Source organism: Pseudomonas sp. SMN11 (genome assembly GCF_052041945.1).
Lineage (GTDB): Bacteria > Pseudomonadota > Gammaproteobacteria > Pseudomonadales > Pseudomonadaceae > Aquipseudomonas.
Window position 1 is genome coordinate 113,676 of the sequence record NZ_JBKGGW010000005.1, and the last position, 115,343, is coordinate 229,018.

At 59.1% G+C, this 115,343-nt stretch carries 100 protein-coding genes and 2 pseudogenes (2 of these 102 cut by a window edge); 49 read left to right on the top strand and 53 right to left on the bottom strand.

Annotated features, from left to right (window positions below; genetic code table 11):
- The 7 genes from ACLEJU_RS07420 to hpaI all read left to right on the top strand — a co-directional run.
- Positions 1–726 carry the 3' portion of a fumarylacetoacetate hydrolase family protein gene (locus ACLEJU_RS07420; RefSeq protein ID WP_435421516.1) on the top strand. 42 nt of this gene lie to the left of the window's left edge, so the window shows 726 of its 768 coding nt (coding positions 43–768); its start codon lies beyond the left edge, outside the window; its stop codon occupies positions 724–726.
- A gap of 5 nt (positions 727–731) precedes the next feature.
- Positions 732–2,192, top strand: a complete 1,461-nt coding sequence (gene hpaE, locus ACLEJU_RS07425; RefSeq protein WP_435421581.1) for a 5-carboxymethyl-2-hydroxymuconate semialdehyde dehydrogenase — start codon at positions 732–734, stop codon at positions 2,190–2,192.
- 92 nt (positions 2,193–2,284) lie between these two features.
- Positions 2,285–3,208 (top strand): 3,4-dihydroxyphenylacetate 2,3-dioxygenase, encoded by a 924-nt coding sequence (gene hpaD, locus ACLEJU_RS07430; protein ID WP_435421515.1) that lies wholly within the window; start codon positions 2,285–2,287, stop codon positions 3,206–3,208.
- A 61-nt stretch (positions 3,209–3,269) separates the two neighbouring features.
- Positions 3,270–3,674: a 5-carboxymethyl-2-hydroxymuconate isomerase gene (locus tag ACLEJU_RS07435; RefSeq protein WP_435421514.1), complete on the top strand. Its 405-nt coding sequence runs from the start codon at positions 3,270–3,272 to the stop codon at positions 3,672–3,674.
- A 44-nt stretch (positions 3,675–3,718) separates the two neighbouring features.
- Entirely contained in the window at positions 3,719–5,026 is a 1,308-nt protein-coding gene (locus tag ACLEJU_RS07440; protein WP_435421513.1) for an MFS transporter, read from the top strand.
- 17 nt (positions 5,027–5,043) lie between these two features.
- On the top strand, positions 5,044–5,847 hold the full coding sequence (hpaH, locus tag ACLEJU_RS07445) for a 2-oxo-hept-4-ene-1,7-dioate hydratase (RefSeq protein ID WP_435421512.1): 804 nt from the start codon (positions 5,044–5,046) through the stop codon (positions 5,845–5,847).
- A 10-nt stretch (positions 5,848–5,857) separates the two neighbouring features.
- Positions 5,858–6,661 carry a 4-hydroxy-2-oxoheptanedioate aldolase gene (gene hpaI / locus ACLEJU_RS07450; RefSeq protein ID WP_435421511.1) on the top strand — a complete coding sequence of 268 codons (804 nt, stop codon included), beginning with the start codon at positions 5,858–5,860 and terminating at the stop codon, positions 6,659–6,661.
- A gap of 136 nt (positions 6,662–6,797) precedes the next feature.
- Here the strand turns inward: hpaI and hpaR are convergent, their stop codons facing one another.
- The 3 genes from hpaR to ACLEJU_RS07465 form a co-directional block, all read right to left on the bottom strand.
- A complete protein-coding gene (hpaR, locus tag ACLEJU_RS07455; RefSeq protein ID WP_435421580.1) occupies positions 6,798–7,220 on the bottom strand; it encodes a homoprotocatechuate degradation operon regulator HpaR in 423 nt (140 codons plus the stop codon).
- A 111-nt stretch (positions 7,221–7,331) separates the two neighbouring features.
- Entirely contained in the window at positions 7,332–8,273 is a 942-nt protein-coding gene (locus tag ACLEJU_RS07460; protein WP_435421510.1) for a p-hydroxyphenylacetate 3-hydroxylase reductase component, read from the bottom strand.
- Positions 8,274–8,346: 73 nt separating this feature from the next.
- The gene (locus ACLEJU_RS07465) at positions 8,347–9,516 is read right to left on the bottom strand and encodes a p-hydroxyphenylacetate 3-hydroxylase oxygenase component (protein WP_435421509.1); all 1,170 of its coding nucleotides are present in this window, start codon (positions 9,514–9,516) and stop codon (positions 8,347–8,349) included.
- A gap of 305 nt (positions 9,517–9,821) precedes the next feature.
- Between ACLEJU_RS07465 and ACLEJU_RS07470 the strand changes: the two genes are divergently transcribed.
- The 3 genes from ACLEJU_RS07470 (at position 9,822) to ACLEJU_RS07480 (ending at position 12,967) form a co-directional block, all read left to right on the top strand.
- A complete protein-coding gene (locus ACLEJU_RS07470) occupies positions 9,822–10,904 on the top strand; it encodes an MsnO8 family LLM class oxidoreductase (protein ID WP_435421508.1) in 1,083 nt (360 codons plus the stop codon).
- Positions 10,901–11,350, top strand: a complete 450-nt coding sequence (locus ACLEJU_RS07475; RefSeq protein WP_435421507.1) for a GlcG/HbpS family heme-binding protein — start codon at positions 10,901–10,903, stop codon at positions 11,348–11,350. The genes ACLEJU_RS07470 and ACLEJU_RS07475 overlap by 4 nt, the downstream gene beginning before the upstream one ends.
- A 186-nt stretch (positions 11,351–11,536) precedes the next feature.
- A complete protein-coding gene (locus ACLEJU_RS07480; RefSeq protein WP_435421506.1) occupies positions 11,537–12,967 on the top strand; it encodes an APC family permease in 1,431 nt (476 codons plus the stop codon).
- A gap of 86 nt (positions 12,968–13,053) precedes the next feature.
- On the opposite strand, the gene ACLEJU_RS07485 is transcribed toward ACLEJU_RS07480, so the two are convergent.
- Positions 13,054–13,641, bottom strand: coding sequence for a TetR/AcrR family transcriptional regulator (locus ACLEJU_RS07485; protein ID WP_435421505.1), 588 nt, complete (start codon positions 13,639–13,641; stop codon positions 13,054–13,056).
- Between the two features lie 349 nt (positions 13,642–13,990).
- On the opposite strand from ACLEJU_RS07485, the gene ACLEJU_RS07490 reads away from it, so the two are divergent.
- The 3 genes from ACLEJU_RS07490 to ACLEJU_RS07500 all read left to right on the top strand — a co-directional run bounded on the left by ACLEJU_RS07490 (position 13,991) and on the right by ACLEJU_RS07500 (position 16,484).
- Entirely contained in the window at positions 13,991–14,731 is a 741-nt protein-coding gene (locus ACLEJU_RS07490) for a MoaF C-terminal domain-containing protein (protein WP_435421504.1), read from the top strand.
- Positions 14,732–14,861: 130 nt separating this feature from the next.
- Positions 14,862–15,626 (top strand): SDR family NAD(P)-dependent oxidoreductase, encoded by a 765-nt coding sequence (locus tag ACLEJU_RS07495; RefSeq protein WP_435421503.1) that lies wholly within the window; start codon positions 14,862–14,864, stop codon positions 15,624–15,626.
- 54 nt (positions 15,627–15,680) lie between these two features.
- On the top strand, positions 15,681–16,484 hold the full coding sequence (locus ACLEJU_RS07500) for an SDR family NAD(P)-dependent oxidoreductase (protein WP_435421502.1): 804 nt from the start codon (positions 15,681–15,683) through the stop codon (positions 16,482–16,484).
- Positions 16,485–16,899: 415 nt separating this feature from the next.
- Here ACLEJU_RS07500 and ACLEJU_RS07505 read toward each other — a convergent pair whose 3' ends face one another.
- Positions 16,900–17,247 carry a Rieske (2Fe-2S) protein gene (locus ACLEJU_RS07505; protein WP_435421501.1) on the bottom strand — a complete coding sequence of 116 codons (348 nt, stop codon included), beginning with the start codon at positions 17,245–17,247 and terminating at the stop codon, positions 16,900–16,902.
- An 81-nt stretch (positions 17,248–17,328) separates the two neighbouring features.
- Positions 17,329–18,453, bottom strand: a complete 1,125-nt coding sequence (locus ACLEJU_RS07510; protein ID WP_435421500.1) for an FAD-dependent oxidoreductase — start codon at positions 18,451–18,453, stop codon at positions 17,329–17,331.
- Positions 18,454–18,639: 186 nt separating this feature from the next.
- Here ACLEJU_RS07510 and ACLEJU_RS07515 point away from each other — a divergent pair, with 186 nt between their 5' ends.
- Positions 18,640–19,563 carry a LysR family transcriptional regulator gene (locus tag ACLEJU_RS07515; RefSeq protein WP_435421499.1) on the top strand — a complete coding sequence of 308 codons (924 nt, stop codon included), beginning with the start codon at positions 18,640–18,642 and terminating at the stop codon, positions 19,561–19,563.
- 1 nt (position 19,564) lies between these two features.
- Here ACLEJU_RS07515 and ACLEJU_RS07520 read toward each other — a convergent pair whose 3' ends face one another.
- On the bottom strand, positions 19,565–21,532 hold the full coding sequence (locus tag ACLEJU_RS07520) for a methyl-accepting chemotaxis protein (protein WP_435421579.1): 1,968 nt from the start codon (positions 21,530–21,532) through the stop codon (positions 19,565–19,567).
- A 305-nt stretch (positions 21,533–21,837) separates the two neighbouring features.
- Between ACLEJU_RS07520 and ACLEJU_RS07525 the strand changes: the two genes are divergently transcribed.
- Both ACLEJU_RS07525 and ACLEJU_RS07530 read left to right on the top strand, forming a co-directional pair.
- Positions 21,838–22,995, top strand: a complete 1,158-nt coding sequence (locus tag ACLEJU_RS07525; protein ID WP_435421498.1) for an alpha/beta hydrolase family protein — start codon at positions 21,838–21,840, stop codon at positions 22,993–22,995.
- Positions 22,996–23,017: 22 nt separating this feature from the next.
- A complete protein-coding gene (locus ACLEJU_RS07530) occupies positions 23,018–23,953 on the top strand; it encodes a VOC family protein (protein ID WP_435421497.1) in 936 nt (311 codons plus the stop codon).
- 122 nt (positions 23,954–24,075) lie between these two features.
- On the opposite strand, the gene ACLEJU_RS07535 is transcribed toward ACLEJU_RS07530, so the two are convergent.
- From ACLEJU_RS07535 to ACLEJU_RS07590, 12 genes are all read right to left on the bottom strand, one after another.
- Entirely contained in the window at positions 24,076–24,951 is an 876-nt protein-coding gene (locus ACLEJU_RS07535; protein WP_435421496.1) for a formylglycine-generating enzyme family protein, read from the bottom strand.
- A gap of 101 nt (positions 24,952–25,052) precedes the next feature.
- Complete coding sequence (locus ACLEJU_RS07540; RefSeq protein ID WP_435421495.1) at positions 25,053–26,690, bottom strand: arylsulfatase; 1,638 nt, start codon at positions 26,688–26,690, stop codon at positions 25,053–25,055.
- 14 nt (positions 26,691–26,704) lie between these two features.
- Entirely contained in the window at positions 26,705–27,493 is a 789-nt protein-coding gene (locus tag ACLEJU_RS07545; RefSeq protein WP_172226483.1) for a cyclase family protein, read from the bottom strand.
- A 49-nt stretch (positions 27,494–27,542) separates the two neighbouring features.
- Positions 27,543–28,496 (bottom strand): NAD-dependent epimerase/dehydratase family protein, encoded by a 954-nt coding sequence (locus ACLEJU_RS07550; protein WP_435421494.1) that lies wholly within the window; start codon positions 28,494–28,496, stop codon positions 27,543–27,545.
- A complete protein-coding gene (locus ACLEJU_RS07555) occupies positions 28,487–29,479 on the bottom strand; it encodes a fumarylacetoacetate hydrolase family protein (protein WP_435421493.1) in 993 nt (330 codons plus the stop codon). The genes ACLEJU_RS07550 and ACLEJU_RS07555 overlap by 10 nt, the downstream gene beginning before the upstream one ends.
- Positions 29,476–30,048 (bottom strand): cupin domain-containing protein, encoded by a 573-nt coding sequence (locus tag ACLEJU_RS07560; RefSeq protein ID WP_435421492.1) that lies wholly within the window; start codon positions 30,046–30,048, stop codon positions 29,476–29,478. The genes ACLEJU_RS07555 and ACLEJU_RS07560 overlap by 4 nt, the downstream gene beginning before the upstream one ends.
- Positions 30,049–30,225: 177 nt before the next feature.
- Positions 30,226–31,434: an MFS transporter gene (locus tag ACLEJU_RS07565; RefSeq protein ID WP_435421491.1), complete on the bottom strand. Its 1,209-nt coding sequence runs from the start codon at positions 31,432–31,434 to the stop codon at positions 30,226–30,228.
- Between the two features lie 96 nt (positions 31,435–31,530).
- Entirely contained in the window at positions 31,531–33,972 is a 2,442-nt protein-coding gene (locus ACLEJU_RS07570; RefSeq protein ID WP_435421490.1) for an efflux RND transporter permease subunit, read from the bottom strand.
- Positions 33,973–33,977: 5 nt separating this feature from the next.
- Positions 33,978–35,078 carry a WD40/YVTN/BNR-like repeat-containing protein gene (locus ACLEJU_RS07575; RefSeq protein ID WP_435421489.1) on the bottom strand — a complete coding sequence of 367 codons (1,101 nt, stop codon included), beginning with the start codon at positions 35,076–35,078 and terminating at the stop codon, positions 33,978–33,980.
- Positions 35,079–35,133: 55 nt separating this feature from the next.
- Complete coding sequence (locus tag ACLEJU_RS07580; RefSeq protein ID WP_435421488.1) at positions 35,134–36,498, bottom strand: DUF1329 domain-containing protein; 1,365 nt, start codon at positions 36,496–36,498, stop codon at positions 35,134–35,136.
- Positions 36,499–36,508: 10 nt separating this feature from the next.
- A complete protein-coding gene (locus tag ACLEJU_RS07585; RefSeq protein WP_435421487.1) occupies positions 36,509–38,188 on the bottom strand; it encodes a DUF1302 domain-containing protein in 1,680 nt (559 codons plus the stop codon).
- Between the two features lie 320 nt (positions 38,189–38,508).
- Positions 38,509–38,979, bottom strand: a complete 471-nt coding sequence (locus tag ACLEJU_RS07590; protein WP_435421486.1) for a MarR family winged helix-turn-helix transcriptional regulator — start codon at positions 38,977–38,979, stop codon at positions 38,509–38,511.
- A gap of 285 nt (positions 38,980–39,264) precedes the next feature.
- Between ACLEJU_RS07590 and ACLEJU_RS07595 the strand changes: the two genes are divergently transcribed.
- The 5 genes from ACLEJU_RS07595 (at position 39,265) to ACLEJU_RS07615 (ending at position 45,506) form a co-directional block, all read left to right on the top strand.
- Positions 39,265–40,218 carry a PDR/VanB family oxidoreductase gene (locus ACLEJU_RS07595; protein ID WP_435421485.1) on the top strand — a complete coding sequence of 318 codons (954 nt, stop codon included), beginning with the start codon at positions 39,265–39,267 and terminating at the stop codon, positions 40,216–40,218.
- A gap of 37 nt (positions 40,219–40,255) precedes the next feature.
- On the top strand, positions 40,256–41,329 hold the full coding sequence (locus ACLEJU_RS07600) for a Rieske 2Fe-2S domain-containing protein (protein ID WP_435421484.1): 1,074 nt from the start codon (positions 40,256–40,258) through the stop codon (positions 41,327–41,329).
- 145 nt (positions 41,330–41,474) lie between these two features.
- Positions 41,475–42,671, top strand: coding sequence for a formaldehyde dehydrogenase, glutathione-independent (gene fdhA, locus ACLEJU_RS07605; protein ID WP_435421483.1), 1,197 nt, complete (start codon positions 41,475–41,477; stop codon positions 42,669–42,671).
- Between the two features lie 193 nt (positions 42,672–42,864).
- Positions 42,865–44,199: an MFS transporter gene (locus tag ACLEJU_RS07610; protein WP_435421482.1), complete on the top strand. Its 1,335-nt coding sequence runs from the start codon at positions 42,865–42,867 to the stop codon at positions 44,197–44,199.
- Positions 44,200–44,231: 32 nt separating this feature from the next.
- A complete protein-coding gene (locus tag ACLEJU_RS07615) occupies positions 44,232–45,506 on the top strand; it encodes an OprD family porin (protein ID WP_435421481.1) in 1,275 nt (424 codons plus the stop codon).
- Positions 45,507–45,655: 149 nt separating this feature from the next.
- Here ACLEJU_RS07615 and ACLEJU_RS07620 read toward each other — a convergent pair whose 3' ends face one another.
- The 8 genes from ACLEJU_RS07620 to ACLEJU_RS07655 all read right to left on the bottom strand — a co-directional run bounded on the left by ACLEJU_RS07620 (position 45,656) and on the right by ACLEJU_RS07655 (position 53,423).
- Positions 45,656–46,036, bottom strand: a complete 381-nt coding sequence (locus ACLEJU_RS07620; protein WP_435421480.1) for a winged helix-turn-helix domain-containing protein — start codon at positions 46,034–46,036, stop codon at positions 45,656–45,658.
- Positions 46,037–46,168: 132 nt separating this feature from the next.
- The gene (gene grxB / locus ACLEJU_RS07625) at positions 46,169–46,801 is read right to left on the bottom strand and encodes a glutaredoxin 2 (RefSeq protein WP_435421479.1); all 633 of its coding nucleotides are present in this window, start codon (positions 46,799–46,801) and stop codon (positions 46,169–46,171) included.
- A gap of 37 nt (positions 46,802–46,838) precedes the next feature.
- Positions 46,839–47,591: an SDR family NAD(P)-dependent oxidoreductase gene (locus tag ACLEJU_RS07630; RefSeq protein WP_435421478.1), complete on the bottom strand. Its 753-nt coding sequence runs from the start codon at positions 47,589–47,591 to the stop codon at positions 46,839–46,841.
- A gap of 59 nt (positions 47,592–47,650) precedes the next feature.
- Positions 47,651–49,681 carry a pyrroloquinoline quinone-dependent dehydrogenase gene (locus tag ACLEJU_RS07635; RefSeq protein WP_435421477.1) on the bottom strand — a complete coding sequence of 677 codons (2,031 nt, stop codon included), beginning with the start codon at positions 49,679–49,681 and terminating at the stop codon, positions 47,651–47,653.
- An 11-nt stretch (positions 49,682–49,692) separates the two neighbouring features.
- A complete protein-coding gene (locus tag ACLEJU_RS07640) occupies positions 49,693–50,091 on the bottom strand; it encodes a glucose dehydrogenase (RefSeq protein ID WP_435421476.1) in 399 nt (132 codons plus the stop codon).
- A 30-nt stretch (positions 50,092–50,121) separates the two neighbouring features.
- Complete coding sequence (locus ACLEJU_RS07645) at positions 50,122–51,423, bottom strand: MFS transporter (protein WP_435421475.1); 1,302 nt, start codon at positions 51,421–51,423, stop codon at positions 50,122–50,124.
- A 132-nt stretch (positions 51,424–51,555) separates the two neighbouring features.
- Positions 51,556–52,512: a transketolase family protein gene (locus ACLEJU_RS07650; protein ID WP_435421578.1), complete on the bottom strand. Its 957-nt coding sequence runs from the start codon at positions 52,510–52,512 to the stop codon at positions 51,556–51,558.
- 41 nt (positions 52,513–52,553) lie between these two features.
- The gene (locus ACLEJU_RS07655; RefSeq protein ID WP_435421474.1) at positions 52,554–53,423 is read right to left on the bottom strand and encodes a transketolase; all 870 of its coding nucleotides are present in this window, start codon (positions 53,421–53,423) and stop codon (positions 52,554–52,556) included.
- 152 nt (positions 53,424–53,575) lie between these two features.
- Here ACLEJU_RS07655 and ACLEJU_RS07660 point away from each other — a divergent pair, with 152 nt between their 5' ends.
- A complete protein-coding gene (locus ACLEJU_RS07660; protein WP_435421473.1) occupies positions 53,576–54,493 on the top strand; it encodes a LysR substrate-binding domain-containing protein in 918 nt (305 codons plus the stop codon).
- A gap of 68 nt (positions 54,494–54,561) precedes the next feature.
- Here the strand turns inward: ACLEJU_RS07660 and ACLEJU_RS07665 are convergent, their stop codons facing one another.
- A complete protein-coding gene (locus tag ACLEJU_RS07665) occupies positions 54,562–55,476 on the bottom strand; it encodes a LysR family transcriptional regulator (RefSeq protein ID WP_435421472.1) in 915 nt (304 codons plus the stop codon).
- A 128-nt stretch (positions 55,477–55,604) separates the two neighbouring features.
- Here ACLEJU_RS07665 and ACLEJU_RS07670 point away from each other — a divergent pair, with 128 nt between their 5' ends.
- The 3 genes from ACLEJU_RS07670 to ACLEJU_RS07680 all read left to right on the top strand — a co-directional run bounded on the left by ACLEJU_RS07670 (position 55,605) and on the right by ACLEJU_RS07680 (position 59,994).
- Positions 55,605–56,915 (top strand): MFS transporter, encoded by a 1,311-nt coding sequence (locus ACLEJU_RS07670; RefSeq protein ID WP_435421471.1) that lies wholly within the window; start codon positions 55,605–55,607, stop codon positions 56,913–56,915.
- A gap of 22 nt (positions 56,916–56,937) precedes the next feature.
- Positions 56,938–58,428, top strand: coding sequence for a M81 family metallopeptidase (locus ACLEJU_RS07675; protein WP_435421470.1), 1,491 nt, complete (start codon positions 56,938–56,940; stop codon positions 58,426–58,428).
- A 186-nt stretch (positions 58,429–58,614) separates the two neighbouring features.
- Positions 58,615–59,994, top strand: a complete 1,380-nt coding sequence (locus tag ACLEJU_RS07680; protein ID WP_435421469.1) for an OprD family outer membrane porin — start codon at positions 58,615–58,617, stop codon at positions 59,992–59,994.
- Positions 59,995–60,168: 174 nt separating this feature from the next.
- Here the strand turns inward: ACLEJU_RS07680 and ACLEJU_RS07685 are convergent, their stop codons facing one another.
- Positions 60,169–60,531, bottom strand: a complete 363-nt coding sequence (locus tag ACLEJU_RS07685) for a histone-like nucleoid-structuring protein, MvaT/MvaU family (RefSeq protein WP_435421468.1) — start codon at positions 60,529–60,531, stop codon at positions 60,169–60,171.
- A gap of 298 nt (positions 60,532–60,829) precedes the next feature.
- Here ACLEJU_RS07685 and ACLEJU_RS07690 point away from each other — a divergent pair, with 298 nt between their 5' ends.
- On the top strand, positions 60,830–61,936 hold the full coding sequence (locus ACLEJU_RS07690) for a DUF4427 domain-containing protein (protein ID WP_435421467.1): 1,107 nt from the start codon (positions 60,830–60,832) through the stop codon (positions 61,934–61,936).
- Positions 61,937–62,038: 102 nt separating this feature from the next.
- On the opposite strand, the gene ACLEJU_RS07695 is transcribed toward ACLEJU_RS07690, so the two are convergent.
- Positions 62,039–62,611 carry a hypothetical protein gene (locus ACLEJU_RS07695; protein WP_435421466.1) on the bottom strand — a complete coding sequence of 191 codons (573 nt, stop codon included), beginning with the start codon at positions 62,609–62,611 and terminating at the stop codon, positions 62,039–62,041.
- Positions 62,612–62,853: 242 nt separating this feature from the next.
- Here ACLEJU_RS07695 and ACLEJU_RS07700 point away from each other — a divergent pair, with 242 nt between their 5' ends.
- Positions 62,854–63,060, top strand: a complete 207-nt coding sequence (locus ACLEJU_RS07700) for a hypothetical protein (RefSeq protein ID WP_435421465.1) — start codon at positions 62,854–62,856, stop codon at positions 63,058–63,060.
- A gap of 69 nt (positions 63,061–63,129) precedes the next feature.
- Here ACLEJU_RS07700 and ACLEJU_RS07705 read toward each other — a convergent pair whose 3' ends face one another.
- Both ACLEJU_RS07705 and ACLEJU_RS07710 read right to left on the bottom strand, forming a co-directional pair.
- A complete protein-coding gene (locus tag ACLEJU_RS07705) occupies positions 63,130–63,618 on the bottom strand; it encodes a hypothetical protein (RefSeq protein ID WP_435421464.1) in 489 nt (162 codons plus the stop codon).
- Between the two features lie 8 nt (positions 63,619–63,626).
- On the bottom strand, positions 63,627–64,310 hold the full coding sequence (locus ACLEJU_RS07710) for an antitoxin Xre/MbcA/ParS toxin-binding domain-containing protein (protein WP_435421463.1): 684 nt from the start codon (positions 64,308–64,310) through the stop codon (positions 63,627–63,629).
- Between the two features lie 666 nt (positions 64,311–64,976).
- Between ACLEJU_RS07710 and ACLEJU_RS07715 the strand changes: the two genes are divergently transcribed.
- Both ACLEJU_RS07715 and ACLEJU_RS07720 read left to right on the top strand, forming a co-directional pair.
- Complete coding sequence (locus ACLEJU_RS07715) at positions 64,977–65,300, top strand: helix-turn-helix domain-containing protein (RefSeq protein WP_435421462.1); 324 nt, start codon at positions 64,977–64,979, stop codon at positions 65,298–65,300.
- A gap of 782 nt (positions 65,301–66,082) precedes the next feature.
- Positions 66,083–67,381, top strand: a pseudogene (locus ACLEJU_RS07720) (response regulator); the annotation flags it as partial.
- On the opposite strand, the gene ACLEJU_RS07725 reads toward ACLEJU_RS07720, so the two are convergent.
- The 3 genes and pseudogenes from ACLEJU_RS07725 to ACLEJU_RS07735 form a co-directional block, all read right to left on the bottom strand.
- Positions 67,356–67,850, bottom strand: coding sequence for a methyl-accepting chemotaxis protein (locus ACLEJU_RS07725; RefSeq protein WP_371263259.1), 495 nt, complete (start codon positions 67,848–67,850; stop codon positions 67,356–67,358). The pseudogene ACLEJU_RS07720 and the gene ACLEJU_RS07725 overlap by 26 nt on opposite strands.
- Positions 67,851–67,892: 42 nt before the next feature.
- A pseudogene (locus ACLEJU_RS07730) lies at positions 67,893–68,732 on the bottom strand (PAS domain-containing protein); the annotation flags it as partial.
- A 57-nt stretch (positions 68,733–68,789) separates the two neighbouring features.
- The gene (locus tag ACLEJU_RS07735; protein ID WP_435421461.1) at positions 68,790–69,809 is read right to left on the bottom strand and encodes a LacI family DNA-binding transcriptional regulator; all 1,020 of its coding nucleotides are present in this window, start codon (positions 69,807–69,809) and stop codon (positions 68,790–68,792) included.
- A gap of 206 nt (positions 69,810–70,015) precedes the next feature.
- Between ACLEJU_RS07735 and ACLEJU_RS07740 the strand changes: the two genes are divergently transcribed.
- From ACLEJU_RS07740 to ACLEJU_RS07750, 3 genes are all read left to right on the top strand, one after another.
- Positions 70,016–70,555, top strand: coding sequence for a gluconokinase (locus ACLEJU_RS07740; RefSeq protein ID WP_435421460.1), 540 nt, complete (start codon positions 70,016–70,018; stop codon positions 70,553–70,555).
- Between the two features lie 112 nt (positions 70,556–70,667).
- Positions 70,668–72,020, top strand: a complete 1,353-nt coding sequence (locus tag ACLEJU_RS07745; protein WP_103447493.1) for a GntP family permease — start codon at positions 70,668–70,670, stop codon at positions 72,018–72,020.
- 84 nt (positions 72,021–72,104) lie between these two features.
- Positions 72,105–72,407: a hypothetical protein gene (locus ACLEJU_RS07750; protein WP_435421459.1), complete on the top strand. Its 303-nt coding sequence runs from the start codon at positions 72,105–72,107 to the stop codon at positions 72,405–72,407.
- Between the two features lie 29 nt (positions 72,408–72,436).
- Here the strand turns inward: ACLEJU_RS07750 and ACLEJU_RS07755 are convergent, their stop codons facing one another.
- The 4 genes from ACLEJU_RS07755 to ACLEJU_RS07770 all read right to left on the bottom strand — a co-directional run bounded on the left by ACLEJU_RS07755 (position 72,437) and on the right by ACLEJU_RS07770 (position 77,789).
- A complete protein-coding gene (locus tag ACLEJU_RS07755) occupies positions 72,437–73,864 on the bottom strand; it encodes a sigma-54-dependent transcriptional regulator (RefSeq protein ID WP_435421458.1) in 1,428 nt (475 codons plus the stop codon).
- Entirely contained in the window at positions 73,839–75,329 is a 1,491-nt protein-coding gene (locus ACLEJU_RS07760; protein WP_435421457.1) for a sensor histidine kinase, read from the bottom strand. Before ACLEJU_RS07760 ends, ACLEJU_RS07755 begins: the two co-directional genes overlap by 26 nt.
- A gap of 302 nt (positions 75,330–75,631) precedes the next feature.
- Positions 75,632–77,089 (bottom strand): sensor histidine kinase, encoded by a 1,458-nt coding sequence (locus tag ACLEJU_RS07765; protein WP_435421456.1) that lies wholly within the window; start codon positions 77,087–77,089, stop codon positions 75,632–75,634.
- Positions 77,090–77,195: 106 nt separating this feature from the next.
- Complete coding sequence (locus ACLEJU_RS07770; RefSeq protein ID WP_435421455.1) at positions 77,196–77,789, bottom strand: lytic transglycosylase domain-containing protein; 594 nt, start codon at positions 77,787–77,789, stop codon at positions 77,196–77,198.
- A 183-nt stretch (positions 77,790–77,972) separates the two neighbouring features.
- Between ACLEJU_RS07770 and gspG the strand changes: the two genes are divergently transcribed.
- Complete coding sequence (gene gspG / locus ACLEJU_RS07775; protein WP_435421454.1) at positions 77,973–78,398, top strand: type II secretion system major pseudopilin GspG; 426 nt, start codon at positions 77,973–77,975, stop codon at positions 78,396–78,398.
- Positions 78,399–78,409: 11 nt separating this feature from the next.
- On the top strand, positions 78,410–79,600 hold the full coding sequence (locus ACLEJU_RS07780; protein WP_435421453.1) for a type II secretion system F family protein: 1,191 nt from the start codon (positions 78,410–78,412) through the stop codon (positions 79,598–79,600).
- Between the two features lie 85 nt (positions 79,601–79,685).
- Here the strand turns inward: ACLEJU_RS07780 and ACLEJU_RS07785 are convergent, their stop codons facing one another.
- The gene (locus tag ACLEJU_RS07785; protein WP_435421452.1) at positions 79,686–80,600 is read right to left on the bottom strand and encodes a site-specific integrase; all 915 of its coding nucleotides are present in this window, start codon (positions 80,598–80,600) and stop codon (positions 79,686–79,688) included.
- Between the two features lie 132 nt (positions 80,601–80,732).
- On the opposite strand from ACLEJU_RS07785, the gene ACLEJU_RS07790 reads away from it, so the two are divergent.
- Positions 80,733–81,380 carry a DUF1345 domain-containing protein gene (locus tag ACLEJU_RS07790; RefSeq protein ID WP_435421451.1) on the top strand — a complete coding sequence of 216 codons (648 nt, stop codon included), beginning with the start codon at positions 80,733–80,735 and terminating at the stop codon, positions 81,378–81,380.
- Here the strand turns inward: ACLEJU_RS07790 and ACLEJU_RS07795 are convergent.
- Positions 81,306–82,535, bottom strand: coding sequence for a pyridoxal phosphate-dependent aminotransferase (locus ACLEJU_RS07795; RefSeq protein WP_435421450.1), 1,230 nt, complete (start codon positions 82,533–82,535; stop codon positions 81,306–81,308). The genes ACLEJU_RS07790 and ACLEJU_RS07795 overlap by 75 nt on opposite strands.
- A gap of 295 nt (positions 82,536–82,830) precedes the next feature.
- Between ACLEJU_RS07795 and ACLEJU_RS07800 the strand changes: the two genes are divergently transcribed.
- Positions 82,831–83,091 carry a DUF1652 domain-containing protein gene (locus ACLEJU_RS07800; protein ID WP_085678880.1) on the top strand — a complete coding sequence of 87 codons (261 nt, stop codon included), beginning with the start codon at positions 82,831–82,833 and terminating at the stop codon, positions 83,089–83,091.
- Here the strand turns inward: ACLEJU_RS07800 and ACLEJU_RS07805 are convergent.
- The 9 genes from ACLEJU_RS07805 to ACLEJU_RS07845 all read right to left on the bottom strand — a co-directional run bounded on the left by ACLEJU_RS07805 (position 83,088) and on the right by ACLEJU_RS07845 (position 99,282).
- Entirely contained in the window at positions 83,088–85,175 is a 2,088-nt protein-coding gene (locus tag ACLEJU_RS07805; RefSeq protein WP_435421449.1) for a putative bifunctional diguanylate cyclase/phosphodiesterase, read from the bottom strand. The two genes, ACLEJU_RS07800 and ACLEJU_RS07805, sit on opposite strands and share 4 nt — an antisense overlap.
- 215 nt (positions 85,176–85,390) lie before the next feature.
- Complete coding sequence (locus ACLEJU_RS07810; protein ID WP_435421448.1) at positions 85,391–86,878, bottom strand: efflux transporter outer membrane subunit; 1,488 nt, start codon at positions 86,876–86,878, stop codon at positions 85,391–85,393.
- Positions 86,875–89,982, bottom strand: a complete 3,108-nt coding sequence (locus ACLEJU_RS07815) for an efflux RND transporter permease subunit (protein ID WP_435421447.1) — start codon at positions 89,980–89,982, stop codon at positions 86,875–86,877. The genes ACLEJU_RS07810 and ACLEJU_RS07815 overlap by 4 nt, the downstream gene beginning before the upstream one ends.
- On the bottom strand, positions 89,979–93,077 hold the full coding sequence (locus ACLEJU_RS07820; protein WP_435421446.1) for an MdtB/MuxB family multidrug efflux RND transporter permease subunit: 3,099 nt from the start codon (positions 93,075–93,077) through the stop codon (positions 89,979–89,981). Before ACLEJU_RS07820 ends, ACLEJU_RS07815 begins: the two co-directional genes overlap by 4 nt.
- Positions 93,074–94,381: an MdtA/MuxA family multidrug efflux RND transporter periplasmic adaptor subunit gene (locus ACLEJU_RS07825; RefSeq protein ID WP_435421445.1), complete on the bottom strand. Its 1,308-nt coding sequence runs from the start codon at positions 94,379–94,381 to the stop codon at positions 93,074–93,076. Before ACLEJU_RS07825 ends, ACLEJU_RS07820 begins: the two co-directional genes overlap by 4 nt.
- Before the next feature lie 223 nt (positions 94,382–94,604).
- Positions 94,605–95,105 carry a thiol peroxidase gene (gene tpx / locus ACLEJU_RS07830; RefSeq protein ID WP_435421444.1) on the bottom strand — a complete coding sequence of 167 codons (501 nt, stop codon included), beginning with the start codon at positions 95,103–95,105 and terminating at the stop codon, positions 94,605–94,607.
- Between the two features lie 166 nt (positions 95,106–95,271).
- Positions 95,272–96,552: a serine/threonine transporter gene (locus ACLEJU_RS07835; protein WP_435421443.1), complete on the bottom strand. Its 1,281-nt coding sequence runs from the start codon at positions 96,550–96,552 to the stop codon at positions 95,272–95,274.
- Positions 96,553–96,822: 270 nt separating this feature from the next.
- Positions 96,823–98,019 carry an amino acid aminotransferase gene (locus tag ACLEJU_RS07840; protein ID WP_110638081.1) on the bottom strand — a complete coding sequence of 399 codons (1,197 nt, stop codon included), beginning with the start codon at positions 98,017–98,019 and terminating at the stop codon, positions 96,823–96,825.
- Between the two features lie 237 nt (positions 98,020–98,256).
- Positions 98,257–99,282, bottom strand: coding sequence for an Ldh family oxidoreductase (locus tag ACLEJU_RS07845; protein WP_435421442.1), 1,026 nt, complete (start codon positions 99,280–99,282; stop codon positions 98,257–98,259).
- Between the two features lie 143 nt (positions 99,283–99,425).
- Here ACLEJU_RS07845 and ACLEJU_RS07850 point away from each other — a divergent pair, with 143 nt between their 5' ends.
- From ACLEJU_RS07850 to ACLEJU_RS07900, 11 genes are all read left to right on the top strand, one after another.
- Positions 99,426–100,298, top strand: a complete 873-nt coding sequence (locus tag ACLEJU_RS07850) for a MurR/RpiR family transcriptional regulator (protein WP_110638084.1) — start codon at positions 99,426–99,428, stop codon at positions 100,296–100,298.
- 21 nt (positions 100,299–100,319) lie between these two features.
- The gene (locus ACLEJU_RS07855; RefSeq protein WP_110638085.1) at positions 100,320–101,072 is read left to right on the top strand and encodes a transporter substrate-binding domain-containing protein; all 753 of its coding nucleotides are present in this window, start codon (positions 100,320–100,322) and stop codon (positions 101,070–101,072) included.
- 186 nt (positions 101,073–101,258) lie between these two features.
- Positions 101,259–101,978: an ABC transporter permease gene (locus tag ACLEJU_RS07860; RefSeq protein ID WP_435421441.1), complete on the top strand. Its 720-nt coding sequence runs from the start codon at positions 101,259–101,261 to the stop codon at positions 101,976–101,978.
- A complete protein-coding gene (locus ACLEJU_RS07865) occupies positions 101,975–102,685 on the top strand; it encodes an ABC transporter permease (RefSeq protein ID WP_435421440.1) in 711 nt (236 codons plus the stop codon). The genes ACLEJU_RS07860 and ACLEJU_RS07865 overlap by 4 nt, the downstream gene beginning before the upstream one ends.
- A gap of 15 nt (positions 102,686–102,700) precedes the next feature.
- Positions 102,701–103,945: an NAD(P)/FAD-dependent oxidoreductase gene (locus ACLEJU_RS07870; RefSeq protein WP_435421439.1), complete on the top strand. Its 1,245-nt coding sequence runs from the start codon at positions 102,701–102,703 to the stop codon at positions 103,943–103,945.
- A 22-nt stretch (positions 103,946–103,967) separates the two neighbouring features.
- Positions 103,968–104,750: an amino acid ABC transporter ATP-binding protein gene (locus ACLEJU_RS07875; RefSeq protein ID WP_435421438.1), complete on the top strand. Its 783-nt coding sequence runs from the start codon at positions 103,968–103,970 to the stop codon at positions 104,748–104,750.
- 297 nt (positions 104,751–105,047) lie between these two features.
- Entirely contained in the window at positions 105,048–105,857 is an 810-nt protein-coding gene (locus tag ACLEJU_RS07880) for a gamma-glutamyl-gamma-aminobutyrate hydrolase family protein (protein ID WP_110638090.1), read from the top strand.
- A 356-nt stretch (positions 105,858–106,213) separates the two neighbouring features.
- On the top strand, positions 106,214–107,125 hold the full coding sequence (gene kdgD / locus ACLEJU_RS07885) for a 5-dehydro-4-deoxyglucarate dehydratase (protein ID WP_435421437.1): 912 nt from the start codon (positions 106,214–106,216) through the stop codon (positions 107,123–107,125).
- Positions 107,126–107,228: 103 nt separating this feature from the next.
- Positions 107,229–108,593, top strand: coding sequence for an MFS transporter (locus tag ACLEJU_RS07890; protein ID WP_435421436.1), 1,365 nt, complete (start codon positions 107,229–107,231; stop codon positions 108,591–108,593).
- Positions 108,594–108,672: 79 nt separating this feature from the next.
- Complete coding sequence (gene garD, locus ACLEJU_RS07895; RefSeq protein WP_435421435.1) at positions 108,673–110,226, top strand: galactarate dehydratase; 1,554 nt, start codon at positions 108,673–108,675, stop codon at positions 110,224–110,226.
- Between the two features lie 186 nt (positions 110,227–110,412).
- Positions 110,413–111,993 (top strand): aldehyde dehydrogenase (NADP(+)), encoded by a 1,581-nt coding sequence (locus ACLEJU_RS07900; protein WP_435421434.1) that lies wholly within the window; start codon positions 110,413–110,415, stop codon positions 111,991–111,993.
- 171 nt (positions 111,994–112,164) lie between these two features.
- Here ACLEJU_RS07900 and ACLEJU_RS07905 read toward each other — a convergent pair whose 3' ends face one another.
- Positions 112,165–112,914 (bottom strand): FadR/GntR family transcriptional regulator, encoded by a 750-nt coding sequence (locus ACLEJU_RS07905; RefSeq protein ID WP_085678821.1) that lies wholly within the window; start codon positions 112,912–112,914, stop codon positions 112,165–112,167.
- A 144-nt stretch (positions 112,915–113,058) separates the two neighbouring features.
- Here ACLEJU_RS07905 and ACLEJU_RS07910 point away from each other — a divergent pair, with 144 nt between their 5' ends.
- Together ACLEJU_RS07910 and ACLEJU_RS07915 are read left to right on the top strand one after the other, a co-directional pair.
- Entirely contained in the window at positions 113,059–113,709 is a 651-nt protein-coding gene (locus tag ACLEJU_RS07910; RefSeq protein WP_435421433.1) for a DUF998 domain-containing protein, read from the top strand.
- Between the two features lie 74 nt (positions 113,710–113,783).
- Positions 113,784–114,113 carry a hypothetical protein gene (locus ACLEJU_RS07915; RefSeq protein ID WP_435421432.1) on the top strand — a complete coding sequence of 110 codons (330 nt, stop codon included), beginning with the start codon at positions 113,784–113,786 and terminating at the stop codon, positions 114,111–114,113.
- Between the two features lie 54 nt (positions 114,114–114,167).
- On the opposite strand, the gene ACLEJU_RS07920 is transcribed toward ACLEJU_RS07915, so the two are convergent.
- On the bottom strand, positions 114,168–115,094 hold the full coding sequence (locus tag ACLEJU_RS07920; RefSeq protein ID WP_435421431.1) for a LysR family transcriptional regulator: 927 nt from the start codon (positions 115,092–115,094) through the stop codon (positions 114,168–114,170).
- 26 nt (positions 115,095–115,120) lie between these two features.
- Positions 115,121–115,343, bottom strand: partial view of a quinone oxidoreductase family protein gene (locus ACLEJU_RS07925; RefSeq protein WP_435421430.1) — the final stretch only. The gene runs 752 nt beyond the window's last position; only the last 223 of its 975 coding nucleotides appear in the window; its start codon lies beyond the right edge, outside the window; its stop codon occupies positions 115,121–115,123.

Consider the following 115,343-nt stretch of genomic DNA (forward strand, 5'->3'; position numbering starts at 1 on the left):
GTCACCGTTGAGGCCAACAACGCGGTTCGCCTAAGCGATGGTCGTCTAGTTGCTGAAGAAAACGTTGAGTGGCTTCCTCCAGCCAACGGCAGCATGTTCGCCCTGGGGCTGAACTACGCCGACCACGCTCGCGAACTGGCCTTTGCCCCGCCTACTGAGCCGCTGGCGTTCATCAAGTCGCCGGGCACCTACACCGGCCACGACCAGGTCACCTGGCGCCCGGACAACGTCGAGTACATGCACTACGAGTGCGAGCTGGTGGCGGTGATCGGCAAGCCGGCGAAGAACGTCAAGCGCGAGGACGCCCTGGACTATGTCGCCGGCTACACCGTGTGTAACGACTATGCCATCCGCGACTACCTGGAAAACTATTACCGCCCCAACCTGCGGGTGAAGAACCGCGACGCCACCACCCCGGTCGGCCCGTGGATCGTCGACGCCGCCGATGTACCGGACGTGAGCAACCTGAAGCTGCGTACCTGGATCAACGGTGAGCTGAAGCAGGAAGGCACCACCGCGGACATGATCTTCGACATCCCGCACCTGATCGAATACTTCTCCAGCTTCATGACCCTGCAACCGGGCGACATGATCGCCACCGGCACGCCGGAAGGCCTGGCAGACGTGGTGCCGGGCGATGAAGTGGTAGTGGAAGTCGAAGGCGTTGGGCGCCTGGTCAACCGTATCGTCAGCGAAGCTGATTTCTTCAAGAACAACAAGGCATGAGCAGCATGATCAAGCATTGGATTAACGGCCGTGAGGTCGAGAGCAAAGACACCTTCGTCAACTACAACCCTGCCACCGGCGAGGCTATCTGCGAAGTCGCCAGCGGCGGCGCCGAGGAAGTGGCTCAGGCTGTGGCTGCGGCAAAGGAAGCGTTCCCCAAGTGGGCCAACACCCCCGCCAAAGAACGCGCCCGCCTGATGCGCAAGCTCGGTGAGCTGATCGACCAGAACGTGCCGAAGCTGGCGGAACTGGAGACCCTCGACACCGGCCTGCCGATCCACCAGACCAAGAACGTACTGATCCCGCGTGCCTCGCATAACTTCGATTTCTTCGCCGAAGTCTGCACTCGTATGGACGGCCACACTTACCCGGTCGACGACCAGATGCTCAACTACACCCTGTACCAGCCGGTCGGCGTGTGCGGCCTGGTGTCGCCGTGGAACGTGCCGTTCATGACCGCCACCTGGAAGACCGCGCCATGCCTGGCGCTGGGCAACACCGCCGTACTGAAAATGAGCGAGCTGTCGCCACTGACCGCCAACGAACTGGGCCGCCTGGCCGTCGAAGCCGGCATTCCCAATGGCGTTCTGAACGTGATCCAAGGCTACGGCGCCACCGCCGGTGACGCGCTGGTTCGTCATCCGGATGTCCGTGCGATTTCCTTCACCGGCGGCACCGCCACCGGCAAGAAGATCATGCAGACCGCCGGCCTGAAAAAGTACTCGATGGAACTGGGCGGCAAGTCGCCAGTGGTAATCTTCGAAGACGCTGACCTGGACCGCGCCTTGGACGCCGCGCTGTTCACCATCTTCTCGCTCAATGGCGAGCGCTGCACTGCCGGCAGCCGTATCTTCATCCAGGAGAGCGTGTATGCGCAGTTCGTCGAAACCTTCGCAGCCCGCGCCAAGCGCCTGATTGTTGGTGACCCGACCGATCCGAAGACTCAAGTAGGCTCGATGATCACTCAGGCCCACTACGACAAGGTGACTGGCTACATCAAGATCGGTATGGAAGAAGGCGCGCGCCTGGTCGCAGGTGGCCTGGAGCGCCCGGCCAACCTGCCGGCACACTTGGCCAAGGGCCAGTTCATTCAGCCTACTGTGTTCGCTGACGTGAACAACAAGATGCGCATCGCCCAAGAAGAGATCTTCGGCCCGGTGGTCTGCCTGATCCCGTTCAAGGACGAAGCCGAAGCGCTGCAACTGGCCAACGACACCGAATATGGCCTGGCCTCGTACATCTGGACCCAGGATATCGGCAAGGCCCACCGCCTAGCCCGTGGCATCGAGGCCGGCATGGTGTTCATCAACAGCCAGAACGTGCGTGACCTGCGTCAGCCGTTCGGCGGCGTCAAAGGCTCGGGCACCGGCCGCGAAGGCGGCCAGTACAGCTTCGAAGTCTTCGCCGAGATCAAGAACGTCTGCATTTCCATGGGCAGCCATCACATCCCCCGCTGGGGCGTGTGACCCTTTTCCCAACGCGCCGGGCGGTCTGTTGTTCTGACGACCGCCGGATCGCCCGGTGCCGCGGGATCTCACAAGAATAAGGAGTCCGAATCATGGGTAAGGTGGCACTCGCAGCCAAAATTACGCATGTACCCTCGATGTACTTATCGGAACTGCCAGGCCCTCGCCATGGTTTCCGAAAGGCTGCCATCGATGGGCATTACGAGATCAGCCGACGCTGCCGTGAGCTTGGCGTAGACACCATCGTTGTGTTCGACACCCATTGGCTGGTCAACGCCAACTACCACATTTTGTGTGGAGAGCATTTCAAAGGCGTTTACACCTCCAATGAGCTGCCGCACTTCATCAGCAACATGGAATACGAGTTCCCTGGAAACAAGGAACTGGGCTTGATCCTGGCCGAGGAATGCAACCGGTTCAACGTCGAGACCATGGCCCATCACGCCACGACCCTTGGTCCGGAATACGGCACCTTGGTCCCCATGCGTTACATGAACCAAGATCAGCACTTCAAGGTGATCTCAGTATCGGCACTGTGCACCTCGCACTACCTAGCTGACAGTGCTCGCCTTGGCTGGGCCATGCGCAAGGCAGTGGAAGACCACTACGACGGCACCGTGGCGTTCCTGGCCAGCGGCTCGCTGTCACACCGTTTCGCGCAGAACGGCCAGGCGCCGGACTTTGCCACCAAGGTGTGGAGCCCTTTCCTGGAAACCCTCGACCATCGTGTAGTGAAGATGTGGGAGAACGCCGAGTGGGAAGAATTCTGCGGCATGCTCCCTGAGTACGCTTCCAAAGGCCACGGCGAAGGCTTCATGCATGACACCGCAATGTTGCTCGGCGCCTTGGGCTGGTCCAAGTATGACGGCAAGGCAGATGTTGTCACTCCTTACTTCGGCTCTTCGGGCACCGGGCAGATCAACGCGATCTTCCCGGTAACGCCACAGGACGGTAGCGCTATCCCCCCAGCACAGGCCGCTACTCCAGCCGCGGTGGTATCCACCAGCCGCCTGTAATCTCGTTCGTGCCTGGCCGTCCCAGCGGATGGCCAGCCGCTTTCTACCGAGGAGGCTTCTCATGCCACACCTGGTTCTGCTTTACACCCCCGACCTGGAAACCGACGCCGACATCCCAAGCCTCTGCCGCGCTTTGGCGGACACCATGCTCGAACAGCGCGACGCCGACGGCAAAGCAGTGTTCCCCAAGGGCGGCACACGCGTGCTGGCCTACCCCGCCGCGCACTGCGCGGTGGCCGACGGCAAGGGCGACTATGGCTTCCTGTACGCCAATCTGCGCATGGGTACCGGCCGCAGCACCGAAGTGCACAAAGCAGTGGGCGACAGCCTTCTAGCGGTGCTGAAAACCCGGCTGGACCCGCTGCTACAACAACGCCCCATTGGCATCACCATGCAGATTGATCACAGCACCGCCCAGGTCTACGACGCCAAACACAGCTCCTTGCATCCATTGTTCAACCGCTAACACCCAGCGTTATCCCTGACTCATTACAGAACAAGTACAAAAACATGAGCACACTCGAACAAGCCTCGCCGCGCGAGGCACACGTTGAACGGGCCGACAGTACCCATCGGGCAGTCACCTGGCGGCTGATGCCGCTGCTGCTGGTGTGCTACCTGTTCGCCCACCTGGACCGCATCAACATCGGCTTCGCCAAGATGCAGATGAGCCAGGACCTGCACTTGTCCGACACGGTCTACGGCCTGGGTGCCGGGCTGTTCTTCATTGCCTATGCGCTATTCGGCGTGCCCAGCAACCTGATGCTTGACCGGGTAGGCCCGCGCCGCTGGATCGCCTGCCTGATGGTGGTGTGGGGGCTGCTGTCGACCAGCATGCTGCTGATCGAAAGCAGCAGCGCGTTCTACCTGTTGCGCTTTGCCCTGGGCGCGGCCGAGGCCGGGTTCTTCCCGGGCATTCTGGTGTACCTCAACCGCTGGTACCCGGCCGGGCGGCGCGCCCAGGTCACTGCGCTGTTCGCCATTGCCGTGCCCTTGGCCGGCGTTGTCGGCGGGCCGGTGTCTGGGGCCATCCTGGCCTTCATGCACGACACCGGCGGGCTGCGTGGCTGGCAGTGGATGTTCCTGCTTGAAGGCGCGCCGGTGGTGGTGCTGGGCCTGGTGGTGCTGGCCGTGTTGCCGGAGCACTTCGAGCGGGTGAGCTGGCTGAGCGAGCAGCAAAAAGCCACGCTGCGTGCCCAGTTTGGCGAGGAAGAACAGCGCAAGCCGGTTACCTCGTTCAGTGCCATTTTCGCAAGCCCGGCGCTGTGGCTGCTGGTGGCGGTGTATTGCGCAGTGATGCTGGCGGTCAACACCCTGGCGTTCTGGATGCCTAGCCTGATTCACAGCGCCGGGGTGGGCAGCGACGCCAGCGTCGGCCTGCTCAGCGCCGTGCCGTACCTGGCCGGCTGCGTGTTCATGCTGGCATGCGGGCGCTCCAGCGACCGCCTGCGCGAGCGTCGCTGGCACTTGTGCGTACCGCTGCTGATGGCGGCCGTCGGCATCGCCATTGCTGCAATTGCCCCAGAGCAGGCGCTCCCGGTAATGGTCGGCCTGGTACTGGCCGGCATGGGCGCTAGCGCCGCACTGCCGATGTTCTGGCAACTGCCACCAGCGTTCCTCAACTCACGCACCCAAGCCGCCGGCATCGCATTGATCAGCTCGCTGGGCAGCATCGCTTCGTTCTTCACGCCCTACTTCATTGGCTGGGTACGCGACACCACACACAGCGCAAGTCTGGCGCTGTACGTACTCGCCATATTCATCGCATTAGGTGGCCTGCTGGTGCTGCGCACCCGGGCCGTCATCGTCAACCCCTGAATAAAGAGACTTCCAACATGCTAGACAACGCCTTCATTCAACAAGCTGCCGAACGCCTCGACCAGGCTGAGCGCTCCCGTGAGCAAGTACGTCAATTCTCGTTGGATCACCCTGCATTTACTATCGAAGATGCCTACGCCATTCAACGCGCCTGGGTAGCAAAAAAGATTGCGGCTGGGCGCAAGCTGGTCGGCCACAAGATCGGCCTGACCTCGCGGGCCATGCAGGTGTCGTCGAACATCACCGAGCCCGACTACGGCGCCCTACTTGACGACATGCTGTTCGATGAAGGCAGCGACATCCCGTTCGAACGTTTCATCGTGCCGCGTGTGGAAGTTGAACTGGCGTTTATCCTCGGCAAGCCGCTGAAGGGCCCCAACGTGACCGTGTTCGACGTACTGGATGCAACCGAGTGGGTAATCCCGGCGCTGGAGATCATCGACGCCCGCATCCAGCAGGTCGACCCGCAAACCCAGGCTACGCGCAAAGTGTTCGACACCATTTCCGACAACGCCGCCAACGCCGGTGTAGTCATGGGCGGCCGCGCCGTGCGCCCCACCGAAATCGACCTGCGCAAGGTGCCAGCGGTGCTTTACCGCAATGGGGTGATCGAGGAATCCGGAGTCAGCGCCGCCGTGCTCAACCACCCGGCCAAGGGCGTGGCGTGGCTGGCCAACAAACTGGCGCCGTACGACGTCACCCTGCAACCTGGCCAGATCATCCTTGGCGGCTCATTCACCCGTCCAGTAGCAGCTCGTCCTGGTGATACTTTCCACGTCGACTACGACATGCTCGGCTCGATCGCCTGCCGTTTCGTCTGAGGGCCTGCCCATGAATATGCCTATCAATCACTTCAAGCAGCGCTTACGTAGTGGCGAGCCGCAAATCGGTCTGTGGCTCGGTCTGGCCAATGCCTATTGCGCCGAACTGGCAGCCAATGCCGGTTTCGACTGGCTGCTGATCGACGGTGAACACGCCCCCAACGACCTGCGGGGCATGCTCGCGCAGTTGCAGGCCGTAGCGCCCTACTCCAGCCAGCCGGTAATCCGCCCGGTGATCGGTGATACCGCACTGATCAAGCAGGTACTGGACATTGGTGCGCAGACGTTGCTGGTCCCCATGGTTGAGAGCGCCGAGCAAGCCCGTCAGCTGGTGCGGGCCGTGCAGTACCCGCCCAACGGCGTTCGCGGAGTTGGCAGCGCCTTGGCACGCGCCTCGCGCTGGAACAGCATCCCGGGCTATCTCGACCATGCCGACGAGCAGATGTGCCTGCTGGTGCAGATCGAGAACAAGGAAGGCCTGGCCAACCTGGACGAAATCGTCGCGGTCGAAGGTGTCGATGGCGTATTCATTGGCCCGGCTGATCTTAGCGCGGCCATGGGGCACCGCGGCAACCCCGGCCACCCCGAGGTTCAGGCCGCCATCGAAGATGCCATCGTGCGCATCACTCAGGCCGGCAAGGCTGCGGGCATTCTCAGTGCGGATGAGAAGCTTGCTCGACGCTATATCGAACTGGGAGCCGCCTTCGTAGCTGTCGGAGTCGATACCACTGTTTTGATGCGTGGCTTGCAGGCGCTAGCTGGCAAGTTCAAAGAAACAGGTGTAATCAGCTCTGCGGGTGGCGGTGTCTACTAACGATGCCTTCCTACTGCTAAACCAGTTAAAGAGAGGCGCATCTGCGCCTCTTTTTTATGGGCGTTTGGGAGGCAGACGCCAGTGCTACAGTAGATCCTGAGAAAATCGTGATTAGGCACTAAACTGCGAAAACGCCTCAGCGCTGAAGCCGCTTCAGTTCGCCAAGAAGCTCCAGTAACGCGTCAAGCCTTTCCTCACCGAACTTGCCTTGAAGCAGCACATAGCTCTGCTTCATCCGCTCGCTCATGCTGACAAAGCACGCGAGACCATCCTCGGTCAGGTCCACTAACACGATCCGGTGATCGTGCTGAACCTTCAGTTTTTTTACGAGCCCCGCTTTCTGCATCCGTGAAACGACACCAGTCATGCTGGGAGCGAGGATGCATGCTAGATCGGCGAGTTTCAGAACTTCCGTGGGACCGTGCTCATGGAGAATTCGCACCACCCTCCACTGCTGTTCCGTCAGCCCATGCTCCTTCAACGAGGGCCGGAAAAAACGCATTGCGGCCTCTCTGGCTTGCAGCAGATTGAGCGTCAGCGATGGCCTAGCTTTTGTCATCGAGGCATCCATTTCAATATGATTTTGGGATGAATAATCACAGCACCGGCGCCCTTATCGAGCGGGCAAAAAAAACGGCGCTTGAGCGCCGTTAAAGTCGCAGTTACGGGGTCAGGTCCGGATTACGGCCTTCAAGACTTCCTTGAAGGTTTCGACCTGCTCTTTACTAAACTGCCCAAAAACCTTCTCTTGCTGCTCACCTGCGATGGTCCAAAGCGCTTCGGTTTCGTCGACACCTTTAACGGTCAGACGCACGCATTCACCAGCATCTTCCACCAATCCTTTTCGCTTGAGGTTTGCTACAGCTTCCTCAATCTCACGCGCAGGCATGGCAACTTCGCGCTGCAAGTCTGGAAGGCTTAAGCCCGCATCGTTCTCAAGGACCATCAGCATCCGCGCTTCGCTGGTACGTAGGCCAGTGGAGAGTTGACGAGGTTGATAGCTGGCCTGGTAAGCCCGCAGCGCCTGAGTCATCAGGTAGTACAGGTTGTGGCTCAGCCGCCCCTGGAAATTGCTGCTGGCCGGTTGACCTTCCTCTCGCTTGGTCATCCGAGTGTGCGGCAAGACCATGGAGTAAGCCCCTTGGTGATACAGCAGCGGCGCTCGCCCAAGATCATCAAAAGCCAGCACCTTACCCACCAGAATCCAGTGATCTCCCCCGTCGATTTGTTCGTGCTTTTCGCAGTGGAAGCGAGCCGAGCAGTCTTCAAAAACAGGAGCGCCACCTACACCCGCTTCGTACTCAATCCCTGCGAAGCGGTCGTCTTTCGGGCGGGCAAAATTGTTGGACAGGTCGATTTGGTCGGCCGCCAATACGTTCACGGCAAAATGGGATGCAGCTTCGAACACCTCATGGCTGCTAGAGCGCTTGTCGATGCTCCAAAGGATGAGCGGCGGATCCAGTGACACCGAGTTGAAGCTGTTGGCTGTCACACCCACTTGACGACCACTAGGGTCACGGGCGGTGACTACGGTTACGCCGGTAGCGAAGTTTCCCAATGCACGACGAAACGCACGGGTATCAAACTCAAGATCTTTTTGTTCAGTGGACATGCAAGACTCCCGAGCAGGCCGCTACGGGTCTGCTCTGATTGTTGTTATGGGGCGGTAAGGTCTTCGAAGAGCATCAGACCATCGACGGATCGGGCTCCAGCCCCATCAGCTCACGACCAAGAATCTGTGCACAGACGTCGTAGTCAGAGTAAGCATGAGCACCGGTCATGTGAGAATCGCGGAACAGCCGCTGCATCTCATTGCTTTCGAACCAAGCGCCACCGCCAGCGGCTTCCATCAAACGATCAACTGCCTGGATGCACATCTTGGTGGCATAACCTTGGTTGGTGCGCCAGAAGGCCAAGGTTTGTCGGGATGGGTATTCGTGACGCTCGCTGTGATCGGCGATCTCGTTCCAGCTCTTCTCCAGCAAGGCACGTGCAGCCGCGACCTGGTGAGTAGACTCTGCCAACCGCATCAGTGCAGGTGTCGCCGCGCCCACGGCGGCGCCGGTGTAGGCACGCACGCGGTTCTTGGTCTTTTCGCGGAACACCTCCAGCATGCGCTCAGCAACGCCGAGGCTAATTGTGGAGAAACCGCTTGCGAAATACGGACGGTATGGGGCGTAGAAAATCTTGCTGTCAGGGTAAAGACCAAACCCCGCGGATTTGCCTTCCATCATATCCTTCGCTTTTTGGATACGATGCTCAGGCACAAACGCACTCTCGACAATCAGGGTCTTGCTACCGCTACCGCGCATACCGATCGCGAACCAATCGTCACGGATCTCATAATCACTGCGAGGCAGGATAGCGAAGCAGTAATCCTGGGTACCTTCGGCGTTTTTACGCCGGAATCCCAAGATCGCCCACTCCGCGTGATCGCAGCCAGAACTCCAACCCATTTCACCACTGAAGGTAACGCCGCCCTCGACTTCCTCGGTACGACCAAAGGGTGCAATGCTGCTGCTTGCCGTAGCATCTGGGTTGCTTCCCCAGGCCTCTTCCTGGAGCTTGGCTGGGAACATTGCCATTTGGTGCGAGTGGGTGCACAAAAGGCTCATAGCCCATGCAGTACTGGCACAAGAACCAGCGAGCAGAGCGATGCATTCGGCAAACTCCGGAAGGGAAATCTCCATGCCGCCAAATTTTTTCGGCAGGAAGGCTCGGTGCATACCTATGCCTTTGAGCAGGGCAATATTTTCCGCCGGCACGCTACGATCCTTTTCAGCCTGCGGAGCATTTGCAGCGATAGCAGGCAGGACAGCCTTCAGATCTTCCAGCAGCGGATTGGGCTTTTTCATGGACAGTCTCTTTATTATTGGATAACTCGGCCAAGCTGCTGATGACCGGCTGCGTCGCGCCGAAGTCTAACCAGGCAGCCCTGTATTCGTTGACCGGTCCAGTATGTGACGCCCTCGCCCCCTGAGAAATGCACGTTACGAGCGTAAAATTGCACTTTCCATGGGTTATGCCCAGCTACCATCGCGCGCCACGGCCAATTTCATTAACATTGTAACGAAGCCCGAGACTCGGGGGCTTGCCGACATTTTTTCGTTTGGCAGAAGCACTTCCTTGTTATCGATCCTTTCTCAAGCCAGACGGAAGCATGACCGTGACCTTGCGACTGACCATAATTGATCAAACCCCTATCCACGAAGGTTGGACGGGGGTGACGGCACCGACAGCCTCCGTTGATTTGGCAATAGAATGTGAAAAAGCCGGCTACTACCGCTATTGGCTTGCAGAGCATCACAACAGCATCCAATTCGCAGGCTCGGCACCAGAAATCCTACTGACTCGGATAGCCAGCGCTACTTCGCGTATTCGAGTCGGAAGCGGGGGCGTAATGCTCACTCATTACAGCCCCTACAAGGTCGCCGAAACCTTCGCGGTGATAGGTGGGTTGTTCCCTGGAAGGATCGACTTGGGGATTGGGCGCGCACCTGGGGGGAATCATCTCAGCTCCCTCGCGCTTGCGTCGCCGAGAACGCCAACCCAGCACGATCATTTTCCTGGCCAGGCGGCAGATCTCTGTGCATTCATTAGGAGCGCGTTTCCTGCTAACCACCCCTACTCTGGACTGAGCTGCTCATTCAGTGATGCCAGCATGCCATCTCTGTGGATGCTGGGATCAGGCGGCGGTAGCTCACATCTAGCAGGACAATTGGGGATGGGCCTAGCGCTTGCAAAATTCATTGCGCCCAGAGTCTGTTCACCGGATATTTTTCGCCACCATTCCGACATCTACCAGCGTGCTGGCCATATCTCGCCTGCACCTCACCTGCTGGCCTTGGCAGTCATATGCGCCGCGTCTGATGAAGAAGCGAAATTCATAGCTTGCACTGCTGTGTATCGGAAGATGATGGCAGGAGCCGCCGCCCGCGAAGCACTGCTGAGCCCAGAGGAGGTGCAGAAGCGCTATCAGCAAATGAACCGGTACCAGCAGCAAGAATTCGACGAGACGATGAACGACATGGTGATCGGCTCCCCTAAAACCTGCCTGGCAAAAATTCAAGAACTGGCGATGGATTTTGAATGTCATGAGATTGGAATTTTGACTGTGACCTATAGCCTTGAGGACCGTGTGCGAAGCTACCAGCTGCTAGCAAATGCCCTGACCGCTGGCACTAGGTCTGAACCGCTTAGCGAGACACCCTCCTCAATCGGACAAAGAGCAGCAGAGTTATGAATTCCTGGGTCCGCCAACAGCCGACAATCACTCTCGGACTTGCGATGCTTGCTATGGAGGCAGCTCTCGAACGTGCTCGCCAGCTTGGAGCAAAGGTGAGCCTGGTCATTGTCGACTCATCAGGGAGCACCATTCATATGTCTCACATGGATGGAGCGGCCTTCCCATCTCAGGCAATCGCGCTGAACAAGGCACGAACGGCCGCTGGTTTTGGGCGCTCGACGGCTGAATGGTCGGATCGGCTAATAGGCTGCTCGCCAGCTGTTCAGATTGGCCTTCCCCTCCAGCCTGGGATGGCGATGTTCGGCGGAGGCGAACCATTCTTGACTGCCGGGCAAACCTTCGGCGCGATAGGTGTTTCCGGCTCCACTGAAGCCAATGACCGACTTTGTGCATTAGCTGCGGTTCACAAGGTAGAGGATTTGCTCACGCCACCGCAGACGTAACCGCGGACCTGTAACTGCCAGCCCTCTACAGCGCGCATCCAATAGGCGACCATCACCTACGCTTACCTAAGACCAGTCCATCTCAGGTTGGCACTGATTCACAAGCAGCGGTCACTGTGAGTCATGTGCACGTAGGCCGAGGTATGCACTAATTGATGCGCCCCTTTTTTACCAGGACGCCTGTCAATGGCTAATAACGAAAATAATGCCTCCCACCTGTCCAAAACACTGCGTTGGACTGACGCGTTTGCCCTGTCGATGGCGGTGTCAGGATCGATCTTCGCATCGTTTGGCTTTGCATTAGGCGCGCTTGGGCCTATCGGCGCAATGCTGCTGTGGGTTGGTTCAGCAGCGATTGGCGCTTGTCAAAACTGGATTTTTCTTGAAGTCAGCGCGATGTTCCCTGAGAAACCAGGTGGCATTGCAATGATCGCGACCGAGGGTTGGAAGCGACGCTCTACCCTCGTGGGACCTATTGCGTCATTTGGCTACTGGCTAGGCTGGTCGGCAGTCTTGGCGATCGTCGGCGTTAGCGCTGGTTCCTTGATCCAGGCGCAGTGGTTCGCGGACCAGACCTGGAGCTATCAACTGGGCTCAGTCAGCATCGGTCTCGCTCAATTCATTGGCGCCGGCCTGATTCTTGTCTTCTGGCAGTTCAATCGACTCGGCGTTCAGATGGCCGCCTCTGTATCCAAGTACATGGGGGTACTGCTGCTGATCCCCATTCTGGTCCTGGCATTCGCTCCGCTTTTCAGCGATGCATGGAGCTTCGAACATTTTGAGAAGGCTTGGAACCAACTGCCTGCAACGGACTGGACCACCGGCCGTACCGCTCTCATGTGGCTCTTCTTGATTGCGTGGAGCGCTTACGGAACCGAAATGTGTGCTGCATTTGGGCCCGAGTATCGTAGCAAACGAGACATGCGACTCGCCCTGGTAACCTCGGGCCTATACACGGTAGTCGCTTTTGCCGCGGTAGCTTTCAGCCTGGGCGGCTTGGCCGACCAACAAGCCGCGATCGATAACCCTAACGGCTTCTTCATCGGTGCATTCGATGCCATTTTGGGAAGCGCGTACAGCAGCTTCTTTGTAGGCACCCTGCTGGTCGGGCTCTTCATGGGCCTCAATGCTTCCTTGGCTGATGGCTCCCGGGCGCTGTATGGCATGGCTCTGGACGGATTAACGATCCGGCAGCTAGGAGTGCTGAACAAACATCAAGTGCCGGGGCGCTGCATGACTGTCGCGGTTGCCTTGAACATAGCGATGATTTTCCTTCTGTCCTCCCCTTTGGCCATTTTGGTAACTGCCAATATCGGCTACGTGGCATCGATCTTCTTCGCCCTGACCGGCTTCCTGTGGCTTCGTAAGGACGCTGCAAGCCAAGAGCGGCCTGTTCGGCTCGGGCGGGGCTGGGTGCCTGTTGCATGGGCGCTGAGCTTGCTGACGGGGTTAATTGTCCTGGTGGGTGCCGCCTCCACCGAACTGGTCGGGTACGGAGGGACCAAGGAACTCCTGATGGGGATCGGGATCCTGCTACTGTCAGTGGTCCTCTTTGGCGTACGAAAACTTCAGGATCGCGGTCAGCCTAGCGGCCCTAGCTCCCAAAGCAGCGTTTGAGCAGTACACCCCTACTCTAAAACTGCGTGATGTCATTCACATAGGACCGGGCTTTCTGAAAGCCCGGTTTTTTCTTTGGGATCAAATTAACCCTTTACCACCCCACCCAAAGGTGGAATCGCAGACACAAGGTTTCCAACGTGGACCAACGCTGAGCGAATCCTATCTGGATCGCTGATAGTGAGGAACTGGAGCATGAGGCCATCTAAGGCAGCAAAAATCGCTACGGCTGCTTCGTTGGCGGTATCTAGTCCATGCTGCCTCAATGCCCCCTCAACCGTGGTCATGTAGTTTGCGTACAGCTGCTCCACCAAGGCTTTCATCTCAGGGCTACGTCGCGACTCCAGCAGCATCTCAAACTGAAACAACTGAAGCTCCGGCTCTCGCGTCACGGAGGCAATGAGCGCGTCGGCAAATGAGTCATCGAATTCAGTGATCCTGTCCAAACCAGATTCTCGAATGGACCGCTCGATTGCCCATTCCATTGTGGCCGCTAGCAATCCCTCTATAGACCCGAAATGGTGTGTCACCAATGTGTGGTTTACCCGGGCACGCGCCGCGATCGCGCGATAGGTCACGCCTCGCAACCCCTTCTCAGCAACAACATCAATCGTGGCCGCCATTAGTGCTTCTCGGCCTTCCCCATAGGGTAAACGACTGGATAGCTCGGTCATTCTCAACGCCTATTACAGATTCATTTTTTCCGCTCCCTGTCTGCGCTCGGAAAGTAGCCACCGGGCAGTGCATGGGTTCACCGGCTGTGGATGGTCTCACAAAGCTCGTGAGCGAGCACCCAAGGGCTCCCTCCCCAAACGAAGAATCGTTCATATGTGAATTTCATGGAGTCTACCGTTGACGATCAAACTAAACAAACGTAGAGTTTTGCCTTAGGAGTGTGCAACGTCCGCTGTCACTGCGGTCACTTACCCAGACAGCAGCACCTCTAATCCATAACAAAAAGGCATAAAAATCATGGCTTTAGCATCAACTCAAGATTTCGTTCCAGAGAACGAGTGGCCTTCCGTGTCCGTCATGCTCGACGGCTTTGGCCAGCAAACCCTTCCGGCCTCCGCGGCACTGGTGGGCACTACCCTTGAGGCAGTCGACTCCGAAGGTGGTCCGGCAGACTACATCTTCAATGATCAGAGCAGCCTGACCTGGACTAGCGGCGCCTTGACCGGCACCGCAACGTACAAAGCAATTGAAGCCCGTCCTGGCATCTTCATCATCGATTTCGTAAGAGGGGCAGGCCTTACTGCTCAGAACGTCACGGTTGTTCTGGATCAGAATACTGGCGCCGTTACCACTGGCGTATCCCGTCTGGTTGAAGTAGATGGGAAGGTCCGTGGCACCACTGACTTCTCCTACGCCAACGTCAACGACGGTGGAATCAAGCATGCACGTACAGACGAGCTGGTCGGTAAGCGCATCTTTTATCGCTACAGCGACATCGAGACCTACGAACATATTTACCTGAATCTGGGTACGTTCACCTGGCATTGCCTTCGCGGTGGCGAGGTCGGTTTGGCCGATACCGACCACTGCAAGACCTGGAAAGTTGCCGAGGATCTCTACATCTTCTTCTGGACTGAAAAAGTCATGACGGTCGAAGCCGTATTGCTGGTTGATCTCAAGGAAGAACGGTCGATCGGCCGTATGTTCGGGTGGGACGATAAGCTGAACACCGAACTCGTCCTGCCATTCAACTCGCGCCTCAGCGTATTGAACACCACGGTCTATCCAGAAGACCTTTCGAAGGGTTGACTCCAGCCACCGCCTGGGCGGCAGTCTTTCCTCCAGCTGCCTTGAGCTTCTAGGCTTACCTAGGGACGCAGAGCCTCCTTGAGGCCCTGCCCCTCCATACAAATGATGCATGGTATGGGAGAAGTAAATCGTGGATTTGGAATTAAGCAGTCGAGTTGCACTGGTGACAGGAGGCGCTTCAGGTATAGGCCTAGCATGCGTGGAAGCGTTGCTCGACGAGGGTGCGAAGGTTCTGATAGTCGACCGTGACATTGCTGGAATCGACGTGGCAGCGCGACTCAGCAAGGTAGGTCACACCGTCGAATTCGTGCAAGCGGACATCACATCTGAACCTCAGGTTCGAGCAGCTGTGAAGTATGCAAAGGACGCGTTCGGAGGGATCGATACGTTGATCGGGTGTGCGGGAATCTCCGGGCCTGTGGGCAAAAAGTCGGAGGACATCAGTACAGAGGAATGGGATCGCGTAATGGCGGTCAACGTGAAAGGAAATTTCCTTGCTGCTAAGCACTCCATTCCGATGCTCAACGAAAGCGAGGTGGGCACTATTGTCTTGCTCGCTTCGGACTCAGCGTTAGTTGCCTTCGACGGTATGACGCCCTACTGCACGTCTAAAGGTGCGGTCCTCATGCTTACCAAAGGCCTCTCAGTCGACCACCCACAGGTAAGGGTCAACTGCTTGTGCCCAGGTGTGGTTGATACCCCGATGTCACGTCGTGATCTTGGCAGGCCTCAAGGGTTCGCGGGCACCGACCTTCCAATAATGCAAGCTGCGCAGTTAGCACGACATGCCACCTTCCTAGCCTCCCCTGTAAGCGCTCCTATCAACGGGACAAGTCTGCTCGCGGACTTTGGTTACTTGGCACGCTCCGCACTCCCGCCACTGGACTTCAGCTGAGCCGACGCCCCCCTAGGGCGCTTTTATCACTTTGCAAAATCGTGAGGATGACTTATGCAAAATCGTCCAGTAGCAATCGTAACTGGTGGCGGCACGGGAATTGGGGCCGCTACCGCTTCCGTTCTGGTGTCTGCGGGATGGAATGTGGTGATCTGTGGTCGCCGTCTCGAACCACTCCAAAAGGTTGCCGAAGAATCAGGAGCTTTTCCGATCGTAGCCGATGCTTCATCCGAAAAGGACCTCAAACAGCTAGTTGACACGACTATCGAGAGGTTCGGTTCGCTGAATGGCCTAGTCCTGAATGCTGGCATCGTAAGAGCGGGACCAGTCGGGGTGCTGTCCGACACCGATTGGGATGACATGGTCAGAACCAACCTTACAGGTCCGTTTAAATTGTTGCGCGCTGCGATCCCTCACTTGATTGCTTCGCGCGGAGCAATCGTTGGCGTTGGATCGGCAGCAGCGTTGAGAGCAACTGGTGAAATCCCAGGCTATAACGCCACCAAAGCCGGCCTTAGCATGCTCATGCAATCAGTGGCTGTTGATTACGGCCCACAGGGAGTGCGAGCCAACACTGTCTGCCCTGGCTGGGTGAGGACGGAAATGGCTGATATGGAAATACAGGAGTACGGTAGAACGCTGGGAATGGATCGTGAACAAGCATACGCCCGTGCAACTGCCTTCGTACCTACGCGTCGACCTGCTACCGCCCCGGAGGTTGCTGACGTTATTGCCTGGTTACTTTCTGACAAGGCGTCGTACGTCAATGCCGCCGTCCTGCCTGTTGATGGAGGAATGATTGCTGGCGATCCTGGTTCGATTGCGCTTGATCCTCGCATCAACCTCAACCACTCCTGAAAATCATTCGAAGACGGGCGCCAGCCTAGTGCCCGTCCCCCTTCAAATCTAGAACCACCCTTGCAGCAAATTTTGTTACGTCAGAATGAGAGTCGAGAGTTTTCAAGCATGGAAGTCAGTTACGTTGTTGAAGTCATCCACCAAGAACATCACACCCCCTCTGTCGAGAAGGCCATCGCACAGTTCGCCTGTACCGCCCGAGACGGAATGGGGTGCGAAGGTTGCCAGTATGCGAGGTCTCAGGAGACTTGTGCCTGGACAATCCGGATGGAGTGGAGGACACATGAGAAGCTTCACGAATGGCTCTCGCAGACGGGACAAGACGCTTTCAATTCTCTCTTCAATTGTCACGGAATCGCGTCACTGACCGTCAGCCCTGGCGAGCTATCGACAAGGTTGTAGCAAGCGCTAGGAATCAGACTGGTCGTGTCACCCACAGGATCTGGTCCTCATCCAAATCTACGCTTAAGGCCTGAAGTGACTGTCCAAGACAAGGTCCCAACACGCACGCTCCATTGTCTGGTCTAAACAAAGCGCCATGAGCGAAACAAACGATATGGTTACCGTCGCCAGACATGAACCTGTCTTTTCGATACTGCATGGCAACATCTAGGTGAGGGCAAAGGTTTCTGTAAGCGCGCACCTCTCCACGCCATCTGAGTGCGACGACAGTGTCACGCCCCTCATTCCAAGGGTCAAAACCCTTCGCAAGCCCTTCTTCCAATTGGCTCGAATGACAAAGGTATGCAGCATTTCGGTCCAATTGCGTCTCACCTGCACGGGCTGAAAGATGCAATGCAGCGCCCTAGTAGCGGGCGCTACAAGCAAGATGGGCACTATCGACTCAGATTGGTTCGGCAGTGAGTTTGAGCATCGCTTTGGTAAGACCGATTCGATCAAAACTTGGATCTCGCGCCATCTCTCGCTCGCCTGCCATGATTGAGTTTTCGCTGATGTATTTGCAACGATCAAACCGGCGACGCATGAACCGCTGCAAGTTTTCTTGGACTGAGCCAGGCCCAAGCAACTCCTCAGCCAGCACCAGCGCATCTTCAATTGCCATCCCCGCCCCTTGCCCCAAGTGAGGCGTCGTAGCGTGAGCCGCATCACCGATCAACAGCACTCGGCCCTTGAACCAGGGCTCGTCTACGAAAACCACCTCCATGGGTTTGTATACAACCTGGCTGTTGTCGGTGATCTGATCACGAAGCTCACCTACCAACCCTCCTACCTGTGAAATGCGCTCACGCATGGTTTGAGCTAACTCTTCATGGGCGAAGCGAGGGTTGTCAGGCTCATGTGAAGTGGAAAACATATACATGAGATTTTCAGCAAGCGGCACGAGTCCGGCATTCCCCCCCGGCCCCGTAAAGCTCGCCAGATGGTCGATAGAAGGATGACGCGGGAAGTTGTAGCGCCAGACGGCTTGACCAGTGAACCGAGGGATGTAGCTGTCACCAAAGATCATGCTGCGGATCTTGGAATACACACCGTCCGCTCCAACCATCAGATCGTATGCACCGACGCTGCCATCTGTGAACCGTACACTCAGCCCTGCGGCCTCTTCGCTATACGACTCGACGGTCGTGCCCAAACGAACAACTGTACCCAGTTCGATGGCCGTTTCGCTCAGCACTTGGTGCAGCGCTAGACGCGAGATTCCAACGTTTGCTGGATATTCAGGACCAGCCAGGCGCTGCCCGGGAATGCGGGCCAGTGGATTACCTTGGAGGTCGTAGATGCCCACATCCTCGAAGGCGTAAGCAGCATCAAGGTAGCGATCCAGAACCCCAAGCCGAGCCATCTCTCGCACCACATTGCTCTGCTGGATGATCCCCACACCGTACACAGTCCACTCGGACTTGATCTCGACCAGATCTACCGCGATGCCGCAGCGGCGCAGTGCGACGGCCGCACAAAGCCCGCCAATGCCTCCGCCTACCACCAGTACTTTTTTGATATCGCTCATGCGTGAACCCTTGGTTTTTTTGTTTTTTGGTCTTCCCACCAGGGCAGATTCAACCTCCCGCTACACCGTGGGGAGATCAAAGCTCTGGGATCTGGAAGCACAGGCTAGGAACACGCGAATAATTTGACTAATCGTTAGTTAGGATGCAGGGTATCGTGAAAATAAATACAACAAGAGATGCCTCCCATGCGCTTCAAACACCTGGATTTGAACCTCCTGGTGGCGCTGGATGTACTGCTCGAAGAGCAGAACATTACTCGTGCTGCCGCGCGCTTACACATGACGCAGTCCGCCACAAGTGGCGTGCTTGGGCGTTTACGAACGTATTTTGAAGACGACCTCCTCGTACAGGTCGGACGGAAGATGATGCTCACACCGCTCGCGCGTGAGCTTGAGATTCCGGTACGTGAAGTCCTACTGAAAATCCAGACCTCGATCACCGCAAAGCCGGTATTCGACATTGCAGAAAGCAAACGCCATTTCAGAATCATGGCATCGGACTACCTGATTAGCGTCCTTTTTGCAGAGGTCATCAGGGAGATCAACCAACACGCTCCACTGATCACCTTCGAGCTAGTGAGCCCTGGCGAAACAGCCATGGAGATGCTGATGCGTGGAGAGGTCGATCTGATGATCGCGCCTGACCACTTCATCCCGAAGGATCACCCTTCGCAGATGTTGTTCGATGAACAGCATGTCTGTGTCGTCTGCGACGATAATCGCTCAGTGGGTGAAAAGCTGACGCTTGAGCAGTATCTGGAAATGGGCCATGTCTCAGTGGTCTTCGGTCGAAATCGCACTCCCGGGATTGAAGAGTGGTTCATGGCAGAATACGGATGCAAACGCCGTATTGAAGTCATCACACACGATTTCAACACCCTGCCACAGCTCGTAGTCGGCACCAAGCGCATAGCGACCGTTCACAGCCGGCTGGCGCACTTGTATGCACGCAACTTACCGCTGCGTATAGTTCCGCCACCAGTTAGCCTTCCCACGATGCAAGAATACATGAGCTGGCACCGCAGTCTCGATAGAGACCCTGTGCTGGCTTGGCTCCGCAAGACATTGGTGGAAATGGCCAGTCGTCCCACTACACCAATTGCGGCCTGACCTAATCCGTCCGATAGGCTTTGAGCGCCTCACCCAAACTGGAGCTGAGGCGCCGCAATCTGCCGCATGCTTCCTCCAACCTGATGCACCCCTGTGCATTTTGCTCAATCACTCGTCCCACCTCACCTGTCACTGAGTCAACCTGACAAGCTAGTGAGTGCTGATTTTGAGCGGCGCCTAGGATGTGCTGCCCACTATCCTCAACTCGCACGACGTTTCTTGTGGCAGTAGATAGCATTTCACTCGCCCGATTGGTTAACCGGACGCCAGCAACAGTTAAGCGCTGGCTGTCACCGAGACGGGCCGCGACCTCTCCCGTAACCTCACCCAAGCTTTGAATCATGACCTCAATCTGTACTGTTGAATCTCGGGTGTGCTTGGCCAAGGCCCTAACCTCATCGGCCACTACAGCAAACCCCCGACCATGCGGCCCAGCACGAGCAGCTTCAATTGCAGCATTCAGCGCAAGCAAATTGGTCTGTTCTGCGATGGTCCGAATCACATCCAAAACACTAGTGATCGCTTCGCTCTGAGACTGAAGTACTGCCATCGCGTTTGTGCCAGCAATCATTTCTTGAGAAAGCTGTTGAAGGCTCTCGCTAGCCTGGCGTACCAGTTCATCACCTTCATGGACCATCTGGCTCGCTTCACGGAGTATGACCTGACTGTCACTTGCAGTTTCGTTAACCTGGACTGCGGCGATCGTCATTCTCTGCATCGTATCGGTCACTTCCGTGACCTGCTGACGCTGCGCTCTGACTCCATCCCCCGTCCGCTCCGCCATCTCTACCAATGTACCCGCGGCGAAGTCGAGTTGCGCGACATCCTCTCGAATCCGACCAACCAAATCTCTTACCGCCTGCATCATTAGGCCGACTGACTCATTCAGCTGGCCCAATTCGTCACGTCGAGCCAGGCTCGGCGTGCGGCCTTGCAAATTGCCGGCTGCAACTTGCCGCGCCAGTCCGAGAATCATTCGGACCGGGACCACGATCGAACGTCTGATAAGCATGCTAGAGCCGATACTGGAAGCAAGGGCTAGCGCCAACATACATATCAGTTGCAGGTTAAGCTGTTCGCGCTGAGCCTCATTCCCCGAGGTGGCCCTGGCCAGCTCTTCGTCCAGCAAATGCGTAACCCTCTGCGCTGCCGCAGTCATGGCCTCCCGTTGAGCCTGCGCCTCTTCACCGCTAGCGACATACAACAGGAAAGCTTGACGATAGTCCTCCAAAGCCGACCGAGAGGTTTCCAACGCTTCCCTGCGCTCACCGTCCTGACGGACAAAGAAAGCCGACAACGCAGTGCCCAACTCATTTATGCGGTTCACCCACTCGTCGTGAAAGCGCTTCTGCGGATTCAGCGAAAAGTACATTTCACTGTCCCTCAGGTTGGACAATCTCTGATGCAATGTCGCGGCGTCTTCGAGAGACTGCATAGTCGACTCATCCGGCGACTGCCCTTGCTCCAGTCGAGCGTTAACTGTGTCCATCTGATCGAGAAAAACACCAGCAAAATTCTGACCCGCGGTTTCGGCCAGCGATTGCATTCGTAAACGAGCATCAATGGATTGCCTCAGGGCCTTGGCGTAGGTCAGGAACGCGTGCTGATACTCAGCGATGGATTCATCCATGGCTGACTTGAATGGTTCACCTATCGCCGCTTCTTGCACGCCACTGCTCACGGCATGTAGCGCCCTAGCGACCTGGTCAGCTGACTCAGGAGCCTTCACGGGATCAAACCCTCGCTCTGCGATTCGAGCCTGAAGAAGGTTACTCTGCAAGAGATCCAGACTACGCAGTTGGGCGCTGTTAGCTTGGCTCTCGTGAAGCGCGTACCAGGCAACAAAGCCCACGACCATCGTACAAAACAGTACCGTCCCAAAACCAAGCGATAGCTTTGCCCCAACGCTAAGTTGGCCGAGACATCCATTTATCCCTCCGAGAGGGTTCCATCGGCGCCGAGTATCCAGTGACAAGAGGGTGATCCTTCCGAACAAATGAGACGGCACACTAGCCAACCCCTCCCTTACTAACTAATCGTGCTTCGCGATGCCATACATCGCCATTTGCCATGCGTGCTCCAGAATCTGGTATCTCGCAATCTGATAGCTCCCATCCCAACAAGCGATTTGTCCAATTCCTGAAAGCCATGCGAGTTTGCTAAGGCCGCCCGCTGGGTGGACGTCGCCCGCCGAAAAGCAGAAATCACAGCACTGCTTTGAACCCTGCCAATGCCTCGATCACGGGCGACCCGGATCACAAGAAGGAAAACAATATGTTCCGATACTTCCCCACCAATTACGTTTGGAACTTGTCCGTGGACCTTGCCCTTGAAATGGGCGCACGGATTGGTGAAATCGTTGAGATGTGCGAACCCTTGCAAGAAGCAGCCAAGCAGCCAGATGCCGAAGGCACTCGTGCATTCCGCCAGACTTGGGCAACGATGGCAGACAAGCTCTGCGAGCTGGCTCAAGAAGACCAGGAGCTGGGACGCCAGCTTTCGGCCGGAGAGAAATACAACCGAGCTGCGACCTACTACCTGACCTGCGAACGCCTTCAGGGACACGGAGCCCCGGGTCGCCTAGAGCTGTATCAACGTTTCCTGGATACCTTCGCGCGGGGAATTTGTCTCTCCAAGGAAAACTGTGAGCGTGTCGAGATCCCCTACGAGGGCAAGGTTATCTCCGGCCTTTACGTAAGGGCAGAAGGCGTACAGGGCCCAGCTCCGATCCTGGTTCAACTCAATGGTTTGGACTCAACCAAGGAGATGAAATACCGCGTCGGCCTGCCGCAGTGGCTGGCAAAACGAGGTATTGCATCATTGCTGATTGATCAGCCGGGCACCGGTGAAGCCCTTCGGCTACATGATTTGAAAGCCCGCTACGATGCAGAGCACTGGGCAAGCCGAGTCGTGGACTGGCTGGAGATGCGTGACGACATCGATCCGAAGCGAATCGGCTGTGAGGGCGTGTCTTTAGGTGGCTATTACTGCCCACGCGCTGTGGCATTCGAACCACGCTTTGCATGCGGTGTGGTATGGGGAGCCAACCATGATTGGCGCGAAGTGCAGAAACGTCGCTTGGAACGTGAAGGCAGCCTTCCTGTACCTCATTACTGGGATCACGTGCGCTGGGTATGGGGCGGTAAAGACATCGAAGAATTCATGCAAATCGCTGAGAACGTGCATCTTGATGGTGTAGTTGAACGGATCAAGGTTCCATTTCTGGTCACCCATGGTGAGCAAGACTCACAAATTCCTTTGAAATGGGCCCACCGCACCTACGAGCAATTGATCAACAGCCCCAAACGCGAGCTGAAAATTTTCACCTCTCGTGAAGGTGGTGTGCAGCACTCCAGCTTCGATAACTCCATCAATGCCGGTCAATTCATTGCCGATTGGGTCGCAGAAACCCTTGGCGGCCGAACCGCGTAAGCGCCAATACGAGAAAACAATAATGAAGATCATTGGACCTGACTACCTTGTCTTCGGCGTCGACAACGTAGACGACTGCATCCAGTACCTCACTGACTATGGCTTGAAACCCAATAGCCGCGAAGATGGTGGAACCTATCTCGAAGCATTGGATGGTACTGGCGTAAAAATCTATCCGCGAAACGACGCAAGTTTGCCCGCGGCGATGGAAACGGCCACGACCTTGCGGGAAACGGTGTACGGCGTTGCCGATGAAGAATCGCTACAGGCAATTGAGTCCGAGCTGCGAAAAGACCGTGAGGTCGTGCGCGGAGAGGATGGCGTCCTCCGTTGCCGCGACGACATGGGATTCGCTCTTGGCTTCCAGATCACTAAACGCCGTGCACTGGACCTCCCCGCTGAAGCCAGTCATGCACCTGGCGCTCCTGCTGCACGTGCTGTGAACGCCCTAGGTGCAAGCAACGACATCGCAGCGCTGCCTCGTAGCCTGTCACATGTCGTTTACTTCGTCCCTGATGCAGTCAAAGCAGAGGCTTTCTACAACCGCTTAGGCTTCGTCTGCACTGATCGATTTGTCGACACAGGCCCATTTTTACGGCCTGCCGGCACTCAAGATCACCACACCCTCTTCCTAATCCAAACGCCTCCATTCATGAAAGGGATCGAGCACTTCACGTTCCATCTCGGAGGCCCAACTGAAGTGATGTTGGCGGGTAGTCGCTTCGTTGAGAAGGGCTATGAATCATTCTGGGGGCCTGGTCGCCACCAACTCGGCTCGAACTGGTTCTGGTACTTCAATAGCCCGATGGGCTGCCACGTAGAATACGATGCTGATATGGATATGCATGACGAAGCATGGACAGCACGCGTGGCCGCACCTGGGGCTGACAATTCGCAATACTTCCTCTTCCATTACCAGCAGAAGTGGTTCCCGGGCGGCCCACCTGCGAAGCACTGATTAAGGTTTCGATCACCTCCTCTTCAACCGCATCAAGTTAAGCGCCCTGGATATAAGGGCGCTTTTTTTTGTGCTTATCGACATCACACTGTGTGGATTGTCTTCTATCGACGGCCACTCAGCTACTGGCGAGAAATGCGCTTGATGGTACGAAACCCTACATGTGAAGTGGCGAGATCAGAAGCCTGTCGCTCCCGAGCTGCTGAACGAAAACGAGCGCAGTAGGATGTAGCGCAGAGGTAGGAGCCGCCCTTGATTATCCGCGGTTCGGAGCTAGGTGGCTTGCTTCGCAAAGTGGAAGGGTCACCGTTTAGGTGCCCGAGCAAGGGGTTTCGCTGGATGTCAGTGGTCCACTCCCAGACATTTCCGATCATGTCGTATAGCCCGTACGCATTAGGTGCATAACAACCGACAGGTGCTAAACCTGCAAAACCGTCCTCGGCTTCGTTGACTAAAGGAAAAATACCCTGCCAGTAATTTGCGCTGGGCCTCCCATGCGCGTCTCTTGGCTCCTCGCCCAACCGTTGAGAGCTATGCCCACCCCGGGCTGCAAATTCCCAGCGCGCTTCATCAGGTAGTTCATTGCCACGCCAGCGAGCGTAGGCTTCGGCATCTGCCAAAGTGACTTGGGTTACAGGATGATTATCCAGCGACGCCGCATACTGACCAGGGCCGTCGGGATATCGCCAATTAGCCCCGAGGACAAACTTCCACCAAGGCATAGGCGAGGTGCCCTCTGGATCCGGAACCAGAAAGACCGCCGCACCGCCCACCCGCTCAGCATCAGTTACATAACCTGTTGAGGCGACAAAATCTGAAAATTGCGCACGGGTTACCTCGGTCCGATCAATCCAGAAGTCATCTATCTCGATTGGCGCAAGTGGCCGCTCATCCAGGTAGCCGCCTTCAACGCCTGGTGTGAAGCGCCCGCCTTTCACGAAAACCATGCCTGCGTGGTCACGTTCTCCCCAACCTAATGGCAGACCGTCATAAGCCATACATCCCTCGGGCTGACCTAATGCAGGGAGCGTTCGGGGCCAGTTCGCCAAGCCAGCTAAAGCCAGCAAGGTTATGCTAGCCATAGCCGTCCAGGTTCGAGTCATTGAGCTTGCTCTTGGGGAGGGCTCACAACACCGACACGGGTCGCATAGCTTTGCCAATCGCGCTTGAGCCTCTCCAATGTTTGAGGTGAGTCAGCTGAGAGGTCATCAACTTCACCTCGATCACGTGAAAGGTCGAACAGTTGCCAGCGAAGCGGTTTCGGAGCCTCACCTGGAAGGGCCCAGGGTCTCAAACCGAGTAGTTTGAGATTGCCTTCGCGGTAATACAGACTGCCGAAAAGCTCACCGGCAAATACCCTCGGTTTAGCCGCCTTCCCTTGCAGCATCGGAAGCATCGAGAGGCCAGTGATGGGGTGTTTAGGTTGACCATGATATTGACTACCAGGATCTTTCACACCGGCCAAGGACAAGAACGTTGGGGCCAAATCATCGACTCGCGCCACACCTTGCTCTACCCCCTCACGGGCGAACTGCTGCGGCATGTGGACGATAGCGGGAACACTGATCCCACCCTCAGCGGTGCTGCCTTTGAATAATCTGAACGGCGCAGAGCTGACCTCAGCCCATCTCAACCCGTAGTCGATCTGCGAGCCCCGCCGGCCAAGGTTGCCCAAGCTGTTATCTGTGCCCGGACCCGCTGGGTAAAACAGCTCGTGACGCTCGCCCGCTGCACCATTGTCAGACATGAACACAATCAGGGTGTTTTCGTACTGTCCGGATGCTTTCAAATAATCGAGCAAGCGCCCTACGTTATGATCGAGGTTATCGACCATAGCCGCGTAGATTTCCATCTTGCGCGACTCAACTTTTCGCTGCTCCGGACTGAGCTGTTCCCAGCCTGGAAGCATCGGTGTGACAGGTAGAGTGGACGCTGGAACTGCTTCCGACGACAGCAGTCCCTTTTGTCGAAGGCGATCAATCCGAGCTTGGCGGATAGCGTCATATCCTTGATCGTATCGACCGTGGTACTTGTCCAGATACTTATCCGGTGCCTGCAAAGGCCAGTGAGGAGAGGTATACGCTACATAGGCAAAAAATGGTTTTTCACTACCGTTACCCCGGCGCAAAAAGCTGATCATTTTGTCGGTGTAAAAATCGGTGGAGTAGAAGTCCTCCGGCAAATCCACCGGCTGACCATTTTCGCGATAGGTGACCTCTTCGATTTTGCTGGTGGGTTTGGAGGGAGGCTTGAAATGCACTCCTCCTCCCTCCAGTAAGCTAAATGACTGCTCGAAGCCTCGTTGATCTGGCCCCTGATCTGGAGCCAACCCCAGGTGCCATTTACCAACCATGCTGGTGCGGTAGCCTCCATCACGTAGAAGCTCTGCGATCGAGTAGGCCTCCCGAATGAGGTAACCTTCATAGCCCGGCTTTCCGCGCTGAAACGGTTGCATCCCCTCAGCCATGGTGCCGAGCCCGACAAGGTGGTTATCACTCCCAGACATCAACATGGCCCGTGTCGGTGAGCATGTTGGTGCTGCATACATGTTGGTTAAAAGCAGTCCACTTGAGGCGAGCTTATCCAGATTTGGTGTGCTGATCTCGCCACCAAAGGCGCCAAGATCAGAGTATCCAAGGTCATCCGCAACGATCAGTAAGATGTTTGGTCGCTCCGCTGCTGCCACCAAAGATGACAGCAGCGATGCAAACGTAGCCACGAGAAAAGAAAAGCGCATTGAAACCTCCCTTCTCACTCTTCAAAAATGGCCACCGCGCGAACAAATCCTGCGGAGGCATGTTTGATCTTGTAGGGGAAGCACGACACCAAGAAACCAGTCGATGGCAGCGCATCCAGATTGGCCAGCTTCTCCATCTGTCCATAGCCGATGTCCCGGCCAGCCTTATGGCCCTCCCAGATGATCGAGGCATCGCCACTTTCTGCAAATCGCTGACGGGTAAATTTGAACGGAGCATCCCAACTCCAGGCATCTGTGCCGACTACCCGAACACCATTTTCGAGCAGGTAAAGCGTCGCCTCACGCCCCATTCCAACGCCGGCGTCGAGATACCCCGGTTGGCCGAACAAGCTGCCAGCGCGCGTGTTAACCAGGACAATATCCAGCGGCTGTAGGACATAGCCGATACGCTTGAGTTCAGTCTCGACCTCAGCCGCGGTCACCACGTGACCGTCGGGGAAATCGCGAAAGTCCAACTTAACACCCGGCTGGAGACACCACTCCAGAGGTAGCTCGTCAATGCCAAACGCTGGCTGCCCACCATTGGTAGTCGAGGCGTAATGCCAAGGTGCATCCATGTGCGTGCCACTGTGCGTAGTGATCGACAGCCGCTCTGCCGCCCATGACTCTTGCCCAGGCAATTGATCAATCGCAAGCCCTGGGAACATCGCAGCCATTTCTGGCCACCCCTCCTGGTGGTCCATGTAATCGATTCGCGGAAGAAGTGGCGGCGGATCAGTGTATGGATTGTTGTCCAGGGTTACGGATAGATCGACTAAACGGCGTTTCCGAGCCAAGGTCATGAGTGTTCCTCTTATTATCTTCTGGAGCGTTTTAGCGGACGCGTGCCCGCTAGCGGCGGGCGTAGCCCAAAGAGTTGCGTACTAAGTTCGTGGCAGAGATGTCGTTACGGAATCCACGTTCACGCGCGAGCGGCGTGCGGATCGGAGGGTAGCGCCCGAACAGCGTTTCGAGATCGGGCTCTGGTCGATAGCTAAGCAAATCCCGTCGGTCATTCCCGAGGATTTTGAACAGAGCCTCTGCCACTTGCCCCACCGAGAGGTGCAGCACTGGTAGTTGCCAGATCCGCGTGGAGTCGGGAGGGGCAACATTGATTTCCGCAGCGTGCAGTAGGTTGTCTACGCAGCACGCAGCGGACATCCACCACGCGCTAGCCTCAGGTGAAACTGGACACTCGTACTGTTCACCAGCCGCAAGACGCTGCATCAAGTCACTCATGAATGCCGAACGCAGACCATTAGGTTCGCTTGGACGAGCAACGATTCCTGGAAGGCGCAGCGCACGTCCATCGATCTCCCCACGACGGCTCAAATCATTCAGTTCTGTTTCCACCATGAGCTTATGCGCGCCGTATGCCAGAGCAGGACGCGGTACGTAGCCCTCATCCATTTTGGCCGGCAGCCCACCGCCATAGACCGCCACGCTGCTGGCGTAAACAATCACTGGTGGCTTAACCGAATCCCGCAGCTGAGAGAGGAGTTCCAAGCTAGCCATCAGGTTCACCTGACGTCCTAGCGAGTAATTCTTCTCTGCGGCCCCGCCAGCGACACTGACGAGGTGGAACACCACGTCGATGCCGTCGGCCAAGCTTCTTCTCAGGAGCGACGGCTCCGTGATGCTGCCGCTGACCAACCGTACTCTCGGATCATCCGGGATGTTGTCCAGGCAGTGATCAAGCAGCACGAGGATGTCAATGGATTGCCCTCGCAAGCTCCCCTGTTTGAGCAAGCGCTCCACCAGTAGCCGACCAACAAATCCGGCAGCCCCGGTGACCATCACTCGCATGATGCACCCGCCTCAACCACTTGCTGGTCAATGGCTCCGAACAGCGGAGTGCCATCTCGGCAAACCGCCTCCATTCGCACTCGGTCACCAAATCGCATGAAGTTTGTTTGTGGGGCGCCATGAGCTATCGTCTCGATCGCTCGACGCTCGGCAATGCATGCTGAACCGACTTTACTGTCGGCGTTGGAAACCGTCCCTGAACCAATCACCGTGCCAGCGCTCAGTCGTCTGGTCAGTGCGGCATGAGAAATAAGCTGATGGAAGCCAAAGTGCATGGCTCCGCCATGAGGATGACCGAACCACTTGCCATTCCACGTGACATTCAATGGCAGATGCACTCGTCCATCACGCCAATCTTCACCCAGCTCATCAGGCGTAACTGCAACAGGTGCAAAGCTTGAGGACGACTTAGCCTGAACAAAGCCAAAACCCGTTCTCATTTCCCTAGGTGCCAGAGCACGCAGGCTTACGTCGTTCAGCTGCAATATCAGTCGTATATAGTTCAGCGCCTCTTCTGCGCTACTCCCCATCGGGACCTCATCCACCAGCACTGCGAATTCGCCTTCGAAGTCGATACCATGGGCCTCACTGGGTAATGCAATCGGATGCGATGGACCTAGAAAATCGTCACCAGCACCCTGGTACATCAATGGCGTGTGTTCAACGCCCTCTATCGCCTCCAGGTTGAAAGCGCGCTGCATCAATTCGCCATGGCTAAGAAAGCAGGAGCCATCCAGCCACTGCCATGCGCGAGGTAGCGGAGCGAGTACCTTCCCAGCATCGAACTCGATGATGCCTGGCACGTTGCGCAGGTTGAGTGATTCGTAGCGCTCCTGAAGAAGGGCCTCTACCTGAGGCCATTTTTCTACGGCTAACTGCATTGTGGGGGCAATGTCTCCCGCATCTACGGCATGACGCAAATCACGAGAGACAACCAACAGCCGCCCATCTTTAGTGCCGTCATCAAGAGAGGCGAGCTTCATTGCAGCACCTCCTGCAAGCTTTCGGCATAGCGGCCATCAAGCAGGATGAAAACCATGCGGGCCATTTCACCAGTCCGGTTACTCCAGGCGTGGTTCGTACCACGCTGAACCACGACGTCGCCTCGCCGTAGATGGATTTCTTCGTCGTCCAGAACCAGCCAAACCTCACCTTCCGTGACGATCCCGTAATCGAGCGTTTCCGTTCGGTGCATAAGCTTGTGTTTAGAATCATTACTGCCGGTAGCCGCGTGCGACTGTCCAATTTCGGCGAACGCGGCGGCGGCATCTTCAGCGCTAACCTGGTTTTGTACGCTGTCAGGTGGAATATCAACCACTCGGATGACGCTACCGTGTGTCACTGGACTCAGCGCCAGCGCTTTCAGGGTCGGATCTGCACCGTTATCCAGCAGTGCGGGAGTGGCGTCGCTGCTCCAGATCTCATGGAACACCGTGCCTGGGACAGACTTCAGTGCAAAACTGCTAGGAGTGGCTCCCGAACTCGCAACCACTGCCGAACCCTCTGAGTTGTGCCCGGTTACCACACGCTTGAAAGAAGGAAGGGACTTCATAGGAACTCCATCAAAAACTGCGATAGTCGAAGGTGCCGGACACTTCGATGAACGGCTTCATCCTGAGGGTGATTGCTCAGCCGAGCGCCGGCCTCATGCCGCCTTTTGGCGCATGAGTTTTCAATTCAGCTTTTCAGCTCAATTTCGCGTATCCGTGTGCGGTTTTCCGCGCTGGCATTACCCGTCTGTGGACTGCAAAGGCGCCGTTGCGACTCCACCGCCACGTACCATTCGGGGTAGCAGCATGCAGGCAAGCGCCAGGAGTAACTGAACACTGGCAATTGCAATGAGTGCATCAGGTAGTCGCCCATCAGAGGTGCCGCCCAAGGACAAGACGACAAGTGGGCTGATGAACTCCCCCGCAAATAGAGCAGCGGTGAAACCACCCGCCGCCCGCCCCCTTTTTGAGCCGCTGGTTTGAGCCATCACCCATGTCACCAGCGTAGGTAGCATCAAGCCAACGCCTGCACCGTTGATGAACACCGCTACAGTCACAAGCTGCGCATTGTTCGTGGTAGCCATCAGTAGACCGCCCAGCCCCGCGATGAAGAAGGCGAGCAAAAGCAAATGCTGACGCGGAATGCGATGCAAGAATCGAAAGCCTAAGGCGCCAACAAGAACGCCAAGCTGATTCGCCCCCATGATCAGCCCTATCTGCTGTGGAGAATCGACACCCAGTAGTTTCAACAGAAAACCTGCCTGTACAGGGACGATGAAAAGGCTGATGCCAGCAAGCGCGCTGAAGAGGTACAACGTGAGCAAGCTCTTCCAGGGAAACTCTGAGTCGTCACGTGCTTTGGAGACGGTAGCGTCCTTCGGCCGCTCCCAAAATAACCAGGTCATCAGAGGGAGCATGATCACAGCAGCTCCGTAGAGGAAGAATGGCGTACGCCAGCTGGAATGGCCTAGTGCTCCTCCCAGGGCCATAAATACCGCTGCCGACAGAGATGTACAAACTATCTGCAAAGCGAACAGACGCTCGCGTCGAGCCCCTTGAAAGTAGTCACCAATTAACGTGGTGCAACACGTCATGATGCCCGCCTCCGCCAAACCTAAACCCGCTCGGCTCGCCACTATGGCTGGCAAGGAATCAAGCCATATAGGCATCAGACCGAAGAAGCCATATAGCGCCACAGAGGTCAGAAGCAACGGCTTCCGACCTACACGGTCTGCTATCACGCCGGCCAACGGGGCGAACAGCGCGATCATCAATGCTGGAATCGTCAGACTGATGGGCACTAGAACCCCGACCATTGGGCTATCAGCAAAATGCTCCTTCATGGCCGGCAGTACTGGAGCTAACAGAACAGCTCCCAAAACCGGCAAGCAACTGCCAAGCAGCAGTAGCAGTGACTGGGGCACCCCAGCGCAATTGTCAGCACGCATCCAACACCTCCACCCAGTGGTAGCCTGGTGCTTCTGCGCCGAACGCTATCATCGCCAACTCATATTCCATGATCATTTACTCTTTTTATTTTTGGCTCAACGATCAACCGAGTGCGCAGCCATAACTCGACCCTCGTGGGCACGATCAGCTGCTTCCGTCGTCCTAGTTTGATGGGTCGATGGCAGTAGGAAATAAGCAAGGGCCGGAAGCAGAAGCAGCGCCCCCACCATGTTCCAGATGAACATAAAGGCCAGCAGTACCCCCATGTCCGCTTGGAACTTGATAGGAGAAAAGATCCAGGTACCTACGCCGATTGCCAGAGTCACCCCTGTCAGCATTACTACCTTCCCTGTAGAAAGCAGAGCACGGTAGTAGGCGTCAGATAGGGAGGCTCCCTGACGAAGATGCCCCAGCATGATGCTCATCACATACAGCGCGTAATCAACACCTATGCCCACCCCCAGAGCGATGACAGGCAAGGTGGCAACCTTCACACCGATCCCCAGCCAGACCATCAATGCCTCACATAGAATCGACGTAAGCACCAACGGAATCACTGCGCAGAGCGTTGCGCGCCAGGAGCGGAAAGTCACCAGGCAAAGCAGGACCACCGCGCCATACACCCAGAAGAGCATTTCGCGGTTAGCCTCTCGGACAACTATGTTGGTCGCGGCTTCGATGCCCGCATTGCCGGCAGCCATGAGGAATTTCACATCAGGAGTATCATTGGCTGCCGCAAACGCCTGGACATGCTCAACCAGTCGAGTCAGCGTTTCCGCCTTATGGTCAGTCAGATAGACATACAGCGTCAGGAGATTGCACGACTCGTTGTACAACCCGCGAGGGGCGCTGGCGGTGACCATGTTGAGCATGGGCTGGTTGTTAAGCAACTCGTACCATTTGGCGCTGCCTTCTGACAAACCAACCATCATTCGACGATTCAAGAGCGCCAGTGAGTTCGTGGAATCCACACCTAGCAGGCTACGCAACTGCCAATCAAGCTCATCGACCTTGCGCAAAACATCGTAGTGCGCACAAGCACCCGCAGGCGTCTGTACCATGATTGCGAAAAGATCGCTGCTTGCTCCGAATGCTTGGGTGATGAAGGCGTCGTCGCGGTTGTAGCGTGAATCAACCCGCAGCTCCGGTGCCCCGGCGTCCAGGTCGCCAATCGCCAAGTGAAGGCTCACAGCGAAGCCCAGTACGGCCATGACCAGGCTCACGCCAATGCACACTGAAGCCCATGATTTACGAGTGAACAGATCAAGGAAGCGCCAAAACGGATGGCGGGCCTGGCCACTCTCTTCAGCGCGCTCACTGCGCAGACTAAGCTGTGCAGCCTTGGGGCTCACGCCCACGAAGGAAAGCAATACTGGCAATAGGATCAGATTGGTGAAAATCAGCACCGCGACCCCGATACTGGCAATGATCGCCAGATCCTGGATGACGCGAATCTGAATGATCAACAGCACTGCAAAACCCACCGCATCACACAACAGCGCGGTCAGCCCGGCCAAAAACAAGCGACGGAACGTGAACCGGGCAGCAACGACTCGATGCATTCCACGGCCGATGTCTTGCATGATGCCGTTCATCTTCTGCGCGCCGTGGCTCATGCCAATTGCAAACACAAGGAATGGCACCAAAACCGAGTACGGGTCGAGCTGGAGGCCAAGGACTGGTAGCAGACCCAATTGCCAAACCACCGCAATCAGAGAGCATGCCACTACCAGCAGAGTGCTGCGAATGCAGCGTGTGTAAGCAAACAGCACCGCCGTGGTAATGAGAATAGCGACGCCGAAGAACAGAAGGATCTGCTCCAACCCATCGATCAGATCACCGACTTTCTTGGCGAATCCAATGATGTGGATGTCAACACCATCACCCTGATGTTTTTCTCTTAGCGCTTCCAGTTGCTCCGAGAGCACCGAATAGTCCAGCGCTTTGCCATCCGGCGTACGTGCCAGGAGCGGTACGTAAATAATGCTGGAGCGCTGGTCGAACGCCACCAACTGACCGATCTCATTCGAAAGCTGTACATTTCGACGCAAGTCGTTTATCGATCTGGCGCTACCATCGTAGTCATCTGGGATCACCGGCCCACCGTCCAAGCCTTCTTCAGTAACCGAAACCCAGCGGGTCGCAGGCGTCCAAAGCGACTTCATGTAGGCACGGTCCACCCCTGGTACCAGATAGATTTCTTCGCTGAGGGCTTGAAGCACCCGAAGGTACTCTGAGTCATAAATGTCGCCATTGCGGTTAGCCACCGCAATACGCAATGCGTTTCCCAAACCGGACAGCTCTTTTTGCCGGTCCAGGTAGTTTGAAATATAGGGGTGCCCGGTAGGGATCGTTTTCTCGAAACTGGCGTTGAGTTCGAGCCGGGTTGACTGCCAGCCAAGCAGAACAGTTGCCAGAAGACAGAGCAGAAGCACCCAGTGACGGTGATTGAACAGAGCCCGCTCGACGATAGAGCCCGAGCGTGGATCGAACCCCTCAGGACCAGAGGGGATTGGTTGGCGGCTAGCGCAATTCATAACACTCACTCCGAAACCGCTACTACGGGTTGCGCGACACGCGAAAGCCCAGTGAAGCCAGCGAATACCAAGCTACCGTCGTTATTTTCAATCACTGCCGAGACGGGCATTTTCAACGGTTCAAGAACGGGCTTGAACGCAGACAGGGAACTGGCAAATAGCCCGCCGGCCTGATTGGTAAGCAGCACTCGGCCATCGCGTAAAGTGAGCGCATCACTGAAGGTAACCGGCGCTTGAAGTGGTATTTCTTCTGGGCTATCGGAACCTCTCGGCAGCACAAATGCGTGCCCCTTCAGCCCGCCGATCAGCATCGCCTCATCACTGCGCTGAGCCAGCGTAAACAAACTACCTGGGTAACTTACTTCCAGTTGCTGGAAGCTCTGACCATCCCGGGAGCGAGCAAGGTAGCCTTGCTCTCCAGCCAAGATCCACGTGTCGCCTTGGCGAGCTACGGCATAAAGATGCAGACCCATGGGATTGTCGATCTGGCCCATTACCGAGTGCCAGGTCGTGCCACCGTCTTCAGTTCGCAGAGCCAGACCATAAGCCCCAACAACAAGCACCTGCTTAGCGTCGGTTACGGTCAAAGCGAGCAAGGGCTTGTCAGGCTCCTCGACAATCAAGCGCTTCGCCGTCTCCAAGCGATTATCTGAGGCTTCAGAATCAACTGCGTTGAGCGCGTCGCTTTCAGCAGCAGCAAGCTCCAGCTCGGCAGCGCGCCGGCCATCCAATTGCAACAGCCAAGTCTCACCCGCATCGTGCGTAACTAATACGACACCACTGTGCCCAACAGCCCATCCGTTTTTGTCATCAGCAAACTGCACAGCAGTCAGGCCTACGGACACGGGGACGGTCGCTTGATGCCACTGCTGGCCATTGTCGTCAGAGCAGACAATCAGTCCTCGCTCCCCTACCGCCACTATGCGATTCCCCGCCCGCGCCAATGCCGTGTATACAGCCCGCTGCGGGGAAGGAACCATAGTCGCTGGGCTGCTCAATACGTTGCCCACCTTAAGGTTCTGTGGTGATGCCTGCGCTAGGCAATGTGGGGCGGCCGGCAAAAGCAAGGCAAGCAACACGCCGCCTAGCTGACGTAATGTGTTCATATCTACCTCGAATTCCTAGCTGGAAAAGGAGGGCGTAAAAGCCCTCCTCACATACTCAGCGGACGCCACGTCCGGCCATTGCGGCGGGCGAGAATTCGGCTGGCTTGTACTTGTCGACGACAGCGTACTGTTGATCCTTACCTGCGTAGAGGTTCTGGACAAACCACGCACCCGAGACCAGGTCATAGAAGCCGGAAGACAATTGAGCTACCGCGGGCAGATCAGGCATTACAACCGGGAGCGACCAGAGTGTTTTGGACAGCTGGCCATTCGCGTCCCAGCGATCACCCAGCATGGCTTGCCAGGTGTCCTCATCAAGGTAGTAGCGCCCTTTAGGCAGTTGATGGCGCTTACCTGGAGCTAGGTCCGCCTCCACAACCCATACACGATGCAACTCCCAGCGAACATAGTCAGGATTCATGTGGTGCTTGGAGAAAAGATCCTCTGGCTTCGACGCTGCTTGTACCTTACTGGTGTTGTACGGAATGTACATTTCCTGCTTGCCGACAAGCTTCCAGTTGAATCGATCCATTCGACCTTGGAACACACTCAACTCGTCGAACGACATCACACCCGCGGTGGCTGGAGTCGGTGTGTCGCAACATGCATTGGGAAGCTTGCGCACCCGCCGCTGCCCGGTCAGGTACACATGTGCCTGAGTCTTATCGCCGTTAAGGTTGGTGCGCCCCATAATCTGTTCGCCAGCACGCAGTGGTGGCCCTACGTTGAGCAAGCGGAAGAGCCAGTAATCGCCATCGAAGGTCGATGCACTGCCATCCTTGTAGTAATAAGGCATCTCTTGAATAGCCTTACCGTCAGTGGTCATCACGGGAGCGCCGTCGGCTGTCATGAGGTAGTGACGGAAATCCATCGCTACGGAAGTGCCGCGCCAGTTCAGAACATGGTTCCACATCGCCTCCGTCCCATTTTTAGGCACAGGGAACGGAATACCGCCGTAAGCGCCCTCAGGAATCAAGCCAGCGCTGCTTTCCACCAGCTTTGCCTCGTGAGCATTTTTCAACGTGTTGTCGTATACCCACTGAGGTGCAGCTGCGGTACGCCTGGTCTGGTAAACATCAATGCGATAGCTCTCTGGGTAGCGCTTGAACATCGCCTTGGTACCCTCGCTAAGGCGAGCGGAATATTGATCCACATTTTTGGCAGTGATACTGAAAAGAGGTTTGTCCGCTGCAAACGGATCACCGCGTTTCCCTCCCTCTTTGAATGAGGGGTCCACCTTCACATACCCACCGTCCCAGGCTGGGATGCTGCCATCGGCGTTACCAGCACGCTCGGCCCCCAGCGGGGTCAATTGTTTACCCAGATCATCAGGACCTGCGGCATATGCAAGCGGCAGGCTCAGCGCAGCGGTACTGATCAATACTGCGCAGAGTGTCTTGAGAGAAAATGGTGTAGTCATGTGAGTCCCCTCAGAATGTTGTTTTAACCGAGAAGGCCAGGTAGTCCCTGTCTTTCAGTGATTGTTTGAAGGTGAACTGGTTGGCCGAATTGAGGTTGGTGTCCTCAGGACCGTAGTAATGGGTGTACGTCAGACCGAATGTGACCCGGTCCATGTAAGTAGCGCTTACGCCGACGTTGAAGTCCCCGCCTTTGTCAGGCCCGAAAGAGCTAACGACCGCGGACTTGCCCATCGGGAAGTAGCTGATACCCACAGGTACGCTGAGATCGATGCCGGGGAAAACCTGGCGATAGGTAGGTGAATACACAAGCTTGATGCCGACACCGTCGTCGGTTGCACCGGGATCAAGCGCAGCCTTATTTTTTGTCACGCTCAGTAAGCGGTTCCAGGCGATCTCGCCAACCAAGCTGGCCTCATTCGAAATGAACGAAGGACCCAACGAAGCAATCATGTTGAGGTTCAGGTGGGCAGTGCGACCCACGGCATACAGCGGGTGGTCATCATTGTCTGCCTGAATGCCTGGCAACACCGTCTGGCCGTTAGAAACCAGAGGCATATTCCAACGCATGGAGGCCTCACCTGCGAAGCTGTATTCGTCCACGGTCGTGGAGAAGCTCGCCCCCAATGCACGTATATTCTCGGGGTAGACCCAGTAGTACTCCCCGACCTGGCCGGTCGCGAAATTCGGCCCAGTCGTGCTTGGTTTCAGATATAGCTTGGGGGATTTGTCGTGATACTGGATTGCATAGAGCCCGTATTCCACGGTATCTGCGGTGTAGCGAAGCTGAAGGCCGCCCTGACCTGAACTCTTCGCTTCTTTATCGTTGCCGTGAAAGAACGCGGCAGGACTGCCTGGATTACCGCCGAGAAAAGGCGGGAATGGTTCCCCGACGATCAAGCGCTCGTTGCCTTCGCCAATCGTGTCGCTAACCGAAAAGTAGCTGCCTGCGCCCGGTAAACGCGTCTCTTCCCACTCAAACTGGTAGTAGGCGCCAACCGACAGATCGTCGGTCAACTGATAGGTCGTGGAAAGCTGGCTGACCGGGCGAGTAATCTCCTTGAACTGGGTATTGGGTACGGAAATGGCCTTCACAACATCAACCGGTGCCATGCCTCCCGCAATGCCGTTAGCACCGAAGAACAGGCTTTCGCCCCAAATCAGTCCGTGACGTCCCGCCCGAACGGACAATGCGCGGTCTGCGACACTGCCGTTCCAGTAGAGGAATGCATCGAGCAACTCGCCATCACCACCATGCAGATGGCGCGTGTCGTCGGTGAATTCGTCATACGCCACAGAGCGGGCGTTTGCGCGGCTTGGGTCGTTGTTGTCGTTGTCTTTCTGGTACTCGGTATCGAACCAACCTGCCGCACTGACGCGGGCACCGAAGTCTCGATAGCCAAGATCCATCTCGGAGAGAACATCGAGACGATTAGAAATGAGACCTTTGTTGAAGCTGCGATCACCATCATCCTGGTTGAGTGCGACGGGACCGCTGGATAACTTGCTGCTCTGATCCTTCAGGCGCCAAGCAGAGCTGTATTTGAGCGTGTTATCCCACCGAAGGGTCAGATCAGGGGAGCCAGTTTGAATTTCAAACGCTTGGGCATTTGGGAAACCGCAGACCAACGCGGCAGCAACAGTCACGGCAAAGGGCGCACGCCGCGATATGGCATAGGAGCGAGAAGCCATTGAACAAACCCTCTTTTATTTTTTTTGTTGGCATTTTTTCTGTCACCAAGCGCTGGGTTAGGCTGCCCAGCTATGGCAGGCGTGTAGACCTGAGTGACCTCTCCTAGGCGGGATAAACCAGGAGTTGGCGACAGATTGACGCGGAGGGTTTGCTCTGACTAATCGCTTGTTCGGATGCGACCTATCGTGAACCGCGATACCTAAGCGAACTACAGAGCGAGACAGGATCGCGCAGTGAGAGAGAAATGGACTTACAAAAAAAGCTGTCCAGAGGACAGCTTCTCAAGCGATGAGGCCAGTTGAAACGCCTGGATGCAGACCTAGGTTTTTTCTGGGTCGTATTCATTTACGTTGGCAACCTGGGCGTTCAAGCGACCAAGTAGATTAATCAGCGTATCCACCTCCGACGGAGAAAGGCCGCTCAGCAGGCGACGCTCGCGCTCCAGCGCGACCTTCAAGACTCGGTTATACAACTCTTTACCGCTCGCAGTAAGCGAAACGGTATAGCGCCGTCCATCAGCAGGGTCGACCTCAGTGCAGACACGCCCCGCTACCTCTAAAGCATGGAGGGAGCGGCTGACAGCACTCTTGTCGAGACCGATCACTTGGCAGATACGATTGGCAGTGATCCCGCTTTCCACGGCCAGCATGGAAAGCATCCTCCACTCCACAACGCCTATCTCGAAGTGTTTCCGGTAGCACTGGGAGGCGCCTGACGAGAGCTTGTTGGATAAAAAATTCAGCAGCGCTGGCACGTAGCGAGCGAGGTCCAGCTGGGCTTCCGAGGCCATTGAGCGAACACCTCCAATCGGGATTCTTAGAAATTAGTTGACACCGCAACTAATTGATCCGAGGATTAACTCAACCGATAGCTGGGGCCAGCCCAGCATGATATGCCGTCAAAGCACCCCACAAAAATAATTATCAGGTAGTGCCATGAAAACTCGCGATCCATTCGCCTCCCGCGTGTCTAGCCACAAAGCTGGGCTACCTCCGTTCGCACCAGGCTGACCTCCCCACAGCTAATCAACCACCTGTAATTTTTTCGTAGCCACTTAAGTGTGGAGGGGTAAGTAATGCTTCAAGTCAACGTCAGCCGAAAGGCAAACGAAGCCGAAGGTGTTTGTAGCTTTGAATTGAGTCCCGTGAATGGTGAAACCTTGCCACCCTTCGAGGCCGGTGCTCACATCGATGTCCATATTCCTGGTGGGCTCATACGCCAGTACTCGCTGTGCAATGACCCCCGAGAGCGCAACCGCTATCTGATCAGTGTCCTCAAGGAGCCCAACTCCCGTGGTGGGTCAGAAGCGATGCACTCGATGGTCGTTCAAGGCGACAAACTGACCATCAGTGCGCCCCGTAACCTGTTCAAATTGGATCATAGCGCTACGCACCATCTCCTTTTTGCGGGTGGCATCGGCATCACCCCGATCCTTGCTATGGCATATGAGCTTAACCATCAAGGAGCTGACTTCGAGCTTCATTACTGCTTCCGCTCCTCCGAGCGAGCAGCCTTCGTCAAAGCCCTCGCTGACACACCATTCGCGGATCGCATAGTGCTTCACGATGACAGCGGCCCACAACAGCAAAAACTGAATGCTGCCGCGCTACTCGACACGGTCGATGAGGGACGCCATCTCTACGTCTGCGGCCCCGCCGGATTCATGAACCACGTCCTTGATACAGGTGGGGCTGCCGGCTGGCCGCAGGTGCGGATGCACAGAGAATTCTTTGCCGGACAAACCATTGATCATGACGCCAACGCCAGCTTCGAGGTAGTGCTCGCGCGCAGCGGCAGAGCCTTCGACATTCCGGCCGACCGTACCGTGTTCGAGGTATTGGACGAGGCAGGAGTCGAGATAGAAACCTCCTGTGAACAAGGGGTCTGCGGAACCTGCGTGACCCGCGTACTGGAGGGCATCCCTGATCACAGGGACCAATTCATGACGGCGGATGAACACGCCAGGAATGACTGTTTCACGCCTTGTTGTTCCCGGGCCAAGTCGCCTCGGCTCGTCCTGGACCTTTGATTTCAATAAAAACATTCACTGTGTAACGGAGACTATTATGACTGCCTCCCCTCTCTCGCTTGCTCAAGAAATTTCGCCGGCCAAACCTTCTACATTCCCGCTGAACCAATGGTACGTAGCTGCGCTGGGCTGGGAACTCAAGGATCGACCTGTAGGACGAACCTTGCTGAACAAATCAGTCGTAATGTTCCGCACTGCGGATGGAAAGGTAGCTGCCCTTGAGGACCGCTGCTGTCATAGGGCTTTGCCTCTTTCCGACGGCACCCTTGAAGCAGGTGGTCTGCGCTGTGGTTATCACGGTCTCTTGTTCAATGATGCAGGAAAATGCATCGAAATTCCTGGCCAAGAAAAAATTCCTAGCAAAGCGAAGGTGGCTGCGTTCCACGTTGTCGAAAAAGACCAGATTGTTTGGATCTGGTTCGGGACCGCCGAGCACCCTGAGCCTATCGGTGAACCGCCAGCCTACGATGTCCACAGCAGTGGAGACTATCTTTTTGATGGTGATGTTTACCACTACGATGCCCCGTATCAACTGATTCACGACAACTTGATGGACCTCAGCCACTTGGGTTACGTCCATCTGCGCACGATTGGCGGGAATGCCAGCATTCACATGAATGCGAAAATGGTTGTGGAAAGTGACGAAAATTATGTTCGTGTCGTTCGCCACATGCCTGGCTCTGTTCCGCCTCCGACATACGTCGCTGCTTATCCTTTCAAAGACACGGTCGACCGGTGGCAAGAAATCGAATTCCATGTCAGCCACTTACGTATTTGGACAGGTGCCGCTGATGCGGGAACTGAGTCCTTGGACAACCCAAAACGTGGTGGCTTCCACATGCGTGGATTCCATGGTGTGACCCCGGAAACCGAAACCACGAGCCACTATTTCTGGACCATCGCCACGAACCCGAAGAGCAATCACGAAGAAGTTAAAGCGAAAGTCGTCCAGCAGACAATGATGACGTTCGATGAAGATAAGGTAGTGATCGAGTCTCAATACAAGAACATGTGCCGGTTCGGTGAACGGCCAATGATTGATATTCATGTTGATGTCGGCGCTAACAGAGCCCGCCGGATCATTGAAAAGCTTTGCAACTCCGTTAGTTGAGTGCGCAGTGCATTTATATCGTGCGGGTATCTATGTACTTTTTTACACGCAATAAACGCAACACCGCCCCGCCAGGGGTTCGCTAAACACTCTGCACTAGAGTGAAACTTGTTCAATGATAACTACAACAGAGCGAGGCATAGCTATGTCCGGAAATCGTGGCGTTGTGTATCTCGGGGCCGGTAAGGTAGAGGTACAGAAAATTGACTACCCCAAAATGCAGGATCCGCGGGGTAAGAAGATCGAGCACGGCGTGATCCTAAAGGTGGTCTCCACCAACATCTGCGGCTCCGACCAGCACATGGTCCGCGGCCGCACCACTGCCCAGGTCGGCCTGGTCCTGGGCCACGAAATCACCGGTGAAATCGTCGAGAAGGGCAGCGACGTCGAGCGCATGCAGATCGGCGACCTGGTGTCGGTACCGTTCAACGTTGCCTGCGGCCGTTGCCGCTCCTGTAAAGAGATGCACACCGGTGTCTGCCTCACCGTCAACCCAGCCCGCGCCGGCGGTGCCTACGGCTACGTCGACATGGGCGACTGGACCGGCGGCCAGGCCGAGTACGTGCTGGTGCCGTACGCCGACTTCAACCTGCTGAAACTGCCGGACCGCGACAAGGCCATGGAAAAGATCCGTGACCTGACCTGCCTGTCCGACATCCTGCCAACCGGCTACCACGGCGCCGTCACTGCTGGCGTTGGCCCAGGCAGCACCGTCTACGTCGCCGGCGCCGGCCCGGTCGGCCTGGCCGCCGCTGCCTCGGCACGCCTGCTGGGCGCCGCCTGTGTGATCGTTGGTGACCTCAACCCGGCTCGCTTGGCCCACGCCAAGTCCCAGGGCTTCGAAGTGGTCGACCTGTCCAAGGACACCCCGCTGCATGAGCAGATCGTCGACATCCTCGGTGAGCCTGAAGTGGACTGCGCCGTCGATGCCGTAGGTTTCGAAGCCCGCGGCCACGGCCACGAAGGTGCCAAGCATGAAGCGCCGGCCACCGTGCTGAACTCGCTGATGCAAGTGACCCGTGTAGCCGGCAACATCGGTATCCCAGGCCTGTACGTGACCGAAGACCCGGGCGCGGTCGATGCAGCGGCCAAGATCGGCGCGCTGAGCATCCGCTTCGGCCTGGGCTGGGCCAAGTCGCACAGCTTCCACACCGGCCAGACCCCGACCATGAAGTACAACCGCCAGCTGATGCAGGCGATCATGTGGGATCGCATCAACATTGCCGAAGTTGTGGGTGTGCAGGTGATCAACCTGGATCAGGCGCCGGAAGGCTACGGCGAGTTCGATGCGGGGGTACCTAAAAAGTTCGTCATCGACCCGCATAAAACCTTTAGTCACTAGCAGCTAACTCATCGAAAACCCCGGCATCACACCTGCTTGATGCCTGGGTTTAGCAAGTCGCTTTGCATGTGCCACTGATCACAACAATAAAAAGGTAACGCCATGTCTACCCGACTCTCCCCTCAGGCAGGGCTGCACAGCCTGTCTGCAAGCTTTTCCTTCCGGCTTTTCAACACTCAAGAGGCCCGTAATCATGAGTAACTACGCCGGAAACCAGCTCGACGAAAAGCAGATGTCCGTTTTCCAATGGTGGGTAATCACACTCTGTTTTGTAATCAATATGCTGGATGGTTTCGACGTTCTGGTGATGGCCTTCACTGCCTCTTCTGTAGCCGCAGACTGGGGGCTCAACGGCCTGCGACTTGGCTATCTACTAAGCGCTGGTTTGGTCGGCATGGCAATCGGCTCACTGTTCATTGCTCCCTGGGCTGACCGCTTCGGACGTCGACCGCTAATACTTGTATGTGTAGGCGTAGCAGGGTCAGGCATGATCGCATCTTCCCAAACTACCGGCCCGGAAATGCTTGCAGCTTTCCGTTTCGTTACCGGTCTGGGGATTGGTGGCATCTTGGCCAGCAGCTATGTCATCGCGGGTGAATACGCTAACAAGCGCTGGCGAGGACTAGCAATCAGCCTGCAATCAACCGCCTACGCGCTTGGCGCTACCATTGGTGGGCTAATCGCAGCAAAAATGATCCCTGCCCTGGGATGGAGATCTGTCTTTCTTTATGGCGGCTTCGTCACCCTCGCTACGCTTCCCGTGCTGTTTATGTGGCTGCCGGAATCGCTCGCATTTTTGATGTCGAGCAAGTCTGAAGGCGCAATTAAGCGTATCAACCACCTGCGCCTCAGAGTAAAACTTGCACCACTCAGCGAAATGCCTGCGTCCAGCCATATTGAGCGCCCATCACTGCGCGCATCATTTGCTCAGCTGTTTTCTCCTGCCCTGTTACGCTCAACGCTGCTGATTTGGGCCTCCTTCTTCCTAGTCATGTTCGGTTTCTACTTTGTCATGAGCTGGACACCAAGATTGCTGGTCACTGCTGGGCTTTCCAACGAGCAAGGTATCACCGGAGGAGTGCTACTCAATGTAGGTGGCATCTTCGGAACAGCGCTTGTTGGTCTATTGGCCGCTCGCTTCCGTCTGTCTAGGGTGCTGATGGTCTATCTCCTGGCCAACGCATTGCTACTTGCGGTGTTTGTAAAGTTTACAAACACGCTGAACTTAGCATTCGTCATGGCTATCTTGATCGGAATCTTCGTCAATGGTTGTGTCGCGGGGCTATACGCATTAACACCCTCTATTTACGACGCAAGCCAGCGTGTGACTGGCCTGGGTTGGGGCATCGGCATTGGCCGAGCAGGCGCAATTGCCTCTCCTCTTGTGGCTGGGCGCTTGATCGACGCACAGTGGACGCCTTCCGACCTCTACATGCTGTTCGCAATGACATTCGTTCTCGCCTCTATCGCTGTCACGCTGCTGAGAATAAGCCCACCCGCTCCCCTCCACTCAGCAACAAGCCTCTGAAATACCAAAAATAAAACAAGAAGGTAAATCCGATGCGACGTTTTCCCGATTGCTTGCCGCTAATTGCGCTGGGCGTGCCATCGCTTTGCATGAGCACTTCTGTTTCAGCAGCTTTTTTTGAAGACGGTTCTGTTGCTTTGACCACCCGAAATTATTATCTCGATCGAGACTACAAAGGGGACTCGCCTGTTTCCGCGGTCCGTGAGTGGGCGCAAGGTTTCATTTTCAGAGCAAACTCAGGCTTTACAGAAGGTCTCGTAGGCTTGGGTTTGGATCTGACGGGGATGTTGGGTGTGAAGCTTGACTCTTCACCTGAGCGGTCAGGTACTCAACTCTTGCCTATAGATCCTCAGACGCGTAGAGCAAAGAACGAATACTCGGAACTCGGCATGGCGGTGAAAGCGCGGGTCTCAAAGACCAATCTCTCTGTTGGCACACAGCTTCCTTCGCTTCCCGTAATTACTGCCAGCCCTGCCCGCCTGCTGCCGCAGACGTTTAGAGGTGCGTCGATAACTAGCTCGGAGATCGAAAACCTCACGATCCAAGCTGGGCGGATGGATCGAGTCAATCTGCGTGACTCAACAAACAATCAGCCCATCGCTATGGCCTCACCGAACGGACGATTCCGGCCAGGTGTGTTTTCTGATCGCTTCGACTATCTGGGGGGCGATTATCGCGTATCAGAAAACTTCACAGCACGCTATTACCATGCAGAGCTTGAAAATATCTATGAACAAGACTTCATTGGAGGCATGCACTCCATTGCCGTTGGCCCCGGGAAATTAAAAACCGAATTGAGGGTGTTCGATAGCCGAGACAACGGGCGTGCAGAAGCAGGCAAGGTGGATAACCTTAACGCCGGCCTCACCATGAGTTACCAAACTGGCGGCCATACATTTGGCGTGGGCTATATGCATCAAACCGGAGATACGGCCTTCGCTTACCTCGCTGGGGGCGAGCCCGTCGTCCTTAGCGATGGAACGATGAGCGCGGATTTCGTGAACCCAAAAGAACGAACGATGCTTTTGCGGTACGACTACAATTTTGTAGCGATGGGCATCCCAGGACTAACAGGTATGGTTCGATACCTAAGGGGAACAAACATTGACCTACCAAATCTTGGGGGGCGAAATCTTACAGAATCGTCGAAAGACCTAGAGCTTTCCTATGTAGTACAGTCAGGGCCGGCCAAAGATCTAGCACTACGTGTCCGACATGCCTTTTACCGAAACAATCTAAGCTCTGCCGCGACCTTTCGAGACGATAACGAAACAAGAGTCAACATAGATTATACAATTAGATTTTAACTCTTAAGCGGTGCATCTCAAAAATCCATATCACAAGTTTCCACACAGAGAAATTAATCCCTCACAACAACTTAAAGAAAGCTCATTCAAAGCGAGCGCCTGGGCCCGCTTTGAATGACTTCGCCGCCCAGGCTGTTTGCGATATCAGCCTAGATCTCGGGCGCTAGGCAATTTCGTGCAGAGACATAGCTGATGCAAATCCCTTTACCTCGATGAGTTTTGATTTCGAAGGGGGCGCGCATGGCGGCGAGAAACTTTCGCAAGTAACATACCTGAACATCAATTATCTTGGTACCTGGGTCGAAGTCGTACCCCCAGACATCATTGAATATGACTTTTCGACTAACAACCTCTCCCCTATGGCGTACGAGTAGCGCCATGAGTCTGCATGGTGTCGGTTTCAGCAAAAGGCGTTGGTCGTTAATATGTACGACATGTTGGCGAACGTCCACCGACAACACAGCGCCACAAGCGGAGGCTATCTCTAAACTTTCGGAGTCGCTATACACATAGCTCGAATGAGAAGTCATGGTGGTAGCTAACCTTCAGAAACGCGTACATGCCGGGGCACTGGGGCGAAAACTGGCGCGCCGGCACATGTAGTCAGCGCGTCAGACCTTCGCACTAATCTGCTGCCGACACAGGCCTGTGTGAGAAGCAGATTAGCGGCTCTGATTGAAAAGCAATCCCACACCGGTTTTCTGACTGATGTGCTCCATATAGGAGCGCACCGAATCTGGGAAATTGACGGCACTGACGATTGAAAGCGAGCGGAGCACTGGCCACAACGTGATGTCGTTAATCCCTATCGCACTCCTGCTCTCCAGCAGTGGTACCAGAGCCCCCAGCATGGGCTCGATTTCGCCCGCCAACTTCGGGGTAGCTCTGAGCAAAGCCTCTAGGTCACCAAAGGCTTGTTCTTCACGCTGACGATACGCCTCTCGCGCTTCCGGCGTGGCAACCTCTGTAAAGTCACCCTCGACGAAACGGGGAATGAAAAGCTTAAGCGCGGTCGGCCAAACTTCTTTGACCCAAGCGTCCAAGACCTCGTCCTGCGATGCTACCAACGCCGGCGTGCCGATGGCATCGACATAGCGGACGATATCCAGGCTCTCGCCCATACGGGTACCGTCGTCCTTTTCCAGGATGGGTACCGCCTTCTTCCCGATCAGCCGAGTAGGTGTCTCAGCATCACCTTCCATGATGACCTGAAGATCAACCGGTAGGCCTTTGAGCCCAAAAATCATTCGCGCGCGCGTGCAGAACGGGCAGTGATCGTAGATATAGAGTTTCATCACCCTCCTCCATCTAAGGGCATCAAGGCCCTCAGGCTTAGAATTGCACTGCCCGAGTGAGTCCGCCGTCTACCAGCAGGTTCGTGCCGGTTATGAAGCTCGCGGCTGGACTGGCGAGAAACACGACCGCCTTAGCCACTTCTTCTGGAGTGGCCATGCGACCTAGTGGGTTTTCGGCCAGGCACTTGGCAAAGGTTTCAGGTTGCTCACGCTCGATATCGCCCCATACACCATCTGCGAAGTACACATTGCCGGGGGAGACGGAATTGACTCGGATGCCTTCACCTGCATGACGCACCGACAGGGTTTTGCCGTAATGAAGCAAGGCTGCCTTCAGAATGCCGTATGGCTCGGCGAACATGTCGACCTCACGACCGGAAACGCTAGAAATCAGCACGACCGAGGCGGCTCCTGACTGACGCAGCGCAGGCAGTGCAGCTTTTACCATCGCCGCACTCCCCAGCAGGTCAGTGTCGAAAGCACGACGCCAAGTGTCGAGATCATCACCACCGGCCAAGGCACTCACATTCGGCACGACGATATCCAATCCGCCCATTCTCTCCGCGGCCGAAGTGACCCAAGCCGCTACTTGCTCAGGCTGAGTGACATCTACCGCCATACCAAATGCACGAGGACCGAACTCAGCGGCAGCGCCTTCAACACCCGCGACACCACGCGCGCAGAATGCCACCTGCGCGCCCTCCTGAAGAAACAGCTCAACGATCGCTTTTCCGATGCCTCGCGATGCACCGCTGACCAGCACGCGTTTGTCCTTCAAGCCCAGATCCATGGTTTAACTCCTCTAGCAGTTATTGCTACGGCGAGACACAGGGTGCCCCGCCGCACGGATTACTTGCGCAGCTTGTACGCAATAATTTCGTCGCTTGTCCCCGTTTCCATGAAGGCATGGCCCGAGGCCGACACGAGCACGTACTGTTCGCCATTGACCTCGTAGGAAATCGGGTTCGCCTGCGCGCCCACGTTCAGGACGTCTTCCCACAACACCTTACCGGTGGCGGTGTCGATCGCACGGAACAGGTTGTCGGTGGCCGCGCCAACGAAGGTCAAGCCGCCTGCGGTCACCACCGTGCCGCCGTTGTTAGGCAAGCCGATATTGAGCGGCAGGTGCGAAGGAATGCCGAACGGGCCATTTCGGCGCGCGGTGCCCAGCGGCTCATCCCAAACGGTCTTGCCCGTGTCCAGGCTAACTGCACGAATCCCACCATACGGTGGTGCCGAGCATGGCACGCCGGTACCCCAGTTCCGCCATCCGGCATTCACGCTGATCGCATAGGGGGCATTAACTTGTGGGTACACAGAAGCACCACCCTCACCCTTGCCAGACTTGCTACCAGCCTTGTTCAGCGCTGTCTCATCCACCTTCGGTGCGTAGATCGGCTTGAGTCCCATCTCGTTAGCCTGATCCCGCGGGATCAGTTGGTTCAGATTGGGGATGTCGTTGTAGTTCGCGATTATCAGGCGGCGCACCGGGTCAATAGCAACCGAGCCCCAGTCCGAACCCCCGTTGTAGCCCGGGTATTGAATCCAAGGACGATCTACCGAAGGCGGCGTCAGGTAGCCCTCATAGTTAGCCTGGCGGAACTGAATCCGGCACATCAGCTGGTCCAATGGCGAGAAGCCCCACATGTCCGCCTCGGTCTTGGGAGCCTTGCGCAGGGTGTGCCACTCGGATGTCGGCTGGGTGTCGGCCAGGTATTGAGGCTCGACCGAGCCGCCCTTAGGCGCCTTCACCTCACCGACCGGGGTCAAAGGTTCCCCTGTGGCACGGTCGAGGATGTAGATATCGCCCTGCTTGGTTGGCAACAGCACCGCTGGTACCGGCTTACCATCCTTGCCCGGGAAATCGAGCATGGTCGGCTGGCTGCCGAGGTCGTAATCCCAAACATCATGACGAATCGTCTGGAAATGCCAGACGTCCTTGCCGGTCTTCACATCGACCGCCACAAGCGAGTCGGAATATTTGTTCTCGGCTTCGCTGCGATTGGAACCGTAGTAGTCGATCGAGGAGTTGCTGATCGGGAGGTAAACGTAACCAAGCTGCTCGTCTCCCACCGCCGCTGTCCACATGTTGGGAGTTCCGCGCGTATAGGTGCTGCCCTCGGCAGGCCCATGGACATTGTCCTGATTACCCAGGTCCCAAGCCCAGGCCATTTTACCGGTGACCGCGTCGTAGCCGCGAATCACACCAGAGGGCGCATCCTCATCCTGGCCATCGCGAATCTGCGCGCCCGTCACTACCACGCCATTAACGATCGCGGGCGGTGCTGTGACTGCGTACCAGCCCGGGACCCTCTTGCCCAAACCTTCCCAGAGGTCAACCGAGCCATTCTGACCGAAGTCCTTGCAAGGCTCGCCGGTGTGCAGGTCAACGGCGATCAGTCTTGCGTCCAGCGTGGCTTCGACTACACGACTGCGGCACTGGGCGGTCTCCGGTAACTGCGGAGCCGTATAAACCGCCACCCCGCGACAGGCTGCCGCGTGGGGAATAGCCTGATCCGCTACGCCCGGATCATGTCGCCAGTTCTCTTTACCAGTGGCTGCGTCGATCGAGATCATGATGTTCTTGGCTGAGCACATCAGCAGATCGTTTCCGACCTTGACCGGTGTGGTTTCCGGCGAGTACCGACTGCCTGGGTTAGGTAGATCCCGGGTGTGATACACGAACGCGCGCTCCAGGCGCCCCACGTTCTCCGGAGTGATTTGCTTGAGCGGGCTGAAACGCTGGGCGTTACGGTCACCGCCGTAGAATGGCCAATCGCTGCCGACCTGCGGCGCGTCTTGTGCTTGAGCAAATTGCACCTGAAGGGCGCAAGAAATCGCGAGGGCAAGTGCGCCCCCGCTTTTGACGGAAGTAAACATTACGAACCTCGTTACGCAGCAGTGCGGACAGCGCGGCGGAGCGCCGGCGACAGACTCAGAATCAGCAACAGGATGACTGTCATGGCCACCAGCCGTGGCACCAACCCCCACCAATTGAGTCCGACCTCCCAAAGGGCCCATATCACGGTGAGCCCCCAGATCACGCCGAACAGGTATAAGGCGCTACGACGTTGTCGCCACAGCAAGACGGCGGTCACCACACAACCTGCACCTGCCAGACCGTAGTACCAGCTCCCTCCCAGGGCCATCAGCCAAACCCCGCCGCCGAACAGAGCCATGCCAAACAGGGCAAGCGTTAGGGCCAGCACAACGATTGCCAGCCGCCATTTCCTGCCCAGACCAGGCCTTGCCTGGTCGTTGTTCAGGGACACACCACTACGTTGATTCATGACGCTACAACTTCCTTTCTTTCAAGTAATTCAAACCACCGCGTGGTTGCTAGGTTCAGCAAATCCAATCGGACGACGGGTACAGAACATCGAGAGGACCGCACCAACCACCAGCAAGGCGCCGACCACCACAAATGCCAGAGCGAAGCTCCCGGAGCCCGCTACGACATAACCGGTCACGATGGGTGCAAGCAGGCCAAAGAGGTTGCCGACAGCAGTGATGAAGCCTGCGGCGGTACCGACGTCGTCCTCGGACCGCACCAGGTCGTTGACCAACGAGAGGTTCAGGGAAATCGCCGACGCGCAGGTGGCCAGGGACAGTGTGATCACGAATAGAATCGCCCAGGTGCTATCGATTGCCGGCACGAAGAAGATCACCGAGGATGCGAGGAGCACGCTGGCGACGACCATACGGCGCTGACCGGTTTCTGCCGCACCTGGACGCATCGCCTTATCGCTCAACCGGCCAATGACAATGGCGAGAATCGCGGCGCCTAGATATGGAATAGCGGTATAGATGCCACTCGACATCACCGTCAGGCCTTTCTCGGCCTGCAAGTAGCTCGGCAACCAAGTAAGGAAAAAGTAGGTAGCGTAGACCGCGCAGCCGTGGGATAGAGCAATCGCCCACATGCTGCTGGAGCGCGCCAAGCCCTTGAGGCCGAGCGACACAGGCTGCTCCTGCCCGACAGTAGACGTGGCGCTACCCTGCGCGATTTCCGCGCGCTCGGCATCGTCTAGCCAAGGTGCTTTCGAGGGATGGTTGTACCACTTCAACCAAGCGGCCAACCAGACGAACCCCAGCGCACCAGCCACGACGAAAGCAATCCGCCAACCAAATGCGCTGATCAGCCAGCCAAAACCAATGGCGCCAATGGCGGGGCCGACGAGACTGCCGCTGTGGAAAACAGCTGTGGCCATGCCTCGCTCTTTGAGCGGCATCCATTCGCGTATGACCCGCGCGCCGGCTGGGTAGGTAGTGGCTTCGCCCATACCCATGATGAGCCGGCAGCTAAGCAACGAGATAAATCCGGTCGACAATGCCGTGCAAGCAGTTGCCACGGACCACACCCCGATCCCATAGCCATTGACCTTTTTCGGGCCAAAGCGGCCCACCAGGTAACCCATGGGAATCAGGGCCAGGAAGTAGAGCCAGACGAACGATGAGAACAAGTAACCCATCGCAACCGGTGAGATATCGAACTCTTCCTTGAGTACCTTGGACGCCACCGAGAGTGATACCCGGTCGACGTAGTTGATTAATGTCAGGGTGAAGAGAAACGCGTAGATCCAGACGCGCTTTTTCTTCAGAAGACTGGTGTCTTTTTGCATCGCCATCACCTTGTAGTTATTGGGACGATCCAGGGAAGAGAACTAGATTTGCTGGCGGCGAAAGCCGCTCACGACGCCCGGGCAGGGGGCATTGTGTTGTGAGCGGCCATCGCACGACTGCTTCGGGCTCAGTTAACCCAACCAACGTTGGATATTCGCGACCATGACGTCTTTGGAGATGCCATAGCGATCATGAAGAGTCGGTAACGCGCCTGCGTCCAGGAACTGGTCCGGCAGCGCAACATGACGTACTTCGGGTAGAACGCGGGCTTGCAGCAGCGCCATTGCAATCGCCTCTCCCAAGCCACCAAGCTGAGTGTGGTTCTCGGCGATGACCACCAGCCGGCCTTCTCGGCGGCACTGCTCTACGATGGCCTGCACATCCAGAGGCTTGATCGTTGGCACGTGTAGAACGGCCGTGTCGATCGTGCTCTTCGCCAGCTCATCAGCCACTTCCAGAGCACGCATGGTCATCAAGCCCGAGGCGATGATCAGCACATCCTTTCCATCACGCAGTAGCTTGGCTTTGCCCAGCTCGAACTTGTAGTCGTATTCATCCAGGATCAGCGGTACTCGTCCGCGGGGAAGACGCATGTAAACCGGGCCATTGTGCTCAGCGATCGCCGCCACGCATTGCTCGGTCTCCAGTGCATCGCACGGATCGATGACCATCATCTGCGGAATGGCGCGCATCATCGCCAGGTCCTCGGTAGCCTGATGACTTGGGCCGTAGCCGGTGGTCAGGCCAGGCAACGCTGCGCAGATCTTCACATTGAGGTTTTCTTCAGCGATCACCTGGTGGATGAAGTCGTAGGCGCGTCGCGTAGCGAATACCGCATAAGTCGTGGCGAACGGGACGAACCCCTCCTTTGCCATCCCACCAGCAGCAGCCATCAACAACTGCTCGGCCATGCCCATTTGCAAAAAACGCTCAGGGTATTTCTGGGCGAAGATATGCAGGTCTGTGTATTTGGCTAAGTCAGCAGTCATCCCAACGACGCGTGGATTCTTTTGTCCTGCCTTGATCAGAGCATGTCCAAATGGCGCTGGGGTGGTGCGCTGCCCTTCACTCGCGATCGATGCGATCATCGAGGAAGTCGTGAGCTTCGGTTTTGCGGGGGTGGCGGCAGTCACTGTTGGCTCCTTGGGGCGTAGATCCCATCCAGGTCGTTGATCGCTTGCTGCCACTCATCAGCTTCAACGCGAATGAAGTGGTTCTTGTCGCGTGTTTCCAGGAACGGCACGCCTTTGCCCATCAAGGTGTCAAACAAGATGACTCGTGGTTTGTCGTCAGGAAGCGACCGGGCCTGGTCAAAGGCATCGATAACTGCCTGCAAATCATTGCCGTCGACACGCTGCACATGCCAGCCAAACGCCTCCCACTTATCCACCAGTGGTTCAAATTGCAGGATGTCGTGTGATGGGCCATCAGCCTGTTGACGGTTGATATCGACCAGATTGATAAGGTTGGAGAGTTTGTGATGCGAAGCCGACATTGCGGCCTCCCATACTGCCCCCTCATCCAACTCGCCATCGGACATGGAGTTGTAAACGAAGGCTTCACTCCCCTTCATTCGCAGTCCCAGCGATTGGCCTACAGCAATCGCCAATCCTTGACCGAGAGAGCCGCCAGAGATTTCCATCCCCGGCGTATAGGTGGCCATGCCAGACATAGGCAGTCGGCTATCGTCAGACCCGTACGTCTCAAGCTCTTCCTCGGGCAGTACACCGGCTTCGAGCAGCGCGGCATAGAGCGCGATTGCATAGTGGCCGTGAGAGAGCAAGAAACGGTCCCGCCCTTCCCACTCGGGGTCGGTCGCTCGGATGTTCATAGCATGGCAGTAAGCAACAGCCAAAACGTCAGCCCAACCCAGCGCTTGACCTACGTAGCCTTGCCCTTGGACTTCGCCCATTCGTAGGGCAAAGCGTCGGATGCGCCAGGCATGTTTCGACAGTCGGGCAAAAGGCGTTTCAGCCTGCCCATTAAAACTCTCGGTCATCTTGTCCTCCGTTAGTGACCTAGGTGATTTGGACGCACTAATGCAAAGCATTCATCTCGCGTCATCCAAACAGAGCAATCCATTGATGTTCATGTAAAAATGCCAACGCGACAAAAGGTTTAAATTCGCCAACTAATGAACAGGATTCACCAATGAACTGGATCAAGCGGCTTCCTTTGCCATCCTTGCGAGTTTTTGAGGCCGCTGGTCGCACTTGCTCATTTGTCGAGGCTGCAAAGGAGCTGGATCTCTCACCTAGCGCTGTCAGCCATTCCATCCGCAAGCTGGAATCGGCCACTGGAGTAGTGTTGTTCACACGCAACACCAGGCACACGGCCCTTACCAGTGACGGGGCCGCGCTGCTTGAGCACGTGCAGCGGGGGTTTGGAGAAATGAATCGGGGGCTAACCCTGGTGACGAGCGAGCCCTCCATGCCATTGCGACTGCACACAGCTCCAACCTTCGCGAGCCAATGGTTGGTGCCGAGACTGGCCGGCTTCATGAGCAAGCACCCTGGCATTGAGCTTCGCATATCGGCTAGCACGGACTACGCCACCTTCGAAGATGACGATTTCGATCTTGATATTGTTTACGGAGAGCCACTGCACTCCACACACGAGATCACTCCACTGGCGATTGAGGAGCTGACCCCTCTGTGCAGCCCTTCACTGGCTAGTGAGTTGACATCTTCGCAGGACTTATACAATCAGTTACTCATCCAAAGCGAGGGTCAGTCCGTCCAATGGAAAGGTTGGTTTGCCGCCAACAGCATGCCCATACCAACAAGCTTTGGCTTGGCATTTGACCGAAGCTCCATGGGCATTTCCGCCGCGGTTGATGGGCTCGGGGTGGTATTGGAGTCGACGTTATTGGCAGAGCGAGAACTGGCAACCGGCAAACTGGTAGCGCCGCTGCGTGAAGTCAGCCAGTCAGTGCGATACGTGGCGCACCGTCTTGTCCACCCTCGCCGTCCACGCCAGCAAGATGCCGTTGCACAATTCAAAAACTGGATATTCAATGAGCTTCGACTATCCGACGCTGCAATATCACCGCCTCAAAGCGAAACTTAAAGTGCTAACTCATCCTGCTTAGGGCCTATGCCAGGTTACAAGCCTGGCACATTTCGTGTCCTGAGAAGTCAATTACTCCGAAAAATATCTAATCTATTCATGATCCATTTCAGCAACTCTTCTCCACCTACAGACAGAGGTCTTTTTCGCTTCACCAGCAAGCGAGCATAGACGTTCTGAAAGAGAGGATGATCGATGGTCCGGGTCACCAGCTTCCCTGAAAGCATATCATTAATAGCCGAAAACTCTCCCATCATAGTAATAGCATCCCCTTTCATCACATAACGGCGCAGGGCAACTAAAGAGTTTGTTAAAAGCACTGGTCTGAACGGAATGTTTTCGGTATGAGCCACGAGTTGTATCGCCTGCCCTAGGCCAAACTCAACAGGCATGCTAGCCAATGGGTAGCGCACTATGTCTTCCAGAGCAAGTGGCTCACTCAAGGTGGTTAGAGGGTGGTCCGCTCTCATCAACAAGCGAACTGGCTGTAAAGAAGATGCTCGGTACTCGACATCAGGATGAGCTGGAGGATTATAGGCGAGCCCAAAGTGGGCATTGCTCTGTGCAACCGCCTCAAGAACACTATTAACAGGCAATACGTCCAAAGTGACCCTGATCCCAGGATAAACCTCTGAGAATTCAGCCAAGGCGTTATCGATCAACGGATCGATAAACCCCTCGCTGGTCACAATGCGGATCTCACCCTCCCGCAGCCCCTTCAGCCCTCTCAGGCGATCCTCCAACTGTTCCTGCTGGGCTTGGCACCCGCGCCAGAATTCGAGGAGCAAATGGGCAGCTTCTGTAGGAGCAACACCACGAGCCTGCCTCTCAAAAAGAACAGCACCTACCTCATCCTCTAAAAGCTTGATTTGCCTAGTAATTACTGAGGCCGCGGTATTCAAGTTTTCGGCTGCCCCGCGCACCGAACCACTCGAAAACACCTCAAAAAAATAGCGCATTCTGCGCTGATTTAGGTCTTTCATCTGTCGCCCTGCCCACCAATGGTGCCGTTGCTCACAGGGCAACGGTATCACGAAAAAGTTGCTATTGCTCGTCACACTCTACCCGGTGAAGATGATCCCCACCTGACCGAACCAGGCGGAGAAAAATAATGAACAACCACCAGACCTGCACCGAAACTCTTCACCGCGCATATCGCAAGATTGATTGGCGACTTCTACCGTTCTTAGTAGTGTGTTACATGATCGCTTACCTTGACAGAGTCAATGTCGGGTTCGCCAAATTGCAAATGCAAAGCGACCTCGGCCTTTCAGACGCCGCTTATGGCCTAGGCGCGGGAATATTCTTCATTGGCTACGCCCTTTTTGAAACCCCGAGCAATTTGTTTCTCCCCAAAATCGGCGCTCGCATAACATTGAGCCGAGTCATGCTTCTTTGGGGATTGACTTCAGCCTCAATGGTATTTGTGACAAGCGAGATGTCCTTCTACGTCCTTCGCTTCTTACTTGGAGTTTTCGAGGCAGGTTTCGCCCCCGGCGTGATCTTCTATCTAACTCTGTGGTATGGACGCGAGCGAATGGCACGAGTTATGGCGATCGTTATGATAGCCGGCCCACTTGGAGGAATGTTTGGCGGCCCGATATCTACTTGGTTAATGACTGAATTCGCCGGTGTTCACGGCATGGCTGGTTGGCAATGGATGTTTCTCATTGAGGCGTTGCCAGCAGTATTCTTGGGCTTGCTCGCGTTAAGAGTTTTAAGTGACAAGCCAGCTGATGCGGGCTGGTTGACTCCTGAGGAGAAAAAAGCGCTCAGCTCTCACATCGATAGCGCCCCAGGGCAGGACCACTCGTTCGGCCAAGTGCTGAGGAACTGGCGAGTTTACTTGATGGCTTCCGGCTACTTCTGTCTTATCTGCGGTATCTACACCATGAGTTTCTGGCTCCCTTCCATTATTAAGGAGTCAGGTGTACATGACACCACGACTATCGGGCTCTACTCCGCCATACCCTATGTTGGCGCGATGATAGGAATGCTTGTCCTGGGAAAAACCTCCGACCTATTCAACGAGCGTAGGTGGCACTCTGCGGTACCAGCGCTCATTGGAGCTGCATGCTTGGTGGGATCCGTGCAGTACAAAGACAACCTAGTAGTAGCACTCACCTTCCTGACTTTAGCGACATCCATGATGTGGGCAGCATACACCGTGTTTTGGGCGATTCCCGCACAACACCTCAAAGGGAACTCAGCTGCGGGAGGTATTGCGGTGATAAACACAATCGGCCTGCTTGGAGGCTTCTTCAGCCCAACGTTAATAGGCTATGCAAAAAGTGCAACGAACGACCCCAATGCAGGCCTCATGCTGATGGCGGCCATCTTGATAATCGGCGCCGCCCTCTTGGCCTTACACCGACCAGCGCAACACGCATCTGTAAATTTCGAAGAAAAGCAAACCGCTTAACGCCTCAGGAGTAGCAACTGCCATGAAACCCAGAATTCTCGTAGCAGGGTTCCAACATGAAACAAACACATTCGCACCTTCTAAGGCGGGCTACGAAAACTTTGTAAGAGGAGAAGGATTTCCTCAGCTAGTGCGAGGAGACGACGTACTTGCACTGAAAGACGTAAATATTCCAGCGGGCGGCTTTTTGCTTGAGTCGCATGATCTCGGCTTTGAAGCTGTACCTGTGATTTGGGCAGGTGCCAGCCCATCTGCCCACGTCCTGAAGGAAACATATGATCGGATCGTCGGTGAAATTGTAGATGCAGCAGCAGAGGAAAGCATTCAGGGCATTTACCTTGATCTGCATGGCGCGATGGTCGCCGAGCATACTGATGACGGTGAAGGCACCCTGCTTAAGCGACTGCGAGCAGTAGTGGGTCCAGATCTGCCCATTGTTGTTTCGCTCGATCTCCACGCCAACGTAACTAATGCGATGGTTGAGTTCGCAGACGCGATGGTTGCCTATAGGACATATCCTCACGTCGACATGGCCGAGACCGGGAAGCGAGCTGCTCAGTTAATGGCGCTTCGCCTGGAGAAAGGCAAGTTGCAACGATCCAGCCGACGCCTACCATTCCTGATTCCGATTAACGGGATGTGCACACTGCTCAATCCTGCGAAGGCTCTCTACGAACAAATTTCAGTACTTGAAAGCGCGGAGCTTTCGCTGTCGTTTTCACCAGGGTTTCCTGCGGCCGACTTTGAGGAATGTGGCCCAGTGATCTGGGGGTACGGTACAGATGGAGCGATGCTTGAGGATGCAGTTGAGACTCTCTACAACATGATTACCGAAGACGAGCACCTGTGGGAGGTTCCCTTCCTTGATCCTGACGAAGCTGTAAAGCAAGCAGTCAGCATTGCGAGAACGGCTACCAAGCCTGTCGTCATCGCGGACACTCAAGATAATCCCGGCGCCGGCGGAGATTCAAACACCACCGGGATGCTCAAAGCGCTCCTTAGAAATGGCGCATGCAATGCAGCCATGGGACTGCTCTACGACCCGAGCGCGGTACAAGAGGCGGTAAAAGCTGGGGTGGGCTCAAGCATTCAAATAGCCCTTGGCGGGCAGTCAGGGGTTGAAGGTGACTCCCCATTAGAGGGTACGTTCGAAGTAATGCATCTTTCTGACGGCCGCTGCCGTTTTGCAGGACCGATGATGCATGGCATGGAAGCGAACCTGGGGCCCGTAGCATGCCTTAAAATTGAGGGCATCCTTGTTGCTGTTAGTTCGAGCAAAAGCCAGATGCTTGATCGTGTCCTGTACCGTACCGCAGGAATTGATCCTGAGGCAATGAGCATTCTGGTCAACAAAAGCTCTGTGCACTTCCGGGCCGACTTTGAGCCAATAGCAGAATGCGTTTTTGTTGCCAAAGCCCCTGGCCCAATGGTTGCCGACCCTGCCGATATGCCTTGGACGCGACTCCGCAAGGGCATTCGACTGAAACCAAACGGGCCGGCGTTCAGCGGTTGATATAGACGTGAGCGCTTGCGTTTAAGCAAGCGCTTCATCACCTAATGCCGCTGAGCCTCTCTACCACTCAGCGCTGACTGATAAACCAAGTCGCTGCAAACCTCGAAACCATAATCGAGGCAGCACCACCATTCCCGCAAAATAAAAACTTGCAGAACACTGCCATAATCTATCGGGGAAAATCATATGCAACTTAAGAAAACAACTGCATTTTTAATCGCGATCAGTGCGCACAGCAACCTGTCTCTCGCAGATGAAACCTCACAACACGCCAACGCTTTCCGTTTGAACCCCCTCAACGCCCAAGACAAGGCGATCGGTTCTTTTGAAGGTCAGAGGCTGTCTGGATTTACCAGAAACTGGTATTCAAGAGAGCGCTCTACCGGCGCCGCTATTTTTAAGTACAACAACGGTGACGGCACAAGAACCAATACTCACAGTCGAGATACATGGGTCCAAGGTACCTTGGTTGATTACACTTCTGGCTTCACAAAAGGAACCGTCGGCTTCGGCCTCGAACTGGCCGGATTTAATGTGGTAGCCCTTGAACGAAGCAAGCGCTCAGTAGCAGGTCCTAACAACCGCACCCTGACGGACAGCGATAGTGATGTTGTCGACCAGTGGAGCAAACTCGGCATCGCAAACCTGAAAGCTCGAATATCAAACACCACTTTAGTTGCCGGCCGCCAGAGCATGGCTACTCCTGTACTGGCAGACTACAACAATAGAGTATTGCCATCAAGCTTCGACGGAATCAGCATCACATCAAAGGAGTTTGAAAATCTTGATTTCACACTAGGGAGCTTTGATCGCGTTTCACCAAGAAACGAACAAAGCTTAACTGGGTTTAGAGGTAAATACGGTAGCGCAGCTGTCGAGTCGGGTAGAGTGAGCATTGCAGGCCTTACCTATCGAGCGACATCATCTCTGTCAGCCAGTGCATTTTCTTCACAAATGGCGGATATCTGGAAGCAGCACTACGTAGGCCTAACCCACACCGCGGGCTCCTCCAAAACTCTGGGCGTTTCGACATCCATTAATTACTACAAAACCTCTGATGCCGGGAAAGCCAAGCTTGGAAAAATTGATAACCAGGCCTACAGCCTTGCATTGACAGCTACCCACCTCGCCCATAGCCTCACACTCGCTTACCAGCAAGTTGATGGCAATGAGTATTTTGACTACATCAATGAAACATCAGCCAACTATTTAGCCAATGCCCAGTATTCTGACTTCAACGGCCCCAACGAAAGGTCTAGTCGGGTCACATACGCACTCGACATGTACGGCAATGGCTTCCCTGGCCTAAAACTGAGTATCTACACCGCGCGGGGCTGGGGGATCGATGGCACCCATTATCAAGGTAGTGGGTACAACGTTAAGAATCTCGATGGGGAGCATCATTACGAGCACGGGGTGGGTGCATCCTACGTCGTGCAAGCTGGACCTCTAGAGGGTAGCAACCTCAAGGCCTTCTACTTCGCTCACCGAGGAAGCAAAAATCAGATAGATGGTCGTGTGAACGAGCTGCGAATCATCACAACGGTGCCATTCGAACTGCTCTGAGCCTTCACTAAGCTTGGTGAGCATTTGGTTCCCAGCGCATCAAACCCACAGCACTATAAGAGCCGGCTCATCTGCCGCACCCGAAGGAAGTCTAAGAGGGGTACCCTGTTGGTTTCCTTCAGCATCGAGGCAGGGGCTTTCCCCCCTGCCCTACTGCTGACGTCTGTAGGGCCATTAACCCACCCAAGACTCCACTTCTTGTGCACCGTACTCCTGCTTCCACTGCTTGAGCAGCTTGTGATTTCCACCTTTCGTCTCTATTAGCTCGCCGTTGTGCGGATTACGGTACACCTTCACCTCCCGAGCCTTACGGGAGGTCTTTGCCGGCGCCGCCGTGGGCGCACGGCGTGCAGCTTGTGGGTCCAAGATATTAATGACGTCTCGGAGGCTAACTCCGTATTTCTCCAGCAAATCCCGAAGCTTTTTCTCAAATTCGATCTCGCGTTTCAACGACTCGTCGTTCTTCATGGACTCAAGCTCAGCCAGCTGGGCAGCCAGGGTTTGCTCAAGCTTCCGGAATTCGGCCAATCTCGACATCGTGATATTCCTTTTGTGTGTGGTTGCAGCAATCTGGTACCCAGAGATTTTCACAGCTCATTGCGATTCGTACAAGTTTGGATTACGTAACTGAATCCTTGACGGCCTGGAGTACCATGAAGATTCCTTCATCCGATTGGTCCGAAGATAGGAAACCCCAAGCGAGAGCGCCCAACATCCAGCATTCGGCCCCACCAACGAACCTGGTAAATTTTCTCATCCTTACAATAAAGAAGTTGACCTTGCCCGGCTTTCTTCTACGATTAAAAAACCATCAGTTGAACAGCCGGTGACAACCATGTCTTTCTTTGCATTCATTGACTTTACTTCACGCAACGCAGGGAGGGATGTCTCCGAAGTATATATTAAAGAGAATAAGGATTTTGTGCTTTTACGACAAACACTCCGATCAGGACGACTTCCGTTGACAATGGAAGCAGAGCACCAATATTACGCCGAACTCTCAGAGCGCCCAGAGACGACAGCGGTAGGGCTTTGGCAACAAGTTGACTACGCTATAGGATTTGAAATAAAAGACTTGCGACAACTTGGAGGATTCAAGACCCACCAGATGAATCGCAGGCAGATCAGCCTTAAACTCGACCTTCCCTGCCCCGCAATTACTGAAATGAATATCAAAACACATTATCAGCATTTGGATTCAATATGGAGGGTGCCAGCGACCGCTTGCGGAGGTTTCTTAGAGGGAACCTACACCGAAGTCCGACACCTAGAATCCCCATGGCCTTCAGAGCTACAAAACATTTTTCTAGTCGTCAAGCAACAGCATGAGCTAGAAAAACTGTTGAGCGACATACAATTCATGGATGACAAAGGCCTTATAGAACCTGAGAACTATAAAGTTATCCTAAACGAGGTAGACGGCACGACAAAGGGACAGTACAGCAAATTCGCGCAAGAGATTGCGTGCGCAAAAAATAATTCCGTTGACCCATGGTACGCCGACCCAACCCAGGAAGGCGACGAAGCTCAGCTAGAAAAGTTCAGACTGGCAATTGAGCATACATTAGAAAAGCACGCCAACAACGACCCACACTTCAGTACAAATAGTGAATATGGCGATTTCGACACAACTCACCTATGGCTTCTTGACAATCGACAACCGCTGACCCGGGCCCTGCACCGTGAGGCGGCAATTACGATTACGGATGAAGGTCGCTATTTGGTTTCAATAGACGAATTTGATTTCTTCATGCCTTCCGACCCAGAGGAAGACGATGACATATCTGCAATATATCATCGTTTCGCACTGATGGAAGAGCTAGCTTCAACCCTTCAATCTAAAGGAATCCACTGCGATTACTTTCATTCCTACGGCGAAACCTCATCGGACACAACGCACCTCTCAGGCACAGATCACAACTTTGTTCCTTTTGAGCCATAGCCCCAGTGAGCTAAGACACCAGAAATCCAGAATGTGCCGCCTGCTGTTGCCTCCACCTGGGTCTGACTCAGTTACCCTTCTGTCCCTAGCCGCGCAGGAGTTTCAAGATAGCGATTCTCGCTCCTTAGACTGTCGTGATAGACCCTCAAGAATGCCGTGAATCTGATCGTCATTCAGCGCGTGCTTTGGAACGAACTCCATCCCTAGCGGGATCGCTCCCGGAGGGCACAGCAATGCCCCTTTCCCTTCTCCGAAATGATGACGCATGAAGTTTTTGAGCAGGCTGAAATCAGGCAACGCGTAGGCTGTCCTGAAAATAGAAAGGTCGCAAACCAGGTTGCCTAGCATTACCCATGCATGACCATCCCATGTGGCATTGACGACCTCACCCTCGTAGGTAGCCCCTGGGATATTCCCTCGGCATTCGAAGATAAAGTGGCCGTCGATTTTCAGATCACCGAGGATCACTACAGCCTCGATGCCAACCGACTTGAGGATGGCGACAAAACCGGTGCTTACCATCACGCACGAACCGAATGCAGGCGGAATTGCCTCCAAAGTCTGCTTTGCGGCTTGGGTGATGAGCGAAGCATCTGCAATCTTATTGGTTGCGAACTCCAAATACGCGTCATGGCCACGATCACGGGTAATGATGTCTTGCAGTGTTAAGGTCATGATAATCCATTAATTTCTGTCAAGCGGCGACTGAGCATACACGCAACGTGCTGTCAGTTGCGCCGCCCTGCGAATGCGACCTCCTTAAACACAGGGAATAATGTCCGCCCCCCTACGGCACAGCCTGCCCCTTTCGAGATCGGCTTGAACCTCGATTTCGAATACACTCAGCAGATCAACCGCACTGCTCGCCTTCCCGGGGGCTAGCATTTAGCGTCGACTCCGCAACCGAGGTACGCTTGATGAAGACGTTCGTTGGTCCGCTGCCGCCAGATGATCCGCTGATGAAGCAAGCTCTGGATGCCCTGAAGGCCTATCACGACTCCATGACCGCAGGCGAACCTGCGGAAATCATTGAGCAGCACAAGCTGAGGGCTGAAGATCTTTTTCAAGCGATTTCTGATTACTACCAGCGTGCGATGGGCTCAGTATCTGGCACCCTCCACTGATCAAGCCACAGTGACCCCCATGGCTCAATCCGCGAATGCGCTCAGAGGTACCAGAAATCTTGCTCCCCCTCACATGCCGGGGAATGCGTCGATCTTGTACTCCGAAAGCAAGTCATCCACTGCTCCGTATACCCTCGATTCGTAGATCATTTCCAAATCAGTGAAACTGAGAGCCACGGCGATTTTCATCGCCTCCAGCTCTAGCAAAGCGGGATCAAATGGCCACACCTGGATTCTGCTTACGGTTTGGTCTCGGTAGTGGAAATTTTCAACTAGCTCAAGTTCATCCTTCATTCGAGCCCACATCTCCAGCGACACGCCATACGTTTTCTGCGCATGGTCACCGATCATCGTGTGTTCGGAGAGGAAGCTATCTGCGACCAACACAAGTCCGCTCGGGTCTAGGCCCCGCACAAAGTGGTCCGACAATCTCGGACTGGATACTAACGCTCTCAGGTAACGGATTGGGTGAGGAGGATTGTGTTGATCAAGGAACTCCTTGACCTTCTTCACAAGCTCCTGATTGTTGGCCATGAGAAGGTTGGGACATTCGAACATGCGGTACCTCAATCGTCTTTTTGGCGCTCAAGGGTGGTCACTACCTCGGCGAGTAAATCTTGATCCTCCACGCTGACCATCTCGCAAGGCGCCCGATTTCCAAGCTCTGGGAGTGGAGTATGAAGCCACTCAGCAGCAGCTTGAATGTCCCCACGAAAAAGCTCGCATGCGAGCTGTATTGTCCGCGCCGCGTTAGCTACCGCTACCTTGTCATCGCGTTTATCCATCCGCTCCAATTGAGCTTCAAAATCCGCGCAGCGGTAGAGCGTAGTCATCTCTGAGCTTTCCCACACGCCATCGGGTTCGTCAGAAAAATAGGTCGTGGAGTCGGTGAAAAAGACGATGCGTGAGGGATCCCCATCACCAGGGTCGTGACTACAAACCTCTAGAAGCAGACTCAACTCCCAAGTTGGTAGCGGATTTCTAGCATCATTCCACACTGGGCACATGAAATAGATGTCACCCAGCCTGACGCCTCCCCATTCGGCTGAGACGAAACGCTGGAACTCGTAAATATCATCAATCAAGATCATTTGAGTATCGATATCATCAACTTCATCGGACACCGAATGCTGTGAAATATAAAACCATGGCTTAGGTGCAGACTGCATGACCATCCTCCAAGAACGATGACCTCTTTGAACTGCTGCCAGAATACTTTTGCGCTCTAGCTCAGGATGAGTAAAGAACATGTGAGCCTTCCTCTGCTGACGAATCTGAATCTAGCGTTACGCAGGATCGGCTAGTCTGCAAGGCGGACAGAGCACCCTGATCCAACCTTGATTACCTCGCGCGAGGGTCCCCCTATTCCCACAATTCTCACAAGTGACATATGACATCCACATGATGGCGTCCAATGCGCCTCGACAGTAATCATCTGGCTCCACCAACGTGCAGTGCAAAATTCCATACTTTTGTTTTATGTATTGAAAAGCGATAGGCCGACGCGTACGCCTGGACTGCATTTCCAATGCACTGCACATCGCGACTACCAAAGTGCTCCAGCCGTTACCACACTCTATGCCCCACGACTGCTTTTGACCAAGATCGCCATCCAGCCCGAACAACTGTGCGTACCGCGATAATATTTCATGTTCAACATCAAAATCCATGCACACCTCCACCGCTCACCCCGTGCAGGGTAAATAGCATTAACACTTTTTACGAAAGCTTAATTATATATGCCGAGCAGGCGAACGACGGGCGCGACAAAGCCCCACAACAGGCACGAAACATATACGATTCATTTCAGGCTACCAGAAGAAGTTGGGAATGCAAGCAGAAATTTGACCCTATAGGGTACTCCCAAAGATTTTAGCAATCTGGCTATATACTCGGTTTTGCGGATCAAAAGCAGCATGACCCCTGACGAAGAGCAGCTAGCCAAGGCGTTTGGCTCAGCGCTTAAGACAATCCGACTGCGGCGGAGCCTGTCACGCCGCCAGCTGAGCGAGCTGGTGAGCGGGGCGACATACCTCGTAGCGCTGGAGCGAGGCGACAAGCAGCCCACCATCGGCAAGCTTGCTGAGATTGCTCACCACCTTGAGATCCATCCTCTGACACTGCTGATGCTGGCCTATCTGATCAAGGATGGCGCAGATCCCGAGCAGCTCATGGTCAGAATGCGGATGGATTTGACGAAATTTATGATCTGGCCTGATGCGGAATCGGAGATAAGCTGAAGGTTTCCAGGCAAGCCCCGAGCCATCAGGTAAATCTTTCGATTACTTAGTCGCCGGCATGTGGGAAACATACGACACCACCTCGCTGCCTGAACGAGATCTAACAACCGAAAGAATGCTAGCAGATTGAAAAGTCTGCTGGCATTTTTGAACGAACTCTCAACCTCGCTTGAATAGCTCCGACCATGGTTATCGCGCGCTAATTATACGTTCGCCACGAATCTTCAATGCCTTAACAACCTCCTCTATCGACTCAGAAATGATGTGACAATCCTCAAGTGTATCTGCTAAACCCCTCAACTCCTGGACGGACGAATCCAGCACCATCATCACATCCACGTCAGGAAACACAGGATCCTGCACCATTTCACAGCGCGCAATCCTATGGTTATTACCCACCAACTTCAGGAAACCACAAAGATCAACAATACACTCAGCTCGAAATAGAAAAACAGCCATGACACTCACCCTCATTTAGTATTTGTTTAAGCTCAATAGTACAGCATTCTATATCAAAAAATAAAACACTCATGACAGACAATATGCGTGGGCACAACACTACTAATATCATTGTGCTCCCCACCCCCTTTGCATCGCACCCAGTTCGAAATACAACTCCCAGCCGTCAATTCAATTGCCACAACCTGTTTTGGCATTATGAAAAGCTGAGGGCAATCTTCGAGATTTTTTTGTAGGTGCTTTTCCGGATATGTTTTTTAATATTATAAAAAGCTGAGAGGAGTCTCTTCTTTTTGACGATCGATTGTCGTAAGTAGGAAAATTCCCGCATCGAATCCGGGCACATGACTCTGCAGCCGGTTGCCACCGACCTGGTCGAACTGCTGCGCAGCACCTTGCGCGTATTCGAAGGTAACGCGCGGATCAAGGGCTTGCACCTGCAAGGCGAGCTGCCAGCGGGCGCGCTGTGGGTTCTGGCTGACCCGTTACGGTTCAAGCAGATCCTCTCCAACCTGTTGAGCAATGCCATCAAGTTCACCGATCGTGGCGACGTAATGGCCCGCCTCACGTTCAAACCCTCGAGCACAGGCGACACTGCGCTGATCGAGCTGGGCGTGACCGACACCGGTATCGGCATTGCCGGTCAGGATCAGGCCAGGCTGTTCAACACCTTCACCCAGGCCTCAGGCCCACGGGCGAGCCAAGGCGCTGGCCTGGGCCTGGTGATCAGCCGGACCCTGACCGAACTCATGGGGGGCAGGCTGGATCTGCAAAGTGTGGAAGGGGTCGGCACCCGTGTGCTCGTCCAGTTGCCGCTGCCACTGAGTGCACCACCCGCCCCCGTGGAACACCCTGCAGTCGTCGACAAAGCCGGAAGCGGGCCACTGAATGTCCTGGTGGTCGATGACTACCCTGCCAACCTGCTGCTGCTGGAAAAACAGCTGCACAGCCTCGGTCACCAGGTGACGCTGGCCGAGAATGGCGAATCGGCGCTGGCCTTGTGGCAAGCACACGCCTTTGACCTGGTCATCACTGACTGCAGCATGCCGGTGATGGACGGCCATGAGTTGGCCCGCAAGGTTCGCCAGTTCGAGCAAGAGCGCGGGCTACCCGCCTGCAACATTCTGGGCGTCACCGCCAATGCCCAGGCCGAAGAGCGTCAACGTTGCCTGGAGAGCGGCATGGACGACTGCCTGTTCAAGCCCATCGGGCTGCAGACACTAAAGGCGCACCTACCACAGGCCCGAACCGCCGCACATGCAGCTGCACCAAGAGACAGTGGTTTCGACCTGAACGAACTGCACCAACTGACCCAGAATGACCAGCAGCTGACCAAGCGCCTGCTCGAACAACTCACGCAAAGTGCCAGCGAGGACCTGGCCGCCCTGCAAGCCCTGGATGCCGCCAGCGACCGCGAGGCGCTGCGCACCCTCGCTCATCGCATCAAAGGGGGCGCCAAGATGCTTCGGGTGCGCGGGGTAGTCAAGGATTGCGAAGCCATTGAACAAGCCCATGCCCAGGGACTACCGACAGACACCCTGCACCTGCAGCTGGAAGCGAGCCTGCAGGCCTTGTTGAGGGAACTGGGCGACTCCCTCAGTGCAATTGCAGCGTCGAATTGATCTGGCTGATGGCGTCGACCACGTGACGGGAACCCTGCTGGATTTCCATGATCACCGTTCCCGCCTCGTTGGCCAGGGCAACGCCACGCCCGGTGCGGGACAGGCTCGACTGCATGCTGGCCACGGCAGTCAGCGACAGGTCGTGGTTCTGGCGCACCACATCGACGATTTCCAGCGTCGCCTTGCTGGTGCGCGCGGCCAGGCTACGCACTTCATCGGCCACCACGGCAAAGCCACGGCCATGCTCACCGGCCCGGGCCGCCTCGATGGCCGCATTCAACGCCAACAGGTTGGTCTGGTCGGCGATGCCGCGGATGGTCAGCACGATCTGCCCGATCACATCCGACTGTTTGCTCACCGCATCGATACTGCGCGCGGCGTCATTGAGCTCCTGGGAAATCTGCTCGATGACCGCCACCGTCTGCTGCACCACCTCGGTCCCCTTGCGTGCGCAGGCATCGGTCTGCACCGAACTGGCATGGGCCGCATCGGCGGCGCTCTGTTGGGTGCTGACCTGCGCGGTTATGTCGCTGGCGAACTTGACCACCTTGTACAAGCGCCCTTTGCTGTCGAAGATCGGGTTGTACGAGGCCTCCAGGTACACCGTCTGGCCCTGCTTGTTGATCCGCTCGAAGCGGTGCGAGTGATATTCGCCGCGATTGAGGGAAGCCCAGAACTCGCGGTATGCGCCGGATTCGCGTTCATGGGGCTGGCAGAACAGCCCATGGTGACGCCCCACCACTTCTTCCAGGCGATAGCCCATGGTCGCGAGAAAATTCTGGTTGGCCTTGATCACCCGCCCCTGTGGCGTGAACTCGACCACGGCCATGGACCGACCAATGGCCTTGAGCAGGCTTTCACTCTCGTGCTCGTCCTTTACCCGCTGGCTGATATCGGCGGCCACCTTGATCACGCTGGTGACCTGCTGTTGCTCGTCGAACACTGGCATGTAGCTGGCCTCCAGCCAGACCTCGCGGCCTGCCTTGTCGACGCGCTCGAAGGTGCCGCTAATGGCCTTGCCCTGCCTCAATTCATGCCACAGTTGCTGGTACTCGGCGGTCTTGGCGTAGCCAGGGTCACAGAACAGGCGGTGGTGCTTGCCGCGCAGCTCGTCGACCTCGTAGCCCATGGCCTGGCAGAACTGCGCATTGGCATCAAGAATGGTACCGTCGGGGGCGAACTCGATCATGGCCATGCAGCGGCTGATCGCTGCGAGCTTGGCCTGGCTCTCGGCCAAGGCCTTGCGGGTACGCTGAATCTCGATCAAATCAGACTTGCGGTGGAAATCGAACATGGCGCCAGGATCCTTGATGCCCAAGTTTTTCTGAGCATAGATCGGCTTTGTTACCATGCAAGCGAATTGATATCACTTAGTGATTAACCAGTTAGCGACGGTTCCTGCAAAACCTCATGAACTCTCGCGCACCATCAGTTCAAAGCCCAGATCCTGCTGCTCGGTCGCTACTCGCTTGCCATCGAGCAGCGCCAGCAGTGCCTGGGCGGCGCCCCGACCAACGGCCGCCCGGGGGGTGCGAATGGAGGTCAGGCGCGGCACCATGTGCGCCGATGCGGGCAGGTCGTTGAAGCCGACCATGGCCACCTGGCTCGGCACTTTGATGCCTTGACGCAACGCCTGCAATACTGCGCCCTGGGCAAGGTCGTCGTTACAGAAGAAGATGCCGTCCACATCAGGCGCTTGCGCCAGAAGCTGGCTGAACAGTTCACTGCCCAAGGCAATGGAAGACGGTTGTGGCGCCAGTATCTCCAGCTCGGTGGCCTGCATGCCGGCGTCGGCAAGGGCCTGGCGGAAGCCTTCGGCGCGCTGCATCACCCGTGGGTCAAGCTGCGCGGCAATGAACGCCAGGCGCCGCCGCCCCCGCTCGATCAGGTGGGTTGCCGCGGCCCGCCCTGCCTGTTGCTGGGAAAAGCCCACCGACAACGCGCCAGCCTCACCGCCCAGCTCCATCATGTGCACGCAAGGCACGCCGCTGGCGGCCAGCATCTGCCGCGCTGCCTCGCTGCGGTCGAAACCAGTGAGCAGCATGCCGCAAGGCTGGTAGGCCAGGTAATTGCGGATCAGGTTCTCTTCTTCGTCGAGGTCGTAATGATAGTTGCCAATCAGTACCTCCAGCCCACGCGGGCGCATCACCTCGTGGATAGCCTCCAGGGTATCGATGAACAACTGGTTGGACAGCGACGGAATCAGCACCACCACCGATTGGCTGCGCGCCGACGCCAACGCCCGTGCCGCAGGGTTGGCGACGTAGCCCAGGGACGCGGCGGCGGCCATGACCTTCTCCACCAGCTCCGGGGCAACCGTGCTGACCCCGCGCAACGCGCGCGAAGCGGTGATCGGGGAAACCCCGGAAAGCCTGGCGACTTCAGCCAGCGTGGGACGACCTGTGGTGCGAGAGCCTGTGCGGGACATGGATGTTGTAATTTTACTACTTGCAGGAATGGGGAACGGCCACTAAGGTAGCGCTGTCTCAGGACGCAGGCAATGTAATCTTTGGTAGTGGCCACTGCAGCACGCTGCCAAGCGTCCATACTGCGTAAGGACAAGATCAATAACACCGGGGAGGTGGCGTTTCGTCAGCGACGAGACAGCGCTATCTCACCCCGCAGGAGGTACTGATGAATTCTTCCCTGTCCGCCATCGTGGTGATGGGCGTGGCCGGCTGCGGCAAAAGCTGCGTCGGTGAAGCCATTGCCAAGCGAAGCGGCGGTCGCCTGATCGAAGGCGACGCTTTCCACCCTGCCGAAAACATCCGCAAGATGAGTGCCGGCATCCCGCTGAACGATGATGACCGCGCCGGTTGGCTGGTGCGCCTGGGCCAGGAGCTGCAAGCAACGGTGAAGGCCGGCGAGCGGCCGATCCTCACCTGCTCCGCGCTCAAGCGCCGTTACCGCGATACCCTGCGCGCGGCGATGCCAGAACTGGTGTTCGTGTTCCTCGAACTCACCCCCGCAGAAGCGGAAAAACGCGTGCTCGCCCGCCCAGGCCACTTCATGCCGGCCAGCCTGATCGATAGCCAGTTCGCGGCTCTCGAGTCACCCCGGGGCGAACCCCTGACGCTGCCGCTGGACGCCACTCAACCGATTGCGATGCTCGCCGAAGCGGTCGACACCTGGCTAAAGCCGTGCGGTGAGCGGACCCTGGCGCGGCCTGCCTGAACCCGCGGTTTTTTCCGGCTCACAAAAGATAGCGCTGTCTCGACGCCTGACGGCGGCGAAAGTTCAATTAATGCTACGCCCAAAACAACGATAAGACCGAGGCATCAAAACCATGTTCGGACTGGCTACAGATACCTACCTGCTGCTCGACGCGCTGGTCACCATCGTCGGGCTGATCCTGCTGATCACCCATTTCAAGGTCCACCCCTTCGTCGCCCTGACCTTGGCCGCCGGTTTCCTCGGCCTGACATCCGGCATGCCGGTGGCCAAGGTGATGAAATCGTTCCAGGACGGTTTCGGTGGCGTGCTCGGCTTCGTCGGCATCGTCCTCGCCCTGGGCACGATGCTCGGCAAGCTGATGGCCGACTCCGGCGGCGCCGACCAGATCGCGCAAACCCTGATCCGCGCCTTCGGTAAGAAGAACGTGCATTGGGCGATGATGTTCGCCGCCTTCCTGGTCGGCATTCCGCTGTTCTTCGAGATCGGCTTCGTGCTGCTGATTCCGTTGGTGTTCATCGTCGCCCGGCGCTCTGGCGTGTCGCTGGTCAAGATCGGCATTCCGCTGCTGGCCGGCCTTTCGGTGGTGCATGGCCTGGTCCCGCCACACCCGGGCCCGCTGCTGGCGATCGGCATCTTCCACGCCGACATCGGCAAGACCATCTTCTATGGCCTGCTGGTGGCGCTGCCCACGGCGATCATCGCCGGCCCGCTGTTCGGTAACTTCATTTCCCGCTACATCCCCGGCAACCCGTCGCAGGAGCTGATGGACCAGATTGCCAAGGAGTCGGACCAGAGCAACCTGCCAAGCTTCACCATCACCCTGGTCACCGTGCTGCTGCCCGTGGCGCTGATGCTGCTCAAGACGTTCGCCGACGTGGTACTGCCGGCCGAGCACATCATCCGCCAGTGGATGGACTTGATTGGCCACCCGATCACCGCCCTGCTCGCCGCCCTGCTGCTGGCCTTCTACACCTTTGGTTCAGCCCGCGGTTTCAGCCGCCAGCAGATCATGAAAATGCTCGACCAGAGCCTGGCGCCGACTGCGGCGATCGTGCTGATCGTCGGTGCCGGTGGCGGCTTCAAGCAGATGCTGGTGGATACCGGCGTGGGCAACGTGATCGGGCAGATGGCCGTGCAGGCGGAAATTTCACCCATCATGCTGGCCTGGTTGGTGGCGGCGGTGATCCGCATCGCCACAGGTTCGGCGACCGTGGCGACCATTACCGGCGCCGGCATCGTCGCCCCGGTGATCGACCTGGTGCCAGGGGTCAACCGCGAGCTGCTGGTGCTGGCCACCGGCGCCGGCTCGCTGATCCTGTCCCACGTCAACGACGCTGGTTTCTGGCTGGTGAAGCAGTATTTCAACATGACGGTGGCTGAAACCTTCAAGACTTGGAGCATGATGGAGACCATCCTGTCGATCGTCGGCATTATCTTCATCATGGCGCTTTCGACGGTGGTATGACCGCTGATCGGGGTGATGGCACCGGAGCATCGCGGGTAGGGCCCAACCCAGGTATGAGCCCTATCCTACGCAAAGGAGTCTGCCATGCCCCGTTCAACCTTGCTGCTGCTTGCCCTGCTCACCTCGCCGCTGGCCCTGGCGGTCGGCTCCGGGCCCACCTACCCTGATGACCCGCACAACCCGGCACCTCAGCCGGGTGTCGACAGCACCTTGAACCCCATCGAGAAGCCCATGCCCAGGGATACCGACCCGCGCATCCAGGGCAATGACCCAGAAAGCCCACCGGCCAAGCAGAATGACAACCGCGACCTGCCGGGGATGGATGGCAGCGGTTCGGAAGGCACCGGCCGAGAAGGCGGGAACAATTCAGGCGGTAGTCAGCAATAGAAGCCCAGGGGCGCCCTGCGCCCCCGGCCTTACCACTGGCGTTTGTCAGGCCGTGTCAGCCCCAGCTTCTCGATGCGGTAACGCAGCATGTCCCGCGACAGGCCCAGCATTCGCGCCGACTTGGTGACATTCCAGTCGGTACGGTCCAGGGTCTTGCACACCAGGTCGCGCTCCATGTCTGGCAGGCTGGTACCCGGCTCCGGTTCATGCCTCGGTAGTTCGTACACGGTCGCCGTGGGCTGTGGCACCAGCGGCTCGTCGATCAAGGTCATGCACAGGTTCAGCTGGTGCGCCTGCACCACTTCATTGGGCGCAAGCAGGACGGTCTGCTCCAGCATGTTGCGCAGTTCACGAACGTTGCCCGGCCAGCTGTAGCTCAACATCAAGGCTTCGGCCTCGGCGCTGAAACGCAGGTTCGGCTTGCCGTAGCGGCGCCCGTGGTGCGCCAGGAAATGCCGGGCCAGCAACAGCACATCCTGGCCCCGGGCATAGAGCCGCGGCACTTTCAGGGCTATGATGCGCAGGCGGAAGAACAGGTCACGGCGGAACTTGCCCTGCTGCACCATCTGCTCAAGGTTGCAGTTGGTGGCGCTGATCACCCGCAGGTCAACCTTGCGTTCCTTGACCGCACCGATGCGGCGGATGCTGCGGTCTTCCAGCAACTTCAGCAGCTTGGCCTGCAACACCAGGTCCATCTCGCCGATCTCGTCGAGGAACAGCGTGCCACCATCGGCCGCTTCCACCAGGCCCACGCGACGCTCCTTGGCGTCGGTGAACGCGCCCTTCTCATGACCGAACAGCTCGGCCTCCAGCAGATTGGCCGGTATCGAGGCACAGTTGAATTCGATGAACGGCCCCTTGCTGCGCGAGCCGTCGAAATGCAGTGCGCGGGCAACCAGCTCCTTGCCGGTGCCGGTCTCGCCTTCGACCAAAACGGGCGGCAGGTCATCACTGGCCATGCGCCGCTCGGCGTCGAGCACCTGATGCAGCGTGTGCTTGAGGGTAAGCATCGCCGGCGATTCACCGATCAGTGCCTGCAACCCGGACTTCTGTGCCTCGCGCTCCTGGTAGAACGACAAGGTGCGCTCCATGCGCTCGGCCGCCAGGGCCTTTTCCAGGGTCAGCTTGAGCTCCGCCAGCACCACCGGTTTGGTCAGGTAGTGGAAAGCGCCCTCCTTCATGGCCTGCACGGCGTCTTCGACATTGCCGTAACCGGTCATCATGATCACCTTCAGGTCCGGCGCCTGCTCCACCAGGGTGCGCAGCAGGTCGTGCCCGCTCATGCCCGGCAGCGAGTTGTCGGTCAGTACCGCATCGGGCTGGGCCCGCTTGATTTGCTCCAGCGCCAGCTCCGCGCTGTGGCAGAGCGTTACCTCGAAGCCCTTGAGGCTGAGGTAGGTGCGAATGTTGTCGCCGAGGATTTCGTCATCCTCAACTACCAGGATGCTGTGCTCCATGGTCCCCTCCCGCTGCGATATTGAAAGTGAGGCTGACGCGGGTTCCTTCCTCTTCACGGCTGCTCAGGCTGACCGAGCCGCCGAACCGTTCCATGATCCGCTTGACCAGGGCCAGGCCCACGCCGAGGCCACCCTGCTTGGTGGTGAAGAATGGCTTGAACACCATTCTTTCCTGCTGTTGGCTCATGCCCTTGCCGGTGTCGCTGAGCAGCAGCTGCGCGCGCAGGCCATCCTGCACGCTGACCTGCGCATGCAGGACGCCGCCCTTGGGCATGGCTTCCAGGGCATTGGAAAACAGGCTGTTGAGAATCTGCGTCAATTGCAGGGACTGGCTGGCCACCCACTGTGCCTGCGGCCCCTCGAAGCTGAAGCGCACGCCGTTGCGCTCGATCTGCTGGGCAAAGGCCTGGTGGGTATCTTCGATGGCCGCCACCAGATCTACCGCCTCGGCGGTATCGCTGGCCGGGCGCAGCGACACCAGCAACTCACGCACCCAGCGCGACATGCGGTCGACCTGGGTGATGATGTCATTGATGTTCTTCTGCGCCAGCGGGCTGGCTATTTCCTCGGCCAGCTCGGCGCTGGAGCGGATGTTGGCCAGCGGGTTGCGCAAGCTATGGGCCACGGCCGAAGACATCTCGCCCAATGCCACGTAGGTTTCGCTGGCCACCAGCCGGTCCTGCTGCTGCTGCAGCATGTGCGCGGCCCGGCGCACGATCCAGAACAGGCCGAAGTAGATCAGCGCCCCGCCCACCAGGGTCGAGGTCCAGATCAGTACGTAACCGCGCTGGATACGCCGCACAAGGTCCTGCGGCTCCTTGTAGATCTCGACCATGGCCATGACCTGCTCGCCCTGGCTGTCGAACAAAGGGATGTAGTTCTCGATGAACAGGTACTTGGGCTCGCGCAGGAATTTCTGCTCTTCACGGCCTTCTACAACCCTGTGGTAGCTGGCCGACACCACCTTGCGCGAGCTGAAGGCGCGGTTCAGGCCACCGTCGTTTTCAATGCGCTTGCCAATCAGTTCAGGGTTGGTGGACCAGACGATGCTGCGGTCACGGGCATAGACAATGGCCAGCAAGGTATCAGGCAAGTGCTCGACGTGGTCGAGAAACTCGGCCCGGGTCGACTCGGCCAGGGCCGGGCTGACCTGCAGGTGCTGTTGATCCAGGCGCGGGTTGAGCAGTTCGCCCATGGTGGTGCCGGGGGGTAGCTGCGAATGACGCACTTCGGCCAGGGCCAGCGACTGGATGAACTGGGCAGTAAGCATGGCATCACGCTGGACGCTGTCGCGGACCACGAAGCGGGTCGACACGTAGCCCAGGCCACCGGCCACTGCGGTGATGATCAGCAGACTGATCACCGAGAACCAGCGCAGCAGGTTGAACTCGTGAAGCGGCACGGCAAGGCTGCTGCTGGGCAGTGCGGCGGGCTTAACGGGAACATCTTCATCCAGCATCTGCATCGCGTCGTTCCCTTGCAGGGAGTCCGTTCAGAAGGTGATCACCGATTGCTACCGATAGTAGCAAAATGATGACACTCCACCAGGGCAGCTTCTGCCGCCTTTGTCGCGCGTTACCTGCTGCGAGTACCTGCAAGAACTCAGCCACGCCCGCCAGCCAATCGTCATATCCATATAAATCAACTATTTACAGAGGATTCATGGTTTCTATTCGAGGTTGGCTCCCCACATTTGGGTACTCAGTACCCAAAAATCAATAATTCCATTTAGATCAGATACCTATACCGTAGTGGTGATTTTAATTGTCATGAACGCATCAGCCGGAAACACAGCGAGACCCGCGTGCCATGGCCCTGACTGCTGCTCAGCCGGACCGAACCGCCAAAGCGTTCCATGATGCGTTTGACCAGTACCAGCCCCACACCCAGCCCTCCTTGCTTGGTGCTGAAAAATGGCCTGAATGCCAAGCGCTGCTGCTTTTCGTTCATGCCTTTGCCGCTGTCGGCCAGGCGCAAGGTCAGGCTGCGCCGATCGCGCTTGACCACCTCGATACGCAACCGCCCGCCCTGCTCCATCGCCTCCAGGGCATTGGCGATCAGGCTGTTGAAGATCTGCGCGAGCAACGCCGGGTGGCTGAGCACCTGCACCGGCGGTAACGGTTGCAGGTCCAGGGTTACCCCGCTGCGGGCCAGCGGCATGGCGAAACCTTGCAGGCTCTCCTGCAGGACCTGAGGCAAGTCGACCGGCACCGCTTCGTCATTCAGTGGCCGCAACGATTGCAGCAGCTGGCGAATCCACTGCGACATGCGGTCTACCTGGCTGATGATGTCATTGATGTTGCGTTGCGCCGGGCCTTCATCGAAGGCCTGGGCCAGCTCGGCGCTGGAGCGGATGCTGGCCAGCGGGTTGCGCAGGCTGTGCGCGACCGCCGAAGACACTTCGCCAAGGGCCACGTAGGTCTCGCTGTTGATCAGCCGTTTCTGTTGCACTGCCATCACCCGCGCGGCACGGCGCATGATGCCGTAAAGGCCGATGTAGACCAGCGCGGCACCAACGGTGATGGCCAGCCAGATCAGAATCAGCCCGTGCTCGATACGCACGATGAGGTCGTGGGGTTCCTTGTAGATTTCCACCATCGCCGTGACGCTATCGCCGTCAGCATCGAACAAGGGGATGTAGTTTTCGATGACCAGTTGCTCCGGCGGGGTTACGAACTTCTGTTCGGTGCGGGCCTGTTCGAAATTGTGATAGCTGGCCGACACCCGCATCTTGTACTCGAAGGCCCGGTCCAGGTCATCATCGCTATTGATCAACTTGCCCATCAGGGCCGGGTTGGTCGACCAGATCACCGTGCGGTCCGGGGCATAGATGTTGGCCAGCAGTATGTCCGGCAGGTGGGCGATGTGGTCGAGAAACTCACCGCGGGCCTTGCGCCGCGCTTCCGGGTCGACGTCAGGCATGGCCGCACGGTCGGTACGTGGGTCGAGCAGTTCGCCCATGGTGCGCACATTGGGGATCGACACATGGCGCACTTCGGCGTCGGCGATCGAGGTGATGAACTGCGCGGTGAGCAAGGCATCGCGTTCGATGCTCTCATCGATGATGAAGCGGCTGGAAATCAGCCCCAACCCTGCGGCAACCGAAAGGATGATCGCCAGGCTCACCCAGGCGTACCAGCGCAACAGGTTGAACGGCCTGCGCGGAGTAGCGGCTTCGCTGCCCGCAGGCGCCTCGGGTGCTTCGGAACGGGGGGCGATGTCCATGGCGTACTCCACTGCAGGGCACCTTTTGAAAGGTTATAGCCCAGAGTTGGGTAACCATGGCATTGATTGGGGACGATTTGCGCCACTTTCGCGACGCAAGGCCCGTTCAGAGAGGTGAGTCATCGGCCAACCCCTGTAACCTGCGGTATTCGCGCAACACGTTTGGCACATAGCGACGAGTCTCGGCGAACGGCGGTACCGCGCCGCGCCGCCGCACGGCATCGGGGCCCGCGTTGTAGGCCGCCACGGCCAGGGTGATGTCATTGTCGAACAGGGTCAGCATGCGTCTGAGGTAGCGTGCCCCGCCCTGCACGTTGTCTTCGGGGTCAAGGATGTCTTCCACGCCCATCTCCTTGGCCGTGTCCGGCATCAGTTGCATCAGCCCCACCGCCCCGGCCGCCGAGCGGGCCTTCGGGTTGTAGCCAGATTCGGCCTTGATCAGTGCATGGAGCAGCGCCAGTGGCACATCGTAGTCGCGGGCCGCGGCCGCCACCAGTTCGGCATAAGGCCGCCCGGTGATCAACTGCGCACCGGCCGGGCCAGCCTGGGCAAGTGGCTCGCTGATCACCCGTTCGTAATGGCGTCCTGGCCGGTGGACGTTGCTCAGTACATAGCCACCCTTGGCATCGATGGAAATGTACATGTCGGCCTGGGCGCTTGCCGCCACCAGCCAGGTCACTACCAGGATCACCACACGCATGTCGGTCGCCTCCCCGCCGTGCCCCCCGATATGGGGGAAATGCCCCGGAAACCCGGGCTTTTCTGCTACGACGCAAGCACTGTGCCGCTTGCCATGGCGCATGGCGCAAGGCCCCGAGGCAGACGTGCACGGCTGTTGCATGTGGCTTGAAAAGCGTGTCCCCATGCAGCGGAGGGCTTCACCATGCAGCGCAGATCCAACCCCCAACGTGGCTTCACCCTGCTTGAACTCCTGGTGGTCCTGGTGGTGCTCGGTTTGTTGGCCGGTATCGTCGCGCCCAAGTATTTCAGCCAGCTCGGTCGCTCGGAAGCCAAGGTGGCGAAGGCGCAGATCGAAGGCCTGGGCAAGGCCCTGGACCTGTACCGCCTGGAGGTGGGCCACTACCCCACCAGCGAACAGGGCCTGCAGGCGCTGGTCGCCGCCCCCAGTGGCGAGTCGCACTGGACGGGGCCCTACCTGCAGAAGGCCGTGCCGCAGGACCCATGGGGCCGCGCTTACATCTATCGTCAGCCGGGTGAAAACGGCGGTGAGTACGACCTGCTGTCGATGGGCAAGGACGGCCAGCCCGGCGGCGATGGCGAGAACGCTGAAATCACCAGCTGGCAATGAGGAGACCTCACATGCGCTATAGCCTCAAGGCCCTCGGCAGACAGGGCATCGTGCAGCTGCAGGTCGACGCCGAGGATGCCGAACACGCGCGGCGCCAGGCCGAGAACCAGGGGCTGCGGGTGGTCAGCGTGCGCGGCAAGGGCAAAACCCTGGGTGGCCTGGCCTGGCGCCGCGCGGCGACATTCGACCTGGTGCTGTTCAGCCAGGAACTGACCACCCTGCTGCATGCCGGCCTGCCGCTGATCGATGCCCTGGAAAGCCTGGCGGAAAAATCCCCCGTCGGCGCCTCGCGCAAAGTCCTGACCGAACTGGTGCGCCAGCTCTATGAAGGCCACTCGCTCTCCCAGTCGTTGGCGCAGCAGCCACGGATTTTCCCGCCGCTGTACGTGGCGCTGGTGCAGTCCAGCGAGCGCACCGGCGCGCTGGGCGATGCCCTGGCTCGCTACATCGGCTATCGCCAGCGCCTGGACCTGGTCCGGCAGAAACTGGTGGGCGCTTCGGTCTACCCGTTGCTGCTGTTACTGGTCGGCGGTGGCGTGGTGCTGTTCCTGCTCGGCTATGTGGTGCCACGCTTCAGCCTGGTTTTCGAGGGCATGGGCAGCGAACTGCCCTGGATGTCCCGAGTACTGATGGACATCGGCCTGTTCCTGCATGCCCAGCAACTGCCGCTGGGGCTGGCCGTTGCGGGCGGCATCGGTACGCTGGTGGTACTGCGCCGCAACCCGCTGGTACGGCGCTGTGCATCACGGCAACTGCGGCGATTGCCGGCCCTGCATCAGCGCCTGGTGATGTATGAACTGGCCCGTTTCTACCGCTCGCTGGGCATCCTGCTGCAGGGCGGCATCCCGATTCTGACCGCCATGGGCATGGCTCACGGGCTGCTCGGCAGCGCTTCGGCTCAAGGTCTTGAACAGGCCAGCCGGCGCGTCGGTGAAGGGCTGCCGTTGTCGGATGCACTGGAAGCCGGGCAGTTGGTCACGCCCGTGTCGCTGCGGCTGCTGCGGGCGGGGGAACAATCGGGGAACCTGGGGGAAATGCTCGAACGCTGCGCGGATTTCCACGATCAGGAAATCGGCCGCTGGGTGGAGTGGTTCGTGAAATTGTTCGAGCCGCTGCTGATGACCTTCATCGGGCTGCTGATCGGGGTCATCGTGATCCTGATGTACATGCCGATCTTCGACCTGGCTTCGAGTATTCATTGATCGTCGGGGGTTTTGCAGCGCCTATGAGATTGAGCGCCGCGCGGGCGGCGCTCGATCCCATAGGCGCTACAAGGCTTAAGACGAATCAGTAGTCGAACCGATCCACCGCACGCCGCCGTTCGTTGTCATCGCGCCGGTCATAACCGGCGGTGGTCTGGATGTTGGCATGGTGTGCCAGCTTCTGCGCAATCGACAGGTCATGCTCTTCGATCACCCGGGTGATGAACGCCCGGCGAAAATCGTGGGGCATGATCTTCACACCCACCTGGGCGCCGCGCTGACGGGCGATGTAGTAGATCGCATGCTTGGTGATGCGGGCACGGGTGATGTGGTTGCCACGGCGAATGCGGTTGAACAGGAACGGGTCGTCCGACGCCCCTTCGGGCAACGCCTGCCGACGCAGGTCCAGCCATGCCTGCAGCTTCTCGAACGCCCAGGCCGGGGCGTACTTGATCAGCTGCCGGTTACCCTTGCCCGTGACCTGCAGGCTGCGCGCCTCGAAGTCGACCTGGCTGAGGTCGATGTCCACCGACTCCGACTTGCGCATGCCGGTACCGTAGAGCAAGGCGATGATCGCCGCATCGCGCACGCCCTGGGGCCGCGGGTCGGCCTCGCACAAGTCCATCAGTTCGCGGATCAGGCTACGCCGCAGGTTGCGCCCGGGCGGCAGGCGGCTACCGGACGCCGGCTTGACCTCACGGATACGCAACAGCTGCTCATGGTCAATCAGGCCTTGGCGCCACGCCTCGTTCATCACCCCGCGCACCGCGTTGACATACAGCGAGGAACTGTTCGGCGCATAACCATCGGCGCGCAATGCCGCCACCAGCGCAATCACATGGCCAGGCTCGAGCCGGTGCCACGGCACATCGACAAGGTTGCAGTCGACGAAGCCTAGCCGGTCGGCGGCATCCTGGAGAATGTAGCGCATGGTCTGCTGGCTGGAGGGTGCCAGCCGGGCCAGGTATTGCAGTAGCGGATTTTGCGAGAGGTCGGACAAAACGTGAATCCTGAAGCGAATCAAAGCGACGGCGCGCAATGGTACCGTAAACCGCGCCGATTGATCGAACGCAAGGCGTCCGGGGCGATCTGTGGTCTAGAGTTCAGACCAAGCCAACGCCAACGAGCCCCTATGGTTTTCCATCGCCTGACCCGTACTCACCCGCGCCTGAGCATCGCCGCACTGGTCGGCCTCCTCGGCGCCTGGCTGATACCTGCCGACGATACCGTGCAGCGAATCCTCGCCGGCTGGAACCTGGGCGTCTGGCTGTACCTGCTGCTGGTACTGTGGCTGACCTGGCGCGCCAGTCCCGACAAGGTGCGCAAGATCGCCCGGGTAGAGGACGAAAACGCCGGTCTGGTGTTGCTTACCGTGTGCATAGCCGCCATCGCCAGCCTGGCCGCCGTGACCCTGCAACTGGTTTCCAGCCGCGGCTTGCAAGGCAGCGCGCTGGCCCTGCACTACCTGTACACCGGGCTGACCGTGGCCGGCTCCTGGCTGCTGATCGGCTGCATCTTCAGCCTGCACTACGCCCGCCTGTTCTACACCGGCGAGCGCAATGCGCCGGCGTTGCGCTTTGCCGACGGTGAACGCAACCCGGATTACTGGGACTTCCACTACTTCTCGTTCACCATCAGCGTTGCCGTGCAGACCTCCGACATCGGCGTCGGCGGGCGCGGCATGCGCCGCGTAGTGCTGGCGCACTCACTGGTAGGCTTTGTGTTCAATACGGCGATTCTGGGTTTCACCATCAATATTGCGGCAGGTCTGCTCGGCTAGTATCCGCCTGGCGCAGGCGCCGATGCACTGGCAGGCGTGCTCCAGGCGCTCGGCGTCGAGCACCAGCCCCAAGCGTACATGCCCCGCAGCACTGGGGCCGAATGCATCGCCAGGCAAGAGTGATACTCCCTCCTCCCACAGCAAGCGCTGGGCGAAGGCCTGGGCGCTAAGCCCGGTGGCCCGGATATCGAGCATGACGAACATGCCGCCGGCCGGCCGATGGGCACGCAGTCCGGGGCAGTCCGCCAGGGCCGCACAGACCCGGTCGCGCCGCTGCCGATAGGCCTCGCGCATCGCGTGTACAGCCGGCAGGTCATGCTCCAGCGCCACACAGACGGCGGCCATGACAAACTCCGGCAGGCCGAACAGCATCGCAATGGCCAAGGTGGCGAGGTGCGCTATCAACGGTTGCGGGCCCACCACCCAACCCACGCGCCATCCGCTCATGGCGTGGGACTTGGACACGCTGTCGATCAGCACGCAGCGCTCGGCCATGCCCGGCAAGCCGAGCGGGTCTGCCGGTTCGCCGTCGAACAGCAGGCCGCTGTACACCTGGTCGCATACCAGCCACAGGTCATGATCGCGGCACAGCTGCGCCAGCAGCGCCATGTCCTGCGGCGAGATGGCGGCGCCGGTCGGGTTGTGTGGGGTGTTCAGCAGCAGGCCACGGGTACGCGGGGTGATCGCCCGGGCCACCGCCATCGGGTCAAGGCGAAAGCCCTGTTCCGGGCTGACAGGCACTTCAACGGGCTGTGCCCCGCAGGCGCCAAGGACGCCCTGATAGGTGACATACATGGGCTCGGCGACGATCACCTCGTCGCCGCGCTCGAACAGGCACTGGCAAACCGCGTACAGCGCGCACTGAGCACCGGCGAGGACCATCACCTGGTCGGCCGAGACTTGATCGCCCGTGTGCCGGGCAATCGCCTGGCGCAGGGCCAGGCTGCCATGCACGTCGCTATAGTGGGTTTCGCCACGCTGCAGACTGGCGATAGCCGCATCGACCACCGGCGCTGGCGTGTCGAAGTCCGGATCACCCATCGACAACAGGAAGATTTCGCGCCCCTCGCGGCGCAGTGCCTGAGCCTGGTAATGAATATCCCACGCCGCAACGGCTTCGCCGGCGATGCGTTGGGTGAGCGTGGAATAGCGCATGACTGTCTCCCTGTCTGCCCAGCTCGCACCGCTCGTCCGAAAACGCTGTGCGCCGAATGTGGATAAAAATAGCAGAGCGAATCGGCAACCATGCGGGCATCGTGCGGGGAAAACGTTTGCGTGGCCATTTGCCGCCAAACGGCATGCATGACAGGTGTGTGAACGCTGTCATGCATTCATACATTTGTCTTGTCCTGGGCCGAACATGGGCTGTGGCAGGTGCTATGGTTAGGTTCCCGGCAGCCGAGCGAACGGCGGTCGATCACCGCGTCCAGGCAAGGACAAGGAGGCTGGCTTGAACAAGATGACGTTCCCCAACGCCTGCCAGGTGATGCGCTGGCACTTCCATCCGCTGGGCTTCGAAGCCAGCATGGATGCACCGCGCAGCATGGTTGCACGGCTGTTCGACCGGGCCACGGGCGAGACCCTGCTGGCCATTGCCGGCATCCCCTGCACGGCGATCATGGCCGCAGCCGATGTCGAACGCATCATCGAGGCCGTGGAGGCCGAGATGGAAGCCTTTGCCCCACCCTTCACCCTGCTGGATGCGGGCTAGACAACCGCTTCGCTTTCTTCGTGCAACTCCTGCAACCTGCCCATGAATTGCTCGGCCGGCACCGGCTGACCGAGCAGATAGCCCTGCAGCGAATCACAGCCCAGGCGGGTCAGGAAGTCCTGCTGGCGGTTGGTTTCCACCCCTTCGGCCACGATGCGCAGGCCCAGTGCCTGGCCCAGGGCGACGATTGCCGAGACGATCGCCGCGTCGTCGCTGTCCTGCTCCAGGTCACGCACGAAACCACGGTCGATCTTCAGCTCGTTGGCCGGCAGGCGCTTGAGGTACATCAGGCTCGAATAGCCAGTGCCGAAGTCGTCGATCGACAGGTCCACGCCCATGTCGGAAAGCCGCTGCAGCACGCTCAGGCTGGCATCGGCGTCGTGCATGGCGGTGGTTTCGGTGATCTCCAGGGTCAGGCAGTTGGCCGGCAGGCCGTTCTGCTGCAGGGCGCGGGCAACACTGTCGACCAAACCGGCATGGCAGAACTGGATGGCCGACAGGTTGACCGCCATGCGCCAATCGCTGTGCCCTTGCTCGAGCCACTGGCGCATCTGCCGGCAGGCTTCATCCAGCACCCATTCACCGATCGGGATGATCAGGCCGGTCTTCTCCGCCAGGCCGATGAAGCGGTCCGGCAGCATCAGGCCGTGCTGTGGATGCTCCCAGCGCAGCAAGGCTTCGGCGCCGATCGGCGTGCAGGCCTGGGCGTCGAACTTGGGCTGGTAGTGCAGGCGGAACTGACGCTGCTCGAGGGCCGTCCGCAGGTCCTGCAACAACTGCAACTGTTGCCGGGCGTTGCTGTTCATCGACACGTCGAAGAAGCTGTAACCGTTCTTGCCGGCGCTCTTGGCGTGGTACATGGCAGCGTCGGCGTTGCGCAGCAGTTCGAGCTGGTCCTGGCCGTTGCCGGGGTACAGCACGATGCCCAGGCTGGCTGTGAGTTGCAGGTCGTGCTCGGCGACGCGGAAGGCGCGCGACACCAGGTTGACCTGCTTGACCGCCACATCCATGGCGTCTTCCTGTTCCTGCAGCTCCACCAGCAACACGAACTCGTCACCGCCGATGCGCGCCAAGGTGTCCTGGCTGTGCAGATGGCCACGCAGGCGGGCCGCCACGGCCTTGAGCAGCAGGTCGCCGACATGGTGACCAAAGGCGTCGTTGACCGGTTTGAAACCATCCAGGTCGATGAACATCAGCGCAAAGCAACCACCCTGCTCCGCCACCTTGCCAATCGCCTGATCGATGCGGTCGGACAGCAGTGTGCGGTTGGGCAGCCCGGTCAAGGTGTCGTGCAGCGCCAACTGAGTCAGCTCCTGGTTGGCCAGGGTCAACGAGTGGGCCAGCGCTGCCGTGCGTGCTTCAAGGCGCGCATCCAGCACCGACGTGAGCAACGCCACGGCCAGCACCGCCAAGGTGGTGATCAACACCAGATAGACCAGGCCATCGCCCTGCAGGCCGCTCATCATCGCGCCGCAGTAGCTGCCCTCGGGGAAATTCGCCGCGGCCATGCCGGTGTAATGCATGCCAACGATGGCAACGCCCATCACCATGGCCGCCAGGCCGCGGACTTGGCGCACGTAGGGGGTGTGCTGACGTAGGCGGAAGGCAATCCACAACGCGGCCGCCGAAGCACCTACCGCTATGGCCAGCGAGGCCCCGAACAAGGTCGGGTCATAGTCGATGCCGGGCAGCATGCGCAGCGCCGCCATGCCGGTGTAGTGCATGCAGGCGATGCCGGAGCCCATGATCAGGGCGCCGAAGGCCAGCTGCATCCGCGGCAGGCTTGGCTGGCTCACCAGCCACAGGGCGAAGCCGGAAGACAGTACGGCGATCACCAGCGACAATGCGGTCAGGCTGATGTCATAGCCCAGGGCGATAGGCAGGCTGAAGGCGAGCATGCCGATGAAGTGCATCGACCAGATGCCGATGCCCATGGCCAGCGCACCCCCGCCCATCCACAGGTGCACGGCACGGCCTTTGGCCGTGGCGATACGGCCAGTCAGGTCGAGGGCGGTGTAAGAAGCAAGGATGGCTACGCAGAGTGAAATCAGCACCAGCGCAGAGGAGTAACTACCGGTCAGCATTGGAAAATCCAGCTCGGAACAGGGGCCCGAAAAAACTGACGATTGTACTCAAGCTTTGGCGAAACGCACGGGGTTTGTGCGAATGGGAATGGATCCAACGAGTAATAAAACTCGCTGAATCCCCTGACTCAGAGCCATTTTCAGCACAATGAAGGCAAATTGCCATTTGTCGGCCCGCCGCTCCCACAGTAGACCGAGTCCGCTTGCAGCGGTGCTTATTCCTGCTCGGCAAACGCCTGTGCGGCATCCCAGCCGCCGCCCAGCGCGGCTATCAGCTGCACGCTGGCCACCAGCCGCCCTTGCAACAGGGTCAACGCACTGCGCTCGTTACTCAACGCGGTGGTCTGCACGTTGACCACATCGAGGTAACCGATCAGGCCCGCCCGGTACTGGTTCTCGGTCAGGCGCAACGATTCACGTGCCGCATCCAGCGCTTCCTGCCGCACCACGGCTTCGTCGGCATACACCTTCAACTGCACCAGGAAGTTCTCCACCTCCTTGAAGCCGTCGAGCACGGTCTGTCGATACTGCGCCACGGTCTGGTCATACACCGCCCGGGTGCGGTCAACCTCGGCGCTGCGCTTGCCAGCGTCGAACAAGGTCATCGCCAGTTGTGGCCCCACCGACCAGTAGCGGTTGGGCAGCTCGATCCAGTTGCTGAAGCTGCTGCTGGAATAACCGCCGCTCATGCTCAGGCTCAAGTCCGGGAAGTAGGCGGCGCGGGCCACGCCGATGTTGGCATTGGCAGCCATCACGTTGCGCTCGGCCGAGGCGATGTCGGGGCGGCGTTCGAGCAGTTGCGACGGCAGTGCCACCGGGATCTGTGGCAGCGCCGGAATGCTTTTGCTATCGGCCAGGGAGAACTCCGCCGGGGCCTTGCCCAGCAGCACGGCAATGGCGTTCTCGAACTGCGCGCGCTGCCAGATCAGGTCGATCAGGTCGGCCTGGGTGGACTTCAGTTGGGTACGTGCCTGGGCCACTGCGTCCGGGCCGGCGACGCCGGCGCGGTACTGGTTTTCGTTCATCCGCAGCGAACGCTCGTAGGTCGCGACGGTCGCTTCGAGCAAGCGCTTCTGCTCGTCGATCACCCGCAGCTGCAGGTAGTTCTGCACCAGCTCGGACTGCTGACTGAGGCGGATCGCGGCCAGGTCGGCGAAGCTGGCTTCGGCACTGGCTTCGTTGGCATTCATGGTTTCGCGCAGCTTGCCCCACAGGTCGATTTCCCAACTGACGCCGAGCTGCGCGTTGTAGGTGTTGCGGATACCGCTGCTGTTGTTGGACAGGCTCGAACTGGAGCTGCCGGTGCCTTGTGCCGAGCGGTTCTTGGTTGCTGTCAGGTCCAGGCTGGGGAACAGCGACGCCCGGCTGCTGCGTACCAAGGCCTGGGCCTGGCGGTACTGGGCTTCCGATTGCGCGACGGTCTGGTTGCTGCGGTTGAGCTCCTCGACAAGCGCATTCAGCCCGGCATCACCGTAGATCTCCCACCAGGCGCCGCGGGCGATGGCATCGGAAGGGTTGGCCTGAGTCCAGCCTTCGGCCTGCTTGTACTGCACCGGCGTACTCAGTGCCGGGCGATTGTAGTCCGGGCTCAGGGTACAGGCGCTGAGCATGGCCACGCACAGCCCGGCGCCGGCCAGGCGTGAGCCCCGCCCACGGGTCAGCAGCTGCAAGGCACGGTGAAGTCGGGTCTGGGCGAAGTTCATAGCGGTGTGTCCAGGGCGGCGTCGGTGCGGATACCGCGCCAATGGTTGAATCGGTGGCGCAGGCGGTCCAGGTACAGGTACACCACCGGCGTCGTATAAAGGGTCAGCAGCTGGCTGACGACCAGGCCGCCGATGATGGTCAGGCCCAATGGCTGGCGCATCTCCGCACCTTCGGCGCGGCTGATCAGCAGCGGCAAGGCGCCGAGGATGGCCGCCAAGGTGGTCATGAGGATCGGCCGCAGGCGCAGCAGGCAGGCGCGGCGGATCGACTCTTCCGGGCTCAGGCCCTGATGGCGTTCAAGCTGCAGCGCCAGGTCGATCATCAGGATGGCGTTCTTCTTCACCACACCGATCAGCAGGAACAGGCCCAGCAGCGAGATCAGGCTGAACTCGCCGCCCGTGGCGTACAGCGCGAGCAAGGCGCCGACGCCGGCCGAGGGCAAGGTCGACAAGATGGTCAGCGGGTGGATATAGCTCTCATAGAGAATGCCCAGCACCAGGTACACCAGCACCAGAGCACCGAGGATCATGAACGGCTGCCCTTCCTGGGTCTTGGCGAAGGCGCTGGCCGTGCCGCCGAGCTTGGCGATCACTTCCTCGGGCAAGCCCAGCTTGGCCACTTCGCGCTCCACTGCGGCCATGGCCTGGTCGGGGCTGTAGCCTTCGGCAACGTCAAAGGCGATATCTTCGGAGGCGAACTGGCCTTCGTGGCTGACCCGGTCGTTGGCCAGGCTGTTCTCGTAGTGGGCAATGGTCGACAGCGGCACCCGCGCACCGTCACTGGTGATCACTTGCACCTGTTCCAGGGTGCTCGGGTCCCAGGCGTATTTCGGGTTGATCTCCAGCACCACCTGGTACTGGTTGAGGCTGTCGTAGATGGTCGAGATCTGCCGCTGGCTGTAGGCGTTGTTCAGCACCGCGGTGACCATGTCCATGTCGATGCCCAGGCGCTTGGCCTGGTCACGGTCGACCACCAGGGTCACCTGCTGCGTACCGGAACCGTCACGGGCATCGATGGCGGTCAGCTCGGGCAGTGCGCGCAGGGCCGCGACCACCTTCGGGAACCACTGGCGCAGGGCCGCCAGGTCGCCGCTCTGCAAGGTATACAGATACTGCGAGGAGGTCTGGTCACGGCCGCCGCCGCCCAGTTGCAGGTCCTGGTCGGCCATCAGGAACAGTCGCCCACCCGGTACCTTGGGCATTTCCTTGCGCAGGCGCTCGATGACCTTCTGCGCATCGAGCTTGCGCTCGTTGATCGGCTTCAGCCGCACCAGCACCATGGCGTTGTTGGTGCCGCTGTTGCCACCGATGAAGCCGGCCACGCTTTCCACCGCCGGGTCGGCGAGCAAGGCTCGGCGGTAAATCTCCATCTTGGGCTGCATCACACTGAACGACAGACCGTCGTCGCCGCGGATAAAGCCCATCAGCTGGCCTGTGTCCTGTTGCGGCATCAGAGTCTTGGGCACCACCACGTACAGCGCAATGTTCATGCCGATGGTCGCCAGCAGGCTGATCAGGGTCAAGCGCTTGTGGCGCAGGGCCCAGCCGAGGCTGCGGTCGTAGACATCGACCATGCGCTGGTGAGCCTTGTCGCTCCAGCGTTGCAGGCGTGTCGGTTCGGCACGGTGAGGCTTGAGCCAACGGGCGCAGAGCATCGGCGTGAGGGTTAGCGATACCACCAGCGAAACGATGATCGCCGCCGCCAGGGTGATTGAGAACTCCTGGAACAGGTTGCGCACGATGCCGCCCATGAACAGGATCGAGACGAACACCGCCACCAGCGAGACGTTCATCGACAGCAAGGTGAAGCCGACCTCCCTGGCGCCAAGGAACGCAGCGCGCATCGGCGGCTGGCCGTCCTCGATGTGCCGGGAGATGTTCTCCAGCACCACGATGGCATCATCCACCACCAGGCCGGTGGCCAGGATCAGCGCCATCAGCGACAGATTGTTCAACGAAAAACCGCACAGGTACATCACCGCGAAGGTGCCCACCAGCGACACCGGCACCGCAAGGCTGGGGATCAGCGAGGCGCGTAGGCTGCCGAGGAACACGTAGACCACCAGGATCACCAGCACCACGGCGATCAGCAGGGTGTGCTCGGCCTCCTTGAGGGTGGCCTTGATCACTGGCGAGCGGTCCATGGCCACGTTCAGCTGGACGCTGGCCGGCAGCAACGACTGCAGGGCCGGCAGCTGTGCCTTGATCTGGTCAACGGTTTCGATGATGTTGGCGCCGGTCTGGCGGTTGACCACCAGCAGCACGGCGCTCTGGTCGTTGAAGAAGCCGCTGTTGTAGCGGTTCTCGACACCATCGGTGACGGTGGCCACGTCAGACAAACGCAGGATGGTGCCGTTCGACTGGCGGATCACGATCGGCTCGTAGTCCTTGGCGGTTTCCAGCTGGTCGTTGGCGCGCACCTGCCAGTTGCGCTCGGCATCCTCGACAAAGCCCATGGGCCGGCGCTGATTGGCATTCGACACCGCCGTGCGCACCTCATCCAGCGACAGGCTGTACTGATTGAGCAACTGCGGCTCCACGGCAATGCGCACCGCCGGCAGCGAGCTGCCGCCGATCTGCACTTCCCCTACCCCGCTGACCTGAGCCAGGCTCTGCGACAGGATGGTATCGGCCAGGTCGTACAACTGGCCCTTCTGCAGCACGCTGGAGGTCAGCGAAAGCACCATGATCGGCGCCTGCGACGGGTTGATCTTCTTGTACGTGGGCATGCTACGCATGCCGCTGGGCAGCAAGTTGCGCGTGGCGTTGATCGCCGCCTGCACCTCACGTGCGGCACCGTCGATGTCACGACCCATCTCGAAGCCGATGATTACCCGGGTCGAGCCCTGGTTCGAGCTGCTGGTCAGGGTGGTGACGCCGGCGATGCTGCCGAGCTTGCGCTCCAGCGGCGTGGCCACGGTGGCGGCCATGACCTCGGGGCTGGCCCCGGACAGGTTGGCTTGCACCACGATCACCGGGAAGTCCATCTGCGGCAACGGCGACACCGGCAGCAGGCCGAAGCTGACACCGCCGAGCAGCATGATCGCCAGGCTCAGCAGCATGGTTGCCACTGGCCGGCGGATGAAGGGTCCGGACAGGTTCATGCCTCGGCCTGCTGCGCGTCAGCGGTCGGGCGCCAGCGGCGGGCCAGGCGGTCGAAGTACAGGTAGATGACCGGCGTGGTGAATAGTGTCAGCACCTGGCTGACCAGCAGGCCGCCGACCATCACCAGGCCCAGCGGCTGGCGCAGCTCGGCACCGGAACCGGTGGCCAGCATCAGCGGCACGGCGCCGAACAGCGCAGCCAGGGTGGTCATCAGGATCGGCCGGAAGCGCAGCAGCGCCGCCTGGTAGATCGCATCGCGCGGGCTCATGCCCTGGTGGCGCTCTGCCTCGAGGGCGAAGTCGATCATCATGATCGCGTTCTTCTTGACGATGCCGATCAGCAGGATGATGCCGATGATGGCGATCATGCCCAGGTCGTTGCCGCTGAGGATCAACGCCAGCAAGGCGCCGACCGCCGCCGACGGCAAGGTCGAGAGGATGGTCACCGGGTGGATGTAGCTCTCATAGAGCACGCCCAGCACGATGTACATGGTCACCACGGCTGCCAGAATCAGCAGCAAGGTGCTCGACAGCGAGGCCTGGAAGGCTTCGGCGGCGCCCTGGAAGCGGGTCTGCACGCCGAGCGGCATGCCGATGTCCTGCTGCACCTGCTCGATCGCCTTGACCGCCTCGCCCAGCGACGCGCCATGGGCCAGGTTGAACGACAACGTCACCGCCGGGAACTGGCCGATGTGCGAAATGGCCAGCTGCGCCTGGCGCTGCTCGATACGCGCCAGCGCCGACAGCCGCACCTGGCCGCCATCGGTGGCTTTGACGTGGATCGACTCCAACGCCTGCGGGCCGATGACCGCCGCGTCCTGCGCCTGCAGCACCACGCGGTACTGGCTGGCCTGGGTGTAGATGGTGGAAATCTGCCGCTGGCCGAAGGCGTCGTACAGCGCGTTGGTAATCTGCGCCACGGTGATGCCCAGGCGGCTGGCCATGTCACGGTCGATCACCAGGTACACCTGCAGGCCCTTGTCCTGCAGGTCACTGGCCACATCCTGCAGCTCCGGGCGTTCCTGCAGGGCCTCCACCAGCTTGCCGCTCCACTGCGCCAGCAGCTCGGCATCGGGCGACGACAGGCTGAACTGGTACTGGGTACGGCTGACCCGATCCTCGATGCTCAAGTCCTGCACCGGCTGCATGAACAGGCGGATACCGACCAGCTTGTCGAGTTGCGGTTGCAGGCGGCTGATCACTTCACCGGCGGTGACATCGCGCTCGCCATGGGGCTTAAGGTTGATCAGCAGGCGGCCGCTGTTGAGCGTGGCGTTGTCGCCGTCGACACCGATGTAAGACGACAGGCTCTGCACCGCCGGATCCTGCAGGATGACCTTGCTCAGGGCCTGCTGGCGCTCGCTCATGGCGGCGAACGAGGCTGATTGCGGCGCTTCGGAAATACCCTGGATCACCCCGGTGTCCTGCTGGGGGAAGAAGCCCTTGGGCACCATCAGGTACAGCAGCACGGTCAGCGCCAGGGTAGCCACGGCCACCAGCAGGGTCAGCGGCTGGTGCTTGAGCACCCACTGCAGGCCGCGGCCATAGTGTTCGATCATCCAGTCGATCCAGGCACCGCTGGCGCGGTAGAAGCGGCCCTGATCTTCCTCCTTGGGCTCGCGCTTGAGCAGGCGCGCGCACATCATCGGCGTCAGGGTCAGCGACACCACCAGGGAAATCAGGATGGCCACCGCCAGGGTAATGGCGAATTCGCGGAACAGCCGGCCGACCACGTCGGCCATGAACAGCAGCGGGATCAGCACGGCGATCAACGAGAAGGTCAGCGAGATCAGGGTGAAACCGATCTGCCTGGCGCCCTTCAGCGCTGCCTGCAGCGGCGTTTCGCCTTCCTCGATGTGGCGCGAGATGTTCTCGAGCATGACGATGGCGTCGTCGACCACGAAACCGGTGGCAATGGTCAGGGCCATCAGCGTCAGGTTGTTGACCGAGAAGCCGGCCAGGTACATCACGCCGAAGGTGCCGACCAGCGACAGGGGCACGGCGATGGAGGGAATGATCGTGGCGCTGAAGCGGCGCAGGAACACGAAGGTGACCATCACCACCAGCACGATGGCGATCAGCAGCTCATGCTGCACGTCCTTGACCGCCGCGCGGATGGTCTGGGTGCGGTCGGTGAGCACCGAGACATCGAGGCCGGCCGGCAGGTTGTCGGTGATCGATGGCAGCATCTGCTTGATGCGGTCGACCACCTCGATGACATTGGCACCCGGCTGGCGCTGGATGTTCAGCAGCACGGCCTGGTTCTGGTTGGCCCAGGCTGCCAGGCGTTCGTTCTCGGCGCCGTCGACGATCTCGGCGACATCCTTCAGGCGCAGCGGCGCGCCATTGTTGTAGGCGAGGATGAGATTGGCATATTCCTCGGGCGAGCGCAGCTGGTCGTTGGCGTCTAGCATCGACACCCGGGTCGGGCCGTCGAAGTTGCCCTTGGGCTGGTTGACGTTGGACGCACCGATCAGGGTGCGCACGTCATCGAGGTTGAGGCCGTTGGCCGCCAGCGCATCGACGTTGACCTTGATCCGCACCGCCTGGCGCTGGCCGCCGGCGATGCTGACCATACCCACGCCACTGATCTGCGCGAGCTTCTGCGCCACGCGGGTATCGACCAGGTCGTTGAGCTTGGGCAGCGGCATGGTCTTGCTGGTGATGGCCAGGGTCAGCACCGGTGTGTCGGCCGGGTTGACCTTGTTGTACACCGGCGGTGCCGGCAGGTCGCTGGGCAGTAGGTTGCTGGCGGCGTTGATCGCGGCCTGCACCTGTTGCTCGGCGACATCCATGTTCATGTCCAGGCTGAAGCGCAGGGTCAGCACCGAGGCACCACCGGAACTGGTCGACGCCATCTGCTCGAGGCCCGGCATCTGGCCGAACTGGCGCTCCAGCGGGGCGGTGACCGCACTGGTCATGACCTGCGGGCTGGCGCCCGGGTAAAGGGTCATGACCCGGATGGTCGGATAATCGACCTGGGGCAAGGCCGACACTGGCAGCAGCTTGTAGGCGATCAGGCCGGCCAGGACGATGGCCAGCATGGTCAGCGTGGTGGCGACCGGGCGGAGGATGAACAGGCGTGACAGGTTCATGCGCCCGCCTTGCCTGCCGCTTTGCCGGAAGCTGCTTCATCGGCCTGCGCCGAACCCTTGGCCTCCTGGCCCTGCAGGTGCTGGCCGGGGGTAGTCGGCACTTGCGAGCTGTCTTCGACCACTTCGACCTTGGTGCCTTCACGCAGGCGGTCGGTGCCTTCGAGCACCAGGCGGTCGCCGGCCTTGAGGCCATCAAGGATGACACTATTCTGGCCATCGCTGGCGCCGACCTTGAGCTTGCGGATATTGACCGTGCTCTGGTCATTGACCACATAGGCGAAGGTGCCGTCGTTGCCGAACTGCACGGCCGCTGCCGGCGCCATCACTACCTGCTTGAGGGTGTCGGCCAGCAAGCGCACGTTGACGAACTGGTTGGGGAACAGGGCCAGGTCCTTGTTCTCGAAGCGGCCCTTGAACTTCAAGGTACCGGTGGTGGTGTCTATCTGGTTGTCGATGCTGCCCAACACACCGGTCGACTGCAGTTTGCTATCGGTACGGTCCCAAGCCTCGACCGGCAGGCTGGCGCCGCTGCGGTAACGGTCGAGCACGGTGTTCAGCTCGGTTTCAGGCAGGGTGAAGGCGACACTGATCGGCTCGGTCTGGGTGATCACCACCAGGGCGGTGGTGTCGTTGGCCGCCACCAGGTTGCCCAGGTCGAGCTGGCGCAGGCCCACGCGGCCGTTGATGGGGGCGCGGATCTGGGTGAAATCGAGGTTCAGGCGGGCATCGTTAACCTGGGCCTGGTTGGTCTTGACCAACCCCAGGAACTGCGCGACCTGGGCTTCTGCGGTGTCGAGGGTCTGCTTGGCGATGCTGTCCTGGGCGTACAGGCCCTTGTAGCGCGCCAGGTCGACCTGGGCGTTCTTCAGCTGCGCCTGGTTCTGTGCCAGGGTGCCTTCGGCCTGCTGCAGGGCGATGCGGTAAGGGCGCGGGTCGATTTCAGCGAGCAGGTCGCCGGCCTTGACCTGCTGGCCCTCCTTGAAGAGGATCTTGACCAGCTCGCCGGCCACCCGGCTGCGCACATTCACCGTGTTGGTCGCAGTGACCGTGCCCAGGGCCTTGTAGTAGAGCGGGAAGTCGCCCACTCGCACCGGTTCGACACGCACCGGCACCGGATCGGTGGAGCCGCCGAAGCCTGGCCGGCCCATTCCCATCCCCATGCCTTTGCCGCCGCGACCGCCTCCGGCCGCTTTGTGGGCAGGCGTTGCCGCAGGCCACAGCCACCAGGCCAGCAAGGCCACCAGCAGCAGGATCAGCAGGCCGACGAGCCAGCGACGAGGGGATCGGGAATTGGACACTTGCATGGGTTGAACGAACCTTGTTCGGAAATGGCGGCTTGGGAGGATGAACGATAAGCACTGGCATCGTTATAGCAAAGGCTCTTTACCAGAGGTTTACCTTTGCCTGACGTTGCCAAAAGGTTGAACTTTAAATGAAAACGGCCCGGAAAGCGTTCCGGGCCGTTACAGGGTGTTGCTTGGAGAGGGGCCAGGCAGAAGAGTTCCTTTACCCTCCCCTAGGCAATCCTTACTTCAGTACAGCCAGGGCTGCATCGTAGTTCGGCTCGTCGGCGATCTCGCCAACCAGCTCGCTGTGCAGCACCTTGTCGTTCTCGTCGAGTACCACCACGGCGCGGGCAGCCAGGCCGGCCAGCGGGCCGTCGGCAATGGCAACGCCGTAGTTCTGCAGGAACTCGGCACCGCGCAGGGTCGACAGGTTCTTCACGTTCTCCAGGCCTTCGGCACCGCAGAAGCGCGCCTGGGCGAACGGCAGGTCGGCGGAGATGCACAGCACCACGGTGTTGGCCACGTCGTTGGCCTGGGCGTTGAACTTGCGCACGGAGGTGGCGCAGGTCGGGGTGTCGACGCTCGGGAAGATGTTCAGCACCTTGCGCTTGCCGGCGTAGTCCTTCAGCGACTTGTCAGCCAGGCCTTCACCCACCAGGGAGAAAGCCGGAGCCTGGGCGCCGGCCTGTGGCAGGTTGCCTTTGACCTGAACCGGGTTGCCTTTGAGGGTCACTTGAGCCATGTCGAATTCCTTATGCGGGGTTTGAAAAAGACACTGAGTTAATCATGAAGGCGGCCGGGTGCCTATGGGCACATTGAAATTGTTCTATTTCCAGACAATTATTGTGGACAAAAAAAAGCCCGGATGGCGACAAGCGCTCCGGACTTTTCTTATTGCAAGCAGCAAATCAGCTGATCAAGCCGTACACTACCGAGGTCAGCGCAACCACGCCGATCACCACCACGAACACGTTCGACAGCGCACCGCTGTACTTGCGCATCGACGGCACGCGACGGATGGCGTACATCGGCATCAGGAACAGCAGCACGGCGAGGATCGGGCCGCCGAGCGATTCGATCATGCCGAGGATGCTCGGATTGAGGGTGGCGACGATCCAGCAGACCACCAGCATCAGCGCGGCGACCACCCGGTCCAGGGTCTTGGCACCTGGGCGAGCGCCGGTCTTGGCGATGATGCCTTTGAGGCCTTCACTGGCACCGATGTAGTGGCCCAGGAACGACTTGGCAATCGCGACGAAGGCGATCAACGGCGCGGCAAAGGCAATACTCGGGTTGCTGAAGTGGTTGGCCAGGTACGACAGGATCGACAGGTTCTGCGCCTTGGCTTCGGCCAGCTGGGCGCTGCTCAGGGTGAGCACGCAGCTGAACACGAAGAACAGCACCATCACCACCATCAGCAGGTGTGCGCGGCGCAGGATCTGGCCGCTGCGCTCATCGGCGTGCTCGCCATAGCTGCGCTTCTGGTCAACGGCGAAGGCCGAGATGATCGGCGAATGGTTGAACGAGAACACCATCACCGGAATGGCCAGCCACAGCGTATGCAGGAACGCCGAGCCCGACGGCACCTGGGCGGCGCTGTCGAGGATGCCACCGGTCCAGTGCGGGATCAGATACAGGCCAAGCAGCCCCAGGGCCACGATGAACGGGTACACCAGCAGGCTCATGACCTTGACCGTGGCCTGCTCGCCGCAGCGCACGATGGCCAGCAGGCCTAGGATAAGCACGAACGACAGGATGACCCGCGGTGGCGGCGCCATGTGCAGCTGGTGCTCGATGAAGCTGCTGACGGTGTTGGTCAGCGCCACGCTATAGATAAGCAGGATCGGGAAAATCGCGAAGAAGTACAGCACGGTGATCAACGCACCGGCCTTGATCCCGAAATGCTCCTCGACCACTTGGGTGATGTCACCGCCGTTACGCCCGGACAGCACGAAGCGTGTCAGCGCACGGTGGGAGAAATAGGTCATAGGGAAGGCCAGCGCGGCCAGGATCAGCAGCGGCCAGAAGCCGCCGAGGCCGGCGTTGATCGGCAGGAACAAGGTCCCCGCGCCGATGGCTGTGCCGAACAGGCCCAGCATCCAGGTGGTGTCGTTACGCGACCAGGCGCCGAGGGTGGCGGGGGTCGATTCTACAAAGCGTTGTTCAACGCTTGGGGCCTGCTCATTCATTCCGGGTGAAGCTCCACTCGCAAGACTGCAACAGGCTGAGAATGGCGAACTAGACGATTCGCCCAACTCAACCGGGGAAGAGGGGCGCGATTGTGCACGGAAAGGTTGCACTTGCGAAGCCCTTTTCCGAGGAGCGGTTGCACTTGTCTTTACAAGCGAAATATGCCAGATGGCGGCTGTTTTGCAGCCAGTTCAATGCAAAAGACCGCTCCTGCGCAGTGCGGGAGCGGCCTTGTGTCGCATCGGGGCGCCATGCGACCCGCTGCGGCTTTACTTCTGCACGGCGGCGAAGGCCTCGGCAACCCGTTGCAGGTTGGCCGGACGCAGGCCGGACATGCACACCCGGCCGCTGTCGATCAGGTACACGCCGAACTCGTCACGCAGGCGACGCACCTGCTCGACACTGAAGCCGGTGTAGCTGAACATGCCGCGCTGGCGCAGGAAGAACTGGAAGTCCTGGCCTGGCAGCAGCACCGCCAGGGCATCGACCAGCGCCTGGCGCATGTCGAGGATACGCTTGCGCATCACTTCCACTTCTGCGGCCCACTGGGCATTGAGTGCGGCATCGCCGAGCACGCCAGCCACCAGCTGGGCACCGAAGTTGGGCGGGCTGGAGTAGTTGCGGCGCACGGTGGCCTTGAGCTGGCCAAGCACGCTCTGGGTGGTGGCTTCGTCGTCGCAGACCACCGACAGGCCCCCTACCCGCTCGCCGTACAGCGAGAAGATCTTGGAGAACGAGTTGCTGACCAGGCACGGCACGCCGGCACGGGCCATTTCGCGGATGGCGTAGGCGTCTTCCACCAGGCCTTCGCCGAAGCCCTGGTAGGCGATGTCGAGGAACGGGATCAGCTGGCGCGCCTTGACCACTTCCACCACCTGTTGCCACTGGGCCGGCTCGAGGTCGGCACCGGTCGGGTTGTGGCAGCACGGGTGCAACAGCACGATGCTGTTGGCCGGCAGGCCCTGCAAGGCTTGCAGCATGCCGTCGAAGTCGACGCCACGGCTGGCCTGGTCGAAATACGGGTAGGTGTGCACCTTGAACCCGGCACCTTCGAAGATGGCACGGTGGTTGTCCCAGGTCGGGTTGCTGACCCAGACTTCCGACTGCGGGAAGTAGCGCTTGAGGAAGTCGGCACCGACTTTCAGCGCGCCGGAGCCGCCAACGGTCTGCACGGTGGCCACGCGCTTGCCGGTCACGGCCGGGTGGTCGGCACCGAACAGCAGCGCCTGGATCGCCTGGCGGTAGCTGGCCAGGCCTTCCATCGGCAGGTACAGCGAGGCTTCATGGGCCTGGCCGGCAATGCGCTTTTCCACCGCATCCACCGCTTCCAGCTGCGGCACCACACCGGCCTCATCGTAATACAGGCCGATACTCAGGTTGACCTTGTCGGCGCGCGGGTCGGCCTTGAAGGTTTCCATCAACGAGAGGATCGGGTCGCCGGCATAGGCATCGACATGTTTGAACACAGCGTGCAGCTCCTTGGATCAGGACAGTTCGGAAAGACTGCCCTGAGCATACCCGGAGTCGGGCCCTAGGAACATCACATAAGTGCAAGGTTGTCTATGCAACTTTGCACAGCTGGGGATTCGTGCTGGATTCTTCGCGGGTAAACCCTCCCACAGGGACCGAACAGGTAGCAAGGGCGTTGATATGCAAGTGGGAGCGGGTTTATCGAGGCGTCGAACCGCCGCGAAAGGGCCGGTTCAGTCAAGCAGTTCTTTCAGGCCTTGCAACTCTTGTTCAGTCACCGCCACCCCGTCCCGCTCGGCCTGTTCCCGCTCGCGGTAGCGACGCTCGCCCGGCATGCGCGACAACCCTGCAGCCTGCATGTGCTCGACCAGTTCGCGGCTGCGCTGGGCAAACCGGCTACCCTCGGCCTTGCTCGGGTCGATGACGATGATCAGCTGCCCGGTCCACGGCGTCTTCGCCCCCGGATGCCCCGACCAGTCGAATTCCCAGGAGAAATGCCCGCCGGTCAGCGCCGCGGCCAGCAACTCGACCATCATCGACAGCGCCGAGCCCTTGTGCCCGCCAAACGGCAACAGCGCGCCGCCTTCGAGAATGACCTTGGGGTCGGTGGTCGGCTGGCCCTGGGCATCCACGCCCATGCCCTCGGGCAATGCCTGGCCGGCGCGTGCGGCGATCTGCACGTCACCATGGGCCATGGCGCTGGTGGCCATATCGAAGACGATCGGGTCATGCCCCGCGCACGGCGCGGCAAAGGCGATCGGGTTGGTGCCGAACAACGGTTTGCGCGCACCGTGCGGCACCACGCAGGTCATGCTGTTGACCACGCTCAGCGCCACCAGACCCTCATCGGCAAAGGGCTCGACATCCGGCCACAGCGCAGCGAAATGGTGCGAATTGTGGATCGCCAGCACGGCGATGCCGGCGCTGCGAGCCTTTTCCACCAGCAACCCACGGGCCGCTGCGAGGGCGGGCTGGGCGAAGCCACCGGCGGCATCCACGCGCACATAGCCTGGCGCCAGGTCGGTCACCTGCGGTATGGCACGCCCGTCGACCCAGCCACTTGCCAGGGTCGAAACATAACCGGGAATTCGAAACACGCCATGGCTGTGCGCGCCATCGCGCTGGGCACTGGTGCAGTTGTGGGCAAGCACGCTGGCCACCGCCTCGCTGCAGCCGTGTTGCTGGAAAATCGCTTGCAACAGCCCTTGCAGCTCGGCAAAAGGCAGGCGCACGAGCGGGCTTGTGGAAGGTGCGGACATCTGTAGCTCCTTTTTTGGAATTGGAATGGCAACAGCGTATGCAACGACAAAAACTTTCCGATAAGTGACAGCTATCTGTCAAATGTTGACGGAATGACAGAAAACATCCATTTTCTATTTCACGCCTTATCTGGAGCAGCAGCATGAGCCAACCGATCAAGCAACGCCTGGAAAACAGCCTGCAAGGGGCCGCTGCCTCAGGCCGCAAGATCGCCAGCTACATGCTCGCCAACCTGCACGAACTGCCGTTTCAGACTTCGGCCAGCATTGCCGAGAAGCTGGGTGTCAGCGAATCCAGCGTCGGCCGTTTTTGCCGCTCCCTCGGTTATGCCCACCTCAAGGCGCTCAAGCAAGACTTGCAGAGCGACCTCGGCGACGGGCCATGGCTGATGGGTGATCGCCTGCAAGAATATCGCCAGAACCAGGATGTCAGCGACAACGCCGGCAGCCTGGAGCGGGAAATCGCCGCCCTGGTGCGCGTTCACGAATACCGCCAGAGCGACGCCTGGCACACCGTGGCACAGCGCCTGGCGGTAAAGCCACGGGTGTGCATCGCCGGCTTCCAGACCGAGCGCGGCATCGCCATGTGCATGAGCCACCTGCTGCAATACCTGCGCGACGGCGTGCTGCTGGTCGATGGCAGCGCCGGGCACTTCGGCGACGTGCTGCTCGGCCGCAGCGAGGATACCGCGCTGGTGGTGTTCGAGGCCCGCCGCTATTCACGCCATGCCCTGCAGCTATGCCAGAAGGCACGCGCGGCCGGCATACCGGTCACCCTGGTGACCGACACCTTCTGCGACTGGGCCGATGCCCATGCCGACGAAGTGTTCCGCATCCCCACCGAATTCAACCTGTTCTGGGAGTCCACCGCGACCATGCTGTCGTGGGTGCACCTGATGGTCAACGAGGTCTGCAAGAAGCTCGGGCCTGATGTTGAAAAACGCTTGGAAGCGACTGCCGCTCTACATAACGAGTTCGTCGGCTACACCTCGTGGCCGGCGGGCAAACAACAATAGCAAGAGTGCAAGAGGTGCGAGATGAACAAGACCATGGCTATGCTGGGTGCGTGTGCCCTGCTGCTGGCGGGCAACGCCAGCGCCGAGACCCTGCGCTTCGCCACCGAAGGTGCCTACCCGCCCTTCAACTATGTCGATGCCGATAACCAGCTGCACGGGTTCGACATCGACATCACCCATGCCCTGTGCGAACAGATGAAGGTCGAATGCACCTTGGTCGCCCAGGACTGGGAAGGCATCATTCCGGCCTTGATGGCGCGCAAATACGATGCCGTGGTGGCGTCGATGATCGACACCGAGGAACGGCGCAAGAAAATTGCCTTTACCGACCACTACTACCGCACCCCGCTGACAGTCGCCGTGGCCAAGGACAGCAAGATCGGCGACGCCCAGACCAAGTTCGACGGTTATACCGTCGGCGCCCAGTCGTCCTCGACCCAGGCCATCTACGCCGAAGACGTGTACGCCAAGGCCGGCGCCGACGTGAAGCTGTACCCGACCATGGACGAGGCCAACGCCGACCTCGCCGCCGGCCGCCTGGACGGGGTGATCGCCGACAAGTTCCCGCTGCACGAGTGGATGAACAAGAACGGCGGCGATTGCTGCAAGATCCTTGGCGACGTTGCCGACACCAAGGCCAACGCCGCCATTGCCGTGCGCAAGGACGACGATGCCCTGCGCCAGCGGCTGAACACCGCACTGGCCGAGATCGTCGCCAACGGCACCTACCAGAAGATCGCCAGCAAGTACTTTGCCTTCGATATCTACAACTGATCTTCGGAAAACTGCGCAGCTTTTGTAGGAGCCGCCTTGCCGAGGCGTCGGACCGGTCGGAAAGGGCTGCGCAGCGGCCCCAGAATTTATGTCGCGACACAGATTGTTGGGGGCCGCTTTGCGGCCCGTTCGCGACACAAGGCCGCTCCTACACAGAGACTGCATTACCCGTTAAAGGGGTTTGTCATGCTCGATCAATTGTCCTTGCTGTCCTTCGCCAGTGGTGGCTGGGGCCAGGCGCTGCTGGCCGGCGCGGTGGTCACCGTCTCCCTGGCCCTCGCCTGCCTGCCCATCGGCCTGCCGCTGGGCCTGGCCGTAGCCCTGGCGGCGCGTTCGCGCAAGCGCCTGCCACGCGCCTGGGCCACCACGTTTTCCACGGTGTTCCGCGGCCTGCCCGAGCTGCTGACCTTGCTGATCATCTATTACGGCTGCCAGATCGCCGCGCAAAAGCTGCTAGCGGCCATGGGCTATGAAGGCGAATTCCTGATCAACACCTTCCTGGCCGCAATGATCGCCTTCAGCCTGGTGTTCGCAGCGTTCTCCAGCGAGATCTGGCTGGCGGCGTTCAAGACCCTGCCCAAAGGGCAACTGGAAGCCTGCTCGGCGCTGGGCCTGAGCAAGCGCACCGGATTCTTCAAGGTGGTGCTGCCGCAACTGACCCGCATCGCCCTGCCGGGCCTGTCGAACAACTGGCTGTCGCTGCTCAAGGATACCTCGCTGGTGTCGACCATCTCGCTGGTCGACCTGATGCGCCAGACCAACCTGGCTGTCAGCGTGACCAAGGAGCCGATGTTCTTCTATGGCGTCGCCTGCCTGGGTTACCTGCTGTTCTCCGCCGCCTCGGGACGGGTGTTCGCCTATATCGAGCGCCGCAGCAACCGCCACCTGCAAGGAGCACGCGCATGAGTGCCGAACAACTGCTGGGCCTGGTGCTGGACCCGGACCTGCTGGAACGCTATGGCCCGCGCTTCGTCGAGGGCCTGCTGGTGACCGCCAAGCTGGTGGCGATCTCCTTCAGCCTGGGCGCCGTGCTCGGCCTGCTGCTGGCCCTGGCGCGCATGTCGCGCCACCGGCTGCTGCAGCGCGTCGCGGCCGGCTACATCTACTTCTTCCGCGGCTCGCCGCTGCTGGCACAGCTGTTCCTGCTGTATTACGGCCTGGGCTCGCTCAAAGGCTTCTGGCAGGACGTCGGGCTCTGGTGGTTCTTCCGCGAAGCCTGGTTCTGCACCCTGCTGGCGTTCACCCTGAACACCGCCGCCTACCAGGCCGAGATCTTCCGCGGCAGCCTGATGGCCGTGGCGCCGGGGCAGTACGAAGCGGCACGGGCGCTGAACCTGAAACGCTCGACCACCTTCTTCAAGGTGATCCTGCCGCAATCGTTGCTGGTGGCCATCGGCCCGCTGGGTAACGAGCTGATTCTGATGATCAAGGCCAGCGCCATCGCCTCGCTGGTGACCATCTACGACCTGATGGGCGTGACCAAACTGGCGTTCTCGCGCAGTTTCGACTTCCAGATCTACCTGTGGGCCGCGGTGCTCTACCTGGTGATCGTCGAACTGGTCCGGCGCTTGCTCAAACACCTGGAAGCCCGCCTGGGCCGCCACCTGAACTGACCGAAGGATACATCCATGCATTGCCAGACCCTTGTTCTCGGCGCCGGCATCGTCGGCGTCAGCACCGCACTGCACCTGCAGGCCCGCGGGCGCCAGGTGATCCTGATCGACCGCGACGACCCCGGCAGCGGCACCAGCCATGGCAACGCCGGGCTGATCGAGCGCTCCAGCGTGATCCCCTATGCCTTCCCCCGGCAGTGGAGTGCCTTGCTGCGCTACGGCCTGAACCGCCAGCCCGATGTGCGCTACAGCCTGCTGCACCTGCCCAAGGCAGCGCCCTGGCTGCTGCGCTACTGGCAACAGTCGGCGCCCGGGCGCCTGGCCGGTGCGGCAGCCGACATGCTGCCGCTGGTGCAGCGCAGCGTCGAGGAACACGATGAGCTGATCCACGCCGCCGGCCTTGAAGGGCTGGTCCAGGCCAAAGGCTGGATCGAGGTCTATCGCCAACCGGCGCTGTTCGAGCAGGCCAAGGCCGAGCTCAAGGGCCTGGCCCGTTACGGCCTGCAGTACGAAATTCTCGAGCGCAGCCAGTTGCAGGCACGTGAACACCAGCTCGACAGCACGGTGGTCGGTGGCATCCACTGGCTTGACCCAAAGACCGTCAACAACCCCGGCGCCCTTACCCGTGGCTACGCGGCGCTGTTCGTGCAGCGTGGAGGGCAGTTCCTGCATGGCGATGCGTGCAGCCTGCGCCAGGTCGGCGGCCAATGGCAGGTCGATAGCCAACGAGGGTCGATTACCGCCGACGAGGTGGTGGCCTGCCTGGGCCCGCAGTCGGGCGACCTGTTCGAGCGGCTGGGCTACCGCATTCCGCTGGGCATCAAGCGTGGCTACCACATGCACTACGGCACCCGTGACGGCGCTCAGCTGCAGCATTCGATCTGCGACACCCAGGGCGGCTATGTATTGGCCCCCATGGCCCGTGGCGTGCGCCTGACCACCGGCATCGAGTTCGCCGCCAGTGACGCGCCGGGCAACGAAATCCAGCTCAAGCGCTGCGAAGCACTAGCCCGCAAGCTGTTCCCGGCTCTGGGCGAGCGTCTCGATGACAAACCCTGGCTCGGCCGCCGGCCGTGCCTGCCCGACATGCGCCCGGTGATTGGCCCAGCGCCCCGGCACAAAGGCCTGTGGTTCAACTTCGGCCACGCCCACCACGGCCTCACCCTAGGACCGGTCAGCGGCCGCCTGGTGGCCGAACTGCTCACCGGCGAGCGCCCCTTCACCGACCCTGCGCCTTACAGCGCAGCACGTTTCGACTGACACCTAGCGGGAGAACAACAACATGACCGCCCCCATGAGCGTTGCCAGCCTTGCCCCCGAACCTGACCCACGCCCGGAACTGATCCGCATCGAGGGCCTGAACAAGCACTATGGCGCCTTCCATGTGCTGCGCGACATTGACCTGCGGGTGCGCGAAGGCGAGCGCATTGTCCTGTGTGGCCCGTCCGGCTCAGGCAAATCGACGCTGATCCGCTGCATCAACCGCCTGGAAATCGCCCAGCGGGGCAGCATCCAGGTTGCCGGCACCGACCTGGCCGCCAACACCCGCCAGGCGGCCCAGGTGCGCAGCGAGATCGGTATGGTGTTCCAGCACTTCAACCTGTTCCCGCACATGAGCGTGCTCGACAACTGCCTGCTCGCCCCCACCAGCGTGCGCGGCCTGTCGCGCAAGGACGCCGAGGAACGGGCGCGCATGTACCTCAGCAAGGTAGGCATCGAGAGCCAGGCGCACAAATACCCCAGCCAGTTGTCCGGCGGCCAGCAACAGCGCGTGGCCATCGCCCGGGCGTTGTGCATGAAGCCGCGCATCATGCTGTTCGACGAGCCAACCTCGGCGCTCGACCCAGAGATGGTCGCCGAGGTGCTGGACGTGCTGGTACAGCTGGCCGGCACTGGCATGACCATGCTCTGCGTCACCCATGAAATGGGCTTTGCCCGGCAGGTGGCAGAGCGGGTGCTGTTCCTCGAAGGCGGGCAAATCATCGAGGACAGCCCGCCCCAGGTGTTCTTCAACCAGCCGCGCACTGCACGAGCCAAGGCGTTCCTGGCGCAGATACTGCACTGAGCCGTCGATCATTGCAGCGCTGCAATGATCCAACTGCGTCGTTAAATATAATTGACCTTACCCCCTGCCAAACCCTTGCCGGCTCAGGCTCGCAAGGGTTCAGCCCCCGTATTTCGGCGTCTTAAGCGCTTTTTGCTCGTTTGACATATCGAACGGCTCTGGCAAGCTATCTACAAGCCCCGACCGGAATCGTCCAGTGATGAGCCGGCAGTGCTCGGGACTTCAGGTAGCACATTTTGGCCACGGGCCGTGCACCTGCACAACAACGACAGGCAGAGCCCTGTCATAAGGTGATATATGTCCAACAGCAACATTGGCAACAAGCAACCCTCCCTGCGCAAACCCGTCGTCCTGATGACCATGGGCAGCCAAGAGCGCAAAGGCCATGACTATCAGGTCATGACCCACAAATACATCACCCCGCTGGTCGACTTCGCCGATTGCGTCCCGGTCCTGGTGCCCACCTGCTGTGGCATCGAAGACCTCGAGACCTATCTGGACATGGCCGACGGCGTGTACCTGACCGGTGCCGGCAGCAACATCGACCCGACCCTGTACGGTCAGGAGAACGAAACGCCAGGCAAGGGCCAGGACAAGAACCGCGATTTGTTCGACATTCCGCTGGTCAAGGCAGCGCTCAAGCGTGGCCTGCCGATTTTCGGCATCTGCCGTGGCATGCAGGAAATCAACGTTGCCCTGGGCGGCGACATCTACCAGAAGGTCTATGCCGAGCCAGGCTTCAACGACCACCGGGAAAACCCGGAAGATCCGGTAGATGTGCAATACGCTCAGGTGCATGGTGTGAAGATCAAGCCGGGTAGCTGGCTGCGTGAAACCCTGGGCACCGACGAGATCCGCGTGAACTCGCTGCACGGCCAGGGCCTGCGCAACCTCGGCGCCGGCATCGAGCCGATCGCCCACGCCGAAGACGGCCTGGTCGAGGCGATTCACGCCCCGAGCATCTCGCCGTTCCTGTTTGCCGTGCAGTGGCACCCGGAGTGGCAAGCCGCGAAGAACCCTGATTCGATCAAGATCTTCCAGGCCTTCGGTGACGCCTGCCGCGCCCAGGTGCGCAAAAGCCAGATCAAGCGCCAACAGGCCGCCTGATCCCCGGTTTCAGCTTCGTTAGCTTTGATCGCGGGGCGGCGCAAGGTCGCCCCCGCTTCCCCGGTCACCCTCTGCTGGTCCCAGAACACTTCCCGTGGAAGCGGGCGGCGGGCTTGTGCCTGTCTCCGCGGTCTTTTTTTCCTTTCTCTCTCAAGAGATACGATGACTGCCTAGTGTTAGTCGTCAGATCATCTGCGCTCGATCTGCGCACCAACACAAATCTCAAGGCAACCTCCCTCCGGCACCCACACAAAAAATTCTGCAAAGGGGACTAGTCATCGCACATGTTGTACGATAACTTACCTCTAACGCAGAACAACACCCTTCACCCCAAGCGCCACAGGATGCCTACAACAATGACTCCACAAGAACTGAAATCCATCCTCTCCCACGGCCTGCTGTCTTTCCCGGTCACCGACTTCAATGCCCAGGGCGACTTCAACCAGGCTGGCTACATCAAGCGCCTGGAGTGGCTCGCCCCTTACGGCGCCAGCGCCCTGTTCGCCGCCGGTGGCACCGGTGAGTTCTTCTCCCTGGCTGCCAGCGAATACAGCCAGGTGATCAAGACTGCGGTCGACACCTGCGCCACGTCGGTACCTATCCTCGCCGGTGTCGGTGGCTCCACCCGCCAGGCCATCGAATACGCCCAGGAAGCCGAGCGCCTGGGGGCCAAGGGCCTGCTGCTGCTGCCGCACTATCTCACCGAAGCCAGCCAGGACGGCGTTGCCGCCCACGTCGAAGCGGTGTGCAAATCGGTCAACATCGGTGTGGTGGTATACAACCGCAACGTCTGCCGCCTGAACGCCAACCTGCTGGAGCAACTGGCCGAGCGTTGCCCGAACCTGATCGGCTACAAGGACGGCCTGGGCGACATCGAACTGATGGTGTCGATCCGTCGCCGCATGGGTGATCGTTTCAGCTACCTGGGTGGCCTGCCGACCGCCGAGGTGTATGCTGCGGCCTACAAGGCACTGGGTGTGCCGGTGTATTCGTCGGCAGTGTTCAACTTCATTCCGAAGACCGCGATGGACTTCTACCACGCCATCGCCCGCGACGATCACGCCACCGTGGCCAAGTTGATCGACGATTTCTTCCTGCCGTACCTGGACATCCGTAACCGCAAGGCCGGCTACGCCGTGAGCATCGTCAAGGCCGGCGCCAAGATCGCCGGTTTCGACGCAGGCCCGGTGCGCACCCCGCTGACCGACCTGACCGCCGAAGAGTACGAAATGCTCGCAGCACTGATGGACAAGATGGGCCCGCAATAAGCGCGCCCTGCGGCCTGCCATTGCCGCATCCGGAGTGGGCCTGCCCCACTCCGGCTACAACTCGTGAGCCCGCACAAAAATAACTAGTGGGAGTATTACCAGCATGCAAGCGACTAAAAAGACGCATGTGCGCTACCTGATCCTGTTCATGCTGTTCCTGGTGACCACGATCAACTACGCAGACCGAGCAACCATCGCAATCGCAGGCTCCAGCCTGCAGAAAGACCTCGGCATCGACGCCGTCACCCTTGGTTATATTTTCTCCGCCTTCGGATGGGCTTACGTGGCCGGGCAGATCCCCGGTGGCTGGCTGCTGGACCGCTTCGGCTCGAAGAATGTCTATGCCTTCAGCATTTTCACCTGGTCGCTGTTCACCCTCCTGCAGGGCTTTGTCGGCGGCCTGCCGGTGGCCTGGGCAGTGGTAACCTTGTTCACCCTGCGCTTCCTCGTCGGTTTCGCCGAAGCCCCGTCGTTCCCGGGCAACGCCCGTGTCGTCGCGGCCTGGTTCCCGACCCAGGAACGCGGTACCGCCTCGGCTATCTTCAACTCGGCGCAGTACTTCGCCACTGCACTGTTCGCCCCGATCATGGGCTGGATCGTGTTCAGCTTCGGCTGGGAGCACGTGTTCGTGGTCATGGGTGCGCTGGGCATCGTGTTCTCCATGGTGTGGCTGAAGACCATCTACAACCCGCGCCAGCACCCACGCATCAGCCAGAGCGAGCTTGAGCATATCGAGCAGAACGGCGGCCTGGTCGACATGGACCAGAAGCGCGGCAACGACGGCCCGAAATGGGGCTACATCAAGCAACTGCTGACCAGCCGCATGCTGCTGGGCGTGTACCTGGGCCAGTACTGCATCAACGCCATCACCTACTTTTTCCTCACTTGGTTCCCGGTGTACCTGGTGCAGGAACGCGGCATGACCATCCTCAAGGCCGGCTTCATCGCCTCGCTGCCGGCGGTTTGCGGCTTCATCGGTGGCGTGCTGGGTGGCGTGATTTCGGACTGGCTGCTGCGCCGCGGCAACTCGCTGACCTTCTCGCGCAAGCTGCCGATCGTCTGTGGCCTGTTGCTGTCGACCACCATGGTCTTCTGCAACTATGTCGATGCCGAGTGGATGGTGGTCGGCTTCATGACCCTGGCCTTCTTCGGCAAAGGCATCGGCGCGCTGGGCTGGGCGGTGGTGGCAGACACCTCGCCCAAGCAGATCGCCGGGCTGTCCGGTGGTTTGTTCAATACCTTCGGTAACATCGCCTCGATCACCACCCCGATCGTCATCGGTTACATCATCAGCGCCACCGGATCGTTCAAGTGGGCTCTGGTGTACGTGGGCGCCAACGCCCTGGTGGCGGTGTTCAGCTACCTGGTGATCGTCGGCCCGATCAAGCGCATCGAGTTGCGCGACGATGCCCCGAAGCCACAGCCTGAACCGGTCGCCAACGGCGAACTGGCCAGCTCGCGGCACTGAGTGAACACGCCCGCGCCGGCCGAAGCCTGCGCGGGCGGACGTACAAAAAGCCTGAGAACCTGACAAGTAGGGCCCAAACATGCAGTTGATCGAACATTCCGACTCGCCCCGCTACGTCCGCCTGCACGACGACGACAACGTCGTGGTGGTGGTCAACGACGGCGGCCTGGGCGAAGGCGCCCGCTTCGCCGATGGCCTGACCTTGGTCGAGAGCGTGCCACAGAGCCACAAGGTTGCCACCGTGCTGATCGCCAAGGGCGAGCCGGTGCGCCGTTACGGGCAGATCATCGGGTATGCGCTGGAAGACCTGCACCAGGGCAGCTGGGTGCAGGAAAGCCAACTGGCCATGCCGGCCGCTCCCGAGCTGGACAACCTGCCGCGCTGCGACGCGGTACCGGACGCCCTGCCAGCGCTGGACGGCTTCACCTTCGAAGGCTACCGCAACGCCGACGGCACCGTCGGCACCCGCAACATCCTCGGCATCACCACTACCGTGCAGTGCGTGACCGGCGTGCTGGAACACGCAGTCAAACGCATCCGCGCCGAATTGCTGCCCAACTACCCCAACGTCGATGACGTGGTCGCCCTCACCCACAGCTATGGCTGCGGCGTGGCGATCAACGCCCGCGACGCCTACATCCCGATCCGCACCGTGCGCAACCTGGCGCGCAACCCCAACCTCGGTGGCGAAGCGCTGGTAATCAGCCTGGGTTGCGAAAAGCTCCAGGCTGGCCAGGTGATGCACGACAACGACCCGTCGGTGGACCTCAGCGAGCCCTGGCTGTATCGCCTGCAGGACGCCAGCCTCGGCTTTACCGAGATGATCGAGCAGATCATGGGCCTGGCCGAAACCCGCCTGAAGAAGCTCGACCAGCGCCGCCGCGAGACTGTGCCGGCCAGCCAGCTGATCCTCGGCATGCAGTGCGGCGGCAGTGACGCCTTCTCCGGCATCACCGCCAACCCGGCACTGGGCTACGCCGCCGACCTGCTGGTGCGCGCCGGCGCCACCGTGCTGTTCTCGGAAGTGACCGAAGTGCGCGATGCCATCTACATGCTCACCTCGCGCGCCGAAAACCAGGAAGTCGCCGATGCCCTGGTGCGTGAGATGGACTGGTACGACCGCTATCTGCAGCAAGGCGCAGCGGACCGCAGCGCCAACACCACGCCAGGCAACAAGAAAGGCGGCCTGTCGAACATCGTCGAGAAGTCCCTCGGTTCGATCGTCAAGTCCGGCAGCGGCGCCATCCAGGGCGTGCTCGGCCCGGGCGAGCGGGTCAACCGCAAGGGCCTGATCTTCTGCGCCACCCCGGCCAGCGACTTCGTCTGCGGCACCCTGCAACTGGCCGCCGGCATGAACCTGCACGTGTTCACCACTGGCCGCGGAACGCCGTATGGCCTGGCCATGGCCCCCGTGGTCAAGGTCTGCACCCGTACCGAGCTGGCCCAGCGCTGGCCGGACCTGATCGACATCGACGCCGGGCGCATCGCCAGTGGCCGCGCGACCATCGAAGAACTGGGCTGGGAGCTGTTCCACTACTACCTGGACGTGGCCAGCGGCCGCAAACAGACCTGGGCCGAACAGCATCGCCTGCACAACGACATCACCCTGTTCAATCCGGCACCGATTACCTGATGCCAAAGGCTCGCCCGACTTTCAAGTGTGTCGCAATCCCTGTGGGAGCGGGTTTACCCGCGAACACCGGCGAAGCCGGTGCCATATACCGAGTCGCCTGCTTCGCGGGTGAACCCGCTCCCACAGGGGACCAGCGAACCTGCCCAAATAGCCTTCTTCCTTCAGCTACTTCTACAGGAGCACCCCATGCCTGAGATCCTCGGCCACAACTTCATCGCCGGCCAGCGCAGCGCCGCTGGCGGGCAACGCCTGCAAAGCCTGGACGCCACCACCGGCGAGGCCCTGCCCTACAGCTTCGCCCAGGCCACCGAGGCCGAAGTGGACCAGGCAGCCAAAGCCGCCGCTGCCGCCTTTGTTGAATTCCGCAACCTGAAACCGGCCCGCCGCGCCGAATTCCTCGACGCCATCGCTGCCGAACTGGACGAGCTGGATGACGCCTTCGTCGCCATCGTCTGCCGTGAAACCGCCCTGCCTGCCGCCCGTATCCAGGGCGAACGCGGCCGCACCAGCGGCCAGATGCGCCTGTTCGCCCAGGTGCTGCGCCGTGGCGATTTCCTCGGTGCGCGCATCGACCTGGCCCTGCCCGAGCGCCAACCACTGCCGCGGGTAGACCTGCGTCAGATGCGCATCGGCGTCGGCCCGGTCGCCGTGTTCGGTGCCAGCAACTTCCCGCTGGCCTTCTCGACTGCCGGTGGTGACACCGCCGCAGCCCTGGCCGCCGGCTGCCCGGTGGTGTTCAAGGCGCACAGTGGCCACATGGCCACCGCCGACCTGGTCGGCTGCGCCATCCAGCGCGCCGCCGAGCGCACCGGCATGCCCAAGGGCGTGTTCAACATGGTGTTCGGCGCTGGCGTCGGCGAACCGCTGGTCAAGCACCCGGCCATCCAGGCCGTCGGCTTTACCGGTTCGCTCAAGGGCGGCGACGCCCTGTGTCGCATGGCCGCCGAGCGCCCGCAGCCGATCCCGGTGTTCGCCGAGATGTCCAGCATCAACCCGGTAATCATCCTCCCGGCTGCCCTGGCCAAACGAGGCGAGGCCATCGCCCGCGAGCTGGCCGGTTCCGTGTGCATGGGTGCCGGGCAGTTCTGCACCAACCCGGGCCTGGTGATCGGTCTGCAGTCGGCACAGTACAGCCAGCTGCTCGCCGACCTCGGCCAGCACCTGGACCAACAAGCCGGGCAGACCATGCTCAACGCAGGTGGCCTGCGCAGCTATGTCGGCGGCCTGGAGCACCTGCACGCCCACGCCGGTATCAAGCACCTGGCCGGCCAGGCCCAGGCAGGCAGCCAGGCCCGTGCCCAACTGTTCAAGGCCGATGCCCGCCTGCTGGTGGAGGCCGACCCGCTGCTGCAGGAAGAAGTGTTCGGCCCGACCACCGTAGCGGTCGAGGTCAAGGACAATACGCAACTGCGTGACGCCCTGCTCGGCCTGCGCGGCCAGCTGACCGCGACGCTGATCGGCGAGCCGGAGGACTTCGAGGCCTTCGCCTGGCTGGTGCCGCTGCTGGAAGAGAAAGTCGGCCGCATCCTGGTCAATGGCTACCCGACGGGTGTGGAAGTGTGTGACGCGATGGTCCACGGCGGGCCGTATCCGGCCACCTCTGATGCCCGTGGCACCTCGGTCGGCACCCTGGCCATCGACCGCTTCCTGCGCCCGGTGTGCTACCAGAACTACCCGCAGGCGCTGCTGCCGGAGGCCTTGCGTGACGGCAACCCGCTGGGGCTGCGTCGCCTGGTCAATGGGCAGTGGAGTGAAGGCGCGCTCTGAGTCCCTTGAAACAAGAAAGCCCCGCATCTGCGGGGCTTTTCTTTGTTGCCTTTGCTGGCCTCTTCGCGGGACAAGCCCGCTCCTACAGGGGCTGCACAGCCCTGAAGCTACAGGTACTCCTATAGGAGCGGGCTTGTCCCTCGAAGAGGCCAGCACAGGTTATTGAAGGGCTCAGGCCCCTTGTGCCTCGGCTTCTTCATGGGCCTGGCGCAAGCGTTCGCGGCTGTTGCTCAGGTGCATGCGCATGGCCATCTTCGCCCCTTCGCTGTCGCGACGGGCAATGGCTTCGTAGATCGCTTCATGCTCATGCATCAACCGGCTCATGTAATGCGCCTGGTCATCATGGGCCAACCGCGCCGAATTCAACCGGGTGCGCGGAATGATGCTGGTACCCAGATGGTTGATGATGTCGGCGAAATAGTGGTTGCCGCTGGCCTGGGCAATACGCAGGTGGAACTGGAAATCCGCCGATACCGCGTCGGTGGCATGCGCAGCCCCCTCGTTCAGCTCGTCGAGCGCAGCACGCATGCCGGCCAGCTCTTCATCGCTGCGTCGTTGCGCTGCCAGGCCCGCCGATTCAATCTCCAGGGCGATGCGCAGCTCCAGCACCGCCAGCACCTCGCGCAAGGTCACCACGGTCGCCGGGTCGATGCGGAAGCCCCCGGTCGCCGGCGCATCCAGCACGAAGGTGCCGATGCCATGGCGCGTCTCGACCTGCCCGGCCGCCTGCAGCCGGGAGATCGCCTCACGCACCACGGTACGGCTGACGCCCTCCTCGGCCATGATCTGCGATTCGGTCGGTAGCTTGTCGCCGCGCTTGAGCTGGCCGCTGCGAATACGCTCGGTCAGCACCGTGACCAGTTCCTGGGCCAGACTGCGCGGCTTGCGCCGGGTCCTTGCCTGTACCTGCTGCTCTGTCATGCCCTGTATTTCACCTTGAAAGACAGCCGTCATCATAACGCAAGCAGTTGTACGATCACATACACCCGACGCGGTATTTGTTGCCGGGGCCAGCCGCCGTGAATTCAGGTACAGTGAGCCTTTTCCATGGAAGGAAAGCCCCGTATGAAACCGCTCGACCGTGGCTTGCTCGCCTGTGGCCTGCTGATCCCTTTCTGGCTGCTGGTGGGTGTCTGGTTCACCGCCCAGGCCTACCCCGGCTATGACCACCTGCAACAAGCCATGAGCCAGCTCGGCGCCACAGGGGCCCCGACCCAGCGCTGGTCGCCGCTGCTCAACAACTTCCCCCTCGCTTTGCTTTTCGCCTTGTTCGCCCTGGGCCTGGCGCGACGCTGGCGCTCCTCGAAACTGGCGCTGCTGAGTGCTGCGCTGGTCTTGCTGCATGGCCTGGGCAGCCTCGGCACTGGCCTGTTTCCCTGCGACCAGGGCTGTGCGCCTGCCGAGCCGTCCAGCTCGCAGCAACTGCATAACCTCAGCGGTTTGCTGATGTTTGTCTCGTTGACGCTGGCCAGCGCGCTGTGGGCCTGGCTCGGCAAGCGCCTGGCCGGTTCGCCGGCATTGGGCTGGTTTTCGCTGGTGTGCCTGATTGCTGCGGTAGTTAGCGTCGTACTCATGGCCCAGGCCGCACAAAGCGGCCAGCTGTTTGGCCTGTATCAACGGCTGAACTACGGCGTGTCTGTCACGTGGATAGCCGGCCTGGCGTTGAGCAGCCTGCGCCCCGCACTGGCAAATCGCTTTCGCATCGCCACTACCTGATAGGAAAATGCTGGCCCCCAGGCATTGCCAGTGAAGGCAAACTCCGTTCATCTTCATATGCTTAGGACAGCAACATGCGAACAATTCTAGCAACGATGGCCGGCTGCCTATTGGCCACTGTCGGCTTCGGCGTACAGGCCAAAGCACTGAGCCAGAACGATCGCAACGTCTGTGGCTGGGGTTCGCAGATCGCCGCCGAGGCTCAGCATGCCAAGCTCTCCGGGGTCACCCTGTACGCCACGCGCAAGAAGCTGCAGGTGCGCCGTTTCGACAAGCCATGGATGCGCATGACCGCCTTCGGCATCACCGAACAGACTTACAACAGCCGTTCGAAGCTGCAGCCGTCAGCGATCAAGCAGACGTATTACGAGCAATGCGTCCAGCACGCAGTTGCAAAACGATAAACCTATATATTTCAAGGCATTGAAACACTTTACTAATGCTTTTTAGAAATTAAGTCAGCCCTGGCTTCGCCAGGGCGGCCCGTCCTTGAAGCGTTCCTCGATCCAGGCCTTGAACGCCCCCATGGCCGCACTGTTCAGCCGCGCCGAGGGGCGTACCAGGTAGATACCCGCTGCCACGTCCAGCTGCCATTGCGGCAGCACCCGCACCAGGCGCCCGGCTGCGAGGTCCTCGCCCATCAGCCAGTCGCCACCTGCCAGAATGCCCACGCCACGCCGCGCGGCCTCAAGAAGTGCCTCGTTGTCGTTGCCGCGTAACGAGCCGTTGACCCGGACACTCACCTGCTCCTTTCCACTGTTAAGGCGCCATTCAGGAAAAGAACGTAAGCCACTGAATCCCAGACAGTTATGCTCAGATAGCTGCTGAGGGTCAAGCGGTTCGCCCTGGCGCGCAAGGTAGGCCGGCGAAGCGCACAGGATGCGCAGGTGATCGCCCAGCTTGCGCGCCACCAGGCGGTTGTCTGCCAGCTCGCCAACGCGGATGGCTGCGTCGAAACCCTCGCCGACCAGGTCAACGAAGCGGTCGGCATACTCAGCTTCGATGGTCACCTGCGGGTAAGCCAGCACAAAATCTGCCAGCAGGCCACTCAGCCAGCGGCGCCCCATGGCAGCAGGCAAGGCCAGGCGCAAGCGGCCACGCACCGCTGCGGCACCCTCGGCGGCTTCCTGCTCGGCCTCGGCAATCAGGCGGCTGGCCTCGCGCACGCGTGCTACGAGCCGCTCACCTTCGTCGGTGAAGCGCAGTTGCCGTGTGGTGCGCTCCACCAGGCGTATGCCCAGGCGCTGCTCCAAGGCATTCAGGCGCTTCGACAGCACCGTGGGGTGGCGCTCCAGCTGGCGGCCTGCGGCGGCAAACGAGCGTTGCTCGTGCAAGGCCAGCAAGGTGGCGAGTTCATCAGCGCGGCGGCTGTCAAAGGCATCCATGGCAAGGCTCGGTAGTGAGTTCGGTATCAGGCGGTGAGAATCAGCGCCCCTTCCGACAGCCCTTGCTCCAGGTCCCCATGGGCCCTGGCCGCCTCGGCCAACGGGTAGCGGCGCCACACGCGTGGCTGAATGATACCCGCGCCAATCGCTGCCAGCACATCGGCTGCGCGCTGCTGGTATTCCTCGGCCGTGGCGGTGTGGGCAGCCAGGGACGGCCGGGTCAGGTACAGCGACCCCTTGGCATTGAGA

Coding starts and splice junctions, on each gene's coding strand:
- ACLEJU_RS07920 (WP_435421431.1), bottom strand. CDS start 115,094: ATGGATGCCTTTGACAGCCGCCGCGCTGATGAACTCGCCACCTTGCTG.
- ACLEJU_RS07530 (WP_435421497.1), top strand. CDS start 23,018: ATGAAGATCATTGGACCTGACTACCTTGTCTTCGGCGTCGACAACGTA.
- ACLEJU_RS07475 (WP_435421507.1), top strand. CDS start 10,901: ATGAATTCCTGGGTCCGCCAACAGCCGACAATCACTCTCGGACTTGCG.
- ACLEJU_RS07600 (WP_435421484.1), top strand. CDS start 40,256: ATGACTGCCTCCCCTCTCTCGCTTGCTCAAGAAATTTCGCCGGCCAAA.
- ACLEJU_RS07540 (WP_435421495.1), bottom strand. CDS start 26,690: ATGCGCTTTTCTTTTCTCGTGGCTACGTTTGCATCGCTGCTGTCATCT.
- ACLEJU_RS07755 (WP_435421458.1), bottom strand. CDS start 73,864: ATGGAGCACAGCATCCTGGTAGTTGAGGATGACGAAATCCTCGGCGAC.
- kdgD (WP_435421437.1), top strand. CDS start 106,214: ATGACTCCACAAGAACTGAAATCCATCCTCTCCCACGGCCTGCTGTCT.
- ACLEJU_RS07660 (WP_435421473.1), top strand. CDS start 53,576: ATGAACTGGATCAAGCGGCTTCCTTTGCCATCCTTGCGAGTTTTTGAG.
- ACLEJU_RS07685 (WP_435421468.1), bottom strand. CDS start 60,531: ATGTCGAGATTGGCCGAATTCCGGAAGCTTGAGCAAACCCTGGCTGCC.
- ACLEJU_RS07580 (WP_435421488.1), bottom strand. CDS start 36,498: ATGACTACACCATTTTCTCTCAAGACACTCTGCGCAGTATTGATCAGT.
- ACLEJU_RS07680 (WP_435421469.1), top strand. CDS start 58,615: ATGCAACTTAAGAAAACAACTGCATTTTTAATCGCGATCAGTGCGCAC.
- ACLEJU_RS07675 (WP_435421470.1), top strand. CDS start 56,938: ATGAAACCCAGAATTCTCGTAGCAGGGTTCCAACATGAAACAAACACA.
- ACLEJU_RS07905 (WP_085678821.1), bottom strand. CDS start 112,914: ATGACAGAGCAGCAGGTACAGGCAAGGACCCGGCGCAAGCCGCGCAGT.
- ACLEJU_RS07850 (WP_110638084.1), top strand. CDS start 99,426: ATGAGCCAACCGATCAAGCAACGCCTGGAAAACAGCCTGCAAGGGGCC.
- hpaD (WP_435421515.1), top strand. CDS start 2,285: ATGGGTAAGGTGGCACTCGCAGCCAAAATTACGCATGTACCCTCGATG.
- ACLEJU_RS07825 (WP_435421445.1), bottom strand. CDS start 94,381: ATGCAAGTGTCCAATTCCCGATCCCCTCGTCGCTGGCTCGTCGGCCTG.
- ACLEJU_RS07550 (WP_435421494.1), bottom strand. CDS start 28,496: ATGCGAGTGATGGTCACCGGGGCTGCCGGATTTGTTGGTCGGCTACTG.
- ACLEJU_RS07765 (WP_435421456.1), bottom strand. CDS start 77,089: ATGGACATCGCCCCCCGTTCCGAAGCACCCGAGGCGCCTGCGGGCAGC.
- ACLEJU_RS07570 (WP_435421490.1), bottom strand. CDS start 33,972: ATGAATTGCGCTAGCCGCCAACCAATCCCCTCTGGTCCTGAGGGGTTC.
- ACLEJU_RS07640 (WP_435421476.1), bottom strand. CDS start 50,091: ATGAATCAACGTAGTGGTGTGTCCCTGAACAACGACCAGGCAAGGCCT.
- hpaR (WP_435421580.1), bottom strand. CDS start 7,220: ATGACAAAAGCTAGGCCATCGCTGACGCTCAATCTGCTGCAAGCCAGA.
- ACLEJU_RS07585 (WP_435421487.1), bottom strand. CDS start 38,188: ATGGCTTCTCGCTCCTATGCCATATCGCGGCGTGCGCCCTTTGCCGTG.
- ACLEJU_RS07635 (WP_435421477.1), bottom strand. CDS start 49,681: ATGTTTACTTCCGTCAAAAGCGGGGGCGCACTTGCCCTCGCGATTTCT.
- ACLEJU_RS07440 (WP_435421513.1), top strand. CDS start 3,719: ATGAGCACACTCGAACAAGCCTCGCCGCGCGAGGCACACGTTGAACGG.
- ACLEJU_RS07915 (WP_435421432.1), top strand. CDS start 113,784: ATGCGAACAATTCTAGCAACGATGGCCGGCTGCCTATTGGCCACTGTC.
- ACLEJU_RS07890 (WP_435421436.1), top strand. CDS start 107,229: ATGCAAGCGACTAAAAAGACGCATGTGCGCTACCTGATCCTGTTCATG.
- ACLEJU_RS07805 (WP_435421449.1), bottom strand. CDS start 85,175: ATGCTGACCGGTAGTTACTCCTCTGCGCTGGTGCTGATTTCACTCTGC.
- ACLEJU_RS07525 (WP_435421498.1), top strand. CDS start 21,838: ATGTTCCGATACTTCCCCACCAATTACGTTTGGAACTTGTCCGTGGAC.
- ACLEJU_RS07715 (WP_435421462.1), top strand. CDS start 64,977: ATGACCCCTGACGAAGAGCAGCTAGCCAAGGCGTTTGGCTCAGCGCTT.
- ACLEJU_RS07860 (WP_435421441.1), top strand. CDS start 101,259: ATGCTCGATCAATTGTCCTTGCTGTCCTTCGCCAGTGGTGGCTGGGGC.
- ACLEJU_RS07515 (WP_435421499.1), top strand. CDS start 18,640: ATGCGCTTCAAACACCTGGATTTGAACCTCCTGGTGGCGCTGGATGTA.
- ACLEJU_RS07465 (WP_435421509.1), bottom strand. CDS start 9,516: ATGAAAAAGCCCAATCCGCTGCTGGAAGATCTGAAGGCTGTCCTGCCT.
- ACLEJU_RS07910 (WP_435421433.1), top strand. CDS start 113,059: ATGAAACCGCTCGACCGTGGCTTGCTCGCCTGTGGCCTGCTGATCCCT.
- ACLEJU_RS07620 (WP_435421480.1), bottom strand. CDS start 46,036: ATGACTTCTCATTCGAGCTATGTGTATAGCGACTCCGAAAGTTTAGAG.
- ACLEJU_RS07900 (WP_435421434.1), top strand. CDS start 110,413: ATGCCTGAGATCCTCGGCCACAACTTCATCGCCGGCCAGCGCAGCGCC.
- ACLEJU_RS07630 (WP_435421478.1), bottom strand. CDS start 47,591: ATGGATCTGGGCTTGAAGGACAAACGCGTGCTGGTCAGCGGTGCATCG.
- ACLEJU_RS07875 (WP_435421438.1), top strand. CDS start 103,968: ATGACCGCCCCCATGAGCGTTGCCAGCCTTGCCCCCGAACCTGACCCA.
- gspG (WP_435421454.1), top strand. CDS start 77,973: ATGCAGCGCAGATCCAACCCCCAACGTGGCTTCACCCTGCTTGAACTC.
- ACLEJU_RS07835 (WP_435421443.1), bottom strand. CDS start 96,552: ATGAATGAGCAGGCCCCAAGCGTTGAACAACGCTTTGTAGAATCGACC.
- ACLEJU_RS07750 (WP_435421459.1), top strand. CDS start 72,105: ATGCCCCGTTCAACCTTGCTGCTGCTTGCCCTGCTCACCTCGCCGCTG.
- ACLEJU_RS07790 (WP_435421451.1), top strand. CDS start 80,733: ATGGTTTTCCATCGCCTGACCCGTACTCACCCGCGCCTGAGCATCGCC.
- tpx (WP_435421444.1), bottom strand. CDS start 95,105: ATGGCTCAAGTGACCCTCAAAGGCAACCCGGTTCAGGTCAAAGGCAAC.
- ACLEJU_RS07705 (WP_435421464.1), bottom strand. CDS start 63,618: ATGTTCGAATGTCCCAACCTTCTCATGGCCAACAATCAGGAGCTTGTG.
- ACLEJU_RS07575 (WP_435421489.1), bottom strand. CDS start 35,078: ATGAACACATTACGTCAGCTAGGCGGCGTGTTGCTTGCCTTGCTTTTG.
- ACLEJU_RS07880 (WP_110638090.1), top strand. CDS start 105,048: ATGTCCAACAGCAACATTGGCAACAAGCAACCCTCCCTGCGCAAACCC.
- ACLEJU_RS07565 (WP_435421491.1), bottom strand. CDS start 31,434: ATGCGTGCTGACAATTGCGCTGGGGTGCCCCAGTCACTGCTACTGCTG.
- ACLEJU_RS07650 (WP_435421578.1), bottom strand. CDS start 52,512: ATGATCGCATCGATCGCGAGTGAAGGGCAGCGCACCACCCCAGCGCCA.
- ACLEJU_RS07595 (WP_435421485.1), top strand. CDS start 39,265: ATGCTTCAAGTCAACGTCAGCCGAAAGGCAAACGAAGCCGAAGGTGTT.
- ACLEJU_RS07535 (WP_435421496.1), bottom strand. CDS start 24,951: ATGGCTTATGACGGTCTGCCATTAGGTTGGGGAGAACGTGACCACGCA.
- ACLEJU_RS07480 (WP_435421506.1), top strand. CDS start 11,537: ATGGCTAATAACGAAAATAATGCCTCCCACCTGTCCAAAACACTGCGT.
- hpaH (WP_435421512.1), top strand. CDS start 5,044: ATGCTAGACAACGCCTTCATTCAACAAGCTGCCGAACGCCTCGACCAG.
- ACLEJU_RS07610 (WP_435421482.1), top strand. CDS start 42,865: ATGAGTAACTACGCCGGAAACCAGCTCGACGAAAAGCAGATGTCCGTT.
- ACLEJU_RS07740 (WP_435421460.1), top strand. CDS start 70,016: ATGAATTCTTCCCTGTCCGCCATCGTGGTGATGGGCGTGGCCGGCTGC.
- ACLEJU_RS07735 (WP_435421461.1), bottom strand. CDS start 69,809: ATGTCCCGCACAGGCTCTCGCACCACAGGTCGTCCCACGCTGGCTGAA.
- ACLEJU_RS07590 (WP_435421486.1), bottom strand. CDS start 38,979: ATGGCCTCGGAAGCCCAGCTGGACCTCGCTCGCTACGTGCCAGCGCTG.
- ACLEJU_RS07510 (WP_435421500.1), bottom strand. CDS start 18,453: ATGAGCGATATCAAAAAAGTACTGGTGGTAGGCGGAGGCATTGGCGGG.
- ACLEJU_RS07700 (WP_435421465.1), top strand. CDS start 62,854: ATGAAGACGTTCGTTGGTCCGCTGCCGCCAGATGATCCGCTGATGAAG.
- ACLEJU_RS07760 (WP_435421457.1), bottom strand. CDS start 75,329: ATGCAGATGCTGGATGAAGATGTTCCCGTTAAGCCCGCCGCACTGCCC.
- ACLEJU_RS07695 (WP_435421466.1), bottom strand. CDS start 62,611: ATGACCTTAACACTGCAAGACATCATTACCCGTGATCGTGGCCATGAC.
- garD (WP_435421435.1), top strand. CDS start 108,673: ATGCAGTTGATCGAACATTCCGACTCGCCCCGCTACGTCCGCCTGCAC.
- ACLEJU_RS07460 (WP_435421510.1), bottom strand. CDS start 8,273: ATGTCCACTGAACAAAAAGATCTTGAGTTTGATACCCGTGCGTTTCGT.
- ACLEJU_RS07795 (WP_435421450.1), bottom strand. CDS start 82,535: ATGCGCTATTCCACGCTCACCCAACGCATCGCCGGCGAAGCCGTTGCG.
- ACLEJU_RS07815 (WP_435421447.1), bottom strand. CDS start 89,982: ATGAACCTGTCCGGACCCTTCATCCGCCGGCCAGTGGCAACCATGCTG.
- hpaI (WP_435421511.1), top strand. CDS start 5,858: ATGAATATGCCTATCAATCACTTCAAGCAGCGCTTACGTAGTGGCGAG.
- ACLEJU_RS07845 (WP_435421442.1), bottom strand. CDS start 99,282: ATGTCCGCACCTTCCACAAGCCCGCTCGTGCGCCTGCCTTTTGCCGAG.
- ACLEJU_RS07710 (WP_435421463.1), bottom strand. CDS start 64,310: ATGTTCTTTACTCATCCTGAGCTAGAGCGCAAAAGTATTCTGGCAGCA.
- ACLEJU_RS07820 (WP_435421446.1), bottom strand. CDS start 93,077: ATGAACCTGTCACGCCTGTTCATCCTCCGCCCGGTCGCCACCACGCTG.
- ACLEJU_RS07670 (WP_435421471.1), top strand. CDS start 55,605: ATGAACAACCACCAGACCTGCACCGAAACTCTTCACCGCGCATATCGC.
- grxB (WP_435421479.1), bottom strand. CDS start 46,801: ATGAAACTCTATATCTACGATCACTGCCCGTTCTGCACGCGCGCGCGA.
- ACLEJU_RS07865 (WP_435421440.1), top strand. CDS start 101,975: ATGAGTGCCGAACAACTGCTGGGCCTGGTGCTGGACCCGGACCTGCTG.
- ACLEJU_RS07545 (WP_172226483.1), bottom strand. CDS start 27,493: ATGACCTTGGCTCGGAAACGCCGTTTAGTCGATCTATCCGTAACCCTG.
- ACLEJU_RS07435 (WP_435421514.1), top strand. CDS start 3,270: ATGCCACACCTGGTTCTGCTTTACACCCCCGACCTGGAAACCGACGCC.
- ACLEJU_RS07555 (WP_435421493.1), bottom strand. CDS start 29,479: ATGAAGCTCGCCTCTCTTGATGACGGCACTAAAGATGGGCGGCTGTTG.
- ACLEJU_RS07645 (WP_435421475.1), bottom strand. CDS start 51,423: ATGCAAAAAGACACCAGTCTTCTGAAGAAAAAGCGCGTCTGGATCTAC.
- ACLEJU_RS07470 (WP_435421508.1), top strand. CDS start 9,822: ATGACCGTGACCTTGCGACTGACCATAATTGATCAAACCCCTATCCAC.
- ACLEJU_RS07745 (WP_103447493.1), top strand. CDS start 70,668: ATGTTCGGACTGGCTACAGATACCTACCTGCTGCTCGACGCGCTGGTC.
- ACLEJU_RS07665 (WP_435421472.1), bottom strand. CDS start 55,476: ATGAAAGACCTAAATCAGCGCAGAATGCGCTATTTTTTTGAGGTGTTT.
- ACLEJU_RS07690 (WP_435421467.1), top strand. CDS start 60,830: ATGTCTTTCTTTGCATTCATTGACTTTACTTCACGCAACGCAGGGAGG.
- ACLEJU_RS07855 (WP_110638085.1), top strand. CDS start 100,320: ATGAACAAGACCATGGCTATGCTGGGTGCGTGTGCCCTGCTGCTGGCG.
- ACLEJU_RS07560 (WP_435421492.1), bottom strand. CDS start 30,048: ATGAAGTCCCTTCCTTCTTTCAAGCGTGTGGTAACCGGGCACAACTCA.
- hpaE (WP_435421581.1), top strand. CDS start 732: ATGATCAAGCATTGGATTAACGGCCGTGAGGTCGAGAGCAAAGACACC.
- ACLEJU_RS07780 (WP_435421453.1), top strand. CDS start 78,410: ATGCGCTATAGCCTCAAGGCCCTCGGCAGACAGGGCATCGTGCAGCTG.
- ACLEJU_RS07615 (WP_435421481.1), top strand. CDS start 44,232: ATGCGACGTTTTCCCGATTGCTTGCCGCTAATTGCGCTGGGCGTGCCA.
- ACLEJU_RS07770 (WP_435421455.1), bottom strand. CDS start 77,789: ATGCGTGTGGTGATCCTGGTAGTGACCTGGCTGGTGGCGGCAAGCGCC.
- ACLEJU_RS07870 (WP_435421439.1), top strand. CDS start 102,701: ATGCATTGCCAGACCCTTGTTCTCGGCGCCGGCATCGTCGGCGTCAGC.
- fdhA (WP_435421483.1), top strand. CDS start 41,475: ATGTCCGGAAATCGTGGCGTTGTGTATCTCGGGGCCGGTAAGGTAGAG.
- ACLEJU_RS07810 (WP_435421448.1), bottom strand. CDS start 86,878: ATGAACTTCGCCCAGACCCGACTTCACCGTGCCTTGCAGCTGCTGACC.
- ACLEJU_RS07655 (WP_435421474.1), bottom strand. CDS start 53,423: ATGACCGAGAGTTTTAATGGGCAGGCTGAAACGCCTTTTGCCCGACTG.
- ACLEJU_RS07500 (WP_435421502.1), top strand. CDS start 15,681: ATGCAAAATCGTCCAGTAGCAATCGTAACTGGTGGCGGCACGGGAATT.
- ACLEJU_RS07485 (WP_435421505.1), bottom strand. CDS start 13,641: ATGACCGAGCTATCCAGTCGTTTACCCTATGGGGAAGGCCGAGAAGCA.